This window comes from Rhodobacteraceae bacterium S2214 (assembly GCA_025141675.1).
In the GTDB taxonomy this organism is placed as follows: Bacteria; Pseudomonadota; Alphaproteobacteria; order Rhodobacterales; family Rhodobacteraceae; genus Yoonia.
Map to the genome: position 1 here is coordinate 2,037,516 of CP081161.1, position 115,024 is coordinate 2,152,539.

Consider the following 115,024-nt stretch of genomic DNA (forward strand, 5'->3'; position numbering starts at 1 on the left):
CAATTCGGCTGGGATCACGATGCCCAATCAGGAACTGTCATGATCACGATGCCAACCCCAAACACATCCAAAAAATCCGGAGAAAAATGATGGCTGAACTTGAACATATCAACGTGACTGTGGCGGACCCTACGAAGATGGCCGGAGTTCTGAATACACTTTTCGGATGGGAAATCCGTTGGGAAGGTGAAGCAATGGCGGGCGAAGGTTACACGGTGCATGTCGGGACGGAACGCACATATCTGGCGCTGTATACGGGCAGTACGAACAGCCCTACGCCCTTGGAAGGGCGCAGCTATAACCGGCTATCGGGTTTGAACCACATTGGTGTGGTCGTGGATGATCTGGATGCGGTCGAGACGCGTGTCAAAGACCTTGGTTATACCCCAACAAGCCACGCCGATTATGAACCGGGACGCAGGTTCTATTTCACGGATGAAAACGACATTGAAATCGAAGTGATCTGCTACGCTTAATCTACGTCTAACACTAGACGGGCAGGGGCGCTATAGTCCCCTCCCGTCAATCGTGATGTTTTGGATTGCATCGCCGCACCAAATTTGCGACGGAGCCAAAAGACTTGAAACGCTGAATTGTGCACCACTTTTGCGCGGATCAACGGCTTCATATGTTCATGGCCCAAGCCGCATGTGCGGCGCATCTGAGAGATCACGCTGTGCAAACACCATATTACCTGATCGACAAATCGCGGCTGTTGCCGAACATGGAAAAAATCGCGTGGTTGCGCGAAGCATCGGGCGTAAAGTGTCTGTTGGCACTGAAGTGTTTCGCCACGTGGTCCGTGTTCGATTTCATGTCTGAATATATGGATGGATCGACGTCTTCGTCCTTGTACGAAGTCCGTTTGGGGCGCGAAAAGTTTGCGGGTGAAACCCATGCCTATTCTGTGGCCTTCGCGGATCACGAAATCGAACAGGTTTTGGAGTGTTCCGACAAGATTATCTTCAACTCTATCGGGCAATTGAACAAGTTCGCGGACGCTTCACAGGAACATATCCGAGGTCTGCGCGTGAATCCGGGGGTATCTACGTCTGATTTCGATTTGGCCGACCCCGCGCGGCCCTTCAGTCGTTTGGGTGAACATGACCCTGCCGCGATTGACGCGGTGGCGGATCAGATCAGCGGTCTGATGTTTCATAACAATTGCGAAAATGACAGCTATGACCGTTTTGACGAGATGCTCACGCTTATTGAGGATCGTTTCGGCGATGTGATCCATAAGATGGATTGGGTCAGCTTGGGCGGTGGAATCCACTTTACGGGTGAGGGTTATCCGCTTGAAAAGCTGGCTGCGCGGCTCAAACAATTTGCCGAAACCTTTGGCATCCAAGTTTACCTCGAACCGGGCGAGGCTGCGATCACGGGGGCAGCCACGCTCGAGGTGACCGTTCTCGATACGATGCACAACGGCAAGAACCTTGCCATCGTCGATAGTTCAATCGAAGCGCATATGCTGGATCTCTTGATCTACCGCGAACCGGCCAAGATCAGCCCTGACACCGGGTCAGAGGAATGGATGATCTGCGGGAAATCCTGTTTGGCGGGCGATATCTTTGGCGAATTCCATTTTGATGCGCCGTTGAAAGCCGGCGATCGGCTTTCGTTTCAGGATGCCGCAGGCTACACGATGGTCAAGAAGAATTGGTTCAACGGGGTCAAGATGCCCAGCATTGCAATCCGTGAACTAGATGGCACCACGCGAATGGTGCGTGATTTCGATTACAGCGATTTCGCTGCAGCCCTTTCCTAACGCATAATCATAAGAGGTCTCTTGGATACATGAAACGCAATGTCCTGATCATTGGCGCTGGTGGCGTCGCACAAGTCGTCGCGCATAAATGCGCACAAAATAACGATGTTCTGGGCGATCTGCATATCGCCAGCCGAACCATCGAAAAATGCGACGCGATCATTGCCAGCGTGCATGAAAAATCCGCGATGAAACAGGACGGTGTTTTCAAATCCCACTCAGTTGACGGCATGGATACGGCTGCAGTTGTGGCCTTGATCAAAGACACGGGCGCGCAGATTGTGATTAACGTCGGTTCGCCCTTTGTGAACATGACTGTGCTGGAGGCCTGCATCCAGACAGGTGCGGCTTATATCGACACAGCGATCCACGAAGATCCGACTAAAATATGCGAAACGCCACCTTGGTATGGCAATTACGAATGGAAACGTCGTGAAGATTGTGCCGCCGCTGGCGTGACAGCGATCTTGGGTGCTGGCTTTGATCCGGGTATGGTGAATGCGTTTGCCCGTTTTGCCGTGGATGAATTCATGGACGATGTGAAATCTATCGATATCGTCGACATCAACGCGGGCAATCACGGCAAGTATTTCTCGACCAACTTCGACCCAGAAATCAATTTCCGTGAATTCACTGGCACTGTTTACAGCTGGCAGGACGGCGCGTGGCAGGAAAACAAGATGTTCGAAGTGGGCCGCGAATGGGATCTGCCCGTCGTCGGTAAACAAAAGGCCTACATCTCTGGACACGACGAGGTGCATTCGCTGGCCGCGAATTACCCGCAGGCTGATATCCGGTTCTGGATGGGCTTTGGTGATCATTACATCAATGTGTTCAGCGTTCTACAGAACCTTGGCTTGCTCTCCGAACAGCCTGTCACGACGGCAGAAGGCCTAGAAGTTGTGCCTTTGAAGGTTGTGAAAGCCGTACTGCCCGATCCATCTAGCCTCGCGCCGAATTACACTGGTAAGACCTGCATCGGTGATTTGGTCAAAGGCACCAAAGACGGCGAAGAGGTCGAGGTGTTCGTTTACAACGTCGCCGATCACAAAGACGCCTATAACGAAGTCGGTAGCCAAGGCATTTCCTACACCGCAGGTGTGCCACCTGTTGCGATGGCTATGCTGATTGCAGACGGGACCTACGACAGCGGTACGATGGTCAACGTCGAAGAATTAGACCCGAAGCCATTGTTCACCTTGCTCGACGACATCGGATTGCCCACACGCGTGAAAGACGCGCAGGGTGATCGGGCGTGGAACGGCGCTTAATCAATAGCTTGGTAGCGGCTCCTGATCTTGGGGCCGCCACCAAAAACTAAAGGGTGTCGCGAATCTTCTTAGGGAGCGCCTTGCGGATAATGTCGTAAGAGACAGCGATCCGGTGGGCCGCTTCTTCGGCGTCGACGTTAAATCCCACCAACACCCAAGATTTATGAAAATAGGGGGCCTTCGTCGCGGCTCCGGCGTCGATTAGCATTTGCGCAGTCTCTATGCTGTCGGTTTTCGTGCAGAACCCGTCGATCCGGTCCCCGAAACACACGAACATTTTGCCTCCGACTTTCCAGCTATCCAATTCGGTGCTGGGGTCGGATGCTGTGGCGCCTGCATGGGTTCCGCAAAGTGCGTCGATCTCTTCTCTGGTCATGGCCGTGTCCTTTGGCTGCGTGACGAAAGACTAGACGCAACGCAGCTCCGCTGCTACCCATACCGCATGAAGAGCCACCGCTGCATCATTTGCTGTATTATTATTTCCTGCTGACACCGTCGCGGGCTGCTCTTTCACGTTTCATCTGATCCTTGAAGTCGTTAAGCCCGCAGGCGAAAACCGTTTGCCCCGCGTTGGGCTGCCCTTGGGCCAAGATTAGGTAAGACCATGACGATCAAACTGCATAACACCGCGACCCGCCGCAAAGAGGACTTTGTGCCTTTGGATAAGGACGACGTGCGGATGTATGTCTGTGGGCCGACGGTCTATGATCGCGCCCACCTCGGGAACGCGCGGCCCGTGATTGTGTTTGATACGCTTTACCGGTTGTTGCGGCACACCTATGGCGAAGACCACGTGACTTACGTTCGCAATTTCACCGACGTGGATGACAAGATCAATGCGCGGGCAGCGGAAAGCGGGCGTTCGATTGGTGAGATCACAGCCGAGACAACCCAGTGGTATCTCGACGATATGGCCGCAGTCGGAGCATTGCGGCCGTCGATCAAAGGGACTGACCACGAACGGGCGATGCCGCGCGCGACGCAATGGATTGCGCCGATGATTGCGATGATCGAGGATTTGATCGCGAAGGGCCACGCCTACGAGGCTGAAGGCCATGCGCTGTTCGCTGTTGAGAGCTACAAAAACTATGGTGCTTTGTCGGGCCGTTCCGTCGATGACATGATCGCGGGCGCGCGGGTTGAGGTCGCACCCTACAAGCGCAATCCGATGGATTTTGTGCTGTGGAAGCCCTCAACCGACGACCAACCGGGTTGGGACAGCCCATGGGGACGAGGGCGTCCGGGGTGGCACATTGAATGCTCTGCCATGGCGTACGAGTTGCTAGGCGCGCGGTTTGATATCCACGGCGGCGGCAACGACCTGCAATTCCCGCACCACGAAAACGAGATCGCACAGTCCAAATGTGCGGGTCACGGGTTTGCGAACTACTGGCTACATAACGAGATGCTGCAGGTTGAAGGCAAGAAAATGTCCAAGTCGCTGGGCAACTTCTTTACGGTCCGCGATCTCCTGGACCAAGGTGTACCGGGTGAGGTGATCCGGTTTGTGATGTTGGGAACGCATTATCGCAAGCCGATGGATTGGACAGAGGCGAAGCGGGTTGAGGCATTCAATTTATTGATGCGGTGGAATAACCCGGACCTTGTACCGTTTCTTGAGGTTGATACGTCTGTTTCGCCGAACTCGGAATTCCTTGAAATGTTGTTTGATGATCTTAACACACCGGGTGCTATTTCGATCCTGCATAAGTTATTTACTCAGCGCAAATGGAGTGAATTTGCCGCTTCTGCTCGTTTTTTGTCATTGCCCGCTTGTAGCCTGGCTGCCCATGTCGAGTTGTCTGCAATTGAGCTTGGTCGAATTCGCGAAGGAGTTGACTTAACTCCGGTCGTTGACCGATTTAATGACGTTCGTGCGGCGGCGATGGAAACCAAAGACTTTGGGCTGTTAGACGCATTGAAAAAGCAACTGACCGACGCGGGAGTGGAAGTCAAAATGTCGAAAGAAGGTGTAACATTGACGCCATCGGTTGGGTTTGACGCAGAGAAACTTCAGGGATTGCTATGATGAATTTTTGCGGAAATTCGGGATGTGGGGCCAAGCGTGATGACTAAAGAACGCCTGTACCTTTACGACACAACGCTCCGCGATGGTCAGCAGACTCAAGGTGTCCAATTCTCTACGGCCGAAAAGCAACAGATCGCTGAAATGCTGGACGGGCTTGGGGTTGATTACATTGAAGGTGGTTGGCCCGGTGCAAACCCGACCGACAGCGACTTTTTTGATGCCGCCCCAAAAACCCGCGCGACAATGACGGCCTTTGGCATGACCAAACGGGCGGGGCGCTCTGCCGCGAATGACGATGTGTTGGCGGCTGTGATGAATGCGGGCACGCCTGCCGTTTGTCTGGTGGGTAAGTCGAGCGCATTCCATGTGACGGACGCGCTTGGGATTACGCTCGACGAAAATACCGAAAACCTGACGGGTAGTTTTGCGCATCTCGTGGCGGAAGGTCGCGAGGCGTTATTCGACGCGGAACACTTCTTCGACGGCTACAAAGCTGACCGCGACTATGCGCTGCGTGCCGTGCATGCCGCCCATGACTCGGGCTGTCGTTGGATTGTGCTGTGCGACACGAACGGTGGCGCGCAACCCGCTGAAATCGCTGAAATTGTCACCGATGTGATCGCCAGCGGTATTCCCGGTGATCGGCTCGGCATTCATACCCATAATGATACCGAACAGGCCGTCGCAGGATCGCTTGCGGCCGTTCTCGCAGGCGTCCGTCAAGTGCAAGGGACGTTGAACGGTTTGGGCGAACGCTGTGGGAATGCGAACCTGACGACGATCATCCCGACGCTGTTGCTGAAGGAACCATTCGCGAGCCGGTTTGAAACTGGCGTGTCGTTGGATGCATTGAAAGGTCTTCGCAAAGTATCGCGCACCTTGGATGATATCTTGAACCGTGTGCCAGCCAAGCAGGCCGCGTTTGTCGGTGCCTCGGCCTTTGCGCATAAGGCGGGACTACATGCCAGCGCGATCCTGAAGAACCCGACGACCTACGAACACGTCAATCCTGCGACCGTCGGCAATAGCCGTATCGTGCCGATGTCGAACCAAGCCGGACAGTCAAACCTGCGCAAACGGTTGTCGGATGCTGGGCTGACTGTTGAAAAGGGTGATCCTGCTTTGTCGCGCATCCTTGACCGGATCAAAGAGCAAGAGGCGCGTGGTTATTCTTACGACACCGCGCAGGCCAGCTTTGAATTGTTGGCACGTGATGAACTCGGTCAATTGCCAGCGTTCTTCGAGGTCAAACGCTACCGCGTCACGGTTGAACGTCGGATGAATAAGCGCGGCGACATGGTGTCGTTGTCCGAAGCCGTTGTTGTTGTGAAGATCGACGGGCAGAAGGTTCTGAATGTTTCGGACAGTCTAGGCGACGATGGGTCGGATCAGGGTCCGGTGAACGCGTTGAACCGTGCGTTGAGCAAAGATTTGGGACGTTATCAGGATATCATTGATGATATGCGTCTGGTCGATTTCAAGGTCCGGATTACCAACGGCGGTACCGAAGCGGTGACCCGCGTCATCATTGACAGTGAAGACGGGCAGGGGAAACGCTGGTCCACAGTCGGCGTATCCGCCAACATCGTGGATGCGTCATTTGAGGCCCTGCTCGATGCGATCAACTGGAAACTTGTGCGTGACGCGAAAGTTTAGGTTTTGATTTTCTGTGGACAGATGAAAGCGATGACATGTCGATAAACGCATGTGCGGCACTTGTTGAAGCGGGTGATCCCGAACGGTTCTTGGCTGCGATGGCGGCGCCTGCGGATGTGCGCGGCGGATTATTCGTGTTGTATGCGCTCAACCTGGAAATCGCGAAGGCCCCGTTTGTAACCCAAGAACCGATGATCGCGGAAATGCGGTTGCAGTTCTGGCGCGATACGGTTGGGGATGCCGTTGCTGGGAAAGCTGTTCGGGCACATGAAGTTGCGGCACCGTTGGCCGCACTGATTGACGCGGCGGGATTGGATGCCGCCGTTTTGGATGAAATGATCGCGGCCCGCAGGTTTGATATTTATCCGAACGACACTGATCAGGTGGGCTTTGACCTGGACACATATTTGCGCCGCACGTCAGGACATCTGATGGCGCTGACTGCAAGGGCCTGCGGTGCCAGTGCTGATGTATTGGACGCGGCGACAGATGTCGGTGAAGCGATGGGCATCGCGTTGTGGATGCGTGCTGTCCCTGACTTGATAGGTCATAAACGTGCCGCTGCGGGCGATTTGGATAGTGATGTGTTGGTCGCGCGGGCCAAGCGTGGCTTGGATGCCTTGACACAACATCGCAATGTTGCCTTTGGCCCAGCTGTGCCCGCGTTGCGTGCCGCTTGGCTGACGACCCCGATTTTACGGCAGGTTGTGTCAGATCCACGGCGTGTCGTGGATGGCACGCTCGCGGTTTCCGAATTCCGCAAACGGGGCGGTTTGTTGCGTCGGACTTTGTTGAACCGTTGGTAATTAGGCCTCGGTTCTGCCGCCGCGCAGTGCCAACCAAACAAGCGACCCGCCTGCCAAGATCAGGAAGGGCACCATCGCATAGTTGACGGCAGTCCACCCTTCGACGGCCGTCCCGCCAGAACAATTCATCAAGCCGCCGGATGCCAGTGACGCAATTGTCACAAAGCCGAAGACGAGCATGTCGTTCATACCTTGCACGACACCGCGTTCTTCTGGCCGGTGCGTCGCCGTCAACATCGTCGTGGCCCCAATGAACCCAAAGTTCCATCCGAGACCCAGAAGGATAAGACCCGCGTAAAAGCTCCACAGTGCGGGGTCGCCGCCGCCAACTTCGATCCCGAACAAGGACGCGGCACCCGCGCCTGCAAGAATGATTAAACCAAGCCCGATGATCTTTTCGACACCGAAGCGGGCAATCAAGTGGCCTGTGAAGAAGGATGGTGCGAACATCGCCAAGACATGCGCCGATACGATGTCGTTGGCGTCTGCCGCCGTGAACCCACAACCAACGACGGCCAGCGGCGTGGACGTCATCACAAGGTTCATCAATGCGTAGCTGACCATGGCGCAGATGATCGCGACAACGATACGCGGATCACGCAGCAATTCGCGACGCGTACGGCCTGTTGGACCAGCCTGTTGCGGCGCACTTTTCGTACCTTTAGGTAGGTCGAGCCCGAAGAACAGAACCATCCCGAAGAGGTTCAAGAAAATGATAGCGATGTATGTGCCAAGGAACGGTATGACAAACAGTTCCCCAACAAGTTTGTTCAACTGCGGCCCAAAGATCGCGGACATCAAACCACCTGCCATCACGTAAGAAATCGCTTTGGGTCGGAAGCTGTCAGAGGCGGAATCCGCTGCAGCAAAACGATAAAAACCCTGCGCCGACATATAGATGCCAGTCAGATAGGACCCGATCAACAAGATCAGGAAGGATTGGCTATAGAGCCCGTAGGCCGCAATCGCTGCCCCAGCGGCTCCACCGATTGCCCCGATCATAAATCCAAACCGACGGCCGCGTGACTGCATCAGTGGCGAAATCCACGGCGCTGTGGTCATTGATCCGAAAACAATGAATGAAATCGGTAACGTGGCCAGACACGGGTTCGTTGTGAGCATGCTGCCCGCAAGCCCCCCAACTACAAAGATCATCGGCATTTGTGCGCCTAGAATCGCCTGCGCGATCACAAGCACAGCAACATTACGTTTGGCGCGGCTATCGGAAATATCGGTCATGTGCCAATCGGTAGACCTCGGGCTAGGGCGTGTCCATCGCGAAATCAGGCTTGGTCAATGATATGCGCAAAAGAACCGGATACTCGGCCCTGAATAAGCCCCATATCGGGGAGGTCTGTGCCGGTCGCGTCTTGGGCTGTGAAAAGAGGGTCGCCCTTGGCTGCGATGGTGGTCGCATAGTGGAATTCATGCGCTTTCCAACGTCCCTGAAACGGCCCCGTTTTCGATTGGATTGACCGGTAACCGAGGTGAAGTTTTCTGGTGGCAAAAGACGTTTCTAATGGAAGCAGTCCAGCCATGCGATGGGACGTCCCATGGGCATCTGTCAAGGTTTCGCCGAGCGTCATGTAACCGCCGCATTCGCCATAAATATCAGATATTTGCGCGGCGTTTCTCAGGCTTTGAATGAACGTCGTATTAGCTGCGATTTGACCTGCATGGAGTTCCGGATAACCACCCGGCAGATAGATCAGATCAGCTTGTGGAACAGCTTCATCCGCAAGCGGTGAGAAGGTGCTGATCGTTGCACCCGCTGCCTGCCAGTCGGCCAGCATATGTGGGTAAGCAAAAGCAAATGCCGCATCTTGGGCGATGGCAATGGATTGGGCCGGCGGGGCGATGGTCGGACGCGTGCGCGGTGAGCCAACAGCGATTAGGTCCGGCAAAAGCTGGAAATCAAGATTGGCCCGCATCGTGTCTGCGGCGCGGGATAGGAAGGCTTCTAGATCGGGCCGTTCTTGTGCTTGTACCAAGCCAAGATGACGGGACGGTTGCGTCAAGGTTGGATCACGTGGAATGCAGCCAATGACCGGGATATTGGTCGGGGCCAATGCGTCGCACAGCATCCGCGCATGACGGTCTGACCCGACTTTGTTCAAGATGACCCCAGCGATTTCTACGGCAGGATCGTGGGACGCAAAACCCTTTACGATCGGTGCGATGGACTGGGCCATTCGTGATGCGTCTACAACCAGTACCACAGGCAATGACAGCTGGCGGGCGAGGTCCGCGCAAGCGCCTTTGCCGTCCGGTGGCGCGCCATCAAATAGCCCCATTGCGCCTTCGACGATCAACGGTGATCCAGCGGCGAGCGATTTGATCCGGTCTGGCCACATCGCCCATGCGTCTAGGTTTAGACAAGGTAGACCGCAGGCCGCTTCGTGAAATCGTGGATCGATATAGTCGGGGCCAGATTTCGCACCGCGCAACGCAATGCCGTCTTGAGCCAATGCGCGGAGTAGACCTAAGGTGACAGTCGTTTTGCCGGATCCAGATGCGGGCGCTGCTATCAAAAAACTCACGTCGCCCGCTCCGATTCTTCGCGAAAACTTGTCGTCACTCGATCATGCCGACTCGGCTGGCCGCCCGCGTCCCAAAGGGTCGAGGTTGCGTGGCGGTTCACCTGCAGCCATGCCTTGCCAATCAAGAACCTGACGCATCAGAACTGATGATCCGACGCAGATGATCGCTGGCGGTTCCATCCCAGCAGCTGCGATGTCATCGACAATTGTGCCAAGCGTGGTTTCCAGCACTCGCTGTTCGTCAGTCGTTGCCGTTGTGACAACCGCGACTGGTTCGGATAATGGGCGGCCCGCTGCGATCAGTTTGCTGCTTATCTGGGCGATGTGTTTCATTCCCATATAAATAACGAGCACTTGCGAACCATCGCTGATCGCTTGCCAATTCAGAGATCCCGTCGCGTTGCCTGATTGGTCGTGGCCGGTGATAAAGGTGACGGATTGGTTCACATCGCGGTGCGTGACGGGAATACCAGCGTAAGCCAAACCGCCAATGCCGGCTGAAATGCCCGGAATGATCCGGACGGGCACGTCGTGTTGGACGAGCGTTTGCGCTTCTTCGCCGCCACGACCGAAAACAAAGGGGTCGCCGCCTTTAAGACGCAGCACGCGTTTGCCTTCGCGTGCCAGATCAACCAAGCGCAGTGAAATATCGCGTTGTTTTGCGGATGGTTTGCCGCCGCGTTTGCCCGCGTAAATATGTTCGGCTTGCGGCGCCCATTCAAGGATCGCTTCCTGAACCAGTGCGTCATAGATCACCACATCCGCTTGGCGCAGCGCATTCACAGCATGCAAAGTCAGCAACCCCGGATCACCGGGGCCCGCGCCACAAAGCCAGACCCAACCGGGTTCCAGTTGCGGCCATGCGTGGGCGGGAAGAGGGACGTCAGTAGTCATGCTTTGCTTATGCCGCGCTTGGCCCCCGTTGAAAAGAGTTCAAGCGACCTGTTAATACACATTGGCGGCACGTCATTGCGACATTATAGTCTAGCATATGACACGCAAACCCGTGGGAGAGTTGCGCCGTGGCTGGACCACAGGGGCTTGTGCCACCGCCGCCACAAAGGCTGCGTTGATTGGCCTGTGGCGTGGGCAAGTGCCTGACCGCGTTACGATTGTTTTGCCGAAGGGCGAAACCTTCTCGCCCGAAATTGCGCAATCTGAACGGGGTGATGGCTGGGTTTCGGTTGGTATTGTGAAAGACGCGGGTGACGATCCTGATGTTACGCATCAAGCGATGATCATTGCGACGGTTTCGGCGTCAGATGGTGGCATCCAGTTTCGGGCAGGCGAAGGTGTCGGGACTGTCACAAAAGCAGGGCTACCGATCGCTGTTGGCGAACCCGCGATCAATCCTGTGCCGCGCGCCATGATGGATGATGTAGTCGCTGAAGTGGCGGCTGATTGTGCCCAATCCCCTGACGTCGAGATTGAGATTTCCGTTCCGGGTGGCGCTGCCATTGCTGAAAAAACGTGGAACCCGCGGTTGGGGATCAAAGGGGGGCTGTCGATCCTTGGCACCACCGGAATTGTCCGTCCGTTTTCATGTGCCGCTTGGATTGCGTCGATCCATCGCGGCGTCGATGTGGCCCGTGCTGATAGGCTGACGCATGTGGCGGGGTGTACGGGGGCGACCTCTGAAACCACAGTCCAAAACCTGTACAACTTGCCGGATCACGCGATGTTGGATATGGGCGATTTCGCGGGTGGGATGCTTAAATACCTGACCAAAAATCCGATAGAGCGTGTCACGATTGGTGGCGGTATTGGCAAGCTGACAAAGCTCGCGCAGGGGGCCGTTGACCTGCATTCGTCGCGCTCGCAGGTGGATTTTGACGATCTAGCACAGATGATGGACGATTCGCGGTTGGCGCAGGCAAATACGGCGTTAGAGGCCTACACAATCGCTGGCGCACCCTTTGCCAATGCGATTGCCCAGCGTGCTTTGGACCGTGTCACGCAGACCTATGCGGGCATGATCTTTGATGTTGTGGTGATTGATCGGGCGGGTACAATTATCGGGCGGGCAGGCGCGTGACGTTGTTGCTGTTAGCAGGCACCGGAGAAGCGAAGGATATCGCTAAAGGCTTGGCCAAGGCGGGCGTCGATGCGGTTGCGTCTTTGGCAGGGGCGACGCGCCAGCCAAAGGCGTTGGCGATCCCAACGCGCGTGGGTGGTTTTGGCGGTACGGGTGGATTTCGGGCATATCTTGAAGAGGCTGGGATCACGGCGGTTTTGGATGCGACGCATCCATTTGCACACCGGATCACGGATAGGACGGCGGCGATTTGTACGGAAATAGGACTGGACTATGTACAGTTCTTGCGGGCTCCGTGGGAGCCGCAGGACGGAGATAACTGGACCCAAATCACATCGGAGGCTGAAGCTGCGGACTTTGTAACTGAAGGCCAAACGGTCTTCCTAGGAACAGGCCGTCAGACGCTGGACCGATTTGCGAACCTACAGGGCTGTCGTGTGATTTGTCGGCAGATTGACTCGCCAACAGGACCGTTTCCTTTTGAAGGGGGCGAATTTCTGGTTGGACGTCCGCCGTTTCCGGTAGCTGATGAGGTCGCTTTGTTTGAACGGCTTGGTGTGGATTGGCTTATCGTGAAGAACGCAGGCGGGACGCGAAGTGAGACAAAGCTGACTGCCGCACGGCAGCTCGGGCTTCCCGTATTAATGATAAAGCGACCGCTGATGCCAGACGGCGTAAAGCTGAACAATGTGGATGACGCGCTTGTTTGGACCAAAGCGCATGTCTGACATCATTCGATCAGATGCTGACGTTACGCGTGGACTTGATGCGCTTTGCAGAATCGAACCAAAGTTTGCTGCCGTTGCGCCGCGATTGTCGCCTTTGCCGCTACGGTTGCAGCCCGAAGGGTTTGGGCAGGTGATGTCGGTGATCTTGGGGCAACAGGTCAGTGTGGCTTCTGCTGAAGCGACATGGGCGCAGATGGTCGCTGCGGGCATGGATCAGCCGGATGCGGTTCTCGCCGCAACTCCAGAGGATCTGCGGGCGTTGGGGCTGAGCCGCCAAAAGGCGCTTTATGCCCACGCACTTGCGAACGCGCAGATTGACTACGACGCTTTGCGGGACTTACCGGATCTAGAGGTGATCAAAACACTGACCGCCGTCAAAGGGATCGGACTTTGGACTGCCGAAATTTACACGAAATTCTCGCTTGGGCGACCCGATGTGTTGGCTGCCGGTGATCTTGCGATTCAGATTGCAGCCCAGGACCTGTTCGATTTGCCAGAACGGCCCAAAGAAAAAGAACTACGTCAGATGGCAGTCACATGGTCGCCTTGGCGGTCGGTTGCGGCACGGCTTTTATGGGCGTACTACGCTGAAATGAAACAAAGGGACGGTATCAGATGACACGGGCACTTACAGCAGGACGGCGCGAGCCGGTATCAGGCGAGATCAGATCTGCGGTGGTTTTCCTGCACGGTTACGGTGCCAACGGGGCAGACTTGTTAGGCTTGGCTGATCCGTTGGCTGAACACCTGCCAGACACATTGTTCTTATCGCCCGACGCGCCAGAGGATTGTGCCGGCTCGCCGATGGGTTTTCAATGGTTTCCGATCCCGTGGATTGATGGGTCTTCTGAGGAAGAATCAAAAGCAGGGCTAGACCGCGCTACGGATGATCTGAACGCATTTCTGGATGGTGTGATGGTTGACGAAGACCTGCTGCCGGAACAGGTCATGGTGCTTGGGTTTAGTCAAGGCACGATGATGGCGTTGCATGTGCTGCCACGGCGTGAAGATGCGGTTGCGGGTATCGCGGCGTTCTCTGGTCGGTTGCTCGAACCTGAATTGCTGGCTGACGAAGTGCAGTGCAAACCGCCCGTGCTACTGATCCACGGAGATCAGGACGACGTTGTGCCACCACAATCGCTGCCGCTTGCGGCCGAAGCATTGCAAGAAGCCGGTTGGAAAGAAGTGTATGCGCACGTGATGAAAGGGACCGGGCATGGGATCGCACCGGACGGGCTGCAAGTCGCTTTGGCCTTTATGCAAGAACGTTTGGGCGTAAGTTAAAACAATCGTAAGAATTGTTCGCCATGGTTCGCGCGGTATCGGGGTGCGTCATGGAACGTTTTGTCAGATTAATTGCGCCAACAAATAGGTTGGACTTTTTGTTCAAGCTTGTGCTTTTTGTCCTTCTTTCGGGGATGTTGAACCATACGCGTGCCGTGCTGTCACATGGCTGGGCGGACGCGAATACGTTCGCTTACAACTTACAGGCGGCGGCCTTTACGGCCCTGCCGATGAGCACATTGGCACTGCTGCTCATCCAGCACCTAAACGCATTGCAGGAAAAACTTTATACGCAGGCCACCACTGACCAGCTTACGCAATTGCCCAATCGCAGGTGGTTCCTCGAGCAATGCCCGCCAGTGCTGCGGCAAGGCATGATCATGGTTCTTCTGGATTTGGATCACTTCAAGGCGATCAATGATACCCATGGCCACGATACTGGTGATGCATGCCTAATAGCGATTTCTGATCATTTTCGGGCGGTTCTGCCCGAAAACGCCCAGTGCGCGCGTCTGGGTGGCGAAGAATTTGGCCTTTTGTTCAAGCAGACATCGCTTCCGCAGGTGCAGGATTGGATTGGCAAGATTTGTCAGGGTGTTCAGGTCTCGGTCGGAGCTGACGAAACTGTCGCCGTAACGGTCTCTGCCGGTATTCTGACGGTCGAAGGTGGGATCACAATGCGGCGTGCGTTCCAGTTGGCCGACGCTGCGATGTATGATGCAAAAGCAGCGGGGCGCAGTCGGTTCGCTATGGCCCATATCGGTGACGTCAACGTATCGCGTCCGCTCCATGCGGGCGTGCGTGATGCAATCGCTTAACAAACCGTCACACCCTTGTCATGTGATGCGGTCATCTGTCCCATATGTGTGATCTCAATTGGCCGTTGCCCTTTGAAATACACAAGATATAGTTTTGTTAAGCGGCCGGAGCGGGGCTCCCGCTCTGCACCTCCGGGCGACAGAGCAGGGATGTTTTTGACCATGAACGGTGACTTTCGAACTAACTTTGTACGCGACGCGGCGGATTTGAAGCATTTTCCAGCATTGGTGCTGAATGCAGATTATCGGCCTTTGTCTTACTACCCATTATCCTTATGGCCTTGGCAGGATGCTGTGAAAGCCGCGTGGCTGGATCGCGTCGACATTATCGCTGAATATGATGAAGTCGTGCATAGCCCGTCTACAGAAATTAAAATTCCGTCGGTGGTAGTTTTGCGCGATTACGTTAAACCGCAGCGGACAGTCGCATTTACGCGGTTTAACCTTTTTTTGCGGGACGAATTTCGGTGTCAGTATTGCGGTAGCAAGGGTGATCTGACGTTCGATCACGTTGTCCCGCGCGCTAGTGGCGGGATTACGTCGTGGATCAACGTCGTTGCGGCATGCAGTCCGTGCAATCTACGAAAGGGATCGAAAAGCCTGCGTCAAAGTGGTATGCACTTGCGCAAGCCACCACGCCAGCCGGATGCATCACAACTGCAAAACAACGGGCGCAAATTCCCGCCGAACCATCTGCATAAAAGTTGGGTCGACTTTTTATATTGGGATGCGGAACTGGAAGCATAATGTGTCTGGCTTCAACTGTTTGCTAGACTTCACAAGATGCGCCCGCTAAACGGAACGCGTTAGCGCTAACGGAAATTGAAGAGGGCATACTATGGTCGCGCGCGTGATTCCGGTCGAGGATTTTGATCTCGTTATTTTTGGTGGCACTGGGGACCTTGCCCGCCGCAAAATTTTGCCCGGATTGTTCCGGCGTTTCCTATCCTCGCAGATGCCTTCGCAGTCTCGCATTATTGGGGCTGCGCGTTCTGATATTGATTCGGACGGCTATCGGGACATGATCCGTGATGCGATCATGGAGTTCGGCGGTGAAGAGTCAAAAGATTCGAAGGGCCTAGAGGCGTTCCTAGCGCAGCTTGAATATGTGCCAATCGATGCAAAAGGCGAAGGCGGCTGGGCCGAGCTTGCGAAACTTGTGCGTGGCGACGTGGTTCAGGCGTTTTACTTTTCCGTGGCGCCGTCTTTGTTCGGCGACCTTGCCGAACGCCTACATCGTCATGAGATTGCGAAAAGCAGCAGCCGTATTGTGGTTGAAAAGCCATTTGGCCGTGATCTCGAAACCGCACGCAAATTGAATGCCGTCCTGGCGTTACATTTCGATGAAAGCCAGATTTACCGGATCGATCACTACCTTGGTAAAGAAACGGTTCAAAACCTCATGGCTGTCCGTTTTGGCAATGTCTTGTTTGAACCGCTTTGGAACAATCACTACGTCGACCACATTCAGATCACGGTGGCTGAAACGGTCAGCGTTGGCGGGCGTGGTGCGTACTACGATAAATCCGGCGCAATGCGTGATATGGTTCAAAACCACTTGATGCAGCTGCTGTGCTTGATCGCGATGGAACCACCGTCACAGTTTGGCGCAGATGAAGTACGTGACGAAAAACTGAAAGTTATCCGCGCGTTAGAACCGATTGAGCCGCATCATCTGGTCCGTGGTCAATATGATGCAAACGCGGAAGGCCCAAGCTATCGTGAAGACGCGGAGAACCCGCGCAGCTTTACTGAAAGCTTCATCGCGATGAAGTGTCATATCTCGAACTGGCGGTGGTCCGGTGTGCCTTTCTATCTGCGCACCGGCAAGCGTATGAAGGCACGCGCGTCCGAAATTGCTGTGGTTTTCAAACCGCTGGGGCATTCCATTTTTGAAGGTCAGGATGAACAACAGAACATTCTGTCCATTCGGTTGCAGCCAAACGAAGGTATGGACCTGCAGGTCACAATCAAAGAACCAGGGCCGGGCGGGATGCGTCTGGTGAACGTGCCTTTGGATATGACATTTGCCGAAGCTTTGGGTGATACCGATGTTGAGGTCACCGATGCCTACGAGCGTCTGATCATGGACGTCATCCGCGGCAACCAAACGTTGTTTATGCGTGGCGACGAAGTAGAGGCCGCATGGTCATGGACAGATCCCATTATCGCGGGTTGGGAAGCGCGTAACGACGTGCCAAAGACATACGACGCTGGGTCTAGCGGTCCTGATGATGCGCTGATGCTACTCCATCGCGATGGTCGTAAATGGCGTGATATCAAAGGATAAGACGATGAAGTTCACGGAATACCCTGACGCTGAAATGATGATGATTGACCTTGCCAACGTTCTGGCGGGCGAATTGAAGAACGCGCTGCTGACGCACGATCGTGCGTCCTTTGCGGTGCCCGGTGGTACGACGCCGGGTCCGATTTTTGACGCGCTTTGTGCCGTTGATCTTGATTGGTCGCGGGTCAGTGTCATGCTGACTGATGAACGCTGGGTGCCTGAAACGTCTGAACGGTCGAACACACGACTGCTGCGCGAACGGCTTTTGATCGAAAAGGCGGCGGCGGCCACGTATCTACCGCTCTATGCGCCAGTTGAAACGCCCGAGGAAGGTATCCCGGCGTTGACCGATGCCATCGCACCAAACCTGCCAATTTCCGTGATGTTGTTGGGCATGGGCGCGGATATGCACACCGCCAGCATTTTCCCTGGCGCGGACAAACTACAAGAAGCGTTGACCACCGACGCAACATTGGTCCCCATGCGGGCACCAGGTGCGCCGGAACCACGGGTCACTTTGTCTGCATCCGTGTTGAATGGGGCGATGAGCCGCCACATTGTCATCATCGGCGATGAAAAGCGCGCAGCCTTGGAAAAAGCGGCGACAATGTTGCCGGAGGATGCGCCTGTATCGGCGATCTTGCAGGGCTCAACAGTTCACTGGGCAAAGGCATAAGACGATGTGGAACGCACTGAAAAAACACTACGCTGAGGTCGCAGAGCGTCGTTTCATTGATTTAGTCGACGCGGACCGTGCTGCTGATTTTAGCGCAGCCGCTGGTGATATGCGCTTTGACTATGCGAAGACGAATATCGACGCGACTGGCCGCGCATTACTGATTGATTTGCTCAACGAAGCAGGTGTCGCTGCAAAGCGCGACGCGATGTTTGCAGGGACAGCGATCAACGAAACCGAAGGGCGTGCTGTTTTGCATACGGCCTTGCGGAACCTAGATGGTGGAGCCGTAATGGTTAACGGGCAAGACGTTATGCCCGGCGTTCTTGGCACACTGGATGCTATGTCCGACTTTGCGACTTCTGTCCGCGACGGCACGTTCAAAGGGCAGGGTGGCCAGATCACAGATGTGGTGAATATCGGTATTGGGGGGTCCGACCTTGGTCCTGCGATGGCGGTGAAGGCCTTGGCCCCGTATCATGATGGACCCCGCTGCCATTTCGTGTCGAACGTCGATCCGGCGGATATCGCATCTGTCTTGCGGACATGCGATCCGGCGACGACGTTGGTGATCGTTGCGTCCAAGACGTTCACGACGATCGAGACGATGACGAACGCACGCACTGCGCAGGCATGGATGGCCGAAACGGTGTCGGACACGGGGGCGCAATTCGCAGCGCTTTCGACAGCCGAAGACAAGACGGCGGCCTTTGGCATCGCGTCTGAACGGGTCTTTGGTTTTGAAGATTGGGTCGGGGGTCGCTATTCATTGTGGGGACCGATTGGTCTGTCTCTGATGATCGCAATCGGTCCGGATGCATTTAAAGCGTTTCTGCGTGGCGGTCAGGCGATGGATGTGCATTTCAAATCCGCCGATTGGTCCGAAAACGTTCCTGCCATGCTCGCGGCTGTCGGGATTTGGCACAATCAGATTTGTGGTTACACAACGCGCGCTGTGCTGCCTTATGATAACAATCTCATGCGGTTACCAGCCTATCTTCAACAATTGGAGATGGAAAGTAATGGCAAGGGCGTCGACATGGCCGGCGCTGATTTGGATGTTCCCTCCGGTCCCGTCGTCTGGGGTGAACCTGGTACCAACGGACAGCATGCATTCTATCAATTGATCCACCAAGGTACACGGGTTGTTCCTTGTGAATTCCTTGTCGCTGCGCGTGGTCACGAGGACGATTTACATCATCAGCACCAGCTTTTGGTCGCCAATTGCCTTGCCCAATCCGAAGCCTTGATGAAAGGCCGTACATTGGACGAAGCGCGGGAAAAAGTCGCCGACAAGTTCGAAGGTGAAGAACTCGAACGCCAAGCGAAACATCGTGTATTTCCAGGCAACCGCCCGTCAGTCACGCTGGCATATCCGCAACTGACCCCGTTTGTGTTGGGCCAGATCATCTCGCTGTACGAACATCGGGTTTTTGTCGAAGGCGTGGTGCTTGGCATCAATTCCTACGATCAGTGGGGCGTTGAGCTTGGAAAAGAACTCGCCACGGCTCTGCAGCCCGTTGTTGAAGGCACCCAAGGCACAAATGCGAAGGACGGCTCGACAGCCGCCCTTGTTGGTTTTCTACAGACACATGGCGTCTGATTAGATTTGAAGCGCTCCGTCGCGGGCTGCGAACGTGGCCCGCAACGCATCCGGTAACGCACGTTTTGTGTTATCGGCATTGAGCAAGACAACGACGGCATGGCCTGTTGTCGTGATCTGACCGTTTACCAGCGTTGCGTATTGCATCGTAAAGCTGGTGTTCCGCATTTCGACTGTACGCGCCAAATTGATGTAGCTATCGTCAGGTTTAACTTCAGCTTTGAAGTCTAATCCAACTGTTTTCACAACGATTTTTGGATCGGGACCTGCAAGGTCATAGACCCCATAGTCCTTCAGGTAATTCACGCGCAGCGTTTCATACCACCGCAAATAGACCACGTTGTTCACGTGGCCCAATGCATCAATCTCACCAAATCGTACCCGATCCGCCATGCCATATGACCATGGCTCCGGAATCCGAAGCGTCCGAAGATCATCGGACAACAAAGGCGTCAAAAATGGCGCGGTCATCCTAGACCGCGGCCGTGACGATGATTTCAACTTTGTAGCCAGTTGTCGCCAGCTTCGCTTCGCCAGTCCAACGCGCTGGTGCTTGTCCAGGGGCGACCCACGCGTCCCAAACGGCATTCATATCGGCAAAGTCGGTCGCAATATTGGCAACCCAAATTTGCGCAGTCAGCAACTTGGTTTTGTCTGATCCGACTTTGGCCAGCAATGCGTCCACTTTTTCAAGGACCGCTTGGGTTTGCTCGGTGACAGTCCCGCCTTCAGCACCTACTTGGCCAGCAAGATAGGCAACGCCGCCGTGGACCACAGCTTGGCTCATACGCGGGCCGGAATCGATACGGGTGATGGTGTCGGACATGGGGTCTTCCTTTAATCAAAAATGATGCGGGAAGAGAGTGGAGCGGGTAACGAGAATCGAACTCGTAACTGAAGCTTGGGAAGCTTTCGTGATACCTTTTCACCATACCCGCGCGCTGTCGTCGGGATAGCCAAGCGGTTCGGGGCCGTCAACGCATAATCGGAGCAATACCCGCGAAATGACGCGCAACATTCCCTTCTTTTGGCCATAAATATCCCGGGGGTTTGGGGGCTGGCCCCCACGCGGTCAGCGATCTCAGCCGCGTCGTCTGCGTCGACGTCCACCGCCGGTATCCGCCCCGCCTGTATTATGCGTAACGGTCGGGAGGGTGACGATCGAATTCAGGATTGGGAACGGTTCAACGGCGTTGGGAATGGCCGACGCATTCACGAAATGCTCTTGGAAACGCGGCTCAATGGCGGTTTCAATCTTATGGATATTATGAACTGTTTCTTCAATTTCGGCACGCGCGCCGCGATTGAGAAGCGCTATCCGCGCGCCCGTACCGGCGGCGTTTCCGGCTGAAGTCACTTTGTCCAAGGGTGCATCAGGGATCATCCCCAAAACCATCGCGTGTTTGGGCGAGATATGGGCCCCAAATGCCCCCGCAAGAACGACACGGTCGACCTGATCAACGTCGAACTTATCCATCAACAATCGCGCGCCGGAATATAGTGCTGCTTTCGCCATCTGAATTTCGCGGATATCGCGGTTTGTCACCGTGATTTTCGGTCCGCCAGTGGCTGTACCGTCATGCACCAGATACGACTGCGTCCGTCCTTCCTCAAAGCAATTGGGCGATCCGGTTTGTTCTGCTGATCCGATGAGGCCGGGTGCATCCACGATGCCTGCCATCCGCATTTCTGCGACCATTTCGATGATACCGGACCCGCAGATGCCTGTGACGCCTGTTTTGGCGGTTTCTTCTGCGAATTTGGGGTTGTCAGACCACAGATCAGATCCGATGACCTTGAAACGTGGGGTCTTTGTGGTCGGATCAATCTCGACCCTTTCAATCGCACCAGGTGCCGCACGTTGGCCGCTGCTGATCTGCGCCCCTTCAAAGGCGGGTCCCGTGGGGGATGAACAGGCGAGCACTTTGTCTTTGTTACCCAGCAGGATTTCGGCGTTGGTGCCCACGTCGACAACAAGCACGAGATCGTCGGATTTATCCGGAGCTTCAGACAAAGCCACAGCAGCCGCGTCAGCACCCACATGGCCCGCGATGCAAGGTAGGATGTAGATACGGGCAGCGGGGTGGATGTTCAGGTTCAATTCAATCGCTCGCAGCGACAGCGATTCAGACGTTGCCAGCGCGAATGGCGCTTGTCCTAGTTCAAACGGATCAATGCCGAGGAACAGGTGGTGCATCACCGGGTTACACACAAATACTGCATCCATGATCTGATTGCGGTCGATTTCCGCTTCTGCGGCAATCTGCGTGAACAGCGCGTTCATACCTTCTTGGACGGCAGTGGTCATTTCATCCGCACCAGAGGCGTTCATCATGGAATAACTGACGCGGCTCATCAGGTCTTCACCGAAACGAATTTGCGGATTCATGATACCGGATGACGCGACAACGTCGCCTGTATGCAGATCACAGAGGTGTGCTGCTATTGTCGTTGACCCCAAATCGACGGCCAGTCCGTAGATCGCGCCGTCGAAATATCCGGGCCAGACCTGCATGATGCGTGGTGCGAATGTATCATCGCCCAAATGCACCGCACATGTGACTTTCCATTCGCCTTTGCGGAGCGCCGGTTGCAGAGCCTTGAGCACTGTCAAATCAGCTTCGAGCGCGGGTAGGTCCCAATCCCGACGCAAAGCTGCAATCAACCGTTCCAGATCGCCGGACGGGTCGTGCATGTCTGGCTCGGCCACTTCGACGTAGTAAAGCCGTGTGGTGGGGTTCAGCGTGATGTCACGAGCTTCCGCACGTTTGCGCACGACTTGTTTATGGACTTGGCTGGTCTCTGGCACGTCGATGACAACATCGTTTTGCACAGTAGCTTGGCACCCAAGGCGGCGGCCTTTGACCAGTCCGCGAATATCGTCATAGCGCTGTTCGACCGCGTTCCACTCTGAAAGCGCGTTGTCGTGCACGGTCACGCCATGTTTGGAAAATTCCCCATAAGACGGTGTAATCTGGCATTTCGAACAGATGCCGCGTCCACCACAAACGGAATCAAGATCGACCCCCAACTGGCGTGCTGCCGTCAGGATCGGGGTCCCAACTGGAAAGTTACCGCGCTTGCCGGAAGGCGTAAAAATTACGAGGGGATCAGTCGTCATAAGTGTGGCCTGTTCGTTGTTAGCCATAGGCTATCCCGCTGCGATCATTTCTGGAATGGCCATTACCGTCATAATGATTATGCAGAACGGCATCGTGATCGATTTTAGCGCCCTTCAAAGACGGAAACACCAACGATCCAAACGATCAATGGGATCGGCAGCGTCGCAATCATCACCGTCAACAACACGACCCAACCTCGAAATAGACGCGACAGACCAGCGACCATCATAATGCCGCCACCACCGCCAATGGCAAACGTGCCCGGCACGTTTAGAAGCAGGCCGAGCGTTGCGTATCGATAATCAACGGTCAGCCGTGACAGCCAGCGTGGCAATAGTTTGCGTTGGGCGGCCAAGCGTTCAGCAGGATTGGATTCTGCAATGCGATCAAGGTACGTGCAGATTGTTTGTAGCCCAAGGTCGCAGAATACTTTTCGCAACCAAGGCAATGGAATGGTGCGCCCAATGAGGTAAGCGACCATCAGTCCGGTCACGGTTGCAATGTAGACGAATGGTGCGACCGCAGCCCCCTGAAGCAGAAGCAATGCGATTCCGACTTCGATACCCGGCATGAAGGGTGTCGCAATCAGGATGGCGTAGATTAGCAGGCTGATAGCAATGACACCTGCCATCGTCATCGTGCCCGAGATCGAATTCATTTCGCCGATGAAATTCTGCGACCAGCTCAGGAAAGTATGCAAACCGATGACAATGCCTGTGAACATGGCAAACCAGATCACAGCCCTGAACCACGCGGGTTTAGACAAGGGCGGTGTTTTGGGGGGTAAGTCGGACTGCATTTCGCGACGATGGGCGGGAAATGATCCCACTACAAGCGACATTGCCTGTTTTGCCCTTTTGATTGGATCACAACCATGCGATAGGGCCGTGTCAAACGATGCCACTGTCCAAGGAGATGACGATGGAGATTCGCGAGGCGCTGACCTTTGATGACGTGTTGCTTGTGCCGGGGGCATCTAGCGTGATGCCTTCAACTGCGGACACCCGCACACAGGTTACTAAATCCATTTCGATGAACATTCCGCTGTTGTCCTCTGCGATGGATACAGTGACCGAAGCCAAGATGGCGATTGCCATGGCGCAGGCGGGTGGCATGGGCGTTGTTCACAAAAACCTAACGGTTGATGAACAGGCCAAGGAAATCCGTCGTGTGAAGCGGTTTGTGTCTGGCACCGTTTATAACCCGGTGACGCTGACACCCGATCAGACGCTTGCTGATGCACGGGCATTGATGGAACGCTACCGGATCACAGGTTTCCCTGTCGTTGGCCCCGAAGGCCGCGTCGTCGGTATCGTGACCAATCGCGACATGCGCTTTGCACAAGACGAAAACACACCTGTTTCAGTCATGATGACGTCCAACGATTTGGCTGTGTTGCAAGAACCTGCCGATCTGGACGAAGCGCGGTCACTGATGCAGGCCCGCCGGATCGAAAAACTTCTGATCACGGATGGTGCTGGCAAACTGACAGGTCTGTTGACGCTGAAAGACAGCGAACAAGCTGTCTTGAACCCGATTGCCTGTAAGGACGACCTTGGCCGTTTGCGCGTTGCTGCTGCAACCGGTGTGGGTGATAGCGGGTTTGAGCGATCGCAAGCGCTTATTGACGCGGGCGTTGATATGATTGTCGTGGATACGGCCCACGGCCATTCTGAAGGCGTTGCACAAGCGGTTGAGCGGGTCAAAGCGCTGAACAGCGGCGTCCAAATCGTCGCGGGTAACATCGCAACTGGCGAAGCGGCCAAAGCGCTCATCGGATCAGGTGCAGATGCTGTTAAGGTCGGGATTGGACCGGGGTCTATCTGTACCACACGCATGGTCGCTGGCGTCGGTGTTCCTCAGCTGACAGCGATTATGGATTGCGCGAAGGCGGCGGGCGACACGCCTGTGATTGCCGATGGTGGTATCAAGTTCTCTGGCGATTTTGCGAAGGCAATTGCGGCTGGTGCGTCCTGTGCGATGGTCGGATCAATGATTGCAGGCACGGATGAAAGCCCGGGCGAGGTTATCCTTTACCAAGGGCGTTCATTTAAATCCTATCGCGGGATGGGATCGCTTGGCGCAATGGCACGCGGTTCTGCGGATCGATATTTCCAAAAAGACGCGGCGAGCGACAAGCTGGTGCCGGAAGGTATCGAAGGTCAGGTCCCGTACAAAGGGTCTGCCAATGCTGTTGTTCACCAGTTGGTGGGCGGCTTGCGGGCGGCTATGGGCTACACAGGCAATGCGACTGTCGCCGATATGCGCAAAGGCTGTAACTTTGTGAAGATCACGGGTGCGGGGCTGAAGGAAAGCCACGTGCATGACGTGCAAATCACACGCGAAAGCCCGAATTACCGGATCGGTTGATATCTGGCAGCAACGACACGGACCGACGGTGTGTATCCGTCTTACGAAGGATAGATCATGACACCCGCCGCCCGTGTTGCTGCTGCAATAACCGTTCTCGATGACATTCTTGCTGGACGGACGGCGGAAAAAGCCCTGTCTGACTGGGCAAGGGGAAGCCGTTTTGCCGGTTCAAAAGATCGTGCTGCTTTGCGGGATTTGGTTTTTGACGCATTGCGCAAACGTGCGTCGAGCGCTGCGATTGGTGGTGCATTAACAGGCCGTGGCTTGATGATCGGGTCGCTACGACAAGATGGTGTTGATCTGGCCACAATGTTTTCCGGCGAAGGACATGCGCCGTCTCCGTTCACCGCGGAGGAAAACGATCATTTGGATGCAGCGCAGTCGATGCCAAAGCACGATGCCGTCGATCTGCCGGAATGGCTTTGGGATCAGTGGCAAACGGATCTTGGGGAAATCGCTGAAGAGACCGCATTAACCCTGAGAGAACGTGCGCCATTATTTTTACGCGTCAACACCCGTCGTGGGCCGTCAAAGGCGGCTATTCAGTCGCTGTCGGACGATGGCGTGGATGTCGTTGAACACGATACGCAAGCGGGCTGCCTGCAGGTGATCAGCAATCCGCGTCGTGTGAAACTGTCTACGGCCTACACGACTGGATTAATCGAAATTCAAGATGCCGCATCGCAAATAGCTGTATCTGCTTTGGACATCGCGGACGGCGCGACGGTTTTGGATTATTGTGCAGGTGGCGGTGGTAAGGCGCTGGCGATTGCCGACATGTTCGACTGTGCAGTGACGGCTCACGATGTTGCCATTCAAAGAACGGTAGACATTGCGCCGCGTGCAGATCGGGCCGGCGTGCAGATAGACGTCCGAAATACCGATGAACTTGATCGCCAAGGCGGCTACGACGTGGTTGTCGCAGACGCACCCTGCAGCGGCAGCGGAACATGGCGGCGAAATCCAGAAGCTAAGTGGGCTTTTTCATCCGCGAAACTGTCTGATTTCAGCGCGTTGCAATCTGAAGTTATCTTGGCTGCGTCTCAACATGTGCGGACCGGCGGCAAATTGTACTACATGACCTGCTCGGTACTTATGGAGGAAAACCAGCGCGTCGTTGACAGGTTCTTACGTGATCACGAAGGCTGGTCCGCTGAACCGATCTTGCAGCTTTACCCAAACGACCAATCCGACGGTTTCTATCTGTGTAAACTCACTAAATCTGGGTAGGCGCGGCTCTGATCTTGTTCTGTTAACCTTTGGTTAAGCGGATTTTAGTATCCGCAATTGGACTAGATCAGGAAGGGAAACGCGTGCGGGCTATCGCGAAACGGCCACCGGGAACGGAAGGGTTTTGGGCGCGTTCAGTGCATCCGGGCCTTTTGGCCTTGCCAATACCACTCTTACTTGTCGCAGCAATTATTGTGACGCCGTTGACGATATCGCTCGGTCTTGTGATCTCGGCGGTAACTCTCGGAATTCTTGCTGCAATGGGGACAATGGCACGACGCCAAGTCCATGCCAAACAGCGCCTATTAAGCGAAGCTGTTCCATTGTTGGTTAGCAACGACTTGAACCCCGCATTTCTGACCGACGCGGATGGCGTGATTGCGTACGCAAATGAAGCCGCAGATGAACGGTTTGCCGAAACGTCGGACAATTCCTTAGGCGCACGACTTGCGACTGTGATCGCGAACCCCGATGCCGTATTGTATCGGTTGCAATCGCGGGCAATCACGATGGCATCCGCGCGTGAAGATATTGTGACCCGGGCAGGGCAGTACAGGCTTTCGGTGGCGCGGGTCGGGCCGATGATGTTCCTATGGCGCTTTGATGATTTGGTCGAGGCCAGCCAAAAGAACGATCGGGCGTCGGCGTCGCTGTCCTTGCCAATGATGACCGTGGGAAAAAGCGGCGCTATCTTGTTCTTAAATGATGCATTTCGGCGGTTGCTGGAACAGAGGCCACGATCGATAGCAGAAGTGTTTGGACCTGAGCCGATCAAATCCGGTGACTTGCACCGCATTAAGACTGTTGATGGTACCGTGGACTGCATTGTTGCAGAAGTGTCTGGCGGGCCGGGGCGACGTGAAGTGTATGCGTTGCCGGCACCGGCAGGTGCGACGGGCACCCGTGCTGACGAAGAGACGATATCGAATTGGAGCGCGATTGAGGATCTACCCGTTCCGCTGATGAAAATTTCGGGTTCTGGCGATATTTTGGATTCAAATCGCGAAGCGCGTTTGTTGCTGGGTGTTAAATCAACGGATAATCGTCGGATCACCGAAGTGCTGGATGGTTTGGGCCGTCCGGTCAGTGACTGGATCAAAGAAACTTTCGAAAAACGCGTGGGGCAAGCTTCGCAGTTTTTGGAAGGAAAGGGCGAACGTCAAGACATGGTCGTGCAGGTCACACTGAATGTCGCAGGTGTCGGCGCGGAGGCCCATCTCATCGCCGTCATGAACGATGTCACCGAGCTAAAATCGCTGGAAGCGCAGTTTGTGCAAAGCCAAAAAATGCACGCGATCGGACAACTCGCAGGCGGTGTGGCCCACGATTTTAACAACCTTTTGACTGCAATATCAGGGCATTGCGACTTGTTGTTGTTGCGACATGATCAGGGCGATCAAGATTATGGTGACTTGGTCCAGATCCATCAAAACGCCAATCGCGCGGCCAGTCTTGTTGGGCAGTTGCTCGCTTTTTCACGGAAACAGAATCTTCAGCCTGAAATTGTTGATCTACGCGATACGCTGTCGGATCTGACACATTTGCTGAACCGCTTGGTCGGTGAAAAGGTAACGCTCACGCTGAATCATGACCCCAATTTATCGCCAATCAAAGCGGACAAACGGCAGCTTGAGCAGGTGCTTATGAATCTTGTCGTCAATGCGCGTGATGCGATGCCGGATGGCGGCACAATTCAGGTGGTGACTGAAAATTTGGTTTTGGAGAAAGAGATCGAACGCGATCGGGCGTTTGTCCCTGCTGGTGAATATGTCGTGGTAAAAGTCATTGACGAAGGGCAGGGTATTCCGCCGGAAATTATGTCCAAAATATTTGTGCCGTTCTACACGACAAAACGTCTGGGCGAAGGTACGGGACTTGGCCTTTCAACCGCCTACGGTATCGTCAAGCAAACCGGCGGCTACATTTTTGCGGACAGCGAAGTCGGGCGTGGGACACAGTTTTCGTTGCTGTTCCCGCATCATGATGTCCCAGTTGCAGAAGTGGTGCAGGCCGAAACTCCCGCTCCTGCGCCACTCAGCATGGCGACTGATGGCGTGATTCTATTGGTCGAAGACGAAGCGCCTGTTCGTGCATTTGCGTCGCGGGCGTTGCGGCTGCGGGGGTACACAGTGCTTGAAGCCGATTGCGCCGAAGCGGCGTTGCAGTTGTTGTCGGACCCAGAACTAAGCGTAGATATTTTTGTGACCGATGTCATTATGCCGGGCATGGATGGTCCCACGTGGGTCCGCGCGGCGTTATGCGATCGTCCAGACACTAAGGTCGTGTTTGTCTCTGGTTATGCCGAAGACGCATTTAGCGATGACAAATCGAAGATACCAAATTCGGTATTCTTGCCAAAACCGTTTTCATTGAACGACTTAACAAACACCGTTCAGGGCCAATTGCACTAGTCTGTTTTGACCTGCGCGAGATATGCAGCACAGCCGGTTAGGGCTGCGTAGTCATCTTTTACTACCGAAATCGGGAATTTCTTCATGAAGGGCCCAAAACGCCCCTTGTCGCAAAAGGCATCGGCAAAACCGGCTTTTTCCAGATGCGGTGCAAAAGCGCGAGAGACACCCCCAACAAGGAAAATGCCTCCAAAGGGTAACAATGTCAGCGCTAGGTTCCCGCAAACGGCCCCAAGCAAGCGGACACAAATAGCGACTGTTTCGACTGCCAATGGCGCATCATCGTCACACGCCGCCATGATTTCATAGGCTTGCAGGGTCTCAGCAACACCATGCTTTTGGGCAACGAAACGATAAACGTTTTCAATGCCACGACCTGACAACACATCTTCGATGGATGGAAATCCATGCGCTTGGCTGACGAAATCCGCAAGTGCGTGATCTTCGGCGGTCAGGGTTGGCAACGTCGCATGCCCACTTTCAGACGCGGGCACGACACGGCCTCCGGGACTTTCGATAACGGGTGCAGTGTTGAAACCGGTTCCGACCCCAACCACCAGTTTCGCCGCCGATGCTTTCGCGGACGTTCCTGACAGCACGGAATCAAGGTTTGCCTCAGACACATGCCCAATCGCATACCCTTGCGCCTGCAAATCGTTCAAAATCGCGACCGTTTCAGCCTTTGTCGCGGCGCCAAGAGACGCTTCTGTCATCGCCCAATCAAGGTTTGTCATCCGCGCCTGACCGTCTTGAACGGGGCCCGCGACTGCAACGCAGGTCGCAATTGGATCGACCCCACCTTCATCTTCCAGATATTGCTGAAGCACGGGTTCAAGACCGCTGTAGTTCCGGTTTTCGTACCGACGGATCGTGTTTTCAAGAACCCGATTGCCATTTGCGAGAGCGACGCGCGTATTTGTGCCGCCAATATCAGCGACAAGCGCGTAAGTGTTCTTGGGATGTGTCATATCTTGTCTCAGCGGTTGCTACGCAATGCCGTAGCGAGCGCGTGGTACGATGCTTTTGGCGTCCGCACCTGTGTTTCATAATCTACATGAACAATACCAAATCGTTTATCATAACCAAAGGCCCATTCGTAATTATCGAGCAAAGACCAGTAGAAAAACCCTTTGACGTTTGCGCCTTCCGAAATTGCGTCTTTGGCTGCAAGAATATGATCGTTCACAAAGCTTTCGCGCACAGGATCAGCGACCGCGCCATCAACGACATCATCATCCCATGCCATGCCGTTTTCGGTGACATAAAGCGGCATATCTCCAACGTAGTCTTTGGATAAACGCGTCAAAAAATGTTTCAGACCATCAGGATAAATCGCCCAATCCATGCCCGTTTTTGGCAATGGGTCGTCTTCTGATTTTACCGCAGGCCAAACCGCGCTGACGTCTTCGGACATCAAGTGTCGCGTGTAATAGTTCACGCCAAGCCAATCGATGGGTTGATTGATGACGGCCATGTCATCTTCCCAGCCTTTCGGCATGTGTCCTTCGAAACCCTTAAGAACAACTTCGGGGTAGGTGCCTTTGGTGATCGCTTCTATAAACCAACGATTAAAGATTCCGTCTTGTAGGTCTGCAGCAGCGCGGGCGCTGTCGCTATCATCTGCCGGTTGGGCATAGTCAAAGTTTAGAACAATGCCGCAATTTTTCTGGCCGCGCGCGCGAAGCCGTTCCATGGCGACGCCGTGCGCGAGATTGACGTGGTGCATGGCACGCGCAGTAGCGCGGATATCACGCTGACCAGGGGCATGATGACCGAGGTAGTGGGACAGAAATGCGACGCACCACGGTTCGTTCAGTGTCGCCACTGCTTCGACACGATCACCAATGCGGCCCATGATGACGTCAGTAAAATCACCGAACCATTTACCAACGTCAGGGTTGGTCCAACCGCCAAGATCCGCTAGGGCAGATGGCATTTCCCAGTGATACAAGGTCTGGAAAGGTTTCAGGCCGCGCGCCAGAATTGCGTCCACCAACCGGTCGTAGAAATCCAGACCTTCTTGGTTCACTTGACCGCGGCCTTCCGGCAATACACGCGCCCAACTTGTCGAAAAGCGGTATGCGTCCATATTGGCATCTTTCAAAAGATCGAGATCGTCCTCGAACTTATGATAATGGTCGCATGCAATCGCACCGTCCTGCGCATTAAACACGTTGCCTTGCGTTGCAGCAAAAGTGTCCCAATGTGTTGAACCGGCGCCGCCGAAAGAGTGGCCTTCAATCTGGTAGGCGGCTGTTGCGGCACCAAAGACAAAACCATCGGGGAAGTCGGCGCGGGTGAAGTTCATAATGGTGGTCCTTGATGCTCTACGACGATTTAGATGTCAGATTCGTAATACGTAAACGATTACATAAGCCATTGAGTATGTCCTGCATAGAGAGTTTTCCAACTGAATCTCCTGACCTCTTGCTTCGGGTCCGACTGTGTGACCAGATGGCAAAATTGAATATGAGGTACCCGATGGACGTTCCAATGAATGGTCTCAAGACGGCGATGCTTTCGGGCAAGCCGCAATATGGCGTTTGGCTAAATACTGGATCGCACGTTGTGGCTGAGATGGCTGGTCACTGCGGTCTTGACTGGTGTTTGATCGACGGTGAACACGGGCCCCTGACGCTGAGCGAAATGGTCCCACAACTGCAAGCGCTGGCCACGACCCCAACGCACGCCGTCGTGCGGATTGCAGACCCACAGGCGTGGATGATCAAACAGGTTCTGGATATCGGAGCGCAAACAGTTTTGGTGCCGATGGTCGACACAGGGGACCAGGCGGCTGAAATGGGGCGTGCGATGCTTTATCCACCGCATGGAAATCGGGGCATGGGCGCGGCGATCGCGCGGGCTTCTGCTTTTGGTAATATGACGGGATATGTGCGGGACGCCGGTGATCAAGTTTGTCTGCTTGTGCAGGCTGAAAGCGCAACCGCCCTTGAGAATATCGATGCCATTGCGGCGGCCGAAGGCGTAGATGGTGTGTTCATCGGTCCGGCCGATCTATCCGCTGACATGGGTTTCACGGGCAATCCGGATCATCCTGATGTGTTGGCCGCCATTGATCATATGATCGACCGCATTCACGCGGCTGGCAAGATTTCCGGTATTCTGACTTTTGCACCGGAACGCAGCAAGTATTACGCTGAACGCGGTGTCGGATTTGTTGGCATCGGCGCAGATGTCGCAATTTTCGGGCGCGCACTAAAGGCGGTCTTGGCGGCTGTACGCTAGAATTCGAAGTCCGCGTTGAAATCCTCTGGTAGCGCATTCGGGCTGGCGCAGGCGGTGAGGCCGAGCAGGGTGCAGATGATCAATAGGCGCAACATGGTTTTTCCTTAACGCGATAAGATAAGTTCACCATCGGAGATTGAGATACTGTCGTAAAGACCGAGATAGGTCATCCCAAGCAGAGACTGATCCATCTCGCCGCCGTTCACCGTCGCGCGCAGACGTGCGTCGGTATATGGGCCAACGCTGACCTGATCGAGTACAACAGACGCGGTGCGGACTTCGCCGTTGGCAGTGCGCGCAATACCCAGATAGCGCAGGTCATCCGGATTAAGACCCACGTTTTGCGCATCTTGCTGTGTCAAAACGACCTGCGTCGCACCAGTGTCGACGACAAAGTCGACGGGTACGTCGTTGATATTCAATGTAATATAATAATGACCGTCCGGTGCGCGCGGCAAAACGATGTCTGTGCCGCTGACCGCTTGGCGGGGTGCGATGTCGCGACTAATGTCATTCCATAGACCAATGGCTGCGATCGTACCCACAAAAATCATGCCCCAGATGGCAGCTTGCTGTGCGACCTTACCAAGGTTGTTTTTGTTAGCGAAAATATAAGACCCAGCAATGGCCGCACCAAGCAGCACAAGATAGGTCAGTTGCATCATCTGATCTGTGTTCATGCGCTTAATATAGGTGCTATGCACCAATTCCAAAGGTCTGGGAAATCCCATCAAGCACAAACTGGATTGCAAGTGCGGCCAAAAGCATGCCCAGAACCCGTGTGACAATGTTCAATCCAGTCTTGCCAAGCACGCGTTCGACAGGGTTCGAGGCGAACAAAAAGGCTAGCAAAATCAGCAACACAGCGACGACAACACCGATGATCGCCAGCACATCTACGACACTTTCTGACTGGCCTGCCAACAGGATCAGGGTTGTGATGGCACCGGGGCCAACGATCAATGGCAGCGCCAGCGGGAAGACAGATGGGTCTTCGGTATGTTCTTCGCCGCCTTCGGTTGCGTTGTCTTCGCGGCGGGCCTGACGTTTTTGGAACAACATCTCTAGCGCGGTCAGGAACAACAAAACGCCACCCGCAATGCGGAAAGCTGGCATTGATATGCCGATAAAGCCCAACAAAGCCTCGCCCAACAAAATGAATGCCACCATTAAACAGAAAGCGATGACAACCGACCGGATCGCGATGACGCGCCGTTGCGACGGAGACATCCCTTGGGTCAACGCCAGGAATAACGGCGTGAGGCCCGGTGGGTCGATGATCACAAACAACGTTGTAAATGCGGCTATCAAAGCGGGTAATTCTGTCATGTCAGTGCCTTACGGATAGTGCGGGAGCCTCCGGCGGGGATATTTACGAGCCAAAAGAAATGAGGTGTTAGTGCTTATTTCTGGGCTTTCTCGAGATTTTCGAGAGCTTGCATCCACATGGTTTCAGCCCGTTCGAGCCCATTCATGACCTCCGCGTATTTCTTGTTCCATGTTTCCAACTCGCCTTTACGACCGTCTTCGTAAAGAACAGGATCGGCAAGCTTTTTCGCGAGTTTATCGCGCATGTCGTTAATTTTTTTGACACGCTCTTCCGACTTGCGAACCTCAGCCTTCAAGGCGAGCAGTTCGTCGCGGCTGATTGCCTTTGGTTTTGGCTTCGGTTTTTCCGCAACCTTGGGCTTTTCAGGGGTGATCAGCATCTTGCGGTAGGTTTCGAGGTCTTCCTCGTAAGGTTTTACATGCCCGTTTTTCACGAGCCACAGGCGATCCGCGACCATCGACAACAGGTGCATGTCGTGGCTGACGAGGATGACGGCGCCCGTATAGGCGGTCAGAGCGTCAACTAGCGCTTCACGCGATTCGATATCAAGGTGGTTGGTGGGCTCATCGAGGATGAGCAGATGCGGCGCGGGCAGGGTTGCCAGCAGCAACGAAAGGCGGGCTTTTTGACCACCTGACAGGCGACCAACCTCTGTATCCGCTTGATCAGCGCCCAGTCCAAATCCCGCGAGACGTGCCCGCAGTTTCGCTTGGCCTTCCTCAGCACGTTCACGCAGCAGATGCTGAAGCGGCGTTTCATCAACGTAAAGTTCGTCAACTTGGTGCTGCGCAAAGAACCCGATCCGCAGCTTGTTTGACGTCACCATATTGCCGCGCGCCACTTCAAGTCTGCCAGATAACATCTTGGAAAGTGTGGATTTACCTTCGCCGTTACGGCCAAGTAGGGCGATCCGGTCGTCTTGGTCGATGCGCAGGTTCAATTCGTGCAGAATGATTGTGTTGCCGTATCCAACCGCTGCTGATTCCGTCGCGATAATCGGCGGTGACAGTTCTTCGGGTTTCGGGAAAGTGAACACGGTCCGCGCCACGTCTTCGGGCGCACGGATCGTTTCCATCTTCTCAAGCGCTTTCACACGGGATTGCGCCTGTTTCGCTTTGGATGCTTTGGCTTTGAACCGATCCACGAATGCCTGCAGATGTTCGCGCTTCGCGTCCTGCTTTTTCGCTGCCGCAGTCAAAAGTGCACGCTTTTCAGCGCGTTGCTTGGCGAACATGTCGTAGGTGCCGGTGTAATAGATCAGGCCTTTGTCTTCGAGATGCAGGATGCCGCCGACGGATCGGTTCAGCAGTTCGCGGTCGTGGGACACGATCAGAACAGTATGCGGATATTTGACCAGATAGGCTTCAAGCCAAAGCGCGCCTTCGAGATCAAGGTAGTTTGTCGGTTCGTCGAGCAGCAACAAGTCAGGTTCAGAAAACAGGACAGCCGCCAAGGCAACACGCATCCGCCACCCGCCAGAAAAAGCGGAACAGGGCTGGCGTTGTTCTTCGTCGGTAAACCCAAGACCCTTGAGGATTGCAGAGGCGCGTCCTTCGGCAGACCACGCATCAATATCAGCCAACCGTGTTTGAATGTCGGCAATGCGGGCTGGGTCGGTGGCCGTTTCAGATTCGGCCAACAATGCTTCACGTTCCACATCCGCACGCAGGACGGTGTTGATCAGTGAGACTTCGTTGCCGGGGACTTCCTGGCTCACACCACCAATCTTCCAGCCTTTGGGAATATCAACAGATCCGGTGTCCAGCACCATTTCGCCTCGAATGATCTTGAACAGGGTCGTTTTGCCAGAGCCATTACGCCCCACCAAGCCCACCTTGTGACCAGTCGGAATCGTCACTGTTGCGTTTTCAACCAGCGTGCGGCCGGAGACTGAATAGGTGATGTCTGAAATCTTAAGCATGGGGCTGCTTTGCCTGATCACAGGGGCAGGGTCAATCGCCGCTTTTCAAGGGGTCCGGTGCATGCTACTGCCCGCCCAGAAATTCAACGCGAGGGGCGGCCCCCGCACAGACTGAAAGAGGCCCGACATGGCAATTCAACGTACATTCTCTATCATTAAGCCAGACGCAACAAAGCGTAACCTGACAGGCAAAATCGCAGCTAAATTCGAAGAAGCCGGCCTGCGCATCGTTGCATCCAAGCGTATCCAGCTGACACTGGCACAGGCACAGCAGTTCTACGGTGTGCACTCTGAGCGTCCGTTCTTCGGCGAACTGTGCGAATTCATGATCTCCGAGCCGATTGTTGTTCAGGTTCTCGAAGGCGAAGACGCAATCGCGAAAAACCGCGAAGTTATGGGCGCAACAAACCCAGCAGACGCCGCTGAAGGCACAATTCGTAAAGAATTCGCACTGTCCATCGGCGAGAACTCTGTTCACGGCTCCGATGCTCCAGAAACTGCAGCAGAAGAAATCGCATTCTTCTTCTCAGGTCTTGAACTGGTTGGCTAAGTCTTTAACGGCTTAGAATTCGAAAAGGGCGCCTAATGTGGCGCCCTTTTTTTATGCCTGACGTGCGGGTAGGGATCGCGCCAGAATGTAGGCTGCGTGGATGAACCCGGGGACATAGAACAGACACGTGAGTAGAATGTTCAGCCAGAATGCCCCACGAAAGCCAACCGTCAGAAAAACTCCAAGCGGCGGGATGATGATCACGGCGAGAAGTTTCAACCAATAATACATTTACGCCACCCAACTTTCTGCACCGATCCGGCCCGTATCGACCTGTCGTGCGCGGGCTGCGCGTCTATTCAGATTCACCTCAAGCGCCCGATAATTGCGCAGGTTTGCGTTGTAAAGAACGTCAAAAATGTCGCCAACAACAGGCACCGACCCGACAATCAGGTCGAGCAACGTGTTGAAAGACATGTACGCAACAGCGCCCGGTGTCGCTCCAATTTTGTGCGCTCGGTGGATCATCCAGACCGCAGGGACCACGGATGCCAAATCGCCGATGACCGGAATAAGACCAAGGATGTTATCCAGACCAATCGAAATCTTGGTGCCGGGAATGTAAATTAGAGCGTCCATGCGCATTGCTACAATACGCAAGCGACGCAGTTCTTCATCAATATCATGTTGTATGTTCATGTCGTTAACATAGCAGGTTTGATTGCGTATGTGAAGGGTGTTTACATTTTTCCTTTTGCGACGGGATACGAACTACCTAAGATACCATTATGGAAGACATACAATTTACATTTCTGAAAGCGCCATTAGGGGGCACCGTTCGATACGCGTTATCAGATGGCCGCTTGACGGAACGGGACGCGGATCGCGTCGCGATTTGGGAAATTGCTTTGGCTGACGTTGAAGCAGCGACTTACAGCACAACCAACGTAGGTGGACTGCTGGCACGCAGCTTAACCCTCAAGACCGACCACAAAAACGTGACGATTGGCTATTCAGACAGGAACCCGAAAGACGATGAAGCGGATGGATTCGTTGCCTTGATCCGTGCAATTGGATCGGGGTTAGAAGACGCGCAGCCTGGGTTTCGTGTGTCTTTAGGTCAAACCAAGTTCCAAAGGTTCGCACTTTTCACAGCATTCGCTTTTGCAGTTGTTGTAGCCGCGGGCATCCTGTTTGCGATGTTTCTCAGCAATATGGGGTTCGATGACGTGTTCGCAGTTGCGGCACCACTGGCAGTCTTGATCGTCTTCGGTGGCCTAGGGATGAGGATGTTTTGGCCGTGGCGTCCATTGCCGACCATCCCAGCAAAACGTCTGCTTCCGCCACCACCTCAGCGGGATACGACGCCAATCTGATCCAGAAAAGTCTCCAGTTCGGATCGGTCGGCATCGAAACTGTCGTTTTTCAGGCTATCGAATTTTACACGCAGCGCTTTCTTTTCGTCACCCTTGCAATCGTTCCACGGTCTGCCTTGCAGGGCCATGTGTAGAACGTAATACCCAATGAAATGTGGGCGTGTCCCGTTTTCTAACAATTTTTGATAGGCGGCATGGGCGCCGAGCGCACGCAGATCTTCGGCGGTCATGATACCAACATCGTTGAGCATCGTTTCGGTCGCGGGACCGAGATTCTTAATGGTTGAGATTGCCGCCATGGTTTCAATTTACATGGAACGGAAAAAAGGACCAGTGGGTACAGGGTAAAGAAGGGGAAAACGAACCCCGCACACCACCGGTCTTAGTCGGCATGCCAGCACTTCGAAAAGGGAGGAGACGCGCTGGCGTTTCCGAAAATCTCAGATACTTGCGTAGTCGCGAAAAACAGGGGTTTGGGGCTTAGGATGACTTTGACCCTTTGGTGGGGCCGGTGCCGTATCCTTAGGTTTTGAGTTCAACATAACACATTCCTGATTAACCTTGCTGTTGCGATGTTTTGCTTAGCATCACGACGGGAAAACAAGACCGCCGTTGACGTAGAGGTAACCCGGCAACATGGCGTCGCCGGGGTGGAAATGTGGCAGAAATGTGAAATTTGCCCGTATTGGGGACAATTTGTTAATTTTTGTTAGATCGTCGTCGGATTACCGCGATTTAGGACCGCCGCGCCGTGGTGGCTGACCGCCACCTTTGCCGCCCGGGCCTTTACGACCACCCGGTTTTCCACCCGGAGGAGTGAACCGTTTCGACGTGTCACCCGCACTTGCGCGTGGTTTGGCTGGCCGTCCATCATCGGATTTCTTGAACCCGCCTGATTTACCACCCGGTTTCCCTTTGAAACCGCCTGGTTTGCCGCCGTCTGACTTGCCCTTGTAAGCAGGGCGTTCGCCATCGCGCGGTTTGTATGGTGGTTTTGGTCCACGTGCCACAACGGCATCGCCGTGATCTTTGCGCGCTGGTTTGCTAAAGTCTGTCTTCTTGTGTCGTGATTTGCGCGTCGTGTCGTCGGACCCCGGACGTGCAACAGGTGCCATATCGTCCTGGCGGGATGGTGGCGGGGCTGAACGGTCACGAGGTTTGTCGAACTTTTTGTCGCCGCGCGGACGGTCATCGCGAGACTTGTATTCGCCGCGTGGCTTGTCGTCGCGCCCTTTGTAGTCACCGCGGGGTTTGTCATCACGGTACTGTTTCTTGCTCGGACGTGCGCCGCGCTCTGAAATCTGGGGTACACCTTCAAGCTGTGTTAGCTTGGCTTGGTTTTCCAAGGTCATGTCGCCGCCAACTGCTTTGAGGAAGTTCGGGACAGCTGCTGCTGAAATCTCGACATAGGTTTCTTGTGGCTGAATGCGGATCGCACCAATTTCTTTCTTGGTGATGTCGCCGGCCTTGCAGATCATTGGCAGCAACCAACGCGCTTCGGCTTTGCCTTCGCGGCCCACATCAACACTGAACCACTTGGACGGACCAAACGGCGCACGTTCTTTGCGTTCACGTGGTTCGCGAGCGCCCGCGGGGGCGTTTGGATCAACGATTGTAAGTTCTTCCGGCGCTGACTGTTTGCCTTGGAAAAGGCGCAGGTAGGCAGCCGCGATTTTCTCGGGTGCATGTTGGGCCAGTAGTTTTGTCGCGAATGCCGTTTCGTCTTCGGTGAAATCAGACGACCAAACGTCATCATTCAACAGACGTTCTTCGTCTTTGGCTTTCACTTCGTCAGCAGACGGCGGGGACGCCCATTCCGCTTTCAACTTGCCCCACTTCAGCAGGTTTTCCGCACGGCGACGCATCTTTGGCGTGACGATCAGTGCGGAAATACCTTTACGGCCCGCACGACCCGTCCGGCCAGAACGGTGCAGCAGGATTTCAGCGTTTGTTGGCAGTTCAGCGTGGATCACCAATTCGAGATTCGGCAAATCGATCCCGCGCGCAGCAACGTCTGTCGCGACGCAAACCTTTGCACGACCGTCGCGCATGGCTTGCAGCGCATGTGTTCGTTCTTGCTGCGACAACTCACCTGACAGTGCGACAGTCGCAAAACCACGGTTCGACAGGCGTGTTGTTAGGCGTGTGACCATCGCGCGTGTGTTCGCAAAGACAATGGCATTGGGCGCATCGTAATAGCGCAGCGCGTTGATGATCGCGTTATCTGCGTCGTACTGGGTACAGGTGAGGGCGCGGTATTCGATGTCGGAATGCTGCGTTTCTTTTGTGACGGTGGAAACCCGTACCGAATCCTTCAGGTAGGATTTCGCAAGTTTCGCGATCATCGGTGGCACCGTGGCCGAGAACATCAAAGTGCGGCGGTCTTCTGGAGCTTCACCAAGGATGAATTCTAGGTCTTCGCGGAACCCAAGGTCGAGCATCTCATCCGCTTCGTCCAAAACGATGGCACGCATGTCGGACATATCCAACGTGCCGCGCATGATGTGGTCTTTCAAACGACCCGGCGTGGACACTACGATATGCGCGCCACGGTCCAACGCACGACGTTCGTCGCGGAAATCCATGCCACCAACGGTGGACGCAATCGTGGCACCTGCTGCTGCATACAGCCACTGCAATTCGCGTTTTACCTGCAAGGCAAGTTCACGAGTTGGGGCAATACAAAGCGCTAAGGGGCGACCTGCGGGACCGAACGTGCCGTCCTCGGACAGGATAGTTGGGCCAATCGCCAAACCAAAGCCAACTGTCTTACCAGAACCGGTCTGGGCGGATACCAGCAGATCTTTGCCTTCCAACTCAGGGTTGGTGACAGACTCCTGCACAGGTGTGAGGGTGTCATAGCCTTGTTTTTCAAGGGCTGCTGCGAGGGTCGAGATCATAAGGTGCGTTCCGCTGATAGATAAGTGTTGCCGCCTATGCCTCTTGGCCCCGCGTGTCTAGTGGGAAACGGCGTGCGGGCAGCAGCTATGCGCCGATGGTCGGCAGATTAGTCGGTGTTGGCGCTTTGTGAAACAGGGATTGTCCTGTCCGTCGCGTGAAGCTGCGCAATACCCAGTAGGTGATAACGATTAAGATGGTGGGAAGTAGAAAGCTCGAGGCGTCCAAATCGGACGAGACAAGGTTTTCGGTATCCGTGGCTTCGGTTTCGGACAACGCTTGCCCTAGCATCACGTAGCTGTTCCAAATCATATGCAGAAAGATTGGTGGCCAAATGCTATTGGTTTGCAGGCGAATTGCGCAGAACAACGCCCCAAGAGCGGTCGCATTGAGAACTTGAAAAGCAGTCAACGAAACCGCTTGCCCCAAACCGAGATTGACGAGGTGCAGCAGGCCAAATGCAACGGACGATATGGCCACCGCTGTGATTAACTGGTGCTTTTCACGCAGCGCACCAAAGACGATACCGCGGAACATGACTTCCTCGGACAGGCCCACAAAAAAGTTCAACATCAAAACGATTGTGATGATCGCAATTGGTCCGGCGACATTTTCGCTTGTCATCAGTGCAATGGAGAACCCGAGCGCGCCAAGGGCTGGAAATGCGCCGACCCACAGGAACGACCGTATACCTGAACGATCATATGGGCCCTGAAACCCTGTGATGTCCGACCATTTTAAGCCCCAGACGATCAATACAAGGGTGATCGCCATAATGGCTTGCCATGCCACACCATTGGTCAACGCGTCAAAAGTCATGACGCCAGTGCCTTCTGTCACATCCACAGCGCCCCATATCGCATAGGGAAGCGCAAGGATCAGGGTCAGCGCAAAAAGCAGTCCCGCCGCAATCGTGCGGGGATGCTTGCGGGCAAAATGGCGGATCATTTTTGATGTCCAATGAGGGTACGCATGAGATTACACAGTTTTGCGCTGCATCCACAACCAAGGGGTCGGGCCATCACGCCATTCCCATAGCGCAAGCAGGCGGTCAAGGTCACCGAGCCCCGCCATCCAGTCAGGCAAGTCATCGCTGCTAAACGCGCGGCCAAGTTCCTTGATATGGTGTGTTTCAGCAAAGCGGCCTGCGATCCGTTCCGTTAGGCCGGGAATCATATTCTCGTGCACTTCGACAAGAATGTTGGCGCGTCGCAGGCCTTTGGCGCGATCTGGATCGAGTAGGGCGTCTTCCGCCCCTTCGATATCGCAGATGATCGTTGTGTCTTGGGCGCGGCAAATATCGAAATCAGCATGCGTGAGCTTTCCGCCCACCTTCACTCTGTTTGATACATAGTTAGTTTTAGCCAGTTCCACTGCGCGTTCCTGAGCCGTTTCATTTGTATCGCGGGCCCAGACAATACCGTTAGGCAATCGGCGGGCCAGACCGATGGCGTAATACCCTTCCGCGCACCCAACATCGATGATGAGCGGTGGCGCCGCTTTGATAATGTCCTCGATCACTGGTGCGAGCGTTTTCTCGTAAATACCCAGCAGTCGCGGCACGCGTCCACCTTCTGACGCAGGCACATTGTAGATCATATCCTTGAAAGGACCTGAAGGAATGGTGGTCCCGTTTTGCCCAATCACAGTGTTCTCCAGCAATTTTGCCCGCCACTTAGCGAGATGTCGCAAGGCCGCGTCTAGCTTTTGGGGTGTCGGATCACCGCTAAGCAGTTCCAGAATGTGCTCTTGGGTGTTGATGGAAAGTGGGCTTGGTGGCTTTGTCATCCGGTCCCGAACCAATCATCGAGCCGCGCGCGAAGTGCGATCCACAGTGCTGGCGCACCCCGGCTGACCTTTGCGCCAACGCGGTCTTCGACCTGCACGCGGCTCACATTGTATTCCGTCCATGATTGCCCGCCGGTTTCGAGGTTCGAGATCACCGGCTGCACGCGGTCGATGGATTTGGCAAAGATGGCGTCGTCCGTTTCAGCGGCTTCGAATTCGTCCCAGAGGGCGCGGAAATCGTCGCGTTGATCATCCGGTAAAAGGCCAAAGATACGATCCGCCGCGATTTTTTCTTCCGCGGCTTGGGCATCGGGATCACGGGCCGCAGCGCTATGAATTGGCGTGTCGCCCGCATCAATTTCGACAAGATCATGAATCAACATCATTTTCAAAACGCGCGTGATATCGACGGGTTTTGCCGCATGTTCAGCCATGACTAAAGCATAAAGGGCGACATGCCACGAATGTTCACCTGTATTTTCAAAGCGGGAACTGTCGCACAGTTTTGTGGCGCGTAATACCGATTTGAGCCGGTCTGCTTCAGTGAGAAATGCGAATTGCGCGTCGATACGCGTTTGGGCCAAGTCTTTCATAAGCGGAACCTATGTGGCGTTGGCAGGCTTGTCCATGTCAGGGCGTTTGATCTGGTCGAACAAATCGCCAAATCCGTTCCATGGGTACAGGCCGTGGATGGCGTTTGTGAAGGCTTCGATCACGGCTGGATCATGCACAGGCGTGTTCGGAAAACCTGCCGATGCAGCTGCGTCATAGTCAAAAACGGATCGAAACCGTGGGATTTGATTGAAACCTGCAAGCGACCATTGTTCGGACCGCAAAGCTGCGTCGTCGCAGCGCACCAATGAAATCACATCGGACAGTACGAAAGGCGCAACTGACGCCGTCCGATCTGTCTTTTGAAAAGAGATTCCGCAGAACACAACGTTGTCGGAACCAGCAGATGTTTCAAACACTTGCCCGACGCCAAATGTGCCGTCGAGCAAGGGAATGCGAAAATAATCTGCTTGATCGTAGATCATGCGATCTCGGTTGGACCGTCCTGTTGCGGTTGGTCTGCTGGGGCGGCAGCCGCCGCCGTACGTCTTGCAACACTTTCCGCCAGCATTGTCCGCGCACGTTTTTCTGCGCGACGTACTCGGATCGCCGTCAGATATGCCTCTTCAAGCGATTGCGATGACGCGCCAAGGATTTCCCCGATGCGATCAACGATCTTTTCATCACCACTTGCTTCGGCTTCGGCCAAAGCTTGGTCAGCCAGTTCGTTCGCGGTGTTATCTGTATATTCTGACATGATTTACCGTGTATTTTCGGTCAAACGCTGGCGGACATAATCCGTCACCGTATCGATCATCGGATCCATATGCGGATCTTCAAAGAAGTGGCCAGCACCTTCCATCGTGTTGTGCGTGATGGTGATACCTTTTTGCTCGTGCAGTTTGTTCACGAGGTTCACGGTATCCTGTGGCGGTGCCACGCGGTCGTTTGACCCGTTCATGATCAGACCAGAAGACGGGCAGGGCGCCAGAAAGCTAAAGTCATACATGTTCGCAGGTGGGGAAATCGAAATGAAACCCGTGATTTCAGGACGGCGCATCAGCAGTTGCATGCCGATCCATGCACCGAATGAGAAACCAGCAACCCAGCAATGCTTGGAGTTGTTGTTCATCGACTGCAGATAATCGAGCGCGGACGCCGCATCGGACAATTCGCCCACACCTTGGTCGTACTCACCTTGGGACCGACCTACGCCGCGGAAATTAAACCGCAAAACAGTGAAGCCCATCTTATAGAAAGCGTAGTGCAGGTTATAAACAACGCGGTTGTTCATGGTCCCACCAAACTGTGGATGCGGGTGCAGGACGATCGCAATCGGTGCATCGCGGTCTTTTTGCGGGTGATAGCGGCCTTCAAGGCGACCTTCTGGTCCGGGGAAAATAACTTCGGGCATGAGCGTCCGTTTTTTTGTTCTCGGTGATGGCGCATTTCATCAGGTGTATTCTTGACGAAAACGCTCAGGCACCTTAGAAAGATTCTAAACTTGGGCCGATTGGTCCAATGACTGGTGATTTGACCTAATCGCGCTGCACGCAAAGGTCAATGTCATTAACCTGATGGGATGTAAGATGAAGCTAAGTACAAAGGGACGTTATGCGGTAGTCGCTTTGGCCGACTTGGCGCTGCAGCCTGACGGGGCGTTGGTCAATTTGACCGAGATTTCCAAACGGCAAGATATCTCATTGGCCTATCTCGAGCAGTTGTTCGTGAAATTGCGTCGTGCCGATCTTGTTGTGTCCGTACGTGGACCGGGCGGTGGGTATCGTTTGGCGCAGCCCGCTTCTGAAATCCGAGTGGTTGATATTCTCAGCGCGGTTGATGAGACCGTAAGCGCCATGCACAAAGGTGCCGGTGCGTCAGGTGCCGCATCAGGGTCGCGGGCCCAATCGTTGACAAACCGTTTGTGGGAAGGGCTGAGCGCACATGTTTACGTCTTCTTGCATCAAGCGCGGTTGTCCGATGTTGTCGGAAACGGTCTTGCGCCGTGTCCGGCTGTTCCGGCCTTGTTTGAAGTCGTGGATGAATAGGGATGGTGGTATTTCCGGAACATTTGGTCGATTTTTCCAGAAAAATCGGGGTCGTCCGGCACGATACTCGTGATCAAACGCAGGCGTGTTTCTGATGGCACGTGTTTATTTGGACCATAACGCGACAGCGCCTGTGCGCGCCGAAGCGAAGGCTGCAATGATCGCTGCCATGGACATTGTTGGTAATCCGTCGTCCGTCCATGCAGAAGGGCGTGCTGCGAAAAAGCTGCTTGAGCAATCACGCGCAGATATTTCGGACGCGTTGGGTGCAGCTGGTGCCGACATTGTGTTTACGTCGGGTGCGACAGAATCTGCGGCCCTAATACTTGCGGGTCGTGATTTGCAGGGATCCGGCTTGGAACACGCCGCCGTTGCTGCGTGGATCGATCCGGTTCTGCCAGTCGTCAATGGCGTAGTTCAGGTTGATGATCCGACACGGGCAGTTGTTCAGCTTGCGAATTCCGAGACGGGTTTGATCCAGAAAGTTGATGGCGTGGCTGTAACTGACATCACGCAAGGGTTCGGCCGTGTTCCGTTTGCTTTTGATTGGTCCAGTGTCGGGGCTTCGATCTTGTCAGCGCATAAGTTTGGTGGCCCGAAAGGTGTTGGTGCATTGATTGTGCACGCTGGCGCTGATGTCGCAGCGCAGATCAAGGGCGGTGGGCAAGAAATGGGGCGTCGGTCAGGGACTGAAAACCTGATCCTGATTGCTGGTTTTGCGGCGGCTGCGAAGGCTGCACAAAAAGATTTGACCGAAGGCCGCTGGGAGCAGGTTGCGCAATTTAGAAATATTCTAGAAAAGGCCATTGAGGACGCGACCCCCGACACTATTTTTGTAGGACAGGACGGCGCGCGGTTGCCCAATACCAGTTGTTTCCTCAGCTCCGGCTGGAAAGGTGAAACGCAGGTGATGGCAATGGACCTCGCGGGATTTGCGGTTTCGGCGGGGTCAGCCTGTTCAAGCGGCAAGGTCAAGATTGGCGGCGTGCTGCCGGCGCTTGGCTATTCAGATGAATTGGCGTCGTGTGCGCTCCGGGTGTCGCTCGGGTTGGATACGACGGAAGACGATGTACTGCGCTTTGCGGATGCATGGGCGCGGAAACGAAAGAAGATCAGCGCAGCAGCCGCTGCGTAAGAGAGGAAAATGCGATGACAGCTTTGGACGAAGTTCAAGTCAAAGATGGTGTAGATCAGGAAACCGTGGATGCGGTTTCGGCGCTGTCAGGCAACTACAAATACGGCTGGGAAACAGAGATCGAGATGGAGTATGCGCCAAAGGGCGTTAACACCGATATCGTGAAACTGATTTCCGGTAAAAACAACGAACCCGAATGGATGACCGAATGGCGTCTTGAGGCGTTTGCGCGTTGGGAAAACCTTGAAGAACCCACATGGGCGATGGTCAACTACCCTGACATCGATTTCCAAGACATCTACTACTATGCCCGCCCAAAGAGCATGGAGGAAAAGCCGAAGTCGTTGGACGAGGTCGATCCAAAGCTGCTCGCGACATATGAAAAGCTTGGTATCCCGCTGAAAGAACAGATGATCCTAGCGGGCGTCGAAGGTGCCGAAGATATTCCTGTGGAAGGCCGCAAGGTCGCTGTGGATGCGGTGTTTGATTCCGTATCTGTGGGCACGACGTTCCAGAAAGAGCTGGAAAAAGCTGGCGTAATCTTCTGTTCGATCTCTGAGGCGATTGAAAAGCACCCTGAGCTGGTCAAGAAATACCTCGGCACGGTGGTTCCACCATCCGACAACTTCTACGCGACGCTGAACTCCGCCGTGTTTTCTGACGGGTCTTTCGTCTACATCCCGCCGAACACACGTTGTCCGATGGAACTGTCCACCTACTTCCGTATCAACGCGGAAAACACCGGCCAGTTTGAGCGCACGCTGATTATCGCGGACAAGGGGTCTTACGTGTCTTATCTCGAGGGCTGTACTGCGCCGAAACGCGACACCGCCCAGCTGCACGCAGCTGTGGTTGAGATCATCGTCGAAGAAGACGCCGAAGTGAAATATTCCACGGTTCAGAACTGGTATCCCGGCGATGAAGACGGGAAGGGCGGCATCTACAACTTCGTGACCAAACGTGCGGATTGCCGTGGCGACCGGTCTAAAGTGATGTGGACCCAAGTTGAAACCGGCTCTGCTGTGACGTGGAAATACCCGTCATGCATCCTGCGCGGTGATGACAGCCAAGGCGAATTCTATTCCATCGCCATCGCCAACAACCACCAGCAGGCGGACACAGGCACAAAGATGGTGCACTTGGGCAAGAACACCAAGTCACGGATTGTGTCCAAAGGGATTTCCGCGGGCGTGGCCCAGAACACCTACCGTGGTCTGGTATCGATGCACCCGAAAGCAAAAGACAGCCGGAATTACACGCAGTGTGACAGCCTGCTGATCGGCGACAAGTGCGGTGCGCATACTGTTCCGTATATCGAGGTGAAGAATAATTCGTCTCGCGTGGAACACGAAGCGACCACATCCAAAGTAGACGACGATCAATTGTTCTACTGCCGCTCGCGCGGGATGGACGAAGAAGAGGCGGTCGCCTTGGTTGTCAACGGGTTCTGTAAGGAAGTGCTGCAAGCGCTCCCGATGGAGTTCGCGATGGAAGCGCAAGCGCTTGTTGCGATCAGTCTTGAAGGGTCTGTTGGCTAACAAATGACTGTCGTCTGCCCGACATATAGCCGCAACAGGGTCACCGCGCTGCCCCGTTTTCGCCCCAGTTCGTCTGCTAGTCAGTCGTGGGGACGTAACGGGACAGGTGCGCATTATCATGGCGACTCAAGATCAAGCTGCTATTTTTCAGGCTCGTGTGAAGAGCATCAACAACCCGCGCAATACGTACTATCACGATCCGGAAACGGGCATGAAGGTACCAAAGCGGGTTGGTCGCGATCAGATCTTGGCCAACGGCAAGACACCGCCCGCAACGACAATCGGCATGATCATGTCGATGATCGTGGGTGCGATGTGTCTTATCGTGGCACGCTATTTCCAAATCACGTTCTTGGATATCCAACCCAGCGTACCGCACGCGCTTGCCTACGAATTGGGCATGGCAGCGGCGATGGCCTTCACGTTGGGCGGGTTCATTCGTCAGAAGACGTTCAAACACATGGTTTGTCATTTGGCGGGCGCCGCGTTCGCCGCAGTAACGATGCACAACGCCGTTTGGATCGCGCCGGATCAATTTGCGATGGTCTTTTCACAGGGCTTCGTCAACGAAATCTTGATTGCAACCGATCCGATGTCACTGAACATCGCGGGCAACAGCATCACAATCTAACATCTGACGACATACCGTCGTCATCATCAATATACGCCGCGCAGGATTCCATCCTGACGCGGCCTTTCCACGTTTTCCAAGGAGAATACTATGCTTGAGATCAAAAACCTGCACGTCCAGCTCGAAGAAGAGGACAAGCAAATCCTCAAAGGTGTCGATCTGAAGATTGGTGCAGGCGAAGTTCACGCGATCATGGGTCCAAACGGCTCTGGCAAATCAACTTTGTCCTACGTGCTGTCCGGTAAAGACGGTTACGAAGTCACAGACGGCGAAGCCGCGCTGGAAGGCGAAGACCTGCTGGATATGGAACCGGAAGACCGCGCAGCTGCTGGTTTGTTCCTAGCATTCCAATACCCTGTGGAAATTCCGGGCGTTGGTAACATGACGTTCCTGCGCACCGCTGTGAACGCACAGCGCAAAGCACGCGGTGAAGAAGAACTGTCTGCTGGTGATTTCCTCAAAGAGGTCCGCGCGAAAGCCAAAGACCTGAAAATTGATGCGGATATGTTGAAGCGTCCGGTCAACGTGGGCTTCTCTGGTGGTGAGAAAAAGCGCAACGAAATCCTGCAAATGGCGATGCTTGAGCCAAAGATGTGCGTACTGGACGAAACAGATTCCGGTCTGGACGTCGATGCGATGAAACTGGTGTCCGAAGGCGTGAATGCGCTGCGCTCCGAAGGTCGTTCGTTCCTCGTGATCACGCACTATCAGCGTCTTCTGGACCACATCAAACCGGACGTCGTGCACATCATGGCCAACGGCCGTATCGTGAAAACTGGCGGTCCAGAGCTTGCTTTGGAAGTTGAAAACAACGGTTACGCTGACATTCTGGCGGAGGTTGCCTAATGGCTTTGCCGCAACTGAAAAATGACGCAACTGTCGCCCGTTTAGATGGTCTGACATTGCCGGAAGGCGCTGCATGGGCCACGTCCGCACGCAAAGACGCGCTGTCGCGGGTGACCCAGATGGGACTGCCGCACAAACGTGACGAATACTGGCGCTACACTGATCCGGTGAACTTTGTCACAGCGGACTTGGTTGAAGCTGCTACGTTCGATAACGACGAAGCGCCGTTGTTCGATGCGATCGATCGCGTGAAGGTCGTCTTCGTGGACGGTGTTTATGACGCTGCCGCATCGGACGACTTGTCCGCTGAAGGTATCGAGATTGAGATGCTGTCAGATGCGATGTCTACGGATATCCATTGGGCGAAGGACCTGTACGGTACTTTGGAAACTAACGGTCAGTCACCGGTCGAACGTCCTTTGGCGGCCTTGAACACAGCGTTTGCCGAAAACGGTGTTGTTATTCGTGCGACTGCCAAAGCTGCGAAACCGGTTAATCTGATTTACAAGCGTGGCGACACAACAGCGTCCGACGCCATGGTGCATCACGTCGTAAAGGTCGAAGAAGGCGCGGCAGTGACGGTTCTGGAAACCGGACCAGCGGCGGCCCGTTTGTCATCCGTACTTGAAGTCGATGTGGCCGCAACGGGCGCATTCCATCACGTCCGTTCGCAAGGCCGCGACCATGAACGTCGCGCTGTAACTCATTGCTTCGCAAGGATTTCAACAGAAAGCACGTTCAAGTCCTTTACGTTGACAGTGAATGGCGCACTGACACGCAATGAATGCATCATCGAAATCAACGGTGATGACGCGATCGCACATGTCGCGGGTGCTTGCGTTGGCGATGGCAAAGACTTCCATCACGACGACACGATCTTTATTACTCACGACGCGGTAAATTGCGAAAGCCGTCAGGTCTTCAAAAAAGTACTGCGCAACGGTGCAACAGGGGTTTTCCAAGGGAAAATTCTCGTGAAAGCAGGTGCGCAGAAAACCGATGGTTATCAGATCAGCCAATCGCTTTTGTTGGACGACGACAGCCAGTTTTTGGCCAAACCTGAACTTGAAATCTACGCAGATGACGTAGCCTGTTCGCACGGGTCCACGTCCGGCGCGATTGATGAAACGGCGTTGTTCTACCTGCAATCACGCGGTGTGCCGCGTAGGCAGGCAACTGATTTGTTGACGCTTGCGTTCTTGGCAGAAGCCTTGGACGAGATTGACAACGACGATTTGGCAGATGACCTGCGGGACCGGCTGGAAGGCTGGTTGGCACGGCACGGCTGATGGCAGTCACGACCGACATTGTGCGCACATGGCGCAGTCCGCGCGTTGTAATGCGTGAACTGCTGTCGCACGGCCAACGTGAAGACAGGGCCATCGCTTATGTGATGGCCGCCTGTCTGATCTTATACGTCGCACAATGGCCGCGCTTGAAACGGGCTGAACAGTTTGAATTGTTCGGCCCCGACGGCGCGTCAGATTTCCAGATGAACGCAGGCATCGCGTTCTTTTCGATGATGATTGTATGGCCCTTGTTGCTGTATATCGTGGCAGCAATCGCGCATCTGATTGCGAAGATATTTGGCGCAATAGGCACGCACTACACGGCGCGTTTGGCGCTGTTCTGGGCTTTTTTGGCGACAACACCCGTCGGGCTACTTTTTGGCTTAACCATGGGTCTAATTGGGGCAGGGCCCGCAGCCAATCTCGTGGGTATCGTTTGGGGGGCAGCCTTTGCTTGGATTTGGTCGCAGTGCATCCGTGTTGCCGAAGGGGAATCCCATGCACTTTGATGTCGCGACGCTGACTGGTCTCATCGGCCAGACATTCCGCCAGCCCGCAGCGGTTGCGTCCGAAATCGTGAAACTTCGCCTTCCTCACGCAGTGGGTTGGATGGCGCTTGGCGTCGTGACCATTGCGACAGTGATCATCATCTCGATCGAACGCCTGATCCCTGGCCGTCCTGAAATGATATCGGACTTGGGCGGAAACCCGTTCTTCGATGCGCTGTTTCTCGGGGCTATGACGGTCGTTTTCATCTTCGTCCTTTATTATGCAGGCCTTGCGATGGGCGGTAAGGGGACCTTTGGCGCGACCCTCTTAATCATGACGTGGTTTCAAACCATCGTTCTTGTACTTGTGATCGTGCAAATGCTTGCCGTGCTTCTGGTCCCGAGTATCGCAACGCTGGTTAGTTTGGCTGGTTTTGGTCTGCAACTGTGGTGCTTGATGCATTTCCTGAACGTGCTGCATGACTTTAATAGCTTGGGCAAAGCGTTTGGTTTATTTGCACTTTCTATCATTGGCTTTGTTTTCGGGCTAAGCTTTATTCTTCTAATGGTCGGCGGTGCCGCCCTTGTGGGAGGTCCAGTATGACCTACGACGTAAATGCCATCCGTGCCGATTTCCCAATCCTGTCGCGGGAAGTAAACGGCAAGCCGCTGGTCTATCTTGATAATGGTGCATCCGCGCAAAAGCCGCAGGTTGTCATTGATGCAATCACCAAAGGGTATGCCGAAGAATACGCAAACGTGCACCGTGGTTTGCATTACCTCAGCAACCTTGCCACTGACAAATATGAAGGTGTCCGCGGTAAGATCGCGACGTTTCTGAATGCTGGGTCCGAGGATGAGATCATCTTCAATTCGGGTACGACTGAAGGCATCAATATGGTGGCCTATGGGTGGGCCGCGCCTCGTTTGGAAGCAGGCGATGAAATCGTCCTGTCGATTATGGAACACCACGCGAATATCGTACCGTGGCATTTCCTGCGTGAACGTCAGGGCGTTGTGATCAAATGGGTCGACGTGGACGCCAAGGGCGACCTTGATCCGCAAGCTGTGATCGACGCGATCGGACCTAAGACAAAACTGGTTGCCGTCACGCATATGTCCAACGTTCTCGGGACTATGGTTGATGTCAAAGCGATTTGCGCAGGCGCAAAAGCAAAAGGCGTCCCAGTACTGATCGACGGATCTCAGGCGGCCTGCCACAGCGTGGTTGATGTGCAAGATATCGGGTGCGATTTCTATGCGATCACAGGGCATAAATTGTACGGACCATCTGGATCCGGTGGGATCTACGTGACCAAAGAACGGATGGCGGAGATGCGCCCATTCATGGGTGGCGGCGATATGATCAAAGACGTGCGCCGCGATGGGGTTGATTACAACGACGCACCAATGAAGTTCGAAGCTGGGACACCGGGGATCGTCCAGACGATTGGTCTAGGTGTCGCGCTTGATTACATGATGGACGTAGGCATGACGCAGATCGCAGCACATGAAATGGTGTTGCGGGATTACACGAACGCAAAGCTTGGCGGATTGAACTGGCTTCAGGTGCAGGGAACGTCAGCGACCAAAGGGGCAATCTTTTCGTTCACGCTTGATGGGGCTGCGCATGCGCATGACATCTCGACAGTGCTTGATAAGAAGGGCGTTGCAGTACGGGCTGGTAGCCATTGTGCAATGCCATTGATGGATCACATGGGCGTGTCAGCCACATGTCGGGCGTCTATGGGCATGTACAACACCACGCAAGATGTGGATGCCTTGGTTGACGCACTGGAATTGTGCCACGATTTGTTCGCCTGATCTGTTTTTTCTTACGAAAATTTGGGGACCTGATCTTTGTTGGTTGCGAGCCGTTCGACGGACGGCTATAGCACCGCTAGACGCACCCGTAGCTCAGCTGGATAGAGCGCTGCCCTCCGAAGGCAGAGGCCAGAGGTTCGAATCCTCTCGGGTGCGCCATTCTTCTAAATGAATTACGTGTTTGGATCTTGCGTCATATCGGCAATGCGTTTGGCAAGTGCGTCGCGGCTTAAAACCGTGATTTTGCCTTTGCTGAGCATGATGATCTTGTGGTCACGTAGGATGCCAAGTTCCTTGTTCACCGTCTGCCGCGAACAGCCGACCATTGTCGCCAGATAGCTTTGGCTTTGCCTGATTTCAGCACCTTGCGCCGATAGCTGCCACAGATGACTGCAGATACGTTGCTCGACCGTGTAGTGCTGATCAATCGATTTGCCGCTGTTATCGCGTTCCAACGTATTGAACGCGAGCGTTGCAATGTTACGGATAAGGACCGGCGATTGTAGCTGCTGATAAAGCAGCGGTGTCGGGCAGAACAGAACACAGGTATTCGGCATGGCGATACAAGTCGCTGCACAAGGCTTTGCCGCCAAGGCTTCGATCACACCGAGAGTTGCCTGCGGGCCAGCATGGAAAATGATCGTCTGAAAGCCTTCTTCGCTCATGTAGCTGACTTCAACCGATCCATGCGACACGATGAACATCCCGTCGGGCCGTTCACCTTGGTGCAGGATGGGGGTGCGGGACGAAAAGTTTCGCACCGCAAACTGGTTCACGAATTCGGCCTTTTGGTCGTCAGACATGTCGTTGACGATTTCACAGTCTAACAAATGCGGGAACCGAATGGTGTTTTTCATCAAATGATCCGTGTGAGGGTGTCGGGGCCGTACCTGCGCCATTGGGGACGGAATTTAAAATGTTTTCAAACTAAAAAATACAGGCGGGCACCCGACGATACTACCAATGGTATAAAGTCTTTCTCACTCACGTGCATTATCCATAGCCACCGATTCCCCTATGAACTGTCGCTTAACTGACAGTTGGTCAGTTTTGTCATGTTTTGCGTGCGTTGTCGGGTGTTTGAGCAACATTTTCCAATCTCACGGTCACAAAATGATACAGTAATTCCGCCTGTTGATCTTGCGCTTGGTGGATCAAAGCCCCATATCTAAGATGTCTCTTCGGGGACTATGGATATAAACGAGCGTGTTATTAGCTGGGCCGGACCGGGGTGCGACTCCCCGCAGCTCCACCAAAAATCCTTTCATTTGAAGGACTATGGGGCTGAATTAGGATCGACGGACTGTGAACGGGCGTGTCTTTATCTCGGTGAGTTACCACCGATATCGGTACAAACTGTACAATTGCAAATGACAATCGTGCTCCGATGGCGATGGCTGCGTAAGCAGTCCTAACTATCGAAACTTAACTCCCTAGGATTAGCGTCTTAGGGCGGGGTTCGCAGGTACCTGGCAACAGAAACCTGCACTTACACCCTACAGATTGATCAGAATGGCTGGAACGCCGACGGCGGCTTCAACGGCGAAGTATCCCCATTTCTTGGATGTTTGCCCATCGCGTAATAGCGATGTCAGGCGGCCAACTGCAGCACCTGTCCAACAGCAGCCCAGCATAAGATATGCGGCGGGGCTACCGATCAGCAGCGCGCCAAGCCCCATTCCGATGAACAAACAGCCAGCACTCGCGCGGACTTCAGACATGCCCATTGTATCGGTGTGGCCGGACAGGTTCAGCACATCCATAGTGTAACGCGGCGCAAGCCAGCCAAATGCACCGAGGCCGATGCTGGCGATGGCGAAGATAATATTAAGAATGTCCATGTGATCTGTCCTTATTGCGTGCCACAAGACATGGCCGCGTTCCGGACAAAGTCAACTCTGCGGCGCGGTGCCAGCTTTCTGCGCATCACGTTTCGCGAACACGCTTTGCGCAAGGGTTTCCGTATATTCGGCCAGTTTACAAAGCAGTGCATCTGCGGCCGCTGCGTCGTTCGCAGCGACGGCATCTGCGATGTCGGTATGGATCTGGACAATGGTTTCGCGGTTGCGGGCCGTGAATGTGATCATGTTCATTAGCGGCTGCATGGCTTCAACGGCACCGGCCAGTTGGTACGATAGAACCGGATTACCGGCAGCATCAACCAACGCACGATGAAAGGCGACGTCAGATGCGCAGAACGCTTCATCACTGAGACCCGGTTGGGCTTGGCGGTGTGTCTCTGCGCGCATAGTGGCCAAATGATCTGCGGTCCTGCGCTGCGCCGATAAGGGCGCACAGGCTCGTTCAAGCGCATAGCGGGCTTCGCAGGCGGTTTGAAAACTGACCGAGTTCATCGACAATAGTAGCGTCGACGTGGTCACGTGCTGTCCGTAGGCGTCTTCGAACCGCAGCCGGTTAACAAAAGCGCCACCCGTGGCGCCGCGTTGCGTTCGGATTAGGCTTTGCGCGGCCAATCGTTTCAATGCTTCACGAACTGTCGGCCGCGACACATCAAACTGATCAGCTAGTTCCGCTTCGGACGGCAGGCGTTCGTCGACAGGTAAGCTACCTGCGATAATCCCGTCGCGGATTGCTTTTGCGATCTGGGCAGAGAGATCAATTTTGCTATCTGGATCAATTTTCATTTGTCAGACAATTAAACGTCTGACATATGATTTGGCAAGTGTTTGCGTTGGGAGGCGTAAGACGTGACAACTTCACCCGTTCAATTTCCATTGCGGTCGATCCTGTGGGTGCTGTTCTTTGCGGCCATTCTAGGCGCGTGGGCATTCATGTTCATAATGGCGCGGATGTCTGGCGTGGATGTGATCGGGCGGCCTGTGGGCATGAATATGATGCCGATGACCAGCTTCGGTGCCTTGTTCCCGATGTGGGCGATCATGATGGCAGCGATGATGTTGCCAACGATGGTGCCAACATTGCGCAACTACGAAGCCTTGATGAAAAGCGCGGATGGCACACGGGCAGGGTGGATCGGTGTTCTAATCGGTTATTTCATCACTTGGGTCGGTTTTGCGGCGCTCATCAGCATCGTGCAGGTCCTTCTGATCCAGTGGAATGTCGTGGACAGCCTTGGCATTTCGACAACCGGTTGGTTCGCGGCCGGTTTATTGATCGTTGTCGGAGCGTTCCAATTCACCCGCGCGAAAGAGATTTGCCACGGTGTTTGCCACAGCCCGATGACCTATTTTCTTGGACATTGGAAAACTGGATTTGGTGGCGGGCTGCGGATGGGCCTTGGCTTGGGCGCGTTCTGCGTTGGCTGCTGTTGGGGCTTTATGGCCTTGGGGTTTGTGGGTGGCGTGATGAGCCTGCTTTGGATGGGGCTGGCGACGCTCTTTATGATTTTTGAAAAACTACCGCAGATCGGGCACCGGCTGACGAAACCGGCGGGTGTGGTCTTGATTGGTGCGGGCCTGTTGCTCGCCGTACTTTAGGAAAGGGATGGACATGGCGGAAAAGACGAGACTTCCAGCGGATCAGATTGCGATTTCCCAACGGATTGACCAGCGGATGCCAAATCCCGGCAGACGTAAAATGTCCCCGACGGACTGGGCGATTAAGGGTGAATTGTTCTTGAACTGCTCTTGCACGACCTTCTGTCCTTGCGTTGTGTCGCTTGGTGCGCATCCGCCAACTGAAGGGCATTGCCATGCATGGATGGCGATTGCGATTGATGAAGGGCATTTCGAGGGCGAAGATCTTGCGGGTCTGAATATTGGTCTGCTTGTTGATATTCCGGGACGCATGGCCGAAGGCGGCTGGCGCGTTGCGGCCTATGTTGACGAACGTGCAACGCAAAAGGCCTACAACGGGTTGCTCAAGATTTTCTCCGGCCAAGCTGGCGGCACGACAGGCCTGTTCACGATGTTGGTGTCTGACATCATCGGGGCCGAACGTGAAAAGGTCGAAATCGTGCGCGATGGGACCAAACGCGGCATCTACATTGGACGTAAAATCCAAGGCGAAATCGAAATGATCACCGGCAAAAACAAAGAAGAACCGGTGATGGTCACCAATTCGAAATACTGGATGGGTTCCGAAATTATTGCTGCTCAAGGCACCAAGTCCCGTGTCCGTGACTACGGTCGTGTTTGGGACTTTGGTGGGAAATCTGCAGAGATCTGTCCGATCGATTGGAAAGGTCCACGTCCGTGATCACGCCAGAGTTCTGCCGTACAATGGCGCGCTACAACGCGTGGCAAAACGACGGATTGCGCAAGGTTGTCGCGGAGATGGACGAAGATATACTGCGGCAGGATCGCGGTGCTTTCTTTGGCTCTATTTTTGGTACGTTGAACCATTTGCTCTGGGGCGACATGACCTGGATGTCTCGTTTCGATGGCGGTGAAAGTCCTGAGAACGTGATTGAAGGCAGCGAAAACCTGACGCCAACGCCAGCCGAATGGGCCACACAGCGGTTTCGCATGGACGGGCGCATTCAGTTATGGGCCGAAAGTCTGAAAAGCGTGGACCTGACGGGCGATGTGACGTGGTTTTCGGGTTCAATCCAAGCCGAGGTCAGCCGCCCGCGGGCGATGTGCATCACGCATTTCTTTAACCATCAAACTCACCATCGCGGTCAAATTCACGCGATGCTCACCGCTGCGGGCGCAAATCCACAGCCAACTGATCTTGTTTTCATGCCGGAGACCTGACGAAATGGCGATGATCTCTCAATCTCGGCGCCTGCGCCGCACACCTTTTAGCGATGGTGTCGAAGCGGCAGGCGTCAAAGCCTATACGATTTACAATCATATGTTGCTGCCGACGGTGTTTGAGAGTGTGGAAGATGACTACCACCATCTAAAAAACCATGTACAGATTTGGGATGTCTCTGTCGAACGCCAAGTAGAATTGCGCGGTCCGGATGCAGCACGCTTGATGCAGATGCTGACGCCACGTGATCTGCGTGGAATGACAGCGGGGCAATGCTATTACGTGCCGATCGTTGATGAAACGGGCGGTATGCTGAACGATCCCGTGGCTTTGAAGCTATCCGAGGATCGCTGGTGGATATCGATTGCAGACAGCGATTTGTTGTTCTGGGTGAAGGGGCTCGCATACGGTTACCGCTTGGACGTTCTGGTTGATGAACCGGATGTGTCGCCCTTAGCCGTTCAAGGTCCGCAAGCCGAAGATTTGATGGCGCGCGTCTTTGGTGAAGCGGTCAGAAACGTCAAATTCTTCCGTTTTGGGTGGTTCGATTTCCAAGGGCAAAGCCTTGTCGTGGCCCGCTCTGGCTATTCCAAACAAGGTGGTTACGAGATTTACGTCGAAGGGTCAGCGCTAGGGATGCCGTTGTGGAATACGCTGATGGAAGCCGGTGCCGATCTGGATGTGCGGGCAGGGTGCCCCAATCTGATCGAACGGATTGAAGGTGGTCTGTTGTCCTACGGGAACGACATGAACCGCGAAAATACACCACATGAATGCGGGCTGGGGCGGTTTTGTTCGACGCAAACAGCCATCGGGTGCGTTGGGCGTGATGCCCTGCTGCGGGTGGCGAAGGAAGGCCCGACACAGCAGCTCCGCCCGATTGAGATCGCGGGTAAAGTCCCTGCATGTGACCGCGTCTGGCCGATCTTGGCCAATGGAAAGCAGGTCGGGCGCATGACGTCTGCGGCTAACAGCCCTGATTTTGGCACCGGTGTTGGTATCGGGATGGTGAAAATGACGCATTGGGACCCTGAGACGGTGCTGCAAGTTCAAACACCTGATGGGCCGCTTGATGCAATAGTACGCGAAAATTTCTGGATTTAGCGCGTTTGGCTGTCGGGGGAGCCTCCGGCGGAGATATTTATGACCAAAAGAATGTGGGCGGTTTGCCCAGATTGAAAGGAAGAGAAGATGTTTAACGCGTTAGTCGTCGACAAAAACGATGAAGGAAAAACATCCGCTGCGGTCAAGCAGTTGGGTTTGGATGATTTGCCTGCAGGTGAAGTGACCGTCGCCGTTGAGTATTCGACCGTGAATTACAAAGACGGGCTTTGCATTGGGCCGGGTGGTGGTCTTGTACGGAACTATCCACACATTCCTGGGATCGATTTTGCAGGTACGGTCGAGGCATCCGATGATCCACGCTACAAGGCAGGCGATAAAGTTGTCCTGACTGGCTGGCGCGTGGGTGAAGCGCACTGGGGTGGCTATTCCCAAAAGGCGCGTGTGAAGGCGGACTGGTTGGTCCCGCTGCCTGCGGGATTGGACACACGTCAGGCAATGGCCGTGGGGACTGCTGGTTTCACAGCGATGTTGGCTGTCATGGCGCTTGAAGATCATGGCATCAAGGATGGACCTGTACTGGTGACCGGTGCTGCCGGTGGTGTTGGATCAGTTGCGACCGCAATTCTGGCAAAGCTCGGCCATGACGTTGCAGCAGTAACCGGGCGCCCCGAAACGGCTGATTATCTAACATCACTGGGCGCCACCCAGATTGTCCCACGTGAAGACCTGAACGAAACGACTAAACGCCCACTTGAAGCTGAAACATGGGCAGGTTGCGTCGATGCAGTTGGCGGTGAAATGCTCGCGCGTGTTCTTGGCCAAATGAAATACGGCGCGTCGGTCAGTGCTGTCGGTCTTGCGGGTGGGGCGGGTCTTCCAGCAACTGTCATTCCATTTCTGTTGCGCGGCGTAAACCTCTTGGGGATCGACAGTGTGATGCAACCCTATGACAACCGCGTACGGGCTTGGGAACGGATCGCAAAAGACCTGCCGATGGATAAGCTAGAAGCCATGGTTCAGCCAGCCACTTTGTCTGACCTGCCCGCGTTGGGGCGCGACATTTTGAAAGGTCAGGTCAAAGGGCGTGTCGTCGTTGACGTGAACGGCTAAACGCGACCAGTCACAACTAAAAATCCGGGCTTACGCGTTTGCACGCGTGAGCCCGTTTTTATTGCGATGATTGTACCGAGTCGAAGCATTACACCTTTGATGTGAATTTCGGCTCAATTCGCAGTTGAAAGGACTTACGACGCCGTTCGGGCTAAATTTGCTTAACAAACTGTCGTTTCGGTCTCTCATATGCGACAGAATGACGCAAATTGGGGTTATCTGGCCTGCGTTTTACCCACATACTGATCGACACAAAAGAACAGGGAACAGGGGAACTACTATGGCGCTTAAACCACCATTATCGGATCTCCCGATTAATACCGCAGACAGCGGTTTTTATCGGGGCTTTAGCGTAAACGTTACGATTATTTCGAAGATCATCATCAGCGTGCTCGTCGTTTGGGCGATCGTCTGGCCTGAATGGGCTGGCGAAGTGCTTGGGGCTTGGAACCAGGTGATCCTGCGCAATTTCGCTGCGTGGTACATTTGGACAGTGACGTTGTTTGTCGTCGTCTGCCTTGGCCTTGCGCTGTGGCCGACCGCTGGCCGGCTGAATTTGGGCCAAGACGGTGAAAAACCGGAGTTCTCGAATTTCTCGTGGTTCTCGATGATGTTTGGTGCCGGTATCGGTGTGGGGATGTTGACATGGGCGGTCGCAGAGCCTGTCGCGCATTTCCAAAACAACCCGTCTGTTATTCAAGGCGTCACAACTGCACTTGAAGCAGACAACGTGCGGACCGCATATGTGTGGTCATTCCTGCACTGGGGACTGGGTGCATGGGCGTGCTATGCAATTGCGGGTCTCGCACTTGCCTTCTTTAGCTACAGACGCGGCTTGCCGCTGACGATCCGGTCGTCACTAACACCATTGTTCGGGAAATCCTTGTCCGGTGTGTTGGGGCATATCATTGATATCGTCGCTGTTGTTGCCACCATTTTGGGCGTGGCGCAGACACTTGGGTTCGGCGTGGAGCAATTCGTGGCGGGTCTGTCGCGCATTGGAATCAGCGGACTAGCGCTAGAAGATGGTTCTGCGACATCACTGGGTATCGTCGTTGCTTTGCTGGTGATCATGGGCGCGTCGACGCTGTCTGCATTGTCTGGTGTTGGTAAAGGGATCAAATGGCTGTCGAACATCAATATGGTTTTATCGATCGTTCTGCTCGGCTTTTTCATCCTGTTTGGTGCGACGTTCTTTGGTGCGACCGCGTTCTTTGTGGGGATCTTTGACTATCTCGTTGCGTTGCCATGGCTTAGCATTAATGTTTACGCATCTGACGGCGTTGAAGGATCCGAAGCATTCAAACTGGCGCAGTGGCAGGGCTGGTGGCCTGTGTTCTACTGGGCATGGTGGATTGCTTTTGCGCCGTTCGTAGGTTTGTTCCTTGCGCGTATTTCGCGTGGCCGCACAATCCGCGAATTCGTGTTGGGCGCGATGATCGTTCCATCCCTGATGTGCTTTGTTTGGTTCGCTTGGGCCGGTGGTACTGCCATTGACCTAGAACTAAATGGCGGCGCGGATGGCGTGATCTTGGGCGCGGCGAATGGCGACAAAATCTTCGCGATGACTGCGTATATGCTTGAACCAATCAGTCAGGTTCTGTCGTGGGCCATGGCCGTTATGATTGTGGTCTTGTTGATGACATTCTTGGTGACGTCCGCTGACTCCGCAGTGTTGATCGTAAATACGATCAACGCAGCTGGTGACGAAGGTCCAAAGGCACGCCCACACATCCTGTTCTGGGGGGCCGCGCTTGCGCTTGTTGTGGGGGGCTTGCTGATCTCTGGCGGGACAGGAGCCATCCAAACAGCGATGGTGATCGGGGCCTTACCGTTCTCGATCGTGATGGTGTTGATGTGTATCGCGCTGATCAAGGCGATCTACAACGATGGCCGTCGCGAAGCTGCAGGCATTCCGACATTGTCTGACGACATTCCGGATGCGATGCCCGCTGAATAAGCAAATTCGATTGAATGAAGAGGGCCTCGGCGGTAACGTCGGGGCCCTTTTTCGTTTTGGCCCGTTGTGATGTTGGCTGATTTTGCAGAATTGGGCGAATTGCCTACGAACGGTTGTTGACGTCTGTGACGTAGGGCTATGTCTGACTAAAAGAAGGACAACTGCTGTGACCGATACTTGCCCGATTATTGTTTGGTTCCGCCGCGATTTACGTCTAGGCGATCACCCCGCATTGACGGATGCCTGCAAAACGGGACGGCCGGTCATCCCGCTTTTCATTTACGATCAGGTGACCGAAGAACAGGGAGCGGCCCCACGCATGCGGCTGGGGCTTTCAGTCAAAGCTCTGGCTCATGATCTTGAAGGGATTGGAAGCAAATTGATCTTGCGGCGCGGGGATGCTCTGACTGTCTTGCAGGACGTCATTGAGGAAACTGGCGCGGACACGATCTTTTGGTCACGTCTATATGATGTTGCAGCCAAAGCGCGCGACACGGATGTGAAAGCCGCGCTGAACGCGGATGGACACACCGTACAAAGCTTTCCGGGGCATTTGCTGTTTGAGCCGTGGACCGTGGAAACCAAGACCGGCGGCTTCTACAAGGTTTTCACGCCCATGTGGAAAACCGTGCGGGGACGTGAACTCGATACTCCGTTGGCCCGACCATCGAAGCTCGCCCAGCCTGACAATTGGCCAAAGTCCGATGCGCTTGATGACTGGGACATGGGGGGCGACATGAAACGTGCATACGACGTGTTGCTTCCACATTGCACGGTTGGTGAAACAGCCGCGCGGGACCGTTTGGACACCTTTATTGCGGAGCGTGTCGAGACTTATCAAAAGAACCGCGATCTGCCCGCAGTCAAAGGAACATCAGGGCTGTCTGAAAATCTGACCTATGGCGAGATTTCCCCGCTTGTTTGCTGGCATGCAGGATGGCAGGCGTTACACGATGGAAAATCCGATGCAGAGATTTTCTTGAAAGAACTCGTCTGGCGCGAATTTGCTTACCACCTGACCCATCATACGCCCCGTATCGAGACGGACAATTGGAAAGAAGATTGGGACGCATTCCCGTGGAATACGGATGAACGGCGTGCAGAAGTGAAGGCATGGAAGCAGGGTCGCACAGGAATACCGTTTGTCGATGCAGCGATGCGGGAAATGTATGTGACTGGGACGATGCATAACCGTGGTCGCATGATCGTGGCGTCTTACCTAACGAAACATCTGATGTGTCATTGGAAAATCGGACGTGATTGGTTCGCCGATTGTTTGATTGATTGGGATCCTGCGTCAAATGCAATGGGCTGGCAGTGGTCAGCGGGTTCGGGGCCGGACGCCACACCTTATTTCCGCGTGTTCAATCCGGTGTCCCAGTTGGATAAGTTCGATAAGGAGCACCGTTACCCGAAACGCTGGATTGCTGAGGGACAATCTGATCCGTCTGACACCGCTTTGTCCTACTTCGACGCGATCCCTAAGCACTGGAACATGTCCGCAGATGATCCATATCCCGACGCCATCGTTGCCCCAGATGTGGGACGCAAGCGTGCATTAGATGCCTATCAGTCGCGGGATTTCTAAAGGTAGGATTGCGACGCGCGGCTTAACCAAGTTGTCAGATAAGTGAGTGCTGCGCGCTTTGCCTGTTCTTCAGCGATGTCGGAACGAACTCTGGTCGCCTTTTCCATAAGCGCAGCGCTTGCACCTTTCAGGATCCTACGGGCTTCTTCTGAATCCGAGATTTGACAAGCAATTGAACCACTACCCATACAGCTCGTTAACCCATTTGCGATAACCGTCTTGTATACAGCACCGGCACCAGCATCGGACGCCACACCTCCCGCAGCTTCATCGATGGCCTTGTCCAATATCGCCTTGGGGCCATCCATCTGATCCGCCAACCGTTTTGAGATCTCGGCACCTGCTTTGCCGAATTTGCCGCTGTCGAATTGTCCAAAATAGATTTGCGTATCGGGTGCGCGTGCTTCCTTGAGATAGGCCGTGCATTGTTCGCACGGCGTAAGTGTTGAAAAGACAACAGACTTTGCTGGTAGTTGCTGGGCCGTGGGGTTTTGCCGGAAGTATGAGATCAACATGCTTACTTCGGCGTGACGGTAAGAGCCTGTGTTGATGCCAGCAGCCAAGATGGTGCCCGTGTCGCCGACCAGCAATGTCGCCACGTAGTTTCCAAGGCCCGCAAACGCGTCCCCTGAACTTTTATCAAGCAGGCCGTAAGCAGCCAGCATATAATAACGCAAGGATCGTGTAACACCGGTCTTGTGCGACCCGTCCTTGGCACCGCCTCGCACGTAAGTGTCGGGATCACGGGATGCTACTTCAACAGCGGCTGCATGTAATCCACCCTCAGGGAAAGGGGCGCTGCCACCGTTGGCACGCATACTCAACGGCCAGATACGTGGATCATGTTTTTCAAGTGTCACTAATTTTGCGCCATCCCCAGTTTCAGATTGCAATGACGTCAATCCTTTGACGCTAGGCGATCCAAACCGCACCCAAGACGTTTTTGAATTGGTGTAGTTTGTGTAGATCTTCCGAACAGTCATCGGGCATGATTGGCTACAGTTGATGTAAGCTGGAAGACGCGGGTTTGAGGATTCCCAATAGTGGAACACATCGCCGTCCAAAAAACCGGCTATATTTTTCTGCGTGTAAGGTGTCGCTTTCAGGAAGTCGTGTAATTTGATTGTCATGAAAATGGCCTTGTTTGAACTCAGAAATGGATTGCTCGGCAAAGGGGACTAAGATTTTTCAACTAAGCCTATGCGGTAGTGAAGCATCAATTTTAGTTGCAATCAACGTTTGAGAGCTGCTGGGTCTGATATGATTAACCAGCGCTGAAACTAATTTCTTCGACGTGCGTGACTCTTGTTAACAAAACACTAATCTTTTCAACAGCGTCGGGGACAGCCTCGCGCATCATGACAAGAAACGGACCCTGCACGATGATCCTGACGACGACCCAAGGCCAAAAAGACTTACCGCGCTACTTTGCGTCCATCTTTGATGTGATGGGAAAAATGAAGCGGGGTCGTGTGGATATTACATTGCCGGACGGTCGGGTTTTTCGGATCGAAGGCGAAGAACCGGGGCACGTTGCCGAGGTCACCATTCATAATCCCGATACCTTTGCGCGGACGATCCGCGAAGGTGATATGGGATTCTGCGAAGCTTACATGGAAGGCTGGTGGTCCACACCTGATCTGATGGCTTTCATGGATTTGATCCACGACGACGACGCGGAAGATATCTACGATGGTTTCCCTGGTCAGTTCTTTGTGCGCGCATACGAACGGATGCGGTTCTGGATGCAGCGGAACTCAAAATCCCAGGCCCGCAAAAACATCTCCTACCATTATGATCTCGGTAACGATTTTTACAGGCTATGGTTGGACGACACCATGACCTATTCGTCAGCGAAATTTCTTACGGGTCAGGAAAGCATGGAAGCGGCGCAGACCGAAAAATACAAATCCATGGTTGACGAAATGGATGTCCAACCTGGCGATCATGTTCTTGAAATTGGCTGCGGTTGGGGCGGTTTCGCCGAATACGCTGCGAAGGAACGCGGATTGAAGGTGACCTGTCTGACGATCAGTGAAGAACAGTTTAAGTACGCTGTGGATCGTATTGAAAAGGCGGGTCTTTCTGATCAAGTGACGTTTAAATTGCAAGACTACCGCGATGAAAAAGGTACTTACGACGGTATTGCGAGCATCGAGATGTTCGAAGCTGTCGGCGAACAATACTGGCCCGTGTACTTTGATACTGTGCGTGAACGGTTGAAGCCCGGTAAAAACGCGACGCTGCAAATCATCACAGTCGCCGACAGGCGTTGGGAGATTTACCGCAGCCGCCCAGACTTCATCCAGAAATACATCTTTCCGGGCGGCATGCTGCCAAGTCCGAAGATCTTGCGCGACGTTGCCACAAAACACGGTTTAGGCGTGAAACAGTCGATCGAATTTGGAGACAGCTATTCGATTACGCTCCGCCGATGGTACGATGATTTTAACGCAAAGTGGGATCAGGTCGCCGCGATGGGCTTTGATGACCGGTTCCGGCGGATGTGGAACTTTTATCTGACCTCTTGTGCTGCGACCTTTGATAGCGGAAACTGTGACGTGACGCAGATTACCCTGACCAAGGCGGCCTAAGACCGCGACAAACATGGCAGGGTGCGCAGAGGGAGCTATGATATGCCAACCGCCGCCCGCCTAATTGCCGCCATTTGCTTTGGCGCACTTGGTCTTGCATTCGCTTACGCAGCCACAACGTATTTCGCGGAGGCCAGACAACCTAGTTACTGGTTTCCATTAAACGGAGGCATCGGGCTGATTGTTGGCTGGGTTGTTGCGGGAACGCGCGCAGGGAATGGCACCGGGGCAGGGATCGGGAACGGTATCACGGCCGGCGTGGCATTGCTGTTTTGGGTCTTCTTCTTCGTTTCATTCGCCGACATGATTCAAAAATCAATGCGCAACGCTTATGATGGGCCAGTCGAAGCGGTCGTCGGGATTTTTGAATTGATCGGGGATTATGCTGTTCAGTTCGCACATATGGATCTTGGGGTATTGATGCTTGTCGGCTCGGTCGTCTCTGGTTTGATCGTCGAATTCGTCGCCGCACGTTGGTCCTAACGTGAGCGTCTTCATCTATGGAACGCTGCTAGATGCGACACTGCGGCGCCGTTTGCTGGGGCGCGATGTATCGGCAAAAGCGGCGACGCTGTCCGGATATATTTTGCGCGAACAAAAGTCGGCGCCGCTGCCTGCGATCGTTGCTCAATCTGGCGCGGTCATTTCCGGTCTCTTGTTGGATGATCTCACAGCGCAGGAGGTTGCGAAACTAGACGCCTACGAATTGCCGTTTGATTACAACCCCATACCGGCGGCGATCAATGTAGAAGGTCTGAGCGTTGAGGCGCAGGTCTATCTTCCCGGACCGTCGGTCGATATCTCGGATCGTGATTGGTCGTTGGAACGCTGGCAGGATCAATCAGGTGCGTTAAGCCGCGAAATGGCAGTCGAGATTGGCAGCTACGATCCGCCCTTGGCTGGTGATGCGTTGCGTAGGCAGTGGAACATGATCGCATTGCGGGCATCGGTACGCTTGCGGGCGCAAGATCAAGACATTCCGGCAAGGGTGAGGTCTGCGGCACAACCTTCTGATTTTGCTGTGGAACACAGCGGTCCGCTGTCTGGTGATTTCTTCCGACTGGCGCAGTTGAATGTGACCCATCGTACTTTTCAGGACGACACCGCTGGTCCATTGCCACGCGAAGTTTTCATTGGGACGGATGCTGCACTTGTGCTGCCTTACGATTTGGTGACCGATCACGTCCTGCTGGTCGAACAAATCCGGATGGGACCGATGCTGCGCGGGTCTACAAACCCATGGGCGCTTGAACCCATCGCGGGGATGATCGACGCAGGCGAGACACCGGAAGAAGCCGCGCAACGCGAAAGCGAAGAAGAGGCGGGTCTGCAGGGCGTCGCACTGCAGAAAATGTTCTCCTATTATCCGTCTACCGGCAGTTCCACGGATTACTTTTATTGCTATCTGGGTCTGTGTGATTTGCCTGAACCCACGACCTATACCGGCGGCTTGGCAACCGAGGCTGAAGATCTGCGGCTGCATGTGATCCCATTCGATGCTGCGTTTGCGTTAATCGAGACCGGAGAAGCCGAAAATGCCGCCATTGTTTCCATGCTTTTATGGCTTGCGCAGAATCGCAGTCGATTGCGCGGCACCGCTTGAGTTTGCGCCCCGACAAGCCTACTTAGGGACAACACAAACGAAAGCTCTTTTCATGTCCTCATTCGCGCCCATTAAGTCCGATCTTGCCGCCGCCGTAGGCAACACGCCACTGATCAAATTGCGTGGCGCGTCAGAGGCAACTGGTTGCACCATTCTTGGTAAGGCAGAGTTCATGAACCCTGGTCAATCCGTCAAGGATCGCGCGGCTTTGTTCATCATCCAAGACGCCGTTGCCAAAGGGCTTTTAAAGCCAGGCGGGACGATTGTTGAAGGCACGGCAGGCAATACCGGAATTGGGCTGGCTTTGGTTGGTGCATCGATGGGATTCAAGACGGTTATCGTGATCCCGGAAACGCAATCCGAGGAAAAGAAAGACATGTTGCGGCTGGCCGGCGCGGAACTTGTTCAGGTGCCAGCAGCGCCGTACCGCAATCCGAACAATTTTGTGCGTTATTCTGAACGTCTGGCCAAGGCGTTGGAGCGGACGACGAACGAAGGCGTCATTTGGGCGAACCAATTTGACAACGTGGCCAATCGCCAAGCCCACATTGAAACCACAGGTCCCGAGATTTGGGATCAAACGGACGGCAAGGTAGATGGTTTTATCTGTGCGGTAGGTTCCGGTGGGACGCTGGCTGGTGTTGCCGCGGCTTTGCAGCCGAAGGGCGTGAAGATCGGCTTGGCCGATCCGGATGGTGCAGCGCTTTATAATTACTACACCAAGGGTGAACTGACGATGACCGACGGGTCGTCCATCAATGAAGGCATCGGTCAGGTGCGGATCACTAAGAACCTCGAAGGTCTGAAACCCGATTTCAACTACAATATTCACGATGCTGAGGCGCTGCCTGTTGTCTTTGACATTATGGAAAACGAAGGCCTGTGTCTTGGTGGATCATCCGGTGTAAACGTCGCTGGCGCAATGCGCATGGCGCGGGACATGGGGCCGGGACATACGATCGTGACGATCCTGTGTGATTATGGAACGCGGTATCAATCCAAGCTCTACAACCCGGCGTTCTTGAAAGAAAAAGGCCTGCCTGTACCATCTTGGCTTGAACGCGCTCCCGCAGATATCCCGTCGGTGTTTGAAGACGTATGAGCACACCACCAAAACAGTCAGACAGGCGGCTGATTTGGGCAATTGTAGCCTTTATTCTATGCGTTTGGATTGGCTCTGTTTCGTTCGGCCAAACGGTAGATGATACCGAGACATCGATTGCGGACGCCGGTCATCAGACGATTGGTGACCTGTTAGGGATTGACATCGAATCTTGGTCAAAGGTCGCCACGCGTACTGAAGGTATACTGCTGCGGAACAACACGTCTGCGTTTGGTTTGGATCGTGTCCGCACGGAACTGACGACTTGGCGCGACGTGTTCGCTGACGCCAAGGAAGAAAACGCAGCGCGTCTCGCGACTGTTGAAAGTCAGATCGCGGCATTGGGCACAGTACCTGCCGAGGATGAAACCGAAGCACCGGCTGTGACGGCACGCCGGTCGGAGTTGATTGCTTTTCGTGATGAACTCGCAGCACCCGGATTGCTTGCCGCTGAAGCACATGCACGCGCAGACGGGATGATGAGCGAAGTCGAATCCCAACTGCGTGCACGTCAAACGGCGGCGTTGATGGTGCGCAGTGTATCGCCCTTAAACCCAGTCTATTGGCCTGATGCAGCGTTGCATCTGTTTGATGGCGTCAAAGCCATTGGCAACGAAATCACTGCTGGTGTGGTTAACCGCCAATGGAACAGCACGAATTTAGGGCGATCACTTTGGGCGTTGATTACGATTGGCGGTTCATTTCTGCTTTTCCGACGTACGCAAAAATTCATGGATAATCGCACGTCGTCCACTGCCGACGGCGCGGGGCATTTGGTGTCGGATTTCTTTGGTACGGTGCTGCAAGCATTGATCCCGCTGTTTGGGCTTGTTCTACTGACGTACGGATTAACGACTTTAGATGTGTTCGGTGTGCAGGGTGAAACGGTCCTGCGCGAATTGCCGTTAACAGGTAGCACCATCATTTTGGCGTCCTGGCTGGGTAAGCAATTCTTTCCAATGGGCGACAAGTACGGTCCCTTGAACCAACCAGCAGGGGTTCGGATCAAGACCCGCCGCACGGCTATCATTCTGGCATGGCTCGTAGGGCTTTGGTGGCCGTATTCTGCGTTCGTGTCGTCCGGATCAGATAGCCCAGACGCGATATCGGTGCTTTATTTCCCATTCATTCTGGTCGTGGCCATTGTCCTGTTCCGGTTTTCGACGTTGCTGCGCCATGCCCCTGACGAGGCTGCTGGCGAAGACATCAGCGTCGGGCGGACGCGGTCTGTTGTGGGGCGTGTGGTGCAATTGGTAGCCATCGCAGCGCCCGTTCTGGGCCTATTCGGTTACGATGCCGCAGCAAGGGCTGTGTTGTTCCCGACCTGTATTTCGCTAGGGCTTATCGGGGTGATCATTTACTTGCAGTCACTGTGCTACAGGGTCTACGACCTTTTGTACGGCATCGAGGAAGGACGCAAAAAGGCGCTTGTTCCCGTGGTTGTTGGATTTGTGCTGTTCATCGTTTCACTGCCGATCTTTGCGTTGATTTGGGGTGCCGAACGGTCTGATTTGCTATCGTTCTGGTCTCGGTTCACGGCCGGTTTTTCCATCGGCGAAACCAGTATTTCTCCATCCGATTTCTTGACGTTCGTGCTGATCTTCAGCGTCGGGTACCTTCTGACGGGCTTCATCAAGACGTCATTGCGGTCGTCGGTTTTGCCGCGCACGTCGCTGGATTTAGGCGCGCAAGACGCGATTGTGGCGGGTTTCGGATACGTTGGGATTTTCCTTGCCGCGGTCATCGCAATCACCAGCGCGGGGATTGATTTGTCGAACCTTGCGATTGTGGCGGGTGCATTGTCCGTTGGTATCGGTTTTGGTTTGCAAACGATCGTGTCGAACTTTGTCTCGGGGATCATCCTTTTGATCGAACGTCCCGTAAGCCAAGGAGACTGGATCGAGGTCGGCGACCGTATGGGGTATGTGCGTAATATTTCGGTACGATCCACCCGCATTGAGACCTTTGACCGATCCGACGTGATCGTTCCGAACGCTGACCTGATCAGCAATCAGGTTATCAATTGGACACGTGGAAACCTTGCGGGACGTCTGATCCTACCTATCGGTGTGGCCTACGGAACGGATGTTGATAAGGTCGCAGCTATCCTGAAAGATATCGCAGAGGCGCACCCGATGGTGATCATGACGCCGCCACCGGCGATTATGTTTGTGAACTTTGGTGCTGATGCGTTGGAGTTCGAAATCAGAGCGATTTTGCGGGACGTCAATTTTGTGGTTTCCGTACGATCCGAATTGAATTTTGAAATCTCGCGCCGTTTTGCCGCTGAAAACATCGAAATTCCGTTCGCCCAACGTGACATTTGGTTGCGCAATCCGGAAGTTTTGCGCCAAGCTGATAGCGGGAAACAAGCCGATGACAGTAAAGATATGACCGAAACACCGAAATTCGCACAAGAACCGCATCCAGATGTTGATATGTCTGATCCGGATGCTGGGGATATCACATGACGACGACGCCGTTGTACCTTGAAGACGCTTATCGCCGCGAAGCCGCGACGCGTGTGACCCAAATCACGGATGAAGGCGGCATTGTCCTGGATGCGTCCTTGTTTTACCCGACTTCAGGTGGCCAACCCGGTGATAGCGGTGTTGTCCGTTGGGGGCTTGCCGAAGACGAAAACGCGATTGAAATTGCAACGACCGTCAAAGGGTCCGATGGTCAAATCGTACTTGTGCCAGCTGAACCGTCCGCTTTGCCACCAGAGGGCACGTTGGTCAGACAGGAAATCGCGTGGGATCGCCGTTACAAACATATGCGGGTGCACACGGCACTTCATCTGCTGTCGGTTGTCATTCCCTTGCCCGTGACAGGCGGGTCCATTTCGCCGGACAAAGGGCGTTTGGACTTTGATATGCCAGAAGCGCCAGAAGATCGCGAAGAGATCGAAAAGACACTCAATATGTTGATCGACTGTGATTTCGCCGTGAACGAAGAATGGATCACGGACGCCGAAATGGATGCCAACCCCGGGCTCGTGAAAACGCTTCGTGTGAAACCACCGCGCGGGACTGGACGTGTGCGGTTGGTGCGGATTGGCGTTGGTGATGATACGGCTGATCTGCAACCTTGCGGCGGTACACATGTATCGCGAACATCGGAAATTGGACGCGTGCGGCTTGGCAAAATCGAAAAGAAGGGCAAACAGAACCGCCGGGTCTATTTGCACCTCGACACGTGATCCGGTCAGCGATCTTTCTTGGTGCTGCTATCACTGTATTTGCCGCGACACCCGCCGCCGCCCAAACATTCGAGGGCTGCACAAAGGCGGAACGTGGGATCATCATTGCAGCACTGGATCGGTCGAAACGGCTAGTCCTCACGGCAGCGACCGCGGTTGGTCCAACGCCGGTTTACACAAGGTGGTTTGGCAAGTTTAGTCCGCGCAACGGCGATTTAGTTCGGCGGAACCTCAAAGCGGTCGTGTCAGCAGTCCGGACCGGTCAAGTAAGTGCAGTCTGTGTCAATCACGGTATCGGCCTTTGTGATCAGGACACCTATGCCTTCGTCGATCCTGACGAACACTACGAAGTGAAGCTGTGCCCGAGCTTTTTCCAGATGCAAACGATGAAAGAACTCGACGACGAAAGCGCGGCTGCGGGGAATGGAACGCGGGCAGGGACCCTTATCCACGAAATCACGCACTTCACAGTCGTCGCCGGAACCGATGATATCTGCTATTCGCGCGAAGTCTGTACTGAAATGGCGATTGATGCGCCCCAAGATGCGTTGATCAACGCTGATAGCTATCAGTACTTCGTTGAGGATGTGACGTTTTATGGGGTCGAAGGCGAATGACGTTTCAGATGGCCTGTCGGATTACGGCCTTGGTTGGCGTATTATTGTTCGTTATTCTTGTCGCAGTTCCGGGCAGTTACACCGCAAACTATGGCGTCGCCGCTGATGTGGGTGGCAGTTTCATGGGCCGAAGGGCCAGTCCGCTGTTCTTAGGACTGGCGGTACTACTATGGGGGCTCAGCCAGAACCAAGACCGCGATGTGCAGCGCGTGGTTTGTATTTGTATGATTATAACGTTTGCGGGTGTCGCCTTGACGGGTATCTCTGCGTTCCTTGGTGGGATCGCATCGTCGGTCGTCCTATTAGCTGCGGTCGGTGAACTTTTGATCGCAGCCGCGTTCTGGTACGTTAGGCCGAGGGCCTAGCGGGCAGCACCATGCGGCTGTCTTGGCCGGTCTGGGGTGCGGTACAAAGCTGTTTCTTCCTCCGGCAATCCCTCACGTGATAGCAGAATCGCAATAGGGCGCAGAGCAGGCACATGGCTGCAGACCACCAAGAGCATCACCATGATAGGGACAGACAAGAACATCCCCGGAATACCCCAAACAGCGCCCCAGAACGCAAGTGACAAGATGATCCCAAAGGATGACAGCCGCAATGCGCGTCCCATCATCATCGGATCTATGATGTTCCCGTTGATAAACTGAATGACGCCCGCAATGCTGACAATCACAATTGTCGTGGCGGGATCATGAAACTGGACATGCGCAATGAGCGCTATAAGCGCAGTCGCGATGATCGATCCGACATTGGGCAGGAAATTCAGCATGAATGTGATTAAACCGATCGCAACAGCCAATTCGATGTCGAAGGTCACCGCCAAGGCGTATGTCATAAGGCCGGTCAAAGCACTGACAACCGTTTTGACCAAAAGATAGTAGTTCACACGCCAAATGATCGATGAGATGATCTTGCTGACACGTGCCGCTCTTTGTGGATCGCCGATGAGGTTCACTAGCTTGATGTCGAACCAAATCCGCTCAGCAAAAAGAAATCCGACAAACAAGATGACGAGAACCGCTGCTTGGGTCACGTCACTGGCGCGTCCGGCTAAGGTCCGCGCGTAACTGCCAACGTCGAAAGACTGTAAGGCGCTGAGGATCGCAGCTTCGGTGCCTTCGCCCATGAACCCGAACAATGACGCGACGGCCGTCGGTGCTTGTTCCGCAAAACTGACTGTTGTGATCAGGACGTTGTTGATCTGGGTGAGCATAAAGCCTGATGCCGCCATCAACGCGGCTGCAATCAAGACAAGGGCTGCAATACTCGCGACAACATCCGGCACGCGGAACGGCCCGAGGCGTTGACGTGCAATAAAATCGATCACGGCGCTGGTCAGGCTAAACAACACAATCGCAGTCGCCAGTGACACAAGCATGAACCGCGCCTGAACCAACAAGAACAGAACCACGGCAAAGGCGATAATGATCAACGCAGCAGATTGGACCCGCGCCAAATCGACGGTGCCTTGCTTGTGAGATTGAGGATCGAGTTTGGGCTGCATATGTCCGGCTTAGATGGTGGCGACGACATGCGCAATATAGGCACTAATCGTGTCATCGGTAAGACTTTCGAAAAAGGTGCAAAAACTTGGAACTTAGGGTATTGCAAACCGCCCCCGCTTGGCGATAAACCCCGCGCAACGGACAGGTGGCCGAGTGGTCGAAGGCGCACGCCTGGAAAGTGTGTAGGCGGGAGACCGTCTCCAGGGTTCGAATCCCTGTCTGTCCGCCACTCCCCATCCACAACAATTTCCATAGCTTGATTTTTTCGACAGTTGGACTGAACGAGCTCATTTTCGAGTCTTCAGTTCAAGGTATCGTGCGCGTTTACAGAAATTACGTGACCTGTCCTCTGAAACCTGTCAGCCATTTTGTATTTAGTTCGGGGGATTAGAGATGAACGATACGATTAAAGGCAGCAACAACATGCAGGCGGACTTGATCCAGTTTGCACGGCGCCTGTTGGAAGAGCAGGGCCAGGAAGTGAGCGGTCAGTCCGACAAGCAGATTAAATCGATGTTGGATCAGATACCTCGTAATGATCAGATCAAACTGCTTGCAATGCGCTCTGCATACCGGCTTGCAGGCGGAACGATCGAAGGAACCCAAACGCTGGCGCAGCAGCAGGCAGGTGTTGGTGTTGTGACCGCCGATCCTGCTGCAATGGCTCGGACAATCCGAATGATTGTCAAAAACTTTGACCATTCGACGCCAGACGACGGCAGTGTCTTTTGGACAGGCGTGGACCGCAACAAGCTTCGGTACCTGATCTCGACGTGGAACAAACAACATCCGACGAAGATGTTTGGCCAGCTTGAAGCGACAACAGATACGCGTTTTATGGATGGCGTTTTAGGAGGCGACTGGAATACGGGGGGCGGCAAGACCTATTTTGACGCTGCGTCCGCGGCTTTGGGGCGCGGTGCGACCGGCCACGTGACCAGCGTACAAATGTACGGTTTGCAATCATCGCCCGATAAAATTTTCACCAATGTCGAACTGCCAGCGCTTCTCAAGTCCATGGACGATGATCTCGCGAACAACAAACAGCCCAAAATTACGAACCTGTCCATCATCGTCATCAATCCAATTGGATATCCCGAAACTTGCCGTACGTTCACGAACCTACAGATTTGTAGTATCAACTTGATCAAGAATATTGGGGGCAAGGCGCAGATCTATAATGCGTCTCAAGGGGCTGCCGCAGGGAAAGTTGGGCTGCATGGTCCAACACGCATTCCCGATCGCGTGCGTCACTATTGGCTGCAAAAATATCCGGTGCCAGTCAGCGCGACCGCACAGACGATTGCGCAAAACATTGCATCAATCCTGTATGGGCCTGACCGGTTTGATTTTAATAAGCAGCTCTGAATAATCCGTGACCTTGTCGCGTGTCGGCTTTGTGCCAACGACACGCAATGGGTCATGCTTGGGAGTGCGATGCGCTAGTCGAGTCGTTTGCTACCTTGGCGGGTCTGATTTGACCTGGCGAAAATTCTGCCCGCATCAAAAAAGGGCCGGCGAAGCCGACCCCTGATATTTTTTAGAACGGGATTTCATCGTCCAGGTCGGACCGGCTACTGCCGCCGCCACCTGAATCGCGACCGCCACCGCTTGGGCCGCTGTCATACCCGCCGCCACTACCACCGCCGTAGCCGCCGCTGTCACCACCGTAGCCGCCACCACCGCCGCCGCCTTGGCTGTCGCCACGGCCGTCAAGCATCGTCAGCACGCCGCCAAAACCTTGCAGAACAACTTCTGTCGAATATTTGTCCTGACCGGACTGGTCCTGCCATTTACGTGTTTGCAAAGCGCCTTCGATGTACACTTTGGAACCCTTGCGCAGGTACTGCTCTGCGATACGGACAAGGCCGTCGTTGAAAATCGCGACCGAATGCCATTCCGTCTTTTCGCGGCGTTCGCCTGTGTTTTTGTCTTTCCAAGTCTCAGAGGTCGCGATGCGCAAGTTGCACACCTTTCCGCCATTCTGAAACGAACGGACTTCAGGGTCGCGGCCCAGATTCCCAATCAAGATAACTTTGTTGACCGATCCAGCCATGTCTAAACTCCCCAGCGATTCTGCATATTCGATTTGGCGCAATCTACGTTTCTCCGCTCAGAGTTAATAGTCCGTTGACACGAGAGATTGGCAATTTCTGGAAAAGTTATTAGGTTCGCGGCAAGCGACACATTGTAAGGCGCCTGTTTATGAAAAAAGTAACCGTGTTTTTGGCGACCTTCGGGATGTTTGCGGGATCCGTCGTTTGGGCTGATACCGTGTCGACCCGCACCCGTTCAGGATTGTTGCAAAGCCAGTTGTCCGTATTGGATGGTCGCGCAACGTCACAATATTCCAGTTCGATCCGGCTTCAACCGCCACGGGCCATTGTGCCATCGGCGCAGCCGCAGACGCCTGCATACACCGGCCGGTACAAAGGCCCGTTTCTGAATGTCGCGCGGTCTGCCGCACAGCGGCACCAAATTCCTGAAGATTTGTTCTTGCGCCTCGTTCAGCAGGAAAGCGGCTGGAATGCCAATGCGGTTTCGGTCAAAGGCGCGCTCGGCCTCGCCCAATTAATGCCAGATACGGCGCGAGGCTTGGGCGTTGATCCACGTGATGCCGCGCAAAATCTTGAAGGCGGCGCACGCTACCTGAAGGCGCAATACGACAAATTTGGTGATTGGCGTCTCGCACTTGCAGCTTACAATGCAGGGCCGGGTGCCGTTGAGCGGTACAACGGCATTCCGCCGTACAATGAAACCCAGAACTATGTGCGCGTCATTTTCGGTAGCTGATTAAACAGGCCGCAACCCTTTACCAGCGCCGTTCTTACGGAAATGCGATGGTGTGTGGCCCATTTTGGCCTGGAAGCTGCGCGTAAAGTAAGCAGCGGATCGAAAACCAAGGTCTTTGGCAATGTCAGCGACAGGCGTATCCGTTTCGCGCAGAAGCAGGCAAGCCTCATAGGTGATCCGGTCGCGCAGCAGTGCCAGTGCCGATCTGCCGCATGTTTGATTGCAGCAGCGGGTCAGGTGGGTTGGTGTTACGCCCAGTGCAGCTGCAAAATCCGCGACACCCTGTGCCGTTTTGTAATCTCGTTCGATCAGGTCCGTATAAGCCGCAACCAGTCGCGCAGCTGTGCCTTCAGTACGATCATCAACGGCCCGCACTTGGGTGAGCGCCATTTGACGTTCGAAGAAAACAGACAGCAGTCCCAAGTGGTAATGTGCGGCGCGGGAATGCGTCTGTTGCGTAGCGGTGAGTTCTTGTTCGATTGCTTCGAACATCGTTGCGGCCTGTTTTTGACCTTGAACGTCGCGGAGCCGCAGATGAACCGGTTCATCAGGCCATTCGCCCGCCATTGCGTTTGGAATGGTGAGCATGGTGCCAAAAACGGTTGGACCTGCCTCATATCCATACATCACATTTGCGGGCAGATAGATCAGGTTGTTTGGCCCATAGCCGTGCGTCATGCCGGCGACCGTAATGCGGCCCTGTCCTTTGGTGATGAACAAAAGACGGGGCGACGCGTGACTCCGCATGGCTTCGGTGCGCCAGTTGCCAGCCAATTGGTTGTACGCAATAGGCGTCATGGAAAGCGAAGTCGATTGCATCGTCTTAACCGACGGTTGTGATCTTGGCAGTGTCATTGCATGTCCCCACAGCAGCTATGTACAATTCTGCCAAGCAAAAACCCTTAAAACAATGGGGAATTCATGTTTGAAATGTGAAATCTGTGGACAAATCTGTGGATGAAATCGGTATTGTTGACCAATCCTTCATTCGTGCGCGGAACCAGGTTCTTTGACGCTTTGCGTATCGGCGTGACGCAATGATTGCAGCTTCACGTGCTTGGGCGAGCGACATCGTACCTTTCAGGTGCGCTATCAGTTCCGGTGCGCCGATCGCCTTCGACGACAAATGATCGGGATTCCAAGTGGCCAACATCGCCTCTGCTTCGGCAAGCGCACCCGCTTCCAACATCAAATCAAAGCGCTGTTCGATCCTTGGCGTTAGCCATTCTTTCGGTGCATCTAAAACGATAGGTGTAACGTCTGCCAATGGCAGTAAAGGGGCAGGGGTATTGTCTTGCCAGTCTGCCAAAGTCCGACCGGTGGTCGTCAGAACTTCCCAAGCACGCTGCACACGGACCGGGTTCTTTGTGTCGATCCGCGCGGTTGTTTCGGGGTCAAGTTCGGCCAACATCTCTCGGTAGTCTTGGGCATCTGCTTGTGCGCGTACCTCGGCTGGTGTCGGCGGAATATCTGCCAAACCTTCGGTCAATGCCGTCAGGTACAGACCTGTGCCCCCCACAATGATCGGGCGTTCACCGTCTAACAGCTTGGCCACATCACGCAGCCAGTGTCCGACCGAATAGCTGCCATCGAACGGGACATGTCCGTATAACGCATGTGGGGCACGCGCGAGATCCGCATCGTCTGGTCGTGCTGTTACAATGCGCCAGCCGTCAAATACCTGTAATGCATCAGCATTTACGATCACCCCGCCTTGAGTCTCGGCGATATGTAGCGCAAGGGCGGACTTACCTGACGCCGTCGGCCCTGCGATCACAACTGGCCTGTCTTTCGAAATTGTAATCATGTCAGTCGATTAGGCCTTCTGTGGCGGTTCGTCGTGTGGCGTCGTCGTATCAATCGCGATCAATAGGGATTTCCGTCACTCTGCCATTGTACCCAAGCCGTTTTTGCGACATTTTGCGCGAAGTTGGAAGACACGCATTGATCATAGGGGCACACATCATGGCGGACACCGAAAAAGCAACATACAAACGGGTGATGTTGAAGATCTCGGGCGAGGCTTTGATGGGCGACACCGCCTTTGGTCTGCATCCGCCAACAGTCCAGCGGATCGCCAAAGAAGTGAAAACTGTCCACGACATGGGCGTTGAAATTTGCATGGTGATCGGTGGCGGCAATATCTTCCGCGGACTTCAGGGGTCTGCCCAAGGGATGGAGCGCACCACTGCGGACTACATGGGGATGCTCGCCACTGTGATGAACGCGCTTGCGATGCAATCAGCCTTGGAAGAACTCAACATCCATACACGTGTCATTTCGGCAATCACAATGAACGAAGTGGCGGAGCCCTACATCCGCCGCCGTGCCGTGCGCCACCTCGAAAAGAAGCGTGTTTGCATCTTTGCGGCCGGGACGGGCAACCCGTATTTCACGACAGACACTGCGGCGACCCTGCGAGCCAATGAGATGAACTGCGAAGCGATCTTTAAGGGGACGAAGGTCGATGGCGTCTACGACAAAGATCCAGCCAAGTACGATGATGCAGAACGCTATGACAAAGTCAGCTATGACGAAGTCCTGCAAAAGCACCTTGGCGTGATGGACGCATCCGCAATTGCGCTTGCCCGCGACAACCACCTTCCGATTGTTGTTTTCAGCTTGGATGAACCGGGCGGCTTCCGCGGTATCCTTGCGGGAACGGGTACTTCGACGGTTGTGCACGACTAACGTGCAACTTTAGGCCAAATCTTGCGTAACTCTTATAGGGTGCTGATTGTTGCATCCTATACAGATGACGTTTTTTAACGTATAGCGACGGAAATCATGCGGGGCAGAAGCCCCAGAAGTAAGAGCAGAACACATGTCAGACGATTTTGAACTTGATACCGACGACCTTGGCCGCCGTATGGATGGTGCAATTGCAAACCTGCGCGTCGAACTTGCGTCCTTGCGGACAGGCCGCGCGTCCGGCTCTATGTTGGAACCTGTTATGGTTGACGCTTACGGGTCAATGACCCCAATCAACCAAGTCGGGACAGTGAACGTGCCTGAACCGCGGATGGTGACGATCAACGTGTGGGACAAGGGCCTTGTAGGTAAAGTCGAAAAAGCGATCCGCGAAAGCGGTTTGGGTATTAACCCACAGCTGAACGGCACGATCATTATGTTGCCAATTCCCGAGTTGAACGAAGAACGTCGTCGCGAGCTGGGCAAAGTTGCTGGTGGTTATGCGGAAAACGCGCGCGTTTCCGTGCGGAACCTGCGCCGTGACGGTATGGACCAGATCAAAAAAGCCAAGGCCGACGGGATGTCCGAGGACGATCAGAAGTTCTGGGAACAAGAAGTCCAAGATCTGACCGATAAATACATCAAGATCGTTGATCAAACGGTTGAAAGTAAACAAGAAGAGATCATGCAGGTTTAAGTCGACTTTAGCTGATCCAAACCGAGCATTCACTGGAAGGAGGCCACAAGATGGCCAAAGACCTGAACCCCGAACAAACCGGCCCCGGCCACGTTGCGATCATCATGGATGGCAACGGACGTTGGGCGCAACAGCGGAATCGGCCGCGTTTGTTCGGTCATCACGCTGGCGCGAAACGCGTTCGTGAAATCGTGAATGCTTGTCCAGACATCGGCGTCAAATACCTGACGATCTTTGCTTTTTCGACTGAGAACTGGAAACGGACCCAGACCGAAGTTTCGGGTCTAATGCGTCTGTTCCGTCGTTACATTGAACGCGAAGCGCGTGATTTGCTCGAAGAAGGCGTGCGCGTCCGTTTCATCGGTGATCGCATGAAGCTGGATGCGAAACTCGTGACGCTGATGGATAATCTCGAATTGCTCACGTCAAACAATGACCGTGTCCATTTGACGATTGCGCTGAACTACGGTGGTCGTGATGAAGTGACGCGCGCCGCCAAGAAGATGGCCTTTGAGATCGAACAGGGCCGGTTGACACATAAAGATGTCGATGCGGAAACCCTTGCGAAATTCCTCGATACGCAGTTCCTGCCTGATCCGGATCTTGTGATCCGTACAAGCGGTGAAGCACGGATTTCGAATTTCTTGCTGTGGCAATCTGCTTACGCGGAATACGAATTTGTCGACACGCTTTGGCCGGATTTTTCTGCCGAAGAATTTGGTAAGGTTGTGGGCAATTTTGGCAGCCGCGAACGCCGTTATGGCGCGGTTTCTGCCTAAGATGTCGGACGAAACGCCTGCCCAAGCGGCAAAATGGGATGATCTGACCGTTCGGATCACATCCGCTGTCTTAATGACATTTGTCGGCGCGGTCGGCGTTATCCTCGGCGGGCATTGGTTCCAGATGATGGTCGTTTTTGTGACGGCTGTGATGGTCTGGGAGCTGTGGATGATGATCCGTCCGGAATCCGCAACGTCGGGTATGTTGTTGGCTGCATTGGTTGCATCGGTGATGTCGGGCCAGTTGCTGGACGAAACATGGCTTGGTCTTGCGTTGTTTCTTGTGGTGCCAAGCGTCGGCGCATTCTATTTGCGCAAGGAAAAGGTCACGTTCTTTTTCTTCGCGCTCGGCATCCAAGTCGCAGGTTGGGGATTAGTCAGTTTTCGCGGCGATTACGGGTTCACTTGGATTTTATGGTTAATGACTGTCGTGATCGCGACGGACGTGTTTGGCTATTTCGCAGGCCGTACGCTTGGCGGGCCGAAGTTTTGGCCGTCGATTAGCCCCAAGAAAACATGGAGCGGGACATCCGCAGGTTGGATTGCCGCAGGTGTCGTCGGGTTCATCTTTACACTGTTTACCAATGCGGGCTGGTCCATCGTTTGGATTTCGATGGTGCTCAGCTTTGCCAGCCAAATGGGTGATATCGCGGAAAGCGCGCTGAAGCGGCGGATGCGGGTTAAGGATAGTTCGACCCTGATCCCAGGTCACGGTGGCCTGTTTGACCGGTTCGATGCATTGCTCGGTGCGGCGTTGTTTATGCTGTTGGTCGCTTACGTCTTCAATGTTCCCGGAGTGGCCTTTTGAAGACTGTCAGCGTTTTTGGAGCGACAGGATCGATTGGTCAAAATACGCTCGACCTGATTAAGCGCGATCCACAAGCATATGATGTTGTTACCTTAACCGGTGGTCGCAATGTGGCGCAACTGGCTGCAGATGCGATTGCGTTAAATGCAGATGTTGCAGTCATTGACGATCCGGATTGTTACACTGAGCTGAAGAACCTTCTATGGGGGAGCGATGTCGAAGCTGCGTCTGGCAGTGCAGCAATCGTGGAAGCGGCCAAGCGGCCGTGCGATTGGACAATGTCTGCGATCGTCGGTGCAGCAGGCTTGGCCCCAGGTTGGGCTGCATTGGAACAAGGTAAAACGCTGGCGCTAGCGAACAAGGAATCGCTTGTGACCGCTGGCCCCATACTCATGGATCACGCGAACCAGCACGGGGCCACGGTGCTTCCCGTCGATAGTGAACATTCTGCCGTCTTTCAGGCGTTGATCGGCGAAGATATCGCAGCGGTCGAACGGATCATCATCACGGCGTCAGGCGGTGCATTCCGTGATTGGCCGCTCGAGGATTTGCCGAACGCATCCTTGGCCGAAGCATCAAGCCACCCGAATTGGGACATGGGACAACGGATCACGATCGACAGCGCATCGATGTTTAACAAAGCGATGGAACTGATCGAAACCAAAGAGTTTTTCGGCGTCCGTCCTGATCAGATCGAAACGATTATCCATCCCGAAAGCTTGATCCATGCACTTGTCGGTTTCAACGACGGGGCGCTGATGGCGCACGTCGGTCCGCACGATATGCGGCACGCGATTGGATTCGCGCTGAATTGGCCGGTGCGCAAAGACTTACCTGTTCAACGTCTGGACCTTGCCGCAATAGGATCGCTTAACTTCAAAGCGCCCGAAGATGCGCGTTATCCCGCCTTACAAATCGCGCGTGACGTGATGGACGAAGGCGGTCTTATGGGCGCTGCGTTTACGGCTGCTAAAGAACAAGCACTTGATAGTTTCATCGCCGGCGATATCGGTTTTATGGACATGGCGCCGGTAGTGGCGAAAGCTTTGGACACCATGACGTCGCGCGACGGGCTGAAAAATGTCAAAATGACATTAGATACGGTCAATGAAATAGACCAACTTGCGCGCGTGCGTGCAATCGAGATCACAAAAACACTGAGGTAGACCTTTGGACCTGACACAAATCTTGCCTGCCCTTGGTGGCACGGCGTGGACATTGATCTTCTTTGTGATCGCGCTTTCGGTAATCGTCGCGATCCATGAATACGGTCATTATATCGTTGGGCGTTGGTCTGGGATCCATGCAGAGGTATTCAGCCTCGGGTTTGGGCCGGTTATCTTTGCGCGCACGGATAAACACGGAACCGTTTGGCAAATCGCGGCCTTACCTTTCGGCGGATACGTGAAATTTCTTGGCGATGCGAATGCCGCGAGTGTCGGATCGGACGGCACAGTCTCGGAAGCTGATATGCGCCGGACAATGACGGGTGCACCCTTGTGGGCAAGGGCTGCGACGGTTGCCGCGGGTCCGATCTTTAACTTCATTCTCGCGATTGCCATCTTCGCTGGCTATTTGATGTGGCAAGGAGCGGACAAAACGCCGCTGACGTATGGGTCAGCCCCCGAATTGCCTGCGATCTATCAATCAGAGCTGCAACGCGGCGACGAGATCATCGCAATCGGTGGCATACCAATGAACGACAACGATGCCTCAACGGGCACGCTGGATGATATTCCTGTATCGCCAACAGTTGATTACGACATCCGTCGGGATGGCGTCGACATGACGGTGCAGGGTCCGTTCCCGATTTTACCATTGGTCAGTGGCATTGCGCCACGGTCTGCCGCTGATGATGCAGGTGTGCGGATCGGCGATTTTATTCTTGCCGCAGACGGTGAGCCCATCATTGCGTTCCGTGATCTTGTTGCGGCGAAGGATGCGGCAGGCGAAAAACCGCTGGAATTGACCGTCCTGCGTGGCGACGAAACGCTGACGTTGTCCATGGCTGCACGCGCGGTCGATCTGCCGTTGCCCGAAGGCGGGTTCGAACAACGGTTCTTGATCGGCATCAACGGTGGCATCTTCTTCGAAGCAGAACGCGATTCTGTCGGGCTGTGGACCGCTTTGAAATCCGGAACCCAGCAGTTGTGGTGGCGGATTACAACGTCGTTGTCAGGATTATGGCATCTTATGACGGGCGCAATTTCCAGCTGTAACCTGTCTGGTCCAGTTGGAATCGCGCAAACGTCCGGTTCTATGGCACAGCAAGGGGCAGGGAGTTTTGTTCTCTTTATCGGCATTCTGTCCGCCGCCGTGGGTCTTCTAAACCTGTTCCCGATTCCCGTATTGGACGGCGGGCACCTTGTTTTCCATGCCTACGAGGCCGTCACACGCCGGAAACCGTCCGAATTTGCATTGCGCGTTCTGATGTCCGGTGGGCTGGCTATCATTGCGACACTGATGATCTTTGCATTGCTGAATGATCTGATCCTTTGCCCTTGATCGGTCACAGGGCTGCCCAGATGTTGCCTTAATTCGCAGTCACAGTGTGCACAGCAATGCACAGGAGTGACCAATGCAGACGATTGCACAAGGCTACAAAAGCGTATCCCTTCTCGTTGAACTCAACTGGGATCGTATTTTGACGACCGCGACAGTGATTGGATCACTGTATGCTGGCGCCTACATTATGCTTGGCTAATTCATTCACCAAATGATGTGGACGATGATTGAACGCACCCCAACGGGTGCGTTTTGTGCTTTTGACAACCCTGTTCGGACAGGGTACGCCTTCGGGCAATAAACACAGTCAAAGCGGACGATCGAATGCACCTCAAATCGCGGTACGCCTCTGGGCGTTTTAACTCACTTATGCGGACTGTCGCGATTGTTGGTTTAGTTGGGGCGTTCAGTGGCGTAGCTGATCCGGCTCTTGCGCAAAACTTTGCATTTAATGCTGTGACAATCAGCGGGAACCAACGGGTCGCCGACGGAACCATTCTGACTTTTGCGGGAATCGCGCGGGGCGAACAGGTGACTGCGGCGACAGTGAACGATGCCAGCCAACGTATTCGCGAATCTGGCCTGTTTTCAGAAGTGAATGTGCGCACGCAGGGCAACACGCTTGTCATTGACGTTGTTGAATTCCCGACGGTCAACCGCATCAACATTGAAGGCAACAGCCAAGTCCGCGATGCGCAGTTGCTTGAGGTGGTCCGGTCCGAACCTCGTCGCGTCTATACGCCAACACAAGCAGAAGCCGATACCGCAGCTATTACCGAAGTGTATGCAAGCCTAGGTCGGATCAATGCCGTGGTGACACCGCGCATCATTCCGCTGTCGGATAACCGCGTTGATTTGGTGTTCGAAGTTGTCGAAGCTGGCCTGACTGAAGTCGAACGCATTTCGTTCGTTGGGAACCGGACTTATTCGGAAGGCCGCTTGCGCCGTGTGCTTGAAACGAAACAAGCGGGTATCCTGCGCAGTGTGATTTCACGCGATACTTTCGCGGCGGACCGGATTGCGGTTGATCGTCGTGTCCTGACTGATTTCTACCAATCGCGCGGTTACGCAGATTTCCGCGTCCAGAACGTTGATGTGGCCCTGACGCGTGAACGCGACGCATATCTTGTGACGTTTAACGTTCAAGAAGGGCAGCAGTTCAAATTTGGTGATGTGACTGTCAGCAGTGCAATCCCTGAAGCCGATGCCGCCGTTTTCCGTGATGCATTGAAAACGCGGTCTGGCGCCACTTATTCCCCAGAACTGCTCGACAGCGATATTTCGCGGTTAGAGCTTTTGGCGACGCGCATGGGTATTAACTTCTTGCAAGTTGAACCGCGCATTACACGCGACGACCGCAATCTGCGCCTGAACGTCGAATTCGCGCTTGTGCGTGGGGAACGCATCTTTGTCGAACGCATCGACATCGAAGGGAACTCTACGACGTTGGATCGCGTGATCCGGAACCAGTTCCGCGTGGTTGAAGGCGATCCATTTAACCCGCGTGAAGTCCGCGAAGCCGCAGAACGTATCCGCGCCTTGGGTTTCTTCCAAAACGCTACCGTGAATGCGCGCGAAGGGTCTTCTGCCAGTCAGGTGATCGTAGACGTGGACGTTGAAGAGGGGCCAACAGGTTCGTTGTCCTTTGGTGCCAATTTTAACACGGACGTCGGTCTCGGTCTTTTGGCCAGCTACAAACAACAAAACTTCCTCGGTCGCGGTCAGCGTTTGGATTTCCAAATCTCGACAGCTGAGACAAACCGTGTCTTCAACTTTGATTTCTCTGAACCAAACTTCTTGGGCCGTGATTTGCGTGCCGGGATCGGGATCGATTACCAGACGACCGACAACGAAAACGCAAACTTTGATACTGAACGGTTCACGTTAAGACCATCGTTGAACTTCCCTGTCAGCGACAATGGTCGTCTGACAACATTCTATGCGTTCAGCTACGAAGATTTGACGGACGTATCCGATACCGTCAGTCAGGTCATCCAAGAAGAGGCGGCTTCTGGCGCCATCTCCACGAATTCCTTGGGTTACACATACAGCTACGACAGCCGTCGCGGCGGGATCGATCCGTTGACAAGTTTCGTGTTCCGCTTTGGTCAGGAATTTGGGATCGGCGACGCGGATTATATCCAGACGACTGCACTGGCTGCTGTGGAGACAAAGGTTCTGAGCGAAGAACTGACACTGCGGGCCACGATCGAAGGCGGCAGCTTGGACTACGCGAACAACAACAGCCGCGTGACGGACCGTTTCTTCCTTGGTTCGCGTTTGATGCGTGGTTTTGATGCCGGCGGTATCGGCCCACGTGACGCGGATACCGGTGACGCATTGGGCGGTAACAAATTCGCGGTCGCGCGTCTGGAGGCTGAATTCCCGCTTGGTTTGCCAGAAGAATATGGGATTTCAGGCGGTCTGTTCGTCGATCACGGGTCAGTCTGGGACGTTGGCAATACCTTTGACGCTGATGTTCTTTACAACGACTACACGGCGCGGACAGTTGTTGGTGCGACGATCTTCTGGACAACGCCAATCGGCCCGCTGCGCTTCAACTTTACAGAAGCACTTGATGCACAAACTGAAGACGAGACGAAATCGTTCGACGTGACTATTTCGACAAACTTCTAATGCTGCGATTTGCGCGCATCTGTTCTTTCACCATCGCGGCGTTCCTTGGTTCGCCTGCGATGGCCCAAGATCAGACGGTCGTCTTGCCTTCGCCCATCATGGTCGTCGACTTTGAACGCATTTTTGTTGAAACGCTGTATGGTCAGCGCATTGCTGAAATGGTGTCTGAAGAACGGGCACGTGTACAGGCGGACAATGACCGTATCGCCGCTGAACTTCTGGCCGAAGAAACAGCGCTGACTGAAGCGCGGGCCACGATGGACCCTGCCGCGTTTCGTGATGACGCGCGGGCGTTCAACGAACGCGCACAGGCGGTCCGATTGGACCGTGAGGCCGAACAGGCCAAGTTGGTCCAATTGCGTGATACGGAACGTTCGCAATTTCTCGAACGGATTCGCCCGATCATTTTGGCGTTGATGTTGGAACGTGGGGCCGTGGTGTCCATGGATCGCCGCGCCGTCATTCAGGCGATTGGCAGCGCAAATGCGACAGAAGATGCGGTAAGCTTGATTGATACGACACTTGGCGACGGTTCACGTGATCCAAGCGAACGACCAGCCTTGCGACCGATCGACGAAACAGACAGCCTGCCAGAGGTGGCGCCGATTATTGCTGATGACGCTCTAGAGCTGCCATTGCCGCAAGACGACTTGCCGCAATCTGAGTGACTAGGTAAACAAGTCTAAAGCAGTGGGTGGTGCAAGTCGTGCGGCCCAAAAGACCAAGAAAGAGTTCCCGATGTCCGAGACACCAACATTTGCCGATATTCACCTGATTCAGGCTATTCTACCGCACCGGTATCCGTTTTTGTTGGTTGATAAGGTGCGTGACATCGACGGGACGTCTTCTGCTGTTGGCATTAAGAACGTCACGATGAACGAACCGCATTTTCAGGGCCATTTCCCGGGCACACCAATTATGCCTGGTGTGACGATTGTTGAGGCGATGGCGCAGACAGCCGCCGTGATGGTCGGCACGACCATGGGCCTGACCGAAGGCAATTTGCTGGTGTACTTCATGGGCATCGATGGTTGTAAGTTCCGCCGCAAGGTTATTCCCGGCGATATTCTCGAAATGAAGATTGAAACGACACGTGGCAAAGCGGGCGGGAAGGTCTGGAAGTTCAAAGGCGTGGCGACTGTTGACGGTGAAATGGCTGCTGAAGCTGAATTTACCGCCATGATGGATATGCAAGGCTAATGGCTGGTATTCATCCCAGTGCTGTGATCGCCGAAGGTGCCAGCATTGGGCCTGATTGCGAGATTGGACCGTTTTGCGTTGTTGGACCTGACGCTGTTCTTGGGCGCGGTGTCACGTTGAAAAGCCATGTTGTTGTCGATGGCGATACGCATATTGGCGATGAAACAACTGTGTTTTCGTTTGCGGTACTTGGCGAGATTCCACAGGATCTGAAGTTCGACGGCGAAAAGACGAAATTGCGCATTGGGGCGCGGAACCGTATTCGCGAACATGTCACCATGAATACTGGCACGACTGGTGGCGGTGGCATGACGCAAGTCGGTGATGACAACCTGTTCATGGCGGGCTGCCACGTCGCGCATGACGCGCAAATTGGAAACCGTGTCATCGTGGTGAATAACAGCGCGATTGCAGGTCACTGCGTGCTCGAAGACGACGTGATTGTCGGCGGGCTTTGTGGCGTTCACCAGTTTGTCCGGATCGGCAAAGGTGCGATTATCGGCGCTTTGTCGATGGTCACGTCTGACGTTATCCCGCATGGGCTTGTGATGGGACAGCGCGGTGAATTGGATGGGTTGAACCTTGTCGGCCTGAAACGCAAAGGCGTGGCCCGTGGCGACATCACGGCACTACGCGCGGCATTCCAGATGCTCAAAGATGGTGAAGGCACGTTCCACGATCGCGCCGAAAAGCTGAAAGAGGAAAGCGACAGCGCTTTTGTGCAGGATATGGTCCGCTTTATCCTTGGCACCAGCGATCGTGGTTTTCTGACGCCGAAGTAATGATTGCGTTGATTGCAGGAACGGGCGATTTGCCGGCTGCGATTTTGCATCGCGTACAGAACTCTGTCGTGGTCTGTGCATTGGCAGGATTCACCCCAAACATCGACGTCGATATATCGTTTCGTATTGAACGCTTAGGGAGCTTTCTTCAGGCTTTGCATGAGCGTGGTGTGACGGAAATTTGCATGGCAGGCGCGATCAAAAGGCCACCTGTTGATCCATCGGCCATCGATGCCGCGACCATGCCATTGGTGCCACGTATTCAGGCAGCTATCGCAAAAGGTGATGACGGCGCATTGCGCGAAGTCATTGCGATCTTCGAAGAACATGGTTTCGCGATTGTCGCCGCACATGACATTGCACCTGATCTGTTGCCGCCCGAAGGCGTTCTCACGGAGGTTCAGCCGTCTGACTGGCACAAAGCCGACGCAATGGTCGGTCAGGCGACTGTCGCGACCATGGGCCAAGGGGACATCGGACAAGCCTGCATCATTCGGATGGGGCAAGTCGCGGCAAAAGAAGACGCCGATGGCACAGATGCGATGCTAGTGAAATTTCATGAAGAATACCGCGACGATGATGAACCCGCTGGCCTCTTTGACGAACTTACAGATTTTGTCGGGGACGCTGTTAGGCCCATACTGGACAAGATTAAGGGCACGCCGCCCGAAGCCGTGACTGCCGACGATGGCATCCTTTTCAAAGCCCCGAAGCCAGACCAAGATCGGCGTGCCGATTTGCCCGTGATCGGTTTCGAAACCGTAAAAGGCGCAGCAGAAGCAGGACTTGCAGGGATCGTGATCGAAGCGGGCGGTGTTATGGTACTTGATCTGCCAAGTGTTGTGGAAACGCTCGATCTACATGGTATGTTTCTTTGGGTGCGTCCTAAGGGGGCGGCATGAAGGTCTTTATCATCGCAGGCGAGGTATCGGGCGATAAATTGGGCGGCGCGCTGATGGCCGGCTTGCACAGCTTGACGGATGTCAGTTTTGACGGGGTTGGCGGTGACTTGATGCAGGCGCAAGGCTTGCAAAGCCGTTTCGCGATGGAAGAGCTTAGCGTTATGGGCTTGGCCGAAATATTGCCGAAATACAAAGCCTTAAAAGCACGTGTTCATCAAATGGCGCAGGCTGTGATCGACACGAAACCCGATGTCCTGATCACCATCGACAGCCCCGATTTTTGCCTGCGCGTGGCGAAACTTGTGAAAGCGGCGACAAACGTTCCAACGATCCATTACGTGGCACCGACTGTGTGGGCGTGGCGGTCCGGCCGTGCGGCCAAGATGGCCCATCACATTGACCATGTTCTCGCTTTATTTCCGTTTGAACCGCCGCTGATGCAAGCCGCTGGCATGACTTGCGATTTTGTCGGGCATCCGGTTGTGGCGGAACAAGTTGCCACTGATGCCGAAGCGCGTGCATTTCGCGACAAACACGATGTCACCGGACCGTTGATCCTCGCCTTGCCGGGGTCGCGGAAGGGCGAAGTGACACGCCTTGCCGAACGCTTCGGCGAAACATTGGGGCAGGTGGCCCAAGCCCATCCCGACGCGACGGTGGCGGTTCCTTGTGCGGCGCCGGTAACGACATTGGTGCGAGAACTGACGCAAAGTTGGCCAGTGACCCCGCTTTTGATCCCAGCCCAAGCGACAGCGACGAAACGCGCTGCATTTCGGGCGGCAGACGTCGCATTGGCGGCATCCGGCACCGTATCGTTAGAACTGGCGGCCAATCAGACGCCTATGGTTATCGGTTACGACATGGCGTGGTTATCGCGGATCATTATCGGGCGGATGCTGAAGGTCGACACAGTTACATTGGTCAACTTGGTGTCTGACACGCGGGTCGTGCCAGAGTTTGTTGGCAAGGCGTGTCAACCCGATCAGATGGCTGCGGCGCTTTTGAAAGTACTTGATGACCCGTCCGCACAGCTAGATGCCATGCAGCTAACAATGAAACGGCTAGGGCAAGGCGGCGAAGCCCCCGGACTACGGGCAGCCCGTTCGGTCCTTGCGGCGTTGCAATAGACGACCATCTAGAATGATCAGGCCTGCAGCCAGAATTGCAAAGCCAAAATAGGATCTTATAGGCAGTTCTTCACCTAGAACTATAGCACCTAGAATGATGGCAACTGGGGCTACCAATAACGTACAAAGCATCAGGTTGCCGGCGCCGGCCATCTTCAACACCCTGTAATACAAAAGGTATGCCAGTGCCGTGGCGATCAAGGCGTAGTACCCGATTGCAGCCCAAGTGACAGGTTGCAGGTCAAAACGGATCGGCCCTTCGTAGATCAACGCTAGCGGCAATATGATGACGCTCGATCCCGTTAACATGCCTGCGGCCGCTACATGGGGTGATAGCCCAACCAACCGTTTCTTGGCCCAAACACCGGCTAGGGCATAACTGATCGTGCCGCCGATAACCGCAAGCTGGCCAAGCGACCTAAGGTCAAAGGACAAAAAGGCGTCCAAGCCAATCGCAGTTGCAACGCCAAAGAACCCAACAGTCACGCCAATCGCACGTCTGAGAGTAAGTTTCTCATCAGCAAAGAACATCGACGCCGCAAGCACTCCAAAAACGGCTGTCGCGGCATTCAGGATCGACGTCAGTCCAGTTTCGATATGCAACTGGCCCCACGCCATCAATGAAAACGGGATCACATTGTTCAACAGCCCCATGATCAGGAATGCAAACCAAACGCGTGGATCCCGAGGAACTGCAAATCCTTTGAAATAGACAACAATCCATAAGCCCAGCATTGCCCAAACTGTGCGGTGCGCCACAGCATTCAAAGGGCCTACTTCATCAAGCGCAACACGAATCGAGAGAAACGATGCGCCCCAGATAAGCGACAGCAGACAAAGTTCGATCCAGGCGCGTGCGGACATGGTTTGTTGTTTGATCATGCCAACATATGGGAAGCGCGTGTCTTTCTACGCAACCCGAAAGATGCGGAACGCCCACGAAAAAGCCCCGCCGCGTGATGCGACGGGGCCATTGTTTCTAATCGTCGGTGTTCTTAGAACTGATAGCCGACTGTCAGACCCACTGCGATTGCAGAGTTGTCTGCAAATTCAACACCGGATGCGTCCGTTGCGTCACCCAATTTGACATACTCAAGACCGCCAGTGAATTTGACGTTGTTGTAAGTGTACGACCCACCGAACCCAAATGCGGTTGAACCGTCAGTTGGTGACAAGCGGGAGGCTTCGCCGCCGTTGCCGTCTTCGTATGTGACGCGTGCAAATACTGACAGATCATCATTGATCTTACGACCAACACCCAAACGCAGAGTTGTCACGTCGTCGTCGATACCAGTAACGCGACCGCCACCGGTCAATGCTTCGTAACCATTCGGGCGTACTTCCCAAACAGACCATTCAGCCCAACGGATCGAACCGAAGACCAATGTGTCGGCAGCAACGCCGGATTGGAAATCAAGTGTCACAGATTGCGGCATCTCGATTTCGAAATCAGATGTGCCGCTGACAGTTGGCACGGCTGGAACGGATTCTGTTCCAGCGAATGTGTGCGTGTAACCTGTTTCATATGTCAGTGCGACGCGTAGTGCGATTTCTGGACGCTCATATGCAGCACCAACAATATAGCTTGTTTCACGGTTCGCATCTGTTTCAGCAGTATAACCCAGTGTTCCAGCAGGGGCCCCAGCAGCCAAAGCGCCCGCTTGTGCGTTACCGGCTGCAGCGGCAACGGCAAGACCACCACGGACCAATGCATCTGGAATTGCGATGTTAGCTTCGGATTCGACGCTGCGAACACCACCGTAGACTGAGATATTTGGCGTTGCTTGATACTTCAGAACCAATGCAACTTGGTTGCTATCCCAATCGGCGGCCAGACCAGTGTAAGCGCCAGCTGTGTATTCAGCGTTTGCGCCATATGGCTGGTTCAGGAATAGACCAACGTCGAACTGTTCATTGAGCTCATATTTCAATGCCACACCAAAGTTGGTGTAGTCGTCAGACATGTTATCTGTGGAACCGCCGCCCAAAGTGGCAGGGTAATCGCCAGATACGTCTGGACGTACTGATGAGAATGACAAAGCAACGTAGTTGCCTTCCTCAAACAATACTGAATAGTTGTTGCCGCCGCGCTCAATACCACCGGCAGTTGCTGCTGTGGTTGTCAGCATCAAAGCCGCTGTCAATTTAAGTGTATTCTTCATGTCTCCGTCCCTGTCATGAAAGTGTCTCCCTAAGTCAGCCTAGGGACGTAATGCCGCATGCGTCAATTAATGACGCCGCGTCAGAGATTTCCAACCGTGAAATCGGTGCAATTAAGCACTAGCTGTCCGATTTCGATTTTGCAGCGTGATGTTCATATAGTTCGCGCCAAAAATGATGATCGCCCCGACAAAAACCCAGATATCGATGGTTTCACGATACAGAACCATGCCCACAATCGCGATCGTGGGCAGCCGCGCGAAATCGATTGGCATGACGATGTTTGCGGGCGCGAGCGATAGGGCCGTTGTTAGGCAGAAGTGCGCCAAAAGCCCTGCGCAGCCTATCCCAACGACCCAAAAGACTGCGATTCCTCTCGGGATTGCGATGTCTCCATCGAAGCCTGCGCTGATCAGGCCAAACACCAATTGTGTGACCGTCAGGTAAAACAGAATTGTCGCAATGGTTTCGGTTTGGGTCAGCTTTCGCGTGAGGATCGCCGTCAGCGCAAATGCAATCGCGCAACTTGCGGCGGCCACCAAACCTGGACTTATTTCCGTTGGGTCGGGACGGGCGACGATCAAAACGCCAAAAAAGCCTAATACCGCTGCAGCGATCCCAACACGTGTGATTCGTTCGCCGAGAAGAAGCGGCGACAGGAGAATCACCCAGATTGGTGTGGTGAATTCAAACGCGAAGACTTGGGCCAGCGGTAGGACTGTGATGGCATAGAACCACAGGTTTTGTCCGGTAAAATGGGCGAGGTTCCGAACGCCGTGCAGCTTCCAGTGTTTGGTGGTGATGTTTGACCAAGCGCCCGTTGCCGTGATCACGACGAACATGATGCACAGACCGGTCAGGCTGCGGAAGAACATGATCTCAAACGTATCCAAGCTATTGCTGACTTCACGGCCAGCGACGGCCATCAAAGTGAACGACACGATGGACCCGATCATCCAAAATGCGGCGCGGAGCGTGGGTGACATGTCTGATAATCCTTCACACGACTGCGTGGACCTTTGTCCCCGAACACCGCTACGGTATCTCAAGTAAAGCAAAAGGAAACGTCAGATGTTGCGATGGTTGCTACCAATTTTGATGTTCGGAACTGCCGCGTCGGCAGATGCGGTGGACAACGTGATGCAGGCTGCGGCGAATGCTTTTGACCGAATGCCGCGGCTAGAACGTGTCGCGCGCATCGAAGGCGCATGTGGCGCAGATAGTCACGTGAACCAAGACGTCGCATATTGTACGACCCGCAACCTTGTTTTGCTAAGCGAAGCCGCAGCGTCGCGGCCGGAAGCGCCCTATTTAGTCGCCCACGTACTCGGGCACGCGGTACAGGTCCAACACGGGATTGCAGACACAGCGCTTCGCGAGATCAGAGCACGCCGAGCCGAAGAGCCGACCCTACGTGGGTATGTTGCCAGTCAGGTCGAATGTATCGCTGGTTTTTTGATGACGCGGGCAGGGCAACAAGGTGCCTCTTTGACCGATTGGTTTAACGCGGAACCTTTCACCGGCACCCATTGGGGGCGTGATCCGCTTCGTGTCGGACCGCAGGTGGCGATTGGATTGGACGGTCGTAACGCGTGGTTTATGCGGGGCCAAGCGGCCACAACTTTGCAGGATTGCGCCGCTGGTGAATTCGGCGCAGAGCTGTTGCTCCGCGCCTATAAGGGATGAAGATCGGACTGTAAGTACCTGATTATTCCCACTCAATCGTTCCCGGAGGTTTCGATGTAATGTCGTAAGTCACACGGTTGATGCCTTGGACTTCGTTGATGATCCGCGTTGCGGTTTCACCCAAGAATTCATGACTGAACGGATAGTAATCGGCTGTCATCCCATCCACAGATGTCACGGCACGAAGCGCACAGGCGAAATCGTAAGTCCGGCCATCACCCATCACACCGACGGTACGCACAGGCAGGATCGCGACAAACGCCTGCCAGATATCGTCGTACAAACCGTGCTTACGGATTTGATCGATGTACACGGCATCTGCCTTGCGGAGAATTTCGAGTTTTTCGCGGGTAATCTCACCGGGACAGCGGATCGCAAGACCCGGTCCTGGGAACGGGTGCCGACCGATAAACGACGCAGGCAAACCAAGCTCACGACCCAGTGCCCGCACTTCGTCTTTGAACAATTCGCGCAGTGGTTCGACCAGTTTCAGGCCCATCTTTTCGGGCAGGCCGCCAACGTTGTGGTGGCTCTTGATGGTAACTGACGGGCCACCAGAAAACGAAACGGATTCAATCACATCTGGGTACAATGTACCCTGCGCCAGGAACTCTGCGCCTTCGATACCATTTGCGTACTTCTGGAATACGTCAATGAACAGCTTGCCGATAATCTTGCGCTTGGTTTCGGGGTCTGATTGACCGTCAAGCTCGCCCAAGAACAATTCCTGCTCGTCGGCATGGATCAACGGCATATTGTAGTGGTCACGGAACATGGTGACGACTTCTTCAGCCTCACCTTGGCGTAGCAATCCGTGGTCAACGAACACACAGGTCAATTGATCACCGATCGCTTCGTGGATCAATACGGCAGCCACAGACGAATCGACGCCACCGGACAAACCGCAGATCACCTGCTTGTCGCCAACCTGTTCGCGGATCGCAGCAATAGCCTGTTCGCGGTACGCACCCATTGTCCAATCGCCCGTAAAACCGGCAATACGTACGAAGTTTTCATACAACTTGGCGCCATTTGGTGTGTGGTGAACTTCGGGGTGGAACTGGACCGCATAGAAATTGCGGGCCACATCTGCCGTTACCGCGAACGGTGCATTTGGCGAAGTGCCATAAACCGCAAATCCGGGCGCAATTTCAGAGACATGATCGCCATGGCTCATCCAAACTTGTTCTTTGTCAGCTGCAAACCAACCGTCCAACAACGATAGTTTACCTTCGGGCGTCACAAAGGCGCGTCCGAATTCGGCCGTGCCATGACCGCTTTCGACTTTGCCGCCCAACTGCGTCATCATCGTTTGCTGACCGTAGCAAATCCCAAGAACAGGCAGACCCATGCCCCAGAGGCTTTCCGGTGCGCGCGGTGATCCTTCGCGGGTTACTGAATCCGGTCCGCCGGATAAGATCACAGCCTTTGGCCCGAATGCGGCCAAAAACGCATCATCGACGTTCTGGTAAGGGTGGATTTCGCAGTAGACATTCAGCTCGCGGAGGCGGCGGGCAATCAGCTGGGTGACTTGGCTACCGAAATCAATGATCAGCAGGCGTTCATGATGCATATTTTCCATGATCGTCTCGTAAAACCACGCGGGCCTTTGCGCAAGGGGCAGTGTGGAAACCCTGACTAACGACCAAAGTATTTTCGGGTATGATTGCCCCAACGGAGGATGAACCCATGCAAGTCTTTCAACATGCGTTGGCACGCGTCGCAGTCTGGAACCTCGCGGGGTTTGGCGGGATCAAAGAACCACGAATGAAACAACAAGCCTTAGGCTTGGCGCTACTTGATGCGGAACTGGTGACATTGGTCGAAGTCAATCCGGTCAGTCATATCTACGCACTCGCCGCCAAAATCGCGCAATATGGTATCGAATACGACGTCGCGATCATCGAACAACCGGGTAATCTGCACACCGGATTTCTGTTCAAGAAAGGCGTAGACGTCAGCCATTTGCGTATGATTAACGGGTCCCAAGGGGATTACGCCCGCGGACGGCGGGCTGTTGCGATTGATGTCAAAATTGGCAAATTCGCCGCCACTCTCATTGGTGTTCATCTAAAAGCCGGACGCGACAAAGCGGATCAAAAATTGCGTGATAGTCAGTGTAAGGTCATCGGGAAGTGGATTGATGATCTGCGCGACACTCCCGGATACAAGCGCGACACCATCCTGTTAATGGGCGATTTCAACATGATTCCCGGTCAAGACGTCAGCAATTTCCATCATCTCGGTGGTGATGACGTGATGGATTTTGTTTCGTGCTGGGACCTCCAGGACCGCTTTAGTCACATTCTGGACAAAGGACGGGCGAATCTGCTGGACGGTTTCGCTGTTTCTCGGGCGTATTCCAAAGACTACGTGCGCGGTTCTTTACGCCTGTTTCCGATGCATTGGACAATGGACATGGGCCGAGAGCGGTTCAAAGATGAGGTGTCGGATCATCTGCCATTTGTCGCAAGCTTTAAAGTCTTCTGACCAAAATGTCGGTTTTGCCCTTTATAGGACGCAAAAACGTCAGGGATTGAACGGTCAGATGGGTATCACGGGGCCAACACAAAAGTCTTAAGGATGCCGTCATGTCTGACACCACAGCCCCAGCAGCCCCAACACGCCGCGCCAGAGGAGGCGGAGGTGCCGCACGTCGCGCCGCACGGACTGCGGTGAGCGTCGAGACTGCCAAATATATTGAACGCAATGTACCCAACTATGAAGTACTGACAGAAGAAGCGTTGGACGTCATCGAAGCAAACGCTGAAACTGTACTGGCCGAAATTGGCGTGAACTTTGTAGATAATCCCGAAGCACTTGAACGGTGGAAATCCGTCGGGGCAACAGTCGAAGGCGAACGGGTGCGTATTCCACGTGGTTTGGCCCGTAAACTATGTGCAACAGCCCCAAGCCAATTTACGCAATGCGCCCGCAATCCTGAACGCAATGTCGAGATCGGCGGCAAGAACCTTGTTCTGGCTCCTGTTTATGGACCTCCATTTGTACGGGACGCCGAAGGCGGGCGTCGCTACGCCACAATGGACGATTTCGAAAAGTTCGTGAAGCTGGGCTACATGTCCAAATGGCTGCACCATTCCGGCGGGACGGTTTGCGAACCGACAGATGTCGCCGTGAACAAGCGCCACCTCGATATGTTGCTGGCCCATATGGTCTATAGCGATAAGCCATTTATGGGGTCCGTCACCGAACCATCGCGGGCGCAAGATTCGGTGGACATGTGTAACATTCTGTTCGGCGAAGATTTTGTTCAGAACAACACAGTGATGACGTCGTTGATTAACATCAACTCGCCCCTGACATTCGACAGCATCATGATGGGTGCGCTAGAGGTTTTTGCCAAGAATAACCAAGCCAGCATCATCAGCCCGTTCATCGTCGGCGGGGCGATGGCACCGGTTTCTATCGCTGGTACATTGACGCAAGTCTTGGCCGAAGTACTGGCAGGAGTCGCTTATTCCCAGATTATCCGGCCGGGGGCGCCCGTAATCATGGGAACATTTGTGACATCCATTGATATGAACTCTGGCGCACCGACATTCGGAACACCGGAGGCGTCACATATCACATATGGGGCCGGGCAATTGGCACGGCGTTTAGGACTGCCATACCGGTCAGCGGGATCGTTCTGCGGATCGAAATTGCCGGATGCGCAGGCGGCTTACGAGACAGCAAACAGCCTGCAAATGGGCTTGTTGTCTGGGGTGAACTTCATGCTGCACTCTTGCGGTTGGTTGGAAGGCGGACTTGTTGCGTCATTCGAAAAGTTCGTGATGGATGCAGATCAGCTGGGCACTTTGCATCACTTTGCGAAGGGCGTGGATATGTCAGATAACGGCCAAGCCATGGGAGCCATCGCTGAAGTGGGGCCGGGTGGTCACTACCTTGGTTGTGAACACACGCAAGCCAACTTCAAGGACGCGTTCTGGCGGTCCGATCTTTTGGACTATAAACCGTTCGAGACGTGGGATGAAGAAGGCGCACGAGACACCCAAACGCTCGCAACTGCGCGTGTCAAAAAGATGCTGGATACTTACCAACAGCCGGCACTTGATCCCGAAATCGAAGCGAATTTGCGCGCCTACGTCGCGGCTAAAAAGGCATCGATGCCAGACGCGTTTTCCTGATCCGCGACCTAACCAAATACTAGCCGCGGCTGGCTTGTCGCACGCAACAGTTGCGATTCAGACATGATCGCGACAAGGATATCGATATGGCGAGACGGCATGTATGTGCCCGTCTTTGCCAAGCGCGTATCATTCATTTCTCGTTCCAAATCGAACAATTTCATTAATGCAACACCGGGCCCCGGTACTGGGTCGATCGGCATGTATCGGGCCAAATGTGTTGTTCTGTCGTATCCGGCCAGACTGTGACGGGCTGCGTGGACCAATAATTTGGGACGCCTTAAGTCATTGATGTAGCTGTTAATGTCTTTCATTTTCTGGTCCTTACTTGATATTAATTTCAACAGGTCCAGATTGTCTTCGCATGACATCATAGGGTGTTGCGCAATCGTGGTTTTTGTAGAACGATGGTCTCAGAAAGTTTTACCTTTTCGAAACAATGGTTGTGGTGTGAACAAACTATTAACCATTGAGTAACAATACACGCTTAAGTTGTACGCTTGGGGATTCCGCCTGTTCTTTTGGCGAAGCAAGCGAAGTGTGGGAAGGGAAACGAATGCGTAACATGACGAATGTTGAATCGTGTCGCAACTTACCAAAGTGGGTGCCAACAGCCGCCCGACACTACCTAGCACATACAGAAGACGGGCTTTCCATACGCGCCCTTGCGCGTGCAACCGACTGCCATCCATCCACAATTCTGCGACAAGTTCGCCGGTTCGAAGGGCGACGGGATGACCCGTTGATCGACGCGGCGCTTAAATCGCTTGCAGAACAAACAGACGGAAAAAATGTAAAACAAGAGACCAAACAGATGAAAATGTCCGGTGGATTTGATCAAGCGCTGACGCAAGAACGTATCGACAGCGAAGCAAAACGTATCCTGCGGCGTATGTGTGAACCTCGCGCTGTTTTGGCGGTCGCTCGCGAAATGGAAACGGCCGTAGTCGTCCGCGAGAATGACGAAGGTGAAAGCCTACGCACCGCCATCGTGGACCGCGAAATTGCGCAGGCGATGGCATTGAAGGGATGGATCAATTGTCCAGATGATGGCAGCCGCATTCGACGGTACTTCATCACCAATTCCGGGCGCGCTGCATTGCGACGCCTGACGGCAGCAGACGAAAACAAAGCACATGGGTTTGCAGAACAGCGCGGCACTTTCGACCCCGATCTGGACGGCTGGACGTTCCCGAAAGAAACCGACGGCATGCGCAGTCGGTCTCGATACTACGCGACAGAAAGTCCGCTCCTGGGACTGGCGCGACGCAAGGACCGCGATGGATCACCATTTTTGACAAACGATCTTGTGAAAGCCGGCGAACGCCTGCGCGAAGACTTTGAATTGTCACAGATTGGTGGTCCGGGTGTGCGGACCTATGATGGATTCATGGAAACGATTGAGGTGCCAAAAGACAGTATGATCCCGAAAGGCGCGATCAAAGCGCGTGAACGGGTACAGGCCGCCATGCAGGACTTGGGCCTGGGGCTTGGCGACGTGGTGCTGCGGTGTTGCTGCCTGCTTGAAGGTCTTGAAGTGACAGAACGCAATCTTGGTTGGTCGGCACGGTCCGGCAAGATCGTTTTGCGCATCGCCTTGCAACGTCTCAAGGTGCATTACGAAACCACGCAAGGCAGGTTTGGTCCGATGATTGGCTAGCCACTATGCGTGCCGCGCAGTTCTGACATGCAACCGCATCGGACTGTTGGACATTGTCCCCGCATGACACTAGGTAACATGTGACAAAAGGGGATATCCTATGGCCACGCGTGACCTCAAAATACCTGCCCAGCGGCATCCGGAAAAACAGCGGCGCGCAGATGCGCCACAGCCGAAGAAACCGGACTGGATCAGGGTGAAAGCACCAACGTCTGAGGGCTATAAACAAACCCGCGATATCATGCGTGAAAACAAACTTGTGACAGTCTGCGAAGAAGCAGGCTGTCCCAACGTTGGCGAATGCTGGAGCCAAGGACACGCAACCATGATGATCATGGGTGAGGTTTGCACACGCGCTTGTACATTCTGCAATATCGCAACGGGCAAACCGCCAGAGGCGCTAGATGTTTTTGAACCGGGTCGGGTGGCTGATGCGGTGAAAAAGCTTGGCTTGAACCACGTCGTCATCACATCAGTTGACCGCGACGATGTGGAAGACGGCGGCGCGGAACATTTCGCGCAGACAATCCGCGCAGTGCGCCGTCAATCGCCCGGCACAACCATCGAAATCCTGACGCCCGACTTTATTCGCTGTGATGAAAGTGTCTTGAAAATCGTTGTTGATGCGAAGCCTGATGTGTTCAATCACAACCTTGAAACGGTGCCCGGCCTGTACCCAGAAGTCCGGCCCGGCGCACGGTATTTCCATTCTTTGCGCCTGTTACAGCGCGTAAAAGAAATTGATCCGTCGATGTTTACGAAGTCTGGCATCATGGTCGGCTTGGGCGAAGACCGCCAAGCTGTTGTGCAGGTCATGGAAGACATGCGTGCAGCGGACATCGATTTCTTGACGATTGGTCAGTATTTGCAGCCTACGCCGAAACACCACGCTGTTGATCGTTTCGTAACACCAGAAGAATTCGCAGCTTACGAAAAAGCCGCCTATGGCAAAGGGTTCCTGATGGTTTCAGCGACACCTTTGACACGATCAAGCTACCATGCCGGTGACGATTTTGCGCAATTGCGGGCTGCGCGGCTCAAGAAACTGAGCGCAAAGTAGGGTTCGATTTACTATAGTCCCGCATTCGTCGTGCTATTGTTGCGGCTTCTGCAGGTCGGGCGTAATAGAAACCTTGGCCAAGGCGTACACCAAGCGCCTTGAGCGATACATGTTCCGCTTCGGTTTCGACGCCTTCAGCGACAAGAAATGCGTTCATTTCATTGGCAAAATGGACCATCGCTTTCGTTAAGGATTGTTTGACAGTACAGCTGTGAATCGCGGAAACGAGTGATCGGTCAAGCTTGATCACGTCGGGCTTGAGGCTGACGATTGTATTCAACCCAGCGTATCCCGCGCCCACATCATCAATGGCAATACCTATCCGTTTGTCACGCAAAACTGTGAGCGCTTGCATCAATTGCGGGGTTTCGACAATGATTTCCCGCTCGGTCAATTCGACCAATAGGCGGTCGGTCGGCACCCCTTGCATCGCGTCCATGAACAGCGGGGACGCAACCGTCAGCGGTGACGCATTCACGCTCAGGTAGGCCTTCGCTGGCATTTCTTGCAGATGTGTCAGCGCCAGTTGGATCGCTTTCACCTCCAGCTCGATTTGCATATCGCTGCGTTGGGCCTGCGCGAACCACCATTCCGGCCCAAGTCCCGGATGAACAGAAAAACGGGACAACGCCTCAGCGGCCATTGGACGGCCATCGCTAAGCGACACGATGGGCTGCAGATGGATGGATAGAGAATCATCTTGGATGACGCGGGACAATTGTTTCTTGAGCGCATTAATCTCATGTTGCGCATCGAAGTGTTGTTTCAGCGACCGCGTTGTCAGTTTGGCGAACATCGATACCGTGGCGATGTCGCGTTCGCTGATGTCATCGCGGGGCGCATGGGCGTAACAACAGAACATCCCAAAATAACCGCTCCGGCTTTGTCCAATCGGAACCGCAACAAAGGACCCAACATCAGCTTCGCGGACAAAGGGCAGATCATGGATTTGTGGAATATTGGCGGTATCGTTGATCACGCAAGGCACGTCACCCACAGCGATCTTGTTGCAAAAGATATGATTTGCAGGGATTTTTCGACCAACCCGCACGTAATTGTTCGTGTCGATACCGGACACGTGCCGGAAAACGACACTGTCCGGATAGGCCTCCGACACGTAAGCTACATCCATACCAAGATGCAGCCGCACCGCTTCAAGCGCATCATCGATGACGTCATCGGGCAGTTCTTGAGCAGGATCGTGAAGAAACATGTTTCACCGGCAGAACAATTACCTCAGCAGGTGTACCGGAACAGAACTTAACAACGCGTAAAATCTAAAATGTGTCTGGCGTGATTATCGCCGAAGCGGCGTTACCGTCAGCGCGTCGGGCCATCCCCAGATCGCTTCAATGGCATAAAGCACACCGCAGACGGCAATGATCCCAAATACCAACAGGACTCGCGACAAAGGCGGCGGGTTTTGCGCCCACCGCTTTGCCCGCAATAGCCACATCGGGTTCACGAAGCGTCATCCGTGAAGCGGACCTTGCCGATGTAGGGTAAGTTGCGGTTGCGTTGCGCAAAATCGATCCCGTAGCCCACGACAAATTCATCCGGAATCTCAAAGCCAATCCAATTGGGTTTGTAATCCACTTCGCGACGGGCAGGTTTGTCGAGCAATGCGATGGATTTCAGGCGGGCAGGGTGCTTGGCCTCTAAGAACTCCATCACGTGATGAAGGGTGTGACCTGTATCAATGATGTCCTCAACGACAAGCACATCGCGCCCTTCAATCCGGCCACGCAAATCTTTGAAAATCCGGACTTCGCGGCTGCTTTCCATAGCGTCGCCGTAAGACGATGCTTCGATGAAATCGACCTCGACTGGCAGGTCCAATTCACGCACCAGATCGGCGATGAACACAAACGATCCACGCAGCAGGCCGACAACCACCAGTTTGTCGGTGTCTTTGAAGTCGGTTTCGATTTCGGTCGATAGCTCTTCAATCCGAGCCGCGATAGATTTCGCACTGATCATCTGATCAATCACGTAAGGGCGATGTGACATGAGGTCCCCAAGTCTTGCAATTTCGGCCCAACTCTACGACATCATCAGGTGAAGTACACGACCGAAAGCCGCCAATGCCCGCTCATTCCGAAACAAAAGTTCTGCCGTACACCGCAGATCAAATGTATGACCTTGTTGCTGATGTGGCGAATTATCCTAAGTTTTTGCCTTGGACGGCCGCGGCGCGGATCAGATCGACCACCGATGAAGGGGATCATCAGGTCATGCTGGCGGACCTCGTCATTTCGTTCAAAGTGTTCCGCGAAAAGTTTGGCAGCCGCGTCACGCTATGGCCTGACCGCAAACAGATCGACACGGCTTATATTGACGGGCCCTTCAAGCATCTGGAAAGCACATGGACTTTCAAAGACTTGGACGACGGTTGCGAAGTCGCATTTGAGGTCGATTTCGAATTCAAGAACCGATTGTTGCAAGGTGCCGCTGGAATGTTCTTTAATGAAGCCATGAACATGGTTGTCAGATCATTTGAACGCCGCGCCGCAGAGCTCTACGGATGAGCGCGCAGGACCAACTTATCCGGCTGGCCCAAGGCTGGCTTGGCAATGGTCCGTCGCGCCTGATGTATTTATGTCTGTATGATTGGATTGCCTGTGCCATAGCTGGCATGGACGAACCTGCCGCGAAGCTGTTGCAGCCCGAAGGCGAAGGGGCTGCACAAGTCTTTGGACGTTTTCCAATGTCCGCACCGAATGCTGCTTTGATCAACGGGACAATGGGGCATGCGCTTGATTACGATGACACGCACTTCGACCACATTGGCCATACGTCAGCTGTGATCATGCCCGCTGTCTTGGCTATGGCGCAGGATCAAATGTTGGATGGCACAAGTCGTGTATTGGATGCAGCTTTGGTCGGGTCCGAGGCCGCAGTGCGGGTCGGTAAATGGCTGGGTCGCGATCATTACCAAATTGGGTATCACCAAACAGCGACCGCTGGTGCTTTTGGCGCGACTGTTGCGTTGTCTCGGTTGATGCAACTCAAACGCCCCCAAATCCACCATGCACTTGGACTGACGGCGACCATGGCATCCGGCCTGAAGGGGCAGTTCGGGACCATGGGGAAACCGCTCAACGCAGGACTGGCAGCGCGGACCGCAATTGAAGCAGTCACATGGGCAAAGGCCGGTATGACGTCTGATCCTGAAGGGTTGGAGAGTTTTGCAGCCACCCACCACGGCATGCGCGATGAAGCCGCGTGGACCGACGAAGACCCTTGGATGATCAGCCGGATTAGCCACAAATTCCACGCCTGCTGTCATGGTCTACATGCAGCACTGGAAGCTATCGGTGATATGCGCGTCGACGGCGATGATATCGTGGACATGATAATTACCACCCATCCACGCTGGATGAGCGTCTGCAATCAGCCGTCACCGGACACCGGGCTCGGGGTGAAGTTTTCGTATCGGCATACGGCAGCGATGGCGGTCCACGGGATTTCGACGGCAAACATTGCGAGTTACAGCGATGCGACAGCCCGCGATCTACTGCTGATCGCATTCCGAGATAAAGTAACTGTCGTGGCGGACGAAAGCCTTAGCGAAATGCAGGCGCGCGTGCAAGTGACGTTGAAAGATGGCAGCGGACTGACCGAAAGCCATGACCTCAACGCGCCGATAACGCTGGAAGCCCGCGAGGTACGTCTGCGCGATAAGGCGGGGGCATTGCTCGGGTCCACGAAAGCATCCGCGCTATGGGACTCGCTTGCTACGCATGACACCAACGCGATCTTTGACGTCGTTTAAGGCCAAAAAACATACCTAAAAACAGAAAAGGGCGCCTGACGGCGCCCCAATCATTTGAACTATTGGTTCAATTAGCTTGTGATGTCGTAAGCACGTTCACCATGTACAGCTAGATCCAGACCACCGACTTCTGTTTCTTCATCGACGCGCAGCGGCGTGATGGCTTTACAGATGTAGATCAACGCAACCGTGACAACAGTCGTGAAGATGCCAACGATCGCCAACGCACCCAATTGGGATGCCCATGACCCGATCCCGAAGACCGCAATCATGATTGTCCCGAAGATACCGCCAACACCGTGCACCGCGAAAACGTCCAGCGTATCGTCGATTTTCACTTTGTTGCGGATCAGGTTCACAGCTTCCTGACACAGGATACCAGCAACAGCACCAATGATCAGCGCTTGGATCGGGTTAATGAAACCGGATGCCGGTGTCACGGAGGCCAGACCAGCAATTGTACCTGTCACGATGCCAACCAAGGACGCTTTGCCGAACTTGATCTTTTCCCACAGCGCCCACGTCAGGGACGCAGCAGCAGCGGACAAATGTGTCACGGTCAGCGCCATCGCGGCACCAGCATCAGCAGCCAGTTGTGATCCGCCGTTAAAGCCGAACCAACCAACCCAAAGCATCGCAGCACCGATCATCACCATGCCTGGATTGTGCGGAGGTTTGCTGTCCACCTTACGTGCGCCAAGGAACACAGCCAAAATCAAGGCTGCGAGACCAGCTGTTTCGTGCACCACGATACCGCCTGCAAAGTCCATCACGGCTGTTTCAAAGAACATACCGTTGGCCAGCATGCCGCCGCCCCAGACCCAGTGAACAACCGGTGCGTAGCACAAAAGCATCCACAAAGATGAGAACAGCAACACAAAGCCAAAGCCGATCCGTTCGACATATGCACCAACGATCAGCGCAGGCGTGATGATGGCGAATGTCATTTGGAAGGCGAAGAAAAGGATCTCAGGCAACGTGCCAGAAAGGCTTTCCAGATCGACGCCATTCAAGAACATCTTGTCCAGACCGCCCCAGTATCCGCTGGTGCCGCTGCCGAAAGCAATGGAATAGCCGAAAGCGAACCACAGAATGCTCATCAAGCAGGCGATAGCGTAGCAATGCATAAACACGCTTAGCACGTTGCGTGACCGCACAAGGCCACCATAAAATAAGGCAAGACCGGGCAAAGTCATAAACAGCACCAGTGCTGTTGCCACGATCATCCAAGCGGTATCCGCTCCGTTCATATCCATCCCTCCGGTAATGGGGTTTCCCCGTTAACGCGGGGCAGTGCGGGATTCGGAGCGCTAGGAAAAGAAGCGTCTGGGTTTTGTGCTGCGCAATTGTTGTGCAGTTAGTGTAATGATTAATAATTGGGCAATATATTGCGTCGTTGATTAAACATTGATCACAAGTTGGCCATGCCGTTCAGCAGAAGTTTCAGCGCATGGTTTACCGTTTCAGCACGGACTTGATGCCGCCCGATAGCCCCGAACCGCTGGGTTTCTGACCGGATGCCATTTGCCGTCGCGATCCCGAAACACACCATGCCTTCAGGCTTCGCGAGAGTCCCGCCCGGTCCTGCGACACCTGTCACGGACACGGTGATCGCTGCGTTTGACTCATCAAGCGCACCAGCCGCCATCGCCTCTGCAACAGGTCGTGAAACGGCGCCGTGTGTCTCAATCAGCGCCATGTCAACGCCCAGCATTTCTGCTTTCGCTTCATTGCTGTAGGTCACAAAACCCCGATCAAACACAGCGGAGCTGCCGGGAATATCCGTCAATGCGCCGGCGATCAGACCGCCTGTACAGCTTTCAGCCGTTGCGATCATCACGCCGCGCTGCTTGGCGAGATCCAGAACGTCCTCGGCAGAGACAGTCACACCAGTACCACATGATAAAGCGCTGCAAGGATTATCACGCCAATCGCCGCGAAAATTCCGGCAATAACGTCATCCAACATCACGCCGGTTGCATTGTCCTTGCGGTCTGCCCACCCAATTGGTCCGATCTTTGTGATGTCAAAAAGCCGGAACAAAACAAAAGCCGCGATCCAACCGGGCCAAAGGTCCAATATCGCGACGCCATTGTTTGCGGCGCCAAAAAGAACAGGCAGAAGTGCGATCCATTGGCCGCAAACTTCATCAATGACGATCTCGGATGGGTCGTGGTTTGCCTTGCCACGTGTTTCTTCAATCGTCGCCCAAAGCCCCAAGCCGTAGGATGCAAAAACACCAATGACGACCAACCAAGGCCCGCCAAGCGCATAAAGAACCATCGCGGCGGGCAGGGCGGCGAATGATCCCCAAGTGCCGGGCGCAGGCCGTAGGTGCCCGATGTAAAAGAACGTCGCGATCAGATTTGTCATTGTTTGATTAACACGGCTGTTGCCAAGCTCGCGATCCCTTCTGAACGTCCGGTGAAGCCAAGCCGTTCGGATGTTGTGGCTTTGACGCTGATCCTTGATGGATCAAGCCCCATGATTTCCGCCATTTTGTCTTTCATTACAGATTGGTGCGGGCCGATCTTGGGGTATTCGCACACCAAGGTGCAGTCGATATTGGAAATCTCAAACCCTTGCGATCGCGCAAGGGTTACGGCGTGCTCTAGGAAAATTCGGCTGTCCGCCCCCTTCCATTGCGGGTCGCTCGGCGGAAAGTGCTGACCGATATCGCCTTGCCCCAACGCGCCATAGATTGCGTCGGTCACGGCATGCATGCCAACATCGGCGTCAGAATGCCCTTGCAGGCTGCGCGTATGCGGAACTTTCACCCCGCAAAGCCACACATGATCCCCGTCACCAAAGCGGTGCACATCGTATCCGTTGCCAAGCCTGACGTCCATCTGGGTCCCCAATATACGGGCGGCGCGGGCGTGATCGTCCGGGCCGGTGATTTTCATGTTATCCTCATCGCCGTTCACGATGGCAACGTCCAGCCCTGCAAGGCGCGCGATTGTCACGTCGTCCGTTGCTTCGGGGTGGGCGGCGTAGGCGTCCAAAAGCGCATCAAGATGAAACCCTTGCGGGGTCTGCGCACGATACAGATCATCGCGAGGTACGGTCCCGTCAACTTTACCGCCATCACCACGCCAAAGCGTATCCGTAACGGCAAGGGCGGGCGCGGCCGCGGGATGCGTTTTTAGCGCTGAAAGCACATCATCAATCACACCGTGACGAATATGTGGGCGGGCGGCATCGTGGATCAACACAGTCTTTGTTCCGTCGGGCGCCGCATCCAGACCATTCTGCACGGATGCACTTCGTGTGACGCCGCCGTGCACCACGATAAGTCCTTCAAAGTCATTCCAGTGATCACTTGTCGCGTCATCAGGGTGCACAACTAGCACGACGTGGGCGATATCAGGGTGATCCGCAAAGGTCGTGATCGCATGATCTGCCACGCTGCGGTCGCCAAGTCTTTGCCATTGCTTGGGAATATCGCCCCCCGCACGTGTGCCGCGGCCGGCCGCTACAAGTATGGCAGTGGTGGTCATGTCGTCTCCTTTTTGCAAATCAAGGTGTACGACTTGCACGTCGAAGGCGCAATTCCAACAATTGGGCCTTACTTGCGATTAAAATTTGTGCAACTTGTGTATGGCGCACTATTTTTGGGCGCATCGCATTGTCGCCCCCGAACCGCGCGGCTAATTTTTGATCACGACTAAAACGAAGGCCACCCACACTGTGAGTAACGATTTCCTTAATATCCTGAACGGTCAGGCCGCATCAACGCCTGTCGTTCTTGCGCCGCTTGCCGGAATCACGGACCTGCCATTTCGGCAGTTGGTCGCGTCCTTTGGTGTGTCGTGGGTCGTAAGTGAAATGGTCGCGTCGCAAGAAATGGTGCAAGCCAAGCCCGGCGTGCGCGAACGGGCCGAATTGGGTTTCGATCAAGATGGCACTGCCGTTCAGCTTGCCGGACGCGATGCACAATGGATGGCTGAGGCCGCGAAGATGGTCGCGGACAACGGTGCCGCAATCATCGATATCAACATGGGGTGCCCCGCGAAGAAAGTCACGACAGGCTATTCCGGCTCAGCCTTGCTGAAAGACCCAGATCACGCGCTAACGCTGATCGAGGCCGTCGTGAACGCAGTAGACGTGCCGGTCACGTTGAAAACGCGACTGGGATGGGATCACGACTGTCTGAACGCGGCATCTGTGGCAAAACGTGCGGAAGACGCAGGCATAAAGCTGGTGACGATCCACGGTCGGACCCGCTGCCAATTCTACAAAGGATCAGCGGATTGGGCTGCGATTAAAGACATCAAAGACGCTGTTTCGATCCCAGTTATCGCGAACGGCGACATTGTTGATGCGGAAACTGGCGCGCAGGCGATGACGCTATCGACCGCCGACGGCATTATGATCGGACGCGGCGCGCAGGGGCGTCCGTGGAAGCTGGCGCAGGTTTCGGCAGAACTTGCAGGTGGATGCGGCCCGGTCGCACCGACTGGAGCCGATTTAATTGACCTTGTTTCGAAGCATTACGAGGCGATGCTGACGTTCTACGGGGCAGAGCTGGGGCGCAAAGTGTCCCGCAAGCATTTGGGTTGGTACATGGATGATGCTGCGACCCCGACGGGATTGCGCAAGGCGGTGCTGACCGAAAAAGATCCAACTGCGGTACTGCGGCTTTTGCCCGACGCGTTGGATAGAGCAGGACAGGAAGCGGCATGATTACCGACACTTCGCTTTGGGCTTCCTTGCCCGTACCGGCAATCCTTTTGGACGGTGATGACGTCATCACTGCCAGCAATGGCGCTGCTGAGACGTTTCTAAACCTATCCGCAAAAGCGCTGAATGGCGCAAACCTGTGGGACAAGGTTATGATCAACGCGCCGCTAGAGCAGGCATTTGCCCGCGCGCGCCGCAACCGCACATCGCTATTTGTGAATGACGTGGATGTGGGGTCCGGAATGCGAGCACCGATGCATTGCAACGTGCAGATCGCACCACTGCAAGGCACTGAAGACGCTATGATCATGATGATCAGTCCACGCGAAATCGCCAGCCGCCTCGTCCAGAACGAAAACTCATCTAAGGCCGCAAAGTCAGCGATCGGCATGGCCGAAATGTTGGCCCATGAAATCAAAAACCCGCTCGCGGGGATCACGGGAGCTGCCCAGCTTTTGTCGATGGGGTTATCGTCCGAAGATCAGGAAATGACTGATTTGATCGTCGAAGAAAGCCGTCGGATCGTGAAACTGCTGGAACAAGTCGAACAGTTCGGCAACCTCCAACCGCCGAAATTTGCGTCGGTGAATATCCACGATGTGTTAGATCGGGCGCGGCAATCCGCGTCAGTTGGCGTCGCCGCACACATGATGTTTGTCGAGGACTACGATCCGTCTTTGCCTTCGACCTATGCGGACGGTGATCAGCTGCTCCAAGTTCTGTTGAACCTGATTAAGAATGCCGCACAAGCCGGTGGTCCGGGTGGCAAGATCACATTGCACACTTTCTATGATCCATCGCTGCGCGTGTCGCGACTGGATGGAACATCTGCGCGGCTGCCATTGCAGATTGAAATTATCGACGACGGACCCGGCCTACCTGCCGACATCGCGAACGACATCTTCGAACCCTTCGTCTCTGGCCGCGAAAACGGCACCGGACTGGGTCTGGCGTTGGTTTCGAAACTCGTCGGCGAGCAGGGCGGTTGGATATCAGTGGACAGCGTACCCGGACGAACCGTGTTCCGCGTGTCGTTGCCAGTATCAAAACATAACATAAACGAGAACGAGGGAGACAGCTGATGGACGGAACCGTACTTGTCGCTGATGATGACCGGACCATCCGGACAGTCCTGACCCAGGCTTTGACCCGCGCGGGCTGCAAAGTGCACGCGACTTCGTCACTTGTGACGTTGATGCGCTGGGTTGAAGAGGGCAAAGGCGATCTGGTGATTTCAGATGTTGTCATGCCAGACGGAAATGGTCTGGAACAACTTCCATTGATTGCCGCCGCGCGTCCCGGATTGCCAGTCATCGTGATTTCGGCCCAGAACACGATCATGACGGCGATCCAGGCCGCCGAAGCCGAAGCCTACGATTACCTGCCCAAGCCATTCGATCTACCGGACCTGATGAAACGGGCCGCGCGTGCGCTCGAAATCAAACGGCGTGTCCCACAACAACGCGTTGAAGCGCCCGCAGATGAAGCGTCTGATCTACCGTTGGTCGGACGGACACCCGCGATGCAGGGGCTTTACCGCCTTGTTGCTCGCGTGATGAACACGGCGATGCCCGTCTTGATCACAGGCGAAAGTGGGACTGGAAAATCACTGATCGCGAAAGCCATCCATGATTTTTCGGATCGTCGCAATCTGCCTTTTGTCACGGTTTCAGCCGAAGACCTCGAAGGCATGGATGGACCAAGTGCCGTGCTTGCACGCGCACGAGCAGGGTCTATCCTTTTCGATGAGGTCAGTGATCTGGACAATGTCGCACAGGCCAAGATCGTCAGAATGCTCGACAGCCTCGGCGATACCGCGCCGCGGATCATGGCAACGTCGCGGTCCGACCTGTCCGGCTTGATGGAAAGCGGTTCGTTCCGCGAAGATCTGTTTTACCGGTTAGGCGGTGTGACTATCGCTGTGCCGCCAATGCGTGAACGTGTGGACGATATCCCGTTGCTGGCCGAACATTTCTTGAACCGCGCGGAACGCGAAGGGGCACCTTTGCGCCGCCTGAGCGACGGGGCGTCGACATTGATCCGTGCCTACAGTTGGCCGGGCAACGTCCGTCAGCTTGAGAATGCAGTCAAGCGTCTGGTCTTCACGGCGAGCGAAGAAGAAATTTCACGGACCGAAGTCGAAATGGTGCTCGGGAATCAGCCGGCCATGGAGCCGCACATTTCCGCAAACAACACGGACAAACTGTCCGGATCGGTAGCCAAGCATCTCCGCCGCTACTTCGATTTGCACGGTGGAGAGTTGCCGGCACCCGGCCTGTACAACCGAATCTTACGCGAAGTCGAAGGTCCATTAATTGAGATCGCGCTTGACGCCACGGCAGGAAACCAAGCGAAATGCGCAGATTTATTGGGAATTAACCGAAATACCCTGCGCAAGAAGATCACAGACCTCGATATTCGCGTGACACGCCGCCGCAAGTTGATGTAAAACCGCAACATAACCGTGGCCCCAAAAGCGCAGTGCTTTTGGAAAGGACCACATAAAAACGGCGGTAATGCGGGGGAAACCCCGTAGGAAGACAGGGCAATGCGCGTCCAGCGTACCCTTTTGGGCATTGATTTCTCGCGACTCAGTCGCTGGTCTCGTCGACGGCGGGTCCAAAACGCATTCACGCTTGGGCTGGTTTTACTTGGCCCGATTTTGGCTGCGTTGACGTTTTATGTATTGGGGCCGCTAGAACAGGGCGGATCGTCGCCGACATTGCGCTTGGTGCTGCTGGCTGACCTTGTCTACATCCTTGTCGTCGCGGTTCTAGTACTGCGACGCGTCGCACAAATGATTGCGGCACGACGGGCAAAATCAGCCGGTTCGCGACTGCATTTGCGTCTGACGGGTGTGTTTGGTCTGCTTGCGCTGATCCCGACGGTTCTGGTCGCGATTTTTGCGATGCTTTCGATTAACCTTGGCCTTGAAAGCTGGTTTTCGGACCGCGTGCGAAACGTTGTCAGCACGTCGCTTTCGACTGCGCAGGCTTACGAGAATGAACACCGCAGTGAATTAACGCGTGATGGGATCGGGCTTGCGCGATATCTCAATGCGGAACGGGCGGCGACGTTTTTTATGAGCAAAGCCGAGACGATCCAAGCCTTGCGGGCCGTCCAATCGCAAATTGACCGCAGTCTGACCGAGGCGTTTGTTATCGACAGCGGGGGCGAAATTGTTGCCCGCGACGAAAATTCTTACGCTTTCGATTTTGAAGCCCCGGAAGCGGGGCAATACCAAGAAGCCTTAGACACAGGCATTGTGATCATCGAAGACGCGGCAAACAACGAATTCCGTGCGCTGATCCCGTTGGCGGCCTTCGTTGATCGGTTCCTTTATATTACCCGAGAAGTCGACGGATCGGTTCTGTCCTTGCTGGACGAAACCAAAGAAACCTATGCGCTTTACGATCAGCTAGAAAACGAACGTGGTCGATGGCTATTTCAATTTGGCCTCTTGTATCTTGGCTTTGCCGTCATTCTGATCCTTGCGGCGATCTGGTTGGGTCTTTGGTTTGCCGAACGTTTGTCACGTCCTGTAGGACGGCTTGTTACGGCGTCACAGCGCGTCGGTGCCGGTGATCTCGATGTGCGTGTGATCGAAGACGATGGTGATGACGAAATTGCCCAACTGGGACATTACTTTAACCAGATGACCACGCAGCTGAAGGGCCAGCGTGACGAGCTGCTGGAAACCAATGACGCGACTGAACGACGCCGGCGTTTGTTCGATTCCGTGCTCAGTTCTGTCACATCAGGCGTTGTAGGCCTTGGTCCCAATGGCGACGTCACATTCGTGAACAAATCAGCCGAGCGTCTGTTGGATGTTGGCCCCGACCAAAGACACGGCGCGCTCGCCGTCACTGTTCCGGAATTCGATCCGCTGTTCAGTCAATTGGTGTCTGGCGAACGCGCGGCGGTGCAGGAACAAGTCAATTTGATCCGCGACGGCAAGCAAGAAAGTCTGCTGGTCCGCATGGCGCCGCGTCGGAATGAAGAGGGGGATCTGGAAGGTTACGTGGTCGCCTTTGATGATGTGACGGACCTCGTCAGCGCACAACGTTTGGCAGCATGGGGTGATGTGGCACGTCGCATCGCGCATGAAATCAAGAACCCACTGACCCCAATCCAACTGTCTGCCGAACGGATCAAACGGAAATTCCGCAATCAGGTCGGTGAAGATCAAGACAAGCTGGACCAAATGACCGACGTGATTGTGCGGCAAACCAATGACTTACGACGCATCGTTGATGAGTTTTCCAAATTCGCGCGGATGCCAGAACCTGAACTGCGCGAGAACGATCTAGTGTCGTTGGTCCGAGATGCCGTGACCTTGCAGGAAGCAGGACAGCCTGACGTTAAGATTATCTCTGATTTGCCGGACGAGATTGTAAAGGCAGACATCGATAGTACGATGATCAGCCAAGCGCTGACCAACTTAATCAAGAACGCGGGTGAAGCGATTGAAAGCGCTCAGGAAAAAGGCAACGTCACGATCCTGCATCCTGAAATCCGCGTGATGATGATGGTGGCCGAAGACATGTGCCAGATCACCATCCAAGATAACGGCATCGGGCTGCCCGAAGATCGGGCGCGGCTGTTCGAGCCATACGTGACGACACGCGACAAAGGTACGGGTCTTGGCCTGCCAATCGTGAAGAAAATTATCGAAGAACATGGCGGTACGCTCACGTTGACGGACGCCACAATATTTGACGGCCACACCCACGCGGGTGCCTGCGCCATCATCACACTGCCGGTGACACCAATTGGTGTGCGGGCCAATAAAATGACAGCATGAGGGACAAAATGGGCGATATTCTGATCACTGATGATGAACGCGATATTCGGGAACTGATCTCGGAAATCCTGATCGACGAAGGCTTTACGACGCGACTTGCTGGTACGTCAGACGAATGCATGGCGCAGATCGAGGCCGAGACACCGGCGCTGATGATCCTCGATATCTGGCTCAAAGACAGCAACATGGACGGGATCGATATCCTCAAGACCGTCAAGCGCGATCATCCGGGCGTGCCTGTTGTGATCATCTCTGGTCACGGGAATATCGAAATTGCGGTCGCTGCGATCAAACAGGGCGCATACGATTTCATCGAGAAACCTTTCAACATCGACCAGCTGTTGGTTGTCATCCGCCGTGCAATGGAAACATCGCGTCTGCGCCGTGAAAACGTAGCACTCAAGCGCGGCGATTCCGGTGCGACCGATATGTTGGGCGACAGTGCGGCGTTCCGGACGTTGAAGGCCAACCTTGATAAAGTCACTAAATCCAATGGCCGCGTTATGCTGACCGGTCCGGCCGGTGCAGGCAAGGAAATCGCGGCGCGGTATATCCATACAAATTCAAACCGTGCGGATGCACCGTTTGTAACGGTCAGTTCGGCCTCTGTTGAACCAGAGCGTATGGAAGAAGTGTTGTTTGGGCGTGAGACGCCAACAAACGGTGTCGAAAAAGGCCTGCTAGAACAAGCAAACGGCGGTGTGATCTACTTCGACGAAATCGCGGATATGCCACTTGGAACCCAATCCAAAATCCTGCGGGTCTTGGTTGATCAAACCTTCCAGCGTGTTGGTGGGACTGAAAAAATCCAAGTCGATCTGCGGGTTATTTCCAGCACGAACAAAGACCTACCAACCGAAATTGATGCGGGTGTCTTCCGTGAAGAGCTATACCACCGTCTCAACGTCGTGCCGATTGCAGTGCCGAGCCTTGAAGAACGCCGTGAAGATATTCCGTTGCTGGCCGAATACTTCATCGACATGCTGAACAAGGCGCAGGGCCTGCCATTACGTGCGCTGGCCGATGACGCCCGTGCTTTGCTGCAAACGATGCAATGG

Annotated in this window: 113 protein-coding genes, 3 tRNA genes, 1 other RNA gene and 1 pseudogene (2 of these 118 only partly in view); 75 read left to right on the forward strand and 43 right to left on the reverse strand. The window is 54.4% G+C overall.

Annotated elements, in window-relative coordinates:
- The 4 genes from K3729_10170 to K3729_10185 all read left to right on the forward strand — a co-directional run.
- Nucleotides 1-90, forward strand: the 3' portion of a protein-coding gene (locus K3729_10170) for a hypothetical protein (GenBank protein ID UWQ97851.1). The gene continues 66 nt to the left of window position 1, outside the view; 90 of the gene's 156 nt are visible here — the last part of the coding sequence; the start codon falls outside the window, past its left edge; it ends in the stop codon at nt 88-90.
- Complete coding sequence (locus K3729_10175) at nt 87-476, forward strand: VOC family protein (protein ID UWQ97852.1); 390 nt, start codon at nt 87-89, stop codon at nt 474-476. Before K3729_10170 ends, K3729_10175 begins: the two co-directional genes overlap by 4 nt.
- Before the next feature lie 200 nt (nt 477-676).
- A complete protein-coding gene (locus K3729_10180; GenBank protein UWQ97853.1) occupies nt 677-1,771 on the forward strand; it encodes a carboxynorspermidine decarboxylase in 1,095 nt (364 codons plus the stop codon).
- 29 nt (nt 1,772-1,800) lie between these two features.
- Nucleotides 1,801-3,042 (forward strand): saccharopine dehydrogenase family protein, encoded by a 1,242-nt coding sequence (locus K3729_10185; GenBank protein ID UWQ97854.1) that lies wholly within the window; start codon nt 1,801-1,803, stop codon nt 3,040-3,042.
- A gap of 46 nt (nt 3,043-3,088) precedes the next feature.
- Here K3729_10185 and K3729_10190 read toward each other — a convergent pair whose 3' ends face one another.
- A complete protein-coding gene (locus K3729_10190; protein UWQ97855.1) occupies nt 3,089-3,418 on the reverse strand; it encodes an MmcQ/YjbR family DNA-binding protein in 330 nt (109 codons plus the stop codon).
- 228 nt (nt 3,419-3,646) lie between these two features.
- Here K3729_10190 and cysS point away from each other — a divergent pair, with 228 nt between their 5' ends.
- Genes cysS through K3729_10205 form a run of 3 tightly spaced genes read left to right on the forward strand, consistent with a single transcriptional unit; the run spans nt 3,647 to nt 7,533 of the window.
- Nucleotides 3,647-5,071 (forward strand): cysteine--tRNA ligase, encoded by a 1,425-nt coding sequence (gene cysS, locus K3729_10195; protein ID UWQ97856.1) that lies wholly within the window; start codon nt 3,647-3,649, stop codon nt 5,069-5,071.
- Nucleotides 5,072-5,110: 39 nt separating this feature from the next.
- Nucleotides 5,111-6,727 (forward strand): citramalate synthase, encoded by a 1,617-nt coding sequence (cimA, locus tag K3729_10200; GenBank protein ID UWQ97857.1) that lies wholly within the window; start codon nt 5,111-5,113, stop codon nt 6,725-6,727.
- A gap of 35 nt (nt 6,728-6,762) precedes the next feature.
- On the forward strand, nt 6,763-7,533 hold the full coding sequence (locus tag K3729_10205) for a squalene/phytoene synthase family protein (GenBank protein ID UWQ97858.1): 771 nt from the start codon (nt 6,763-6,765) through the stop codon (nt 7,531-7,533).
- On the opposite strand, the gene K3729_10210 is transcribed toward K3729_10205, so the two are convergent.
- From K3729_10210 to cobA, 3 genes are read right to left on the reverse strand one after another with little or no spacing between them, the layout of a single operon-like run.
- Entirely contained in the window at nt 7,534-8,772 is a 1,239-nt protein-coding gene (locus tag K3729_10210; protein UWQ97859.1) for an MFS transporter, read from the reverse strand.
- A gap of 44 nt (nt 8,773-8,816) precedes the next feature.
- The gene (locus tag K3729_10215; protein ID UWQ97860.1) at nt 8,817-10,073 is read right to left on the reverse strand and encodes a cobyrinate a,c-diamide synthase; all 1,257 of its coding nucleotides are present in this window, start codon (nt 10,071-10,073) and stop codon (nt 8,817-8,819) included.
- 42 nt (nt 10,074-10,115) lie between these two features.
- Entirely contained in the window at nt 10,116-10,967 is an 852-nt protein-coding gene (gene cobA, locus K3729_10220; GenBank protein ID UWQ97861.1) for a uroporphyrinogen-III C-methyltransferase, read from the reverse strand.
- Nucleotides 10,968-11,064: 97 nt separating this feature from the next.
- Here cobA and K3729_10225 point away from each other — a divergent pair, with 97 nt between their 5' ends.
- The 9 genes from K3729_10225 (at nt 11,065) to pgi (ending at nt 19,507) form a co-directional block, all read left to right on the forward strand.
- The gene (locus tag K3729_10225; protein ID UWQ97862.1) at nt 11,065-12,108 is read left to right on the forward strand and encodes a cobalt-precorrin-5B (C(1))-methyltransferase; all 1,044 of its coding nucleotides are present in this window, start codon (nt 11,065-11,067) and stop codon (nt 12,106-12,108) included.
- Nucleotides 12,105-12,836 carry a cobalt-precorrin-6A reductase gene (locus K3729_10230; protein ID UWQ97863.1) on the forward strand — a complete coding sequence of 244 codons (732 nt, stop codon included), beginning with the start codon at nt 12,105-12,107 and terminating at the stop codon, nt 12,834-12,836. The genes K3729_10225 and K3729_10230 overlap by 4 nt, the downstream gene beginning before the upstream one ends.
- Nucleotides 12,829-13,455, forward strand: coding sequence for a DNA-3-methyladenine glycosylase 2 family protein (locus K3729_10235; GenBank protein UWQ97864.1), 627 nt, complete (start codon nt 12,829-12,831; stop codon nt 13,453-13,455). Before K3729_10230 ends, K3729_10235 begins: the two co-directional genes overlap by 8 nt.
- Nucleotides 13,452-14,120, forward strand: coding sequence for a prolyl oligopeptidase family serine peptidase (locus tag K3729_10240; GenBank protein ID UWQ97865.1), 669 nt, complete (start codon nt 13,452-13,454; stop codon nt 14,118-14,120). The genes K3729_10235 and K3729_10240 overlap by 4 nt, the downstream gene beginning before the upstream one ends.
- Before the next feature lie 50 nt (nt 14,121-14,170).
- On the forward strand, nt 14,171-14,938 hold the full coding sequence (locus K3729_10245; protein ID UWQ97866.1) for a GGDEF domain-containing protein: 768 nt from the start codon (nt 14,171-14,173) through the stop codon (nt 14,936-14,938).
- 162 nt (nt 14,939-15,100) lie between these two features.
- Nucleotides 15,101-15,685 carry an HNH endonuclease gene (locus tag K3729_10250; protein ID UWR01011.1) on the forward strand — a complete coding sequence of 195 codons (585 nt, stop codon included), beginning with the start codon at nt 15,101-15,103 and terminating at the stop codon, nt 15,683-15,685.
- Nucleotides 15,686-15,776: 91 nt separating this feature from the next.
- Complete coding sequence (zwf, locus tag K3729_10255; protein ID UWQ97867.1) at nt 15,777-17,228, forward strand: glucose-6-phosphate dehydrogenase; 1,452 nt, start codon at nt 15,777-15,779, stop codon at nt 17,226-17,228.
- A 4-nt stretch (nt 17,229-17,232) separates the two neighbouring features.
- Complete coding sequence (gene pgl, locus K3729_10260) at nt 17,233-17,904, forward strand: 6-phosphogluconolactonase (GenBank protein UWQ97868.1); 672 nt, start codon at nt 17,233-17,235, stop codon at nt 17,902-17,904.
- A 4-nt stretch (nt 17,905-17,908) separates the two neighbouring features.
- Complete coding sequence (gene pgi / locus K3729_10265) at nt 17,909-19,507, forward strand: glucose-6-phosphate isomerase (protein ID UWQ97869.1); 1,599 nt, start codon at nt 17,909-17,911, stop codon at nt 19,505-19,507.
- Here pgi and K3729_10270 read toward each other — a convergent pair whose 3' ends face one another.
- The 5 genes from K3729_10270 to K3729_10290 all read right to left on the reverse strand — a co-directional run bounded on the left by K3729_10270 (nt 19,508) and on the right by K3729_10290 (nt 23,470).
- Nucleotides 19,508-19,978, reverse strand: coding sequence for an acyl-CoA thioesterase (locus K3729_10270; protein ID UWQ97870.1), 471 nt, complete (start codon nt 19,976-19,978; stop codon nt 19,508-19,510).
- Nucleotide 19,979: 1 nt separating this feature from the next.
- Nucleotides 19,980-20,333, reverse strand: coding sequence for a RidA family protein (locus tag K3729_10275; protein ID UWQ97871.1), 354 nt, complete (start codon nt 20,331-20,333; stop codon nt 19,980-19,982).
- 38 nt (nt 20,334-20,371) lie between these two features.
- Nucleotides 20,372-20,445: transfer RNA gene (locus K3729_10280), tRNA-Gly, on the reverse strand.
- Nucleotides 20,446-20,588: 143 nt separating this feature from the next.
- Complete coding sequence (locus K3729_10285; GenBank protein UWQ97872.1) at nt 20,589-22,628, reverse strand: ASKHA domain-containing protein; 2,040 nt, start codon at nt 22,626-22,628, stop codon at nt 20,589-20,591.
- 104 nt (nt 22,629-22,732) lie between these two features.
- Complete coding sequence (locus K3729_10290; GenBank protein ID UWQ97873.1) at nt 22,733-23,470, reverse strand: hypothetical protein; 738 nt, start codon at nt 23,468-23,470, stop codon at nt 22,733-22,735.
- Nucleotides 23,471-23,550: 80 nt separating this feature from the next.
- Between K3729_10290 and guaB the strand changes: the two genes are divergently transcribed.
- The 3 genes from guaB to K3729_10305 all read left to right on the forward strand — a co-directional run bounded on the left by guaB (nt 23,551) and on the right by K3729_10305 (nt 28,643).
- On the forward strand, nt 23,551-24,999 hold the full coding sequence (gene guaB, locus K3729_10295; GenBank protein UWR01012.1) for an IMP dehydrogenase: 1,449 nt from the start codon (nt 23,551-23,553) through the stop codon (nt 24,997-24,999).
- A 57-nt stretch (nt 25,000-25,056) separates the two neighbouring features.
- Complete coding sequence (locus K3729_10300) at nt 25,057-26,232, forward strand: RsmB/NOP family class I SAM-dependent RNA methyltransferase (GenBank protein UWQ97874.1); 1,176 nt, start codon at nt 25,057-25,059, stop codon at nt 26,230-26,232.
- Nucleotides 26,233-26,492: 260 nt separating this feature from the next.
- A complete protein-coding gene (locus tag K3729_10305) occupies nt 26,493-28,643 on the forward strand; it encodes a response regulator (protein UWR01013.1) in 2,151 nt (716 codons plus the stop codon).
- Here K3729_10305 and K3729_10310 read toward each other — a convergent pair.
- Both K3729_10310 and K3729_10315 read right to left on the reverse strand, forming a co-directional pair.
- On the reverse strand, nt 28,640-29,611 hold the full coding sequence (locus K3729_10310) for a glucokinase (GenBank protein UWQ97875.1): 972 nt from the start codon (nt 29,609-29,611) through the stop codon (nt 28,640-28,642). The genes K3729_10305 and K3729_10310 overlap by 4 nt on opposite strands.
- 8 nt (nt 29,612-29,619) lie before the next feature.
- The gene (locus K3729_10315; protein ID UWQ97876.1) at nt 29,620-30,951 is read right to left on the reverse strand and encodes a beta-glucosidase; all 1,332 of its coding nucleotides are present in this window, start codon (nt 30,949-30,951) and stop codon (nt 29,620-29,622) included.
- A 173-nt stretch (nt 30,952-31,124) separates the two neighbouring features.
- Between K3729_10315 and K3729_10320 the strand changes: the two genes are divergently transcribed.
- Complete coding sequence (locus K3729_10320; GenBank protein UWQ97877.1) at nt 31,125-31,889, forward strand: HpcH/HpaI aldolase/citrate lyase family protein; 765 nt, start codon at nt 31,125-31,127, stop codon at nt 31,887-31,889.
- Nucleotides 31,890-31,993: 104 nt separating this feature from the next.
- Here the strand turns inward: K3729_10320 and K3729_10325 are convergent, their stop codons facing one another.
- The 3 genes from K3729_10325 to K3729_10335 all read right to left on the reverse strand — a co-directional run bounded on the left by K3729_10325 (nt 31,994) and on the right by K3729_10335 (nt 35,140).
- Complete coding sequence (locus tag K3729_10325; GenBank protein UWQ97878.1) at nt 31,994-32,569, reverse strand: TIGR02281 family clan AA aspartic protease; 576 nt, start codon at nt 32,567-32,569, stop codon at nt 31,994-31,996.
- A gap of 16 nt (nt 32,570-32,585) precedes the next feature.
- Nucleotides 32,586-33,218, reverse strand: coding sequence for a MarC family protein (locus K3729_10330; GenBank protein UWQ97879.1), 633 nt, complete (start codon nt 33,216-33,218; stop codon nt 32,586-32,588).
- Between the two features lie 74 nt (nt 33,219-33,292).
- Complete coding sequence (locus K3729_10335; GenBank protein ID UWQ97880.1) at nt 33,293-35,140, reverse strand: ATP-binding cassette domain-containing protein; 1,848 nt, start codon at nt 35,138-35,140, stop codon at nt 33,293-33,295.
- A 127-nt stretch (nt 35,141-35,267) separates the two neighbouring features.
- Here K3729_10335 and ndk point away from each other — a divergent pair, with 127 nt between their 5' ends.
- On the forward strand, nt 35,268-35,690 hold the full coding sequence (gene ndk / locus K3729_10340; GenBank protein ID UWQ97881.1) for a nucleoside-diphosphate kinase: 423 nt from the start codon (nt 35,268-35,270) through the stop codon (nt 35,688-35,690).
- A 51-nt stretch (nt 35,691-35,741) separates the two neighbouring features.
- Here the strand turns inward: ndk and K3729_10345 are convergent, their stop codons facing one another.
- A complete protein-coding gene (locus tag K3729_10345; protein ID UWQ97882.1) occupies nt 35,742-35,921 on the reverse strand; it encodes a YqaE/Pmp3 family membrane protein in 180 nt (59 codons plus the stop codon).
- Nucleotides 35,922-36,329 carry a DUF4112 domain-containing protein gene (locus K3729_10350; GenBank protein UWQ97883.1) on the reverse strand — a complete coding sequence of 136 codons (408 nt, stop codon included), beginning with the start codon at nt 36,327-36,329 and terminating at the stop codon, nt 35,922-35,924.
- Nucleotides 36,330-36,418: 89 nt separating this feature from the next.
- Between K3729_10350 and K3729_10355 the strand changes: the two genes are divergently transcribed.
- Nucleotides 36,419-37,006: a hypothetical protein gene (locus K3729_10355; protein UWQ97884.1), complete on the forward strand. Its 588-nt coding sequence runs from the start codon at nt 36,419-36,421 to the stop codon at nt 37,004-37,006.
- Here the strand turns inward: K3729_10355 and K3729_10360 are convergent.
- From K3729_10360 to K3729_10395, 8 genes and pseudogenes are all read right to left on the reverse strand, one after another.
- A complete protein-coding gene (locus K3729_10360; protein UWQ97885.1) occupies nt 36,982-37,305 on the reverse strand; it encodes a TfoX/Sxy family protein in 324 nt (107 codons plus the stop codon). The genes K3729_10355 and K3729_10360 overlap by 25 nt on opposite strands.
- 426 nt (nt 37,306-37,731) lie before the next feature.
- Nucleotides 37,732-39,906: a DEAD/DEAH box helicase gene (locus tag K3729_10365; GenBank protein UWQ97886.1), complete on the reverse strand. Its 2,175-nt coding sequence runs from the start codon at nt 39,904-39,906 to the stop codon at nt 37,732-37,734.
- An 85-nt stretch (nt 39,907-39,991) separates the two neighbouring features.
- A complete protein-coding gene (locus K3729_10370) occupies nt 39,992-40,852 on the reverse strand; it encodes a CPBP family intramembrane metalloprotease (protein UWQ97887.1) in 861 nt (286 codons plus the stop codon).
- 30 nt (nt 40,853-40,882) lie between these two features.
- Nucleotides 40,883-41,692 carry a hypothetical protein gene (locus K3729_10375; protein UWQ97888.1) on the reverse strand — a complete coding sequence of 270 codons (810 nt, stop codon included), beginning with the start codon at nt 41,690-41,692 and terminating at the stop codon, nt 40,883-40,885.
- Nucleotides 41,689-42,285 carry an HD domain-containing protein gene (locus K3729_10380; protein UWQ97889.1) on the reverse strand — a complete coding sequence of 199 codons (597 nt, stop codon included), beginning with the start codon at nt 42,283-42,285 and terminating at the stop codon, nt 41,689-41,691. The genes K3729_10375 and K3729_10380 overlap by 4 nt, the downstream gene beginning before the upstream one ends.
- A 9-nt stretch (nt 42,286-42,294) precedes the next feature.
- Nucleotides 42,295-42,729, reverse strand: a complete 435-nt coding sequence (locus tag K3729_10385) for a hypothetical protein (protein UWQ97890.1) — start codon at nt 42,727-42,729, stop codon at nt 42,295-42,297.
- Nucleotides 42,730-42,803: 74 nt separating this feature from the next.
- A pseudogene (locus K3729_10390) lies at nt 42,804-43,001 on the reverse strand (hypothetical protein).
- Between the two features lie 3 nt (nt 43,002-43,004).
- Complete coding sequence (locus tag K3729_10395; GenBank protein ID UWQ97891.1) at nt 43,005-43,658, reverse strand: alpha/beta hydrolase; 654 nt, start codon at nt 43,656-43,658, stop codon at nt 43,005-43,007.
- Nucleotides 43,659-43,833: 175 nt separating this feature from the next.
- Here K3729_10395 and K3729_10400 point away from each other — a divergent pair, with 175 nt between their 5' ends.
- The 10 genes from K3729_10400 (at nt 43,834) to K3729_10445 (ending at nt 52,202) form a co-directional block, all read left to right on the forward strand.
- Complete coding sequence (locus K3729_10400; GenBank protein UWQ97892.1) at nt 43,834-44,292, forward strand: Rrf2 family transcriptional regulator; 459 nt, start codon at nt 43,834-43,836, stop codon at nt 44,290-44,292.
- A 94-nt stretch (nt 44,293-44,386) separates the two neighbouring features.
- Nucleotides 44,387-45,427 carry an aminotransferase class V-fold PLP-dependent enzyme gene (locus tag K3729_10405; protein UWQ97893.1) on the forward strand — a complete coding sequence of 347 codons (1,041 nt, stop codon included), beginning with the start codon at nt 44,387-44,389 and terminating at the stop codon, nt 45,425-45,427.
- A 14-nt stretch (nt 45,428-45,441) separates the two neighbouring features.
- Nucleotides 45,442-46,965: a Fe-S cluster assembly protein SufB gene (sufB, locus tag K3729_10410; GenBank protein UWQ97894.1), complete on the forward strand. Its 1,524-nt coding sequence runs from the start codon at nt 45,442-45,444 to the stop codon at nt 46,963-46,965.
- A 118-nt stretch (nt 46,966-47,083) separates the two neighbouring features.
- Entirely contained in the window at nt 47,084-47,596 is a 513-nt protein-coding gene (locus K3729_10415) for a hypothetical protein (protein UWQ97895.1), read from the forward strand.
- Nucleotides 47,597-47,686: 90 nt separating this feature from the next.
- Nucleotides 47,687-48,442 carry a Fe-S cluster assembly ATPase SufC gene (gene sufC, locus K3729_10420; GenBank protein UWQ97896.1) on the forward strand — a complete coding sequence of 252 codons (756 nt, stop codon included), beginning with the start codon at nt 47,687-47,689 and terminating at the stop codon, nt 48,440-48,442.
- Nucleotides 48,442-49,731: a SufD family Fe-S cluster assembly protein gene (locus K3729_10425; GenBank protein ID UWQ97897.1), complete on the forward strand. Its 1,290-nt coding sequence runs from the start codon at nt 48,442-48,444 to the stop codon at nt 49,729-49,731. Before sufC ends, K3729_10425 begins: the two co-directional genes overlap by 1 nt.
- Nucleotides 49,731-50,240: a hypothetical protein gene (locus K3729_10430; GenBank protein UWQ97898.1), complete on the forward strand. Its 510-nt coding sequence runs from the start codon at nt 49,731-49,733 to the stop codon at nt 50,238-50,240. The genes K3729_10425 and K3729_10430 overlap by 1 nt, the downstream gene beginning before the upstream one ends.
- A complete protein-coding gene (locus tag K3729_10435) occupies nt 50,230-50,823 on the forward strand; it encodes a YIP1 family protein (protein UWQ97899.1) in 594 nt (197 codons plus the stop codon). The genes K3729_10430 and K3729_10435 overlap by 11 nt, the downstream gene beginning before the upstream one ends.
- A complete protein-coding gene (locus K3729_10440) occupies nt 50,820-52,043 on the forward strand; it encodes a cysteine desulfurase (GenBank protein UWQ97900.1) in 1,224 nt (407 codons plus the stop codon). Before K3729_10435 ends, K3729_10440 begins: the two co-directional genes overlap by 4 nt.
- Nucleotides 52,044-52,125: 82 nt before the next feature.
- Nucleotides 52,126-52,202, forward strand: a tRNA-Arg gene (locus K3729_10445).
- Nucleotides 52,203-52,216: 14 nt separating this feature from the next.
- Here K3729_10445 and K3729_10450 read toward each other — a convergent pair.
- Nucleotides 52,217-52,900, reverse strand: a complete 684-nt coding sequence (locus K3729_10450) for a Crp/Fnr family transcriptional regulator (protein ID UWQ97901.1) — start codon at nt 52,898-52,900, stop codon at nt 52,217-52,219.
- A 279-nt stretch (nt 52,901-53,179) separates the two neighbouring features.
- On the opposite strand from K3729_10450, the gene ssrA reads away from it, so the two are divergent.
- Nucleotides 53,180-53,533, forward strand: a transfer-messenger RNA (tmRNA) gene (ssrA, locus tag K3729_10455).
- 6 nt (nt 53,534-53,539) lie between these two features.
- Here ssrA and K3729_10460 read toward each other — a convergent pair.
- Together K3729_10460 and K3729_10465 are read right to left on the reverse strand one after the other, a co-directional pair.
- Nucleotides 53,540-53,884, reverse strand: coding sequence for a DUF4345 family protein (locus tag K3729_10460; GenBank protein UWQ97902.1), 345 nt, complete (start codon nt 53,882-53,884; stop codon nt 53,540-53,542).
- A 51-nt stretch (nt 53,885-53,935) separates the two neighbouring features.
- Entirely contained in the window at nt 53,936-54,688 is a 753-nt protein-coding gene (locus K3729_10465; protein ID UWQ97903.1) for a GntR family transcriptional regulator, read from the reverse strand.
- 147 nt (nt 54,689-54,835) lie between these two features.
- On the opposite strand from K3729_10465, the gene K3729_10470 reads away from it, so the two are divergent.
- The 7 genes from K3729_10470 to K3729_10500 all read left to right on the forward strand — a co-directional run bounded on the left by K3729_10470 (nt 54,836) and on the right by K3729_10500 (nt 62,446).
- Nucleotides 54,836-55,501, forward strand: coding sequence for a DUF2182 domain-containing protein (locus tag K3729_10470; protein ID UWR01014.1), 666 nt, complete (start codon nt 54,836-54,838; stop codon nt 55,499-55,501).
- A gap of 13 nt (nt 55,502-55,514) precedes the next feature.
- The gene (locus tag K3729_10475) at nt 55,515-56,222 is read left to right on the forward strand and encodes a DUF1326 domain-containing protein (protein ID UWQ97904.1); all 708 of its coding nucleotides are present in this window, start codon (nt 55,515-55,517) and stop codon (nt 56,220-56,222) included.
- 23 nt (nt 56,223-56,245) lie between these two features.
- Nucleotides 56,246-56,722 (forward strand): DinB family protein, encoded by a 477-nt coding sequence (locus K3729_10480; GenBank protein UWR01015.1) that lies wholly within the window; start codon nt 56,246-56,248, stop codon nt 56,720-56,722.
- A gap of 4 nt (nt 56,723-56,726) precedes the next feature.
- On the forward strand, nt 56,727-57,827 hold the full coding sequence (locus tag K3729_10485) for a dimethylsulfoniopropionate demethylase (protein ID UWQ97905.1): 1,101 nt from the start codon (nt 56,727-56,729) through the stop codon (nt 57,825-57,827).
- An 87-nt stretch (nt 57,828-57,914) separates the two neighbouring features.
- On the forward strand, nt 57,915-58,898 hold the full coding sequence (acuI, locus tag K3729_10490; protein ID UWQ97906.1) for an acryloyl-CoA reductase: 984 nt from the start codon (nt 57,915-57,917) through the stop codon (nt 58,896-58,898).
- 280 nt (nt 58,899-59,178) lie between these two features.
- The gene (locus K3729_10495) at nt 59,179-60,858 is read left to right on the forward strand and encodes a BCCT family transporter (protein UWQ97907.1); all 1,680 of its coding nucleotides are present in this window, start codon (nt 59,179-59,181) and stop codon (nt 60,856-60,858) included.
- Nucleotides 60,859-61,024: 166 nt separating this feature from the next.
- Nucleotides 61,025-62,446 carry a DNA photolyase family protein gene (locus tag K3729_10500; protein UWQ97908.1) on the forward strand — a complete coding sequence of 474 codons (1,422 nt, stop codon included), beginning with the start codon at nt 61,025-61,027 and terminating at the stop codon, nt 62,444-62,446.
- On the opposite strand, the gene K3729_10505 is transcribed toward K3729_10500, so the two are convergent.
- Nucleotides 62,443-63,576: a hypothetical protein gene (locus K3729_10505; GenBank protein ID UWQ97909.1), complete on the reverse strand. Its 1,134-nt coding sequence runs from the start codon at nt 63,574-63,576 to the stop codon at nt 62,443-62,445. The genes K3729_10500 and K3729_10505 overlap by 4 nt on opposite strands.
- 252 nt (nt 63,577-63,828) lie before the next feature.
- On the opposite strand from K3729_10505, the gene K3729_10510 reads away from it, so the two are divergent.
- The 8 genes from K3729_10510 to K3729_10545 are packed head-to-tail and all read left to right on the forward strand — an operon-like array spanning nt 63,829 to nt 71,929.
- Nucleotides 63,829-65,040, forward strand: coding sequence for a cyclopropane-fatty-acyl-phospholipid synthase family protein (locus K3729_10510; protein ID UWQ97910.1), 1,212 nt, complete (start codon nt 63,829-63,831; stop codon nt 65,038-65,040).
- A 42-nt stretch (nt 65,041-65,082) separates the two neighbouring features.
- Nucleotides 65,083-65,523 carry a TrgA family protein gene (locus K3729_10515; GenBank protein UWQ97911.1) on the forward strand — a complete coding sequence of 147 codons (441 nt, stop codon included), beginning with the start codon at nt 65,083-65,085 and terminating at the stop codon, nt 65,521-65,523.
- Between the two features lies 1 nt (nt 65,524).
- A complete protein-coding gene (locus K3729_10520; GenBank protein ID UWQ97912.1) occupies nt 65,525-66,643 on the forward strand; it encodes a gamma-glutamylcyclotransferase in 1,119 nt (372 codons plus the stop codon).
- 52 nt (nt 66,644-66,695) lie between these two features.
- Nucleotides 66,696-67,745 (forward strand): cysteine synthase A, encoded by a 1,050-nt coding sequence (locus K3729_10525; GenBank protein ID UWQ97913.1) that lies wholly within the window; start codon nt 66,696-66,698, stop codon nt 67,743-67,745.
- Nucleotides 67,742-70,216, forward strand: coding sequence for a DUF3772 domain-containing protein (locus K3729_10530; protein UWQ97914.1), 2,475 nt, complete (start codon nt 67,742-67,744; stop codon nt 70,214-70,216). The genes K3729_10525 and K3729_10530 overlap by 4 nt, the downstream gene beginning before the upstream one ends.
- Entirely contained in the window at nt 70,213-70,947 is a 735-nt protein-coding gene (locus tag K3729_10535) for an alanyl-tRNA editing protein (GenBank protein UWQ97915.1), read from the forward strand. Before K3729_10530 ends, K3729_10535 begins: the two co-directional genes overlap by 4 nt.
- Nucleotides 70,944-71,564 carry a protease gene (locus K3729_10540; GenBank protein ID UWQ97916.1) on the forward strand — a complete coding sequence of 207 codons (621 nt, stop codon included), beginning with the start codon at nt 70,944-70,946 and terminating at the stop codon, nt 71,562-71,564. The genes K3729_10535 and K3729_10540 overlap by 4 nt, the downstream gene beginning before the upstream one ends.
- On the forward strand, nt 71,561-71,929 hold the full coding sequence (locus K3729_10545) for a hypothetical protein (protein UWQ97917.1): 369 nt from the start codon (nt 71,561-71,563) through the stop codon (nt 71,927-71,929). Before K3729_10540 ends, K3729_10545 begins: the two co-directional genes overlap by 4 nt.
- Here K3729_10545 and K3729_10550 read toward each other — a convergent pair.
- Nucleotides 71,926-73,068: an AI-2E family transporter gene (locus K3729_10550; GenBank protein UWQ97918.1), complete on the reverse strand. Its 1,143-nt coding sequence runs from the start codon at nt 73,066-73,068 to the stop codon at nt 71,926-71,928. The genes K3729_10545 and K3729_10550 overlap by 4 nt on opposite strands.
- A 140-nt stretch (nt 73,069-73,208) precedes the next feature.
- Here K3729_10550 and K3729_10555 point away from each other — a divergent pair.
- Nucleotides 73,209-73,298, forward strand: a tRNA-Ser gene (locus tag K3729_10555).
- Between the two features lie 164 nt (nt 73,299-73,462).
- A complete protein-coding gene (locus K3729_10560) occupies nt 73,463-74,437 on the forward strand; it encodes a hypothetical protein (protein ID UWQ97919.1) in 975 nt (324 codons plus the stop codon).
- A gap of 172 nt (nt 74,438-74,609) precedes the next feature.
- Here K3729_10560 and K3729_10565 read toward each other — a convergent pair whose 3' ends face one another.
- Nucleotides 74,610-75,125: a single-stranded DNA-binding protein gene (locus K3729_10565; GenBank protein UWQ97920.1), complete on the reverse strand. Its 516-nt coding sequence runs from the start codon at nt 75,123-75,125 to the stop codon at nt 74,610-74,612.
- Nucleotides 75,126-75,274: 149 nt separating this feature from the next.
- On the opposite strand from K3729_10565, the gene K3729_10570 reads away from it, so the two are divergent.
- A complete protein-coding gene (locus K3729_10570) occupies nt 75,275-75,862 on the forward strand; it encodes a lytic transglycosylase domain-containing protein (protein UWQ97921.1) in 588 nt (195 codons plus the stop codon).
- Here K3729_10570 and K3729_10575 read toward each other — a convergent pair whose 3' ends face one another.
- Together K3729_10575 and miaA are read right to left on the reverse strand one after the other, a co-directional pair.
- A complete protein-coding gene (locus K3729_10575; protein UWQ97922.1) occupies nt 75,863-76,717 on the reverse strand; it encodes an AraC family transcriptional regulator in 855 nt (284 codons plus the stop codon).
- A 64-nt stretch (nt 76,718-76,781) separates the two neighbouring features.
- Entirely contained in the window at nt 76,782-77,669 is an 888-nt protein-coding gene (miaA, locus tag K3729_10580) for a tRNA (adenosine(37)-N6)-dimethylallyltransferase MiaA (GenBank protein UWQ97923.1), read from the reverse strand.
- A gap of 158 nt (nt 77,670-77,827) precedes the next feature.
- Between miaA and pyrH the strand changes: the two genes are divergently transcribed.
- The 12 genes from pyrH to lpxB all read left to right on the forward strand — a co-directional run bounded on the left by pyrH (nt 77,828) and on the right by lpxB (nt 89,990).
- Nucleotides 77,828-78,553, forward strand: a complete 726-nt coding sequence (gene pyrH / locus K3729_10585; GenBank protein UWQ97924.1) for a UMP kinase — start codon at nt 77,828-77,830, stop codon at nt 78,551-78,553.
- 133 nt (nt 78,554-78,686) lie between these two features.
- A complete protein-coding gene (gene frr / locus K3729_10590) occupies nt 78,687-79,250 on the forward strand; it encodes a ribosome recycling factor (protein UWQ97925.1) in 564 nt (187 codons plus the stop codon).
- 50 nt (nt 79,251-79,300) lie between these two features.
- Nucleotides 79,301-80,029, forward strand: a complete 729-nt coding sequence (gene uppS, locus K3729_10595; protein UWQ97926.1) for a di-trans,poly-cis-decaprenylcistransferase — start codon at nt 79,301-79,303, stop codon at nt 80,027-80,029.
- A gap of 1 nt (nt 80,030) precedes the next feature.
- Nucleotides 80,031-80,837, forward strand: a complete 807-nt coding sequence (locus tag K3729_10600) for a phosphatidate cytidylyltransferase (protein UWR01016.1) — start codon at nt 80,031-80,033, stop codon at nt 80,835-80,837.
- The gene (gene dxr / locus K3729_10605) at nt 80,834-82,003 is read left to right on the forward strand and encodes a 1-deoxy-D-xylulose-5-phosphate reductoisomerase (GenBank protein ID UWQ97927.1); all 1,170 of its coding nucleotides are present in this window, start codon (nt 80,834-80,836) and stop codon (nt 82,001-82,003) included. Before K3729_10600 ends, dxr begins: the two co-directional genes overlap by 4 nt.
- Before the next feature lie 4 nt (nt 82,004-82,007).
- Nucleotides 82,008-83,342, forward strand: a complete 1,335-nt coding sequence (rseP, locus tag K3729_10610) for an RIP metalloprotease RseP (protein UWQ97928.1) — start codon at nt 82,008-82,010, stop codon at nt 83,340-83,342.
- A gap of 324 nt (nt 83,343-83,666) precedes the next feature.
- Nucleotides 83,667-85,979, forward strand: coding sequence for an outer membrane protein assembly factor BamA (gene bamA / locus K3729_10615; protein ID UWQ97929.1), 2,313 nt, complete (start codon nt 83,667-83,669; stop codon nt 85,977-85,979).
- Complete coding sequence (locus K3729_10620; GenBank protein ID UWQ97930.1) at nt 85,979-86,647, forward strand: OmpH family outer membrane protein; 669 nt, start codon at nt 85,979-85,981, stop codon at nt 86,645-86,647. The genes bamA and K3729_10620 overlap by 1 nt, the downstream gene beginning before the upstream one ends.
- A gap of 70 nt (nt 86,648-86,717) precedes the next feature.
- Nucleotides 86,718-87,179, forward strand: a complete 462-nt coding sequence (gene fabZ / locus K3729_10625) for a 3-hydroxyacyl-ACP dehydratase FabZ (protein ID UWQ97931.1) — start codon at nt 86,718-86,720, stop codon at nt 87,177-87,179.
- Nucleotides 87,179-87,961, forward strand: coding sequence for an acyl-ACP--UDP-N-acetylglucosamine O-acyltransferase (lpxA, locus tag K3729_10630; GenBank protein UWQ97932.1), 783 nt, complete (start codon nt 87,179-87,181; stop codon nt 87,959-87,961). The genes fabZ and lpxA overlap by 1 nt, the downstream gene beginning before the upstream one ends.
- On the forward strand, nt 87,961-88,863 hold the full coding sequence (gene lpxI / locus K3729_10635; protein ID UWQ97933.1) for a UDP-2,3-diacylglucosamine diphosphatase LpxI: 903 nt from the start codon (nt 87,961-87,963) through the stop codon (nt 88,861-88,863). The genes lpxA and lpxI overlap by 1 nt, the downstream gene beginning before the upstream one ends.
- A complete protein-coding gene (gene lpxB / locus K3729_10640) occupies nt 88,860-89,990 on the forward strand; it encodes a lipid-A-disaccharide synthase (GenBank protein ID UWQ97934.1) in 1,131 nt (376 codons plus the stop codon). The genes lpxI and lpxB overlap by 4 nt, the downstream gene beginning before the upstream one ends.
- Here the strand turns inward: lpxB and K3729_10645 are convergent.
- From K3729_10645 to K3729_10655, 3 genes are all read right to left on the reverse strand, one after another.
- The gene (locus K3729_10645; GenBank protein ID UWQ97935.1) at nt 89,952-90,872 is read right to left on the reverse strand and encodes a DMT family transporter; all 921 of its coding nucleotides are present in this window, start codon (nt 90,870-90,872) and stop codon (nt 89,952-89,954) included. The two genes, lpxB and K3729_10645, sit on opposite strands and share 39 nt — an antisense overlap.
- 113 nt (nt 90,873-90,985) lie before the next feature.
- The gene (locus K3729_10650; protein ID UWQ97936.1) at nt 90,986-92,152 is read right to left on the reverse strand and encodes an outer membrane protein transport protein; all 1,167 of its coding nucleotides are present in this window, start codon (nt 92,150-92,152) and stop codon (nt 90,986-90,988) included.
- 111 nt (nt 92,153-92,263) lie between these two features.
- Complete coding sequence (locus K3729_10655; protein UWQ97937.1) at nt 92,264-93,136, reverse strand: DMT family transporter; 873 nt, start codon at nt 93,134-93,136, stop codon at nt 92,264-92,266.
- Between the two features lie 85 nt (nt 93,137-93,221).
- Here K3729_10655 and K3729_10660 point away from each other — a divergent pair, with 85 nt between their 5' ends.
- Nucleotides 93,222-93,836: a neutral zinc metallopeptidase gene (locus tag K3729_10660; GenBank protein ID UWQ97938.1), complete on the forward strand. Its 615-nt coding sequence runs from the start codon at nt 93,222-93,224 to the stop codon at nt 93,834-93,836.
- Between the two features lie 22 nt (nt 93,837-93,858).
- Here the strand turns inward: K3729_10660 and guaA are convergent, their stop codons facing one another.
- Nucleotides 93,859-95,418, reverse strand: a complete 1,560-nt coding sequence (gene guaA, locus K3729_10665) for a glutamine-hydrolyzing GMP synthase (GenBank protein ID UWQ97939.1) — start codon at nt 95,416-95,418, stop codon at nt 93,859-93,861.
- A gap of 107 nt (nt 95,419-95,525) precedes the next feature.
- Between guaA and K3729_10670 the strand changes: the two genes are divergently transcribed.
- Together K3729_10670 and K3729_10675 are read left to right on the forward strand one after the other, a co-directional pair.
- A complete protein-coding gene (locus K3729_10670; protein UWQ97940.1) occupies nt 95,526-96,326 on the forward strand; it encodes a GMP synthase in 801 nt (266 codons plus the stop codon).
- A gap of 101 nt (nt 96,327-96,427) precedes the next feature.
- A complete protein-coding gene (locus K3729_10675) occupies nt 96,428-97,984 on the forward strand; it encodes a trimethylamine methyltransferase family protein (GenBank protein UWQ97941.1) in 1,557 nt (518 codons plus the stop codon).
- A gap of 8 nt (nt 97,985-97,992) precedes the next feature.
- Here the strand turns inward: K3729_10675 and K3729_10680 are convergent, their stop codons facing one another.
- Nucleotides 97,993-98,298, reverse strand: coding sequence for a hypothetical protein (locus tag K3729_10680; protein ID UWQ97942.1), 306 nt, complete (start codon nt 98,296-98,298; stop codon nt 97,993-97,995).
- A gap of 251 nt (nt 98,299-98,549) precedes the next feature.
- Between K3729_10680 and K3729_10685 the strand changes: the two genes are divergently transcribed.
- A complete protein-coding gene (locus K3729_10685; protein ID UWR01017.1) occupies nt 98,550-99,644 on the forward strand; it encodes a helix-turn-helix domain-containing protein in 1,095 nt (364 codons plus the stop codon).
- Between the two features lie 100 nt (nt 99,645-99,744).
- Complete coding sequence (gene lipA / locus K3729_10690; GenBank protein ID UWQ97943.1) at nt 99,745-100,704, forward strand: lipoyl synthase; 960 nt, start codon at nt 99,745-99,747, stop codon at nt 100,702-100,704.
- Here the strand turns inward: lipA and K3729_10695 are convergent.
- Together K3729_10695 and hpt are read right to left on the reverse strand one after the other, a co-directional pair.
- Nucleotides 100,682-101,917: an EAL domain-containing protein gene (locus K3729_10695; protein ID UWQ97944.1), complete on the reverse strand. Its 1,236-nt coding sequence runs from the start codon at nt 101,915-101,917 to the stop codon at nt 100,682-100,684. The genes lipA and K3729_10695 overlap by 23 nt on opposite strands.
- A gap of 248 nt (nt 101,918-102,165) precedes the next feature.
- Entirely contained in the window at nt 102,166-102,714 is a 549-nt protein-coding gene (gene hpt / locus K3729_10700) for a hypoxanthine phosphoribosyltransferase (protein UWQ97945.1), read from the reverse strand.
- A 74-nt stretch (nt 102,715-102,788) separates the two neighbouring features.
- Here hpt and K3729_10705 point away from each other — a divergent pair, with 74 nt between their 5' ends.
- Nucleotides 102,789-103,232, forward strand: coding sequence for a type II toxin-antitoxin system RatA family toxin (locus K3729_10705; protein ID UWQ97946.1), 444 nt, complete (start codon nt 102,789-102,791; stop codon nt 103,230-103,232).
- Nucleotides 103,229-104,479 carry an MmgE/PrpD family protein gene (locus tag K3729_10710; GenBank protein ID UWQ97947.1) on the forward strand — a complete coding sequence of 417 codons (1,251 nt, stop codon included), beginning with the start codon at nt 103,229-103,231 and terminating at the stop codon, nt 104,477-104,479. Before K3729_10705 ends, K3729_10710 begins: the two co-directional genes overlap by 4 nt.
- Before the next feature lie 71 nt (nt 104,480-104,550).
- On the opposite strand, the gene K3729_10715 is transcribed toward K3729_10710, so the two are convergent.
- The 4 genes from K3729_10715 to K3729_10730 all read right to left on the reverse strand — a co-directional run bounded on the left by K3729_10715 (nt 104,551) and on the right by K3729_10730 (nt 107,979).
- Nucleotides 104,551-105,729 carry an ammonium transporter gene (locus K3729_10715; GenBank protein UWQ97948.1) on the reverse strand — a complete coding sequence of 393 codons (1,179 nt, stop codon included), beginning with the start codon at nt 105,727-105,729 and terminating at the stop codon, nt 104,551-104,553.
- Nucleotides 105,730-105,890: 161 nt separating this feature from the next.
- Nucleotides 105,891-106,367 (reverse strand): CinA family protein, encoded by a 477-nt coding sequence (locus tag K3729_10720; protein UWQ97949.1) that lies wholly within the window; start codon nt 106,365-106,367, stop codon nt 105,891-105,893.
- Nucleotides 106,364-106,852, reverse strand: a complete 489-nt coding sequence (locus K3729_10725) for a phosphatidylglycerophosphatase A (protein UWQ97950.1) — start codon at nt 106,850-106,852, stop codon at nt 106,364-106,366. Before K3729_10725 ends, K3729_10720 begins: the two co-directional genes overlap by 4 nt.
- Entirely contained in the window at nt 106,849-107,979 is a 1,131-nt protein-coding gene (locus K3729_10730; protein UWQ97951.1) for a bifunctional 2-C-methyl-D-erythritol 4-phosphate cytidylyltransferase/2-C-methyl-D-erythritol 2,4-cyclodiphosphate synthase, read from the reverse strand. The genes K3729_10725 and K3729_10730 overlap by 4 nt, the downstream gene beginning before the upstream one ends.
- Nucleotides 107,980-108,190: 211 nt before the next feature.
- Here K3729_10730 and dusB point away from each other — a divergent pair, with 211 nt between their 5' ends.
- The 5 genes from dusB to K3729_10755 all read left to right on the forward strand — a co-directional run.
- Entirely contained in the window at nt 108,191-109,165 is a 975-nt protein-coding gene (dusB, locus tag K3729_10735; GenBank protein UWR01018.1) for a tRNA dihydrouridine synthase DusB, read from the forward strand.
- Complete coding sequence (locus K3729_10740; protein UWQ97952.1) at nt 109,162-110,244, forward strand: PAS domain-containing sensor histidine kinase; 1,083 nt, start codon at nt 109,162-109,164, stop codon at nt 110,242-110,244. The genes dusB and K3729_10740 overlap by 4 nt, the downstream gene beginning before the upstream one ends.
- Nucleotides 110,244-111,611 (forward strand): sigma-54 dependent transcriptional regulator, encoded by a 1,368-nt coding sequence (locus K3729_10745; GenBank protein UWQ97953.1) that lies wholly within the window; start codon nt 110,244-110,246, stop codon nt 111,609-111,611. The genes K3729_10740 and K3729_10745 overlap by 1 nt, the downstream gene beginning before the upstream one ends.
- Nucleotides 111,612-111,710: 99 nt before the next feature.
- Nucleotides 111,711-113,966, forward strand: a complete 2,256-nt coding sequence (locus K3729_10750) for a PAS domain-containing sensor histidine kinase (protein ID UWQ97954.1) — start codon at nt 111,711-111,713, stop codon at nt 113,964-113,966.
- A gap of 8 nt (nt 113,967-113,974) precedes the next feature.
- Nucleotides 113,975-115,024, forward strand: partial view of a sigma-54 dependent transcriptional regulator gene (locus tag K3729_10755; protein ID UWR01019.1) — the 5' portion only. It continues 354 nt past the right edge of the window; 1,050 of the gene's 1,404 nt are visible here — the first part of the coding sequence; the start codon lies at nt 113,975-113,977; its stop codon lies off the right edge, out of view.

What these genes read in the sequence shown, in the direction of transcription:
- K3729_10460 (UWQ97902.1), bottom strand. Translation starts at nt 53,884, where the DNA reads ATGGACATTCTTAATATTATCTTCGCCATCGCCAGCATCGGCCTCGGT.
- K3729_10535 (UWQ97915.1), top strand. Translation starts at nt 70,213, where the DNA reads ATGACGACGACGCCGTTGTACCTTGAAGACGCTTATCGCCGCGAAGCC.
- K3729_10550 (UWQ97918.1), bottom strand. Translation starts at nt 73,068, where the DNA reads ATGCAGCCCAAACTCGATCCTCAATCTCACAAGCAAGGCACCGTCGAT.
- K3729_10305 (UWR01013.1), top strand. Translation starts at nt 26,493, where the DNA reads ATGGGGACAATGGCACGACGCCAAGTCCATGCCAAACAGCGCCTATTA.
- lpxA (UWQ97932.1), top strand. Translation starts at nt 87,179, where the DNA reads ATGGCTGGTATTCATCCCAGTGCTGTGATCGCCGAAGGTGCCAGCATT.
- K3729_10440 (UWQ97900.1), top strand. Translation starts at nt 50,820, where the DNA reads ATGACCTACGACGTAAATGCCATCCGTGCCGATTTCCCAATCCTGTCG.
- K3729_10360 (UWQ97885.1), bottom strand. Translation starts at nt 37,305, where the DNA reads ATGGCGGCAATCTCAACCATTAAGAATCTCGGTCCCGCGACCGAAACG.
- K3729_10325 (UWQ97878.1), bottom strand. Translation starts at nt 32,569, where the DNA reads ATGAACACAGATCAGATGATGCAACTGACCTATCTTGTGCTGCTTGGT.
- K3729_10310 (UWQ97875.1), bottom strand. Translation starts at nt 29,611, where the DNA reads ATGACACATCCCAAGAACACTTACGCGCTTGTCGCTGATATTGGCGGC.
- K3729_10425 (UWQ97897.1), top strand. Translation starts at nt 48,442, where the DNA reads ATGGCTTTGCCGCAACTGAAAAATGACGCAACTGTCGCCCGTTTAGAT.
- lipA (UWQ97943.1), top strand. Translation starts at nt 99,745, where the DNA reads ATGGCCACGCGTGACCTCAAAATACCTGCCCAGCGGCATCCGGAAAAA.
- K3729_10475 (UWQ97904.1), top strand. Translation starts at nt 55,515, where the DNA reads ATGGCGGAAAAGACGAGACTTCCAGCGGATCAGATTGCGATTTCCCAA.
- K3729_10250 (UWR01011.1), top strand. Translation starts at nt 15,101, where the DNA reads ATGAACGGTGACTTTCGAACTAACTTTGTACGCGACGCGGCGGATTTG.
- K3729_10355 (UWQ97884.1), top strand. Translation starts at nt 36,419, where the DNA reads ATGGAAGACATACAATTTACATTTCTGAAAGCGCCATTAGGGGGCACC.
- K3729_10620 (UWQ97930.1), top strand. Translation starts at nt 85,979, where the DNA reads ATGCTGCGATTTGCGCGCATCTGTTCTTTCACCATCGCGGCGTTCCTT.
- K3729_10285 (UWQ97872.1), bottom strand. Translation starts at nt 22,628, where the DNA reads ATGACGACTGATCCCCTCGTAATTTTTACGCCTTCCGGCAAGCGCGGT.
- K3729_10485 (UWQ97905.1), top strand. Translation starts at nt 56,727, where the DNA reads ATGGCGATGATCTCTCAATCTCGGCGCCTGCGCCGCACACCTTTTAGC.
- K3729_10320 (UWQ97877.1), top strand. Translation starts at nt 31,125, where the DNA reads ATGGACGTTCCAATGAATGGTCTCAAGACGGCGATGCTTTCGGGCAAG.
- K3729_10405 (UWQ97893.1), top strand. Translation starts at nt 44,387, where the DNA reads ATGGCACGTGTTTATTTGGACCATAACGCGACAGCGCCTGTGCGCGCC.
- guaB (UWR01012.1), top strand. Translation starts at nt 23,551, where the DNA reads ATGGAGATTCGCGAGGCGCTGACCTTTGATGACGTGTTGCTTGTGCCG.
- K3729_10245 (UWQ97866.1), top strand. Translation starts at nt 14,171, where the DNA reads ATGGAACGTTTTGTCAGATTAATTGCGCCAACAAATAGGTTGGACTTT.
- K3729_10670 (UWQ97940.1), top strand. Translation starts at nt 95,526, where the DNA reads ATGCAAGTCTTTCAACATGCGTTGGCACGCGTCGCAGTCTGGAACCTC.
- K3729_10575 (UWQ97922.1), bottom strand. Translation starts at nt 76,717, where the DNA reads ATGACACTGCCAAGATCACAACCGTCGGTTAAGACGATGCAATCGACT.
- K3729_10335 (UWQ97880.1), bottom strand. Translation starts at nt 35,140, where the DNA reads ATGCTTAAGATTTCAGACATCACCTATTCAGTCTCCGGCCGCACGCTG.
- uppS (UWQ97926.1), top strand. Translation starts at nt 79,301, where the DNA reads ATGGCCAAAGACCTGAACCCCGAACAAACCGGCCCCGGCCACGTTGCG.
- lpxI (UWQ97933.1), top strand. Translation starts at nt 87,961, where the DNA reads ATGATTGCGTTGATTGCAGGAACGGGCGATTTGCCGGCTGCGATTTTG.
- K3729_10600 (UWR01016.1), top strand. Translation starts at nt 80,031, where the DNA reads ATGTCGGACGAAACGCCTGCCCAAGCGGCAAAATGGGATGATCTGACC.
- acuI (UWQ97906.1), top strand. Translation starts at nt 57,915, where the DNA reads ATGTTTAACGCGTTAGTCGTCGACAAAAACGATGAAGGAAAAACATCC.
- K3729_10345 (UWQ97882.1), bottom strand. Translation starts at nt 35,921, where the DNA reads ATGTATTATTGGTTGAAACTTCTCGCCGTGATCATCATCCCGCCGCTT.
- K3729_10570 (UWQ97921.1), top strand. Translation starts at nt 75,275, where the DNA reads ATGAAAAAAGTAACCGTGTTTTTGGCGACCTTCGGGATGTTTGCGGGA.
- K3729_10330 (UWQ97879.1), bottom strand. Translation starts at nt 33,218, where the DNA reads ATGACAGAATTACCCGCTTTGATAGCCGCATTTACAACGTTGTTTGTG.
- K3729_10660 (UWQ97938.1), top strand. Translation starts at nt 93,222, where the DNA reads ATGTTGCGATGGTTGCTACCAATTTTGATGTTCGGAACTGCCGCGTCG.
- pgi (UWQ97869.1), top strand. Translation starts at nt 17,909, where the DNA reads ATGTGGAACGCACTGAAAAAACACTACGCTGAGGTCGCAGAGCGTCGT.
- K3729_10175 (UWQ97852.1), top strand. Translation starts at nt 87, where the DNA reads ATGATGGCTGAACTTGAACATATCAACGTGACTGTGGCGGACCCTACG.
- K3729_10300 (UWQ97874.1), top strand. Translation starts at nt 25,057, where the DNA reads ATGACACCCGCCGCCCGTGTTGCTGCTGCAATAACCGTTCTCGATGAC.
- K3729_10525 (UWQ97913.1), top strand. Translation starts at nt 66,696, where the DNA reads ATGTCCTCATTCGCGCCCATTAAGTCCGATCTTGCCGCCGCCGTAGGC.
- K3729_10275 (UWQ97871.1), bottom strand. Translation starts at nt 20,333, where the DNA reads ATGTCCGACACCATCACCCGTATCGATTCCGGCCCGCGTATGAGCCAA.
- K3729_10290 (UWQ97873.1), bottom strand. Translation starts at nt 23,470, where the DNA reads ATGTCGCTTGTAGTGGGATCATTTCCCGCCCATCGTCGCGAAATGCAG.
- K3729_10190 (UWQ97855.1), bottom strand. Translation starts at nt 3,418, where the DNA reads ATGACCAGAGAAGAGATCGACGCACTTTGCGGAACCCATGCAGGCGCC.
- sufB (UWQ97894.1), top strand. Translation starts at nt 45,442, where the DNA reads ATGACAGCTTTGGACGAAGTTCAAGTCAAAGATGGTGTAGATCAGGAA.
- sufC (UWQ97896.1), top strand. Translation starts at nt 47,687, where the DNA reads ATGCTTGAGATCAAAAACCTGCACGTCCAGCTCGAAGAAGAGGACAAG.
- K3729_10380 (UWQ97889.1), bottom strand. Translation starts at nt 42,285, where the DNA reads ATGAAAGACTTGGCCCAAACGCGTATCGACGCGCAATTCGCATTTCTC.
- K3729_10270 (UWQ97870.1), bottom strand. Translation starts at nt 19,978, where the DNA reads ATGACCGCGCCATTTTTGACGCCTTTGTTGTCCGATGATCTTCGGACG.
- K3729_10210 (UWQ97859.1), bottom strand. Translation starts at nt 8,772, where the DNA reads ATGACCGATATTTCCGATAGCCGCGCCAAACGTAATGTTGCTGTGCTT.
- K3729_10715 (UWQ97948.1), bottom strand. Translation starts at nt 105,729, where the DNA reads ATGAACGGAGCGGATACCGCTTGGATGATCGTGGCAACAGCACTGGTG.
- cimA (UWQ97857.1), top strand. Translation starts at nt 5,111, where the DNA reads ATGACTAAAGAACGCCTGTACCTTTACGACACAACGCTCCGCGATGGT.
- zwf (UWQ97867.1), top strand. Translation starts at nt 15,777, where the DNA reads ATGGTCGCGCGCGTGATTCCGGTCGAGGATTTTGATCTCGTTATTTTT.
- cysS (UWQ97856.1), top strand. Translation starts at nt 3,647, where the DNA reads ATGACGATCAAACTGCATAACACCGCGACCCGCCGCAAAGAGGACTTT.
- K3729_10730 (UWQ97951.1), bottom strand. Translation starts at nt 107,979, where the DNA reads ATGACCACCACTGCCATACTTGTAGCGGCCGGCCGCGGCACACGTGCG.
- K3729_10370 (UWQ97887.1), bottom strand. Translation starts at nt 40,852, where the DNA reads ATGATCCGCCATTTTGCCCGCAAGCATCCCCGCACGATTGCGGCGGGA.
- K3729_10710 (UWQ97947.1), top strand. Translation starts at nt 103,229, where the DNA reads ATGAGCGCGCAGGACCAACTTATCCGGCTGGCCCAAGGCTGGCTTGGC.
- K3729_10675 (UWQ97941.1), top strand. Translation starts at nt 96,428, where the DNA reads ATGTCTGACACCACAGCCCCAGCAGCCCCAACACGCCGCGCCAGAGGA.
- K3729_10450 (UWQ97901.1), bottom strand. Translation starts at nt 52,900, where the DNA reads ATGAAAAACACCATTCGGTTCCCGCATTTGTTAGACTGTGAAATCGTC.
- K3729_10350 (UWQ97883.1), bottom strand. Translation starts at nt 36,329, where the DNA reads ATGAACATACAACATGATATTGATGAAGAACTGCGTCGCTTGCGTATT.
- K3729_10365 (UWQ97886.1), bottom strand. Translation starts at nt 39,906, where the DNA reads ATGATCTCGACCCTCGCAGCAGCCCTTGAAAAACAAGGCTATGACACC.
- K3729_10655 (UWQ97937.1), bottom strand. Translation starts at nt 93,136, where the DNA reads ATGTCACCCACGCTCCGCGCCGCATTTTGGATGATCGGGTCCATCGTG.
- K3729_10560 (UWQ97919.1), top strand. Translation starts at nt 73,463, where the DNA reads ATGAACGATACGATTAAAGGCAGCAACAACATGCAGGCGGACTTGATC.
- fabZ (UWQ97931.1), top strand. Translation starts at nt 86,718, where the DNA reads ATGTCCGAGACACCAACATTTGCCGATATTCACCTGATTCAGGCTATT.
- K3729_10185 (UWQ97854.1), top strand. Translation starts at nt 1,801, where the DNA reads ATGAAACGCAATGTCCTGATCATTGGCGCTGGTGGCGTCGCACAAGTC.
- K3729_10225 (UWQ97862.1), top strand. Translation starts at nt 11,065, where the DNA reads ATGACACGCAAACCCGTGGGAGAGTTGCGCCGTGGCTGGACCACAGGG.
- K3729_10725 (UWQ97950.1), bottom strand. Translation starts at nt 106,852, where the DNA reads ATGACAAATCTGATCGCGACGTTCTTTTACATCGGGCACCTACGGCCT.
- K3729_10480 (UWR01015.1), top strand. Translation starts at nt 56,246, where the DNA reads ATGGCGCGCTACAACGCGTGGCAAAACGACGGATTGCGCAAGGTTGTC.
- K3729_10430 (UWQ97898.1), top strand. Translation starts at nt 49,731, where the DNA reads ATGGCAGTCACGACCGACATTGTGCGCACATGGCGCAGTCCGCGCGTT.
- K3729_10400 (UWQ97892.1), top strand. Translation starts at nt 43,834, where the DNA reads ATGAAGCTAAGTACAAAGGGACGTTATGCGGTAGTCGCTTTGGCCGAC.
- K3729_10680 (UWQ97942.1), bottom strand. Translation starts at nt 98,298, where the DNA reads ATGAAAGACATTAACAGCTACATCAATGACTTAAGGCGTCCCAAATTA.
- K3729_10395 (UWQ97891.1), bottom strand. Translation starts at nt 43,658, where the DNA reads ATGCCCGAAGTTATTTTCCCCGGACCAGAAGGTCGCCTTGAAGGCCGC.
- K3729_10205 (UWQ97858.1), top strand. Translation starts at nt 6,763, where the DNA reads ATGTCGATAAACGCATGTGCGGCACTTGTTGAAGCGGGTGATCCCGAA.
- lpxB (UWQ97934.1), top strand. Translation starts at nt 88,860, where the DNA reads ATGAAGGTCTTTATCATCGCAGGCGAGGTATCGGGCGATAAATTGGGC.
- K3729_10650 (UWQ97936.1), bottom strand. Translation starts at nt 92,152, where the DNA reads ATGAAGAATACACTTAAATTGACAGCGGCTTTGATGCTGACAACCACA.
- K3729_10235 (UWQ97864.1), top strand. Translation starts at nt 12,829, where the DNA reads ATGTCTGACATCATTCGATCAGATGCTGACGTTACGCGTGGACTTGAT.
- K3729_10375 (UWQ97888.1), bottom strand. Translation starts at nt 41,692, where the DNA reads ATGACAAAGCCACCAAGCCCACTTTCCATCAACACCCAAGAGCACATT.
- K3729_10465 (UWQ97903.1), bottom strand. Translation starts at nt 54,688, where the DNA reads ATGAAAATTGATCCAGATAGCAAAATTGATCTCTCTGCCCAGATCGCA.
- K3729_10415 (UWQ97895.1), top strand. Translation starts at nt 47,084, where the DNA reads ATGGCGACTCAAGATCAAGCTGCTATTTTTCAGGCTCGTGTGAAGAGC.
- K3729_10565 (UWQ97920.1), bottom strand. Translation starts at nt 75,125, where the DNA reads ATGGCTGGATCGGTCAACAAAGTTATCTTGATTGGGAATCTGGGCCGC.
- K3729_10510 (UWQ97910.1), top strand. Translation starts at nt 63,829, where the DNA reads ATGATCCTGACGACGACCCAAGGCCAAAAAGACTTACCGCGCTACTTT.
- hpt (UWQ97945.1), bottom strand. Translation starts at nt 102,714, where the DNA reads ATGTCACATCGCCCTTACGTGATTGATCAGATGATCAGTGCGAAATCT.
- K3729_10240 (UWQ97865.1), top strand. Translation starts at nt 13,452, where the DNA reads ATGACACGGGCACTTACAGCAGGACGGCGCGAGCCGGTATCAGGCGAG.
- K3729_10530 (UWQ97914.1), top strand. Translation starts at nt 67,742, where the DNA reads ATGAGCACACCACCAAAACAGTCAGACAGGCGGCTGATTTGGGCAATT.
- K3729_10745 (UWQ97953.1), top strand. Translation starts at nt 110,244, where the DNA reads ATGGACGGAACCGTACTTGTCGCTGATGATGACCGGACCATCCGGACA.
- K3729_10470 (UWR01014.1), top strand. Translation starts at nt 54,836, where the DNA reads ATGTTCATAATGGCGCGGATGTCTGGCGTGGATGTGATCGGGCGGCCT.
- cobA (UWQ97861.1), bottom strand. Translation starts at nt 10,967, where the DNA reads ATGACTACTGACGTCCCTCTTCCCGCCCACGCATGGCCGCAACTGGAA.
- K3729_10685 (UWR01017.1), top strand. Translation starts at nt 98,550, where the DNA reads ATGACGAATGTTGAATCGTGTCGCAACTTACCAAAGTGGGTGCCAACA.
- frr (UWQ97925.1), top strand. Translation starts at nt 78,687, where the DNA reads ATGTCAGACGATTTTGAACTTGATACCGACGACCTTGGCCGCCGTATG.
- K3729_10495 (UWQ97907.1), top strand. Translation starts at nt 59,179, where the DNA reads ATGGCGCTTAAACCACCATTATCGGATCTCCCGATTAATACCGCAGAC.
- pyrH (UWQ97924.1), top strand. Translation starts at nt 77,828, where the DNA reads ATGGCGGACACCGAAAAAGCAACATACAAACGGGTGATGTTGAAGATC.
- K3729_10645 (UWQ97935.1), bottom strand. Translation starts at nt 90,872, where the DNA reads ATGATCAAACAACAAACCATGTCCGCACGCGCCTGGATCGAACTTTGT.
- K3729_10505 (UWQ97909.1), bottom strand. Translation starts at nt 63,576, where the DNA reads ATGACAATCAAATTACACGACTTCCTGAAAGCGACACCTTACACGCAG.
- K3729_10750 (UWQ97954.1), top strand. Translation starts at nt 111,711, where the DNA reads ATGCGCGTCCAGCGTACCCTTTTGGGCATTGATTTCTCGCGACTCAGT.
- K3729_10740 (UWQ97952.1), top strand. Translation starts at nt 109,162, where the DNA reads ATGATTACCGACACTTCGCTTTGGGCTTCCTTGCCCGTACCGGCAATC.
- K3729_10545 (UWQ97917.1), top strand. Translation starts at nt 71,561, where the DNA reads ATGACGTTTCAGATGGCCTGTCGGATTACGGCCTTGGTTGGCGTATTA.
- pgl (UWQ97868.1), top strand. Translation starts at nt 17,233, where the DNA reads ATGAAGTTCACGGAATACCCTGACGCTGAAATGATGATGATTGACCTT.
- K3729_10315 (UWQ97876.1), bottom strand. Translation starts at nt 30,951, where the DNA reads ATGAACTTCACCCGCGCCGACTTCCCCGATGGTTTTGTCTTTGGTGCC.
- K3729_10705 (UWQ97946.1), top strand. Translation starts at nt 102,789, where the DNA reads ATGCCCGCTCATTCCGAAACAAAAGTTCTGCCGTACACCGCAGATCAA.
- ndk (UWQ97881.1), top strand. Translation starts at nt 35,268, where the DNA reads ATGGCAATTCAACGTACATTCTCTATCATTAAGCCAGACGCAACAAAG.
- K3729_10695 (UWQ97944.1), bottom strand. Translation starts at nt 101,917, where the DNA reads ATGTTTCTTCACGATCCTGCTCAAGAACTGCCCGATGACGTCATCGAT.
- guaA (UWQ97939.1), bottom strand. Translation starts at nt 95,418, where the DNA reads ATGGAAAATATGCATCATGAACGCCTGCTGATCATTGATTTCGGTAGC.
- K3729_10385 (UWQ97890.1), bottom strand. Translation starts at nt 42,729, where the DNA reads ATGATCTACGATCAAGCAGATTATTTTCGCATTCCCTTGCTCGACGGC.
- K3729_10515 (UWQ97911.1), top strand. Translation starts at nt 65,083, where the DNA reads ATGCCAACCGCCGCCCGCCTAATTGCCGCCATTTGCTTTGGCGCACTT.
- K3729_10435 (UWQ97899.1), top strand. Translation starts at nt 50,230, where the DNA reads ATGCACTTTGATGTCGCGACGCTGACTGGTCTCATCGGCCAGACATTC.
- bamA (UWQ97929.1), top strand. Translation starts at nt 83,667, where the DNA reads ATGCACCTCAAATCGCGGTACGCCTCTGGGCGTTTTAACTCACTTATG.
- miaA (UWQ97923.1), bottom strand. Translation starts at nt 77,669, where the DNA reads ATGATTACAATTTCGAAAGACAGGCCAGTTGTGATCGCAGGGCCGACG.